This is a genomic window from Mycobacterium malmoense (assembly GCF_019645855.1).
In the GTDB taxonomy this organism is placed as follows: domain Bacteria; phylum Actinomycetota; class Actinomycetes; order Mycobacteriales; family Mycobacteriaceae; genus Mycobacterium; species Mycobacterium malmoense.
Window position 1 is genome coordinate 1,596,583 of sequence record NZ_CP080999.1, and the last position, 115,343, is coordinate 1,711,925.

A 115,343-nucleotide genomic window follows, 5' to 3' on the forward strand; every position below is an offset into this window, starting at 1 on the left:
TCCGCCTTGTCGAGTGCCGCGGCCACGTTGTGTTCGAGTCGCTCCACGAACGCGTGCTTGACGGCGTCGATTAGTTGCTCTTTGCCTGCGAACCGTCGGTAGACGCCGCCGACGGAGACCCCGGCGTGTTCGGCGACGCGGGCGATCGTGAGCTCTTCGAGCCCCTCAGTGACCAGGACGTGTTGGGCCGAGGCGAGCAACCGTTGCAGGGCGGCGCGACTGCGCGCCTGCTGGGGCGGGTGGAATCCCGATTTCGCCTGCCCAGGGTTCACGACCCTTGAGCGTACTGGCGGGCCGGTCGGGCAACGACGGGCCGACCGGTCGGTGACGGGTGGTCCCGACGGCGCTGCGTGTCGCATTGCCGGCTCCTTTCGCGGGTGCTGCGCCCCCTAACAAGAATGCGAATTACTGTTCGCATAATAGGGCACTGACGGGTGCCGCTCAACATCCCTCGGTGGGTGTGTCGGGGCCGCACCTAGGATCGACGACATGAGTGTTGCCACCGGACCCGACCTTTTGGACTACGACGACGTCGTCGCGCGCTTTGATCCGGTGCTCGGCCTCGAGGTCCACGTCGAGTTGTCCACCGTCACCAAAATGTTCTGCGGCTGCGCCACCGCATTCGGCGCCGAACCCAACACCCAGGTGTGCCCGGTGTGCCTGGGGCTGCCCGGCTCGCTGCCGGTGCTCAACCGCACCGCGGTGGAGTCGGCGATCCGAATCGGCCTGGCGCTGAACTGCGAGATCGTGCCGTGGTGCCGCTTCGCCCGGAAGAACTACTTCTACCCGGACATGCCGAAGAACTACCAGATTTCGCAGTACGACGAGCCGATCGCCATCGACGGCCACCTGGATGCGCCCCTGGAGGACGGCACCACCTGGCGGGTGGACATCGAGCGCGCGCACATGGAGGAAGACACCGGCAAGCTCACCCACCTGGGCAGCGAGACCGGCCGCATCCACGGCGCGACGACATCGCTGATCGACTACAACCGCGCCGGCGTGCCGCTGATCGAAATCGTCACCAAGCCCATCGAGGGGGCCGGGGACCGGGCGCCGCAGATCGCCCGCGCCTATGTGACGGCATTGCGAGACCTGGTGCGCGCCTTGGACGTATCCGACGTCCGGATGGACCAGGGCTCGATGCGCTGCGACGCCAACGTGTCGCTGAAACCAAAAGGGGCCGCCGAGTTCGGCACCCGGACCGAGACCAAGAACGTCAACTCGCTGAAAAGCGTCGAGGTCGCCGTGCGTTACGAAATGCGGCGCCAGGGCGCCGTTCTGGCGTCCGGCGGGCGAATCACCCAGGAGACCAGGCACTTTCACGAGGCCGGCTACACCAGCCCGGGCCGCGCCAAGGAGACCGCGGAGGATTACCGCTATTTCCCCGAGCCCGACCTAGAACCCGTCGCACCCAGCCGCGAGCTGGTCGAGCGATTGCGGCAGACCATCCCCGAGCTACCGTGGTTGAGCCGCAAGCGAATTCAGCAGGAATGGGGCGTTTCCGACGAGGTGATGCGGGATCTCGTCAACGCCGGCGCCGTCGAATTGGTCGCCGAGACCGTCAAGCACGGCGCGTCCAGCGAGCAGGCGCGCGCCTGGTGGGGAAACTTCCTGGTGCAGAAGGCCAACGAGGCCAACGTCGGATTGGACGAGCTGGCCATCACCCCGGCCCAGATCGCCGCGGTGGTGGCGCTGGTCGACGAGGGCAAGCTGTCCAACAAGCTGGCCCGCCAGGTCGTGGAGGGTGTGCTGGCCGGGGAGGGCGAACCCGAACAGGTGATGACCGCCCGCGGTCTGGCGCTGGTGCGCGACGACTCGGTGACCCAGGCCGCCGTCGACGAGGCCCTGGCCGCCAATCCCGATGTGGTCGAGAAGATCCGCGGCGGCAAGGTCGCCGCGGCCGGCGCGATCGTCGGCGCGGTGATGAAGGCCACCCGCGGCCAAGCCGACGCGGCCCGGGTGCGCGAACTGGTGCTGGCCGCCTGCGGCCAGGGCTAGATCGGCCGGGCCCGCTAGGTCTTGTCGTCGTTGTTGCGCGGGAAGCCGCCGCCCTGCGGGAACAGCGGGAACACCACGTCGTCGAGCTTCTCGGCGTCCCCGGCGGTCTTGTTCACCGTTGCGCCCCAGACGTTTCCGTCGGGCGACATCCGCAGCGCCCACGCGTGGGCGTGGGTGTCCTTGCGGACAACGTCGGGTTCACCGGTGACCGCGCCCGTCGACGGCGCGAGCCGGACGGCCACCGTCAGCTTGGTGTTGATCAGGTTGACCAGCACGGTCCCATCCATGGCCGCGCACCCAGCCACGCCGGGCTTGTCCGGCCACGTCCACACCGTGGAGACCTCCGAGGTCTTGGTGATGCGCTGCAACCGATCGGCCGTGGGGGTGCGGTCGACGACATACAGCGAGCCGTCGACGGGGTCGGTGCACAGGCCGCCGCCGGAGCCCACACCCGAGAGCGCCGTCGTCGGCGGAGCCTGGCCGATGGTCGTCGGCTGCTCGATGCGCAGGACCTTGCCGGCCAACGATTTGGGGTCTGCGGCCATCGCCGGGTTGCCCGCATCGCCGGTCATCACGACTAGCGTCGTGGGGCTGGTGAAGATCAACGCCCCGGTGTTCCCGGTGGCGCCCTTGGGGATCCCGGTGAGGATGTCCTTCGGGATGTCGCCGTCGGCGATGCGGATGACCCGATTGTCGGTGGGCGTGCTGACGTAGGCGTACATCAGGCGGTCTTGGTTGTAGGTCGGCGAGAGCACGATATCCATCAGGCCGCCGTCACCGGAGGGGTCGACCGGGATGACCACCTTCACCTTCGGCTCGGCGTTGACGGAGATCTCCTTGACGGCGCCGGTGGTGCGTTCGGCGACCAACGCGCTTTTGCTGTCGGTGCCCATGATCAGGCCGCTGGTGCTCTCCAGGCAGCCCTGCATCACGCCCGGCGCGGGGCAGGCCTTGGGGAACGGTGTGGGCGGCAGCGGTGGCGGCGGGGGAGGCGTCGAGCTGGGCCCGGGCTTGAGCTCCGGGTTGGTGGTGAAGGGTTGCGACTGGGCGTCGTTGAACCGCGCGCAGCCGCTGGAGACCAGCACCGCCGCGCAGAGCGCGGCGAGCCCGCACCGAACAGCCCGCCCCGGTCGCCCTAGTCGCATGACCGACAGGCTACGGACAGTGCGGGCACCGCCGCCACATGCGGTCCCCGTGTCCGCGGCCGGAAGCTTCGCCGGTCCCGGGGTGCTTTCACGGGTCCTTCGGGTGGCCGGCAAGGTGTTTTGGCGCCAATCGGGGCCCGTTTGGCGTACCATCCGCCGATTGCCTTGCCAAAGTGCCGCTCAAATCCCCAATTCAGCCGCATTTGCCCTTACCCTGACACCCGTGACCAGTCAACCTCATGACGCACATTGGCAGCGGCCCGGCGAATCCGCGGAGCCAATCCCCGGGCGCCCCGCCTCGGCGCGCTTGGTCGACCCCGAAGATGACCTGACGCCAGTCGGGTACCCGGGCGACTTCGGCACCACCACCGTCATCCCGTACCAGGACCCCGGCCAGGCCGGTGCGCCTGCGGCCGGCGCATACAACCTGCTCGACCAGCAGGAGCCGTTGCCGTACGTCCAGCCGCAGTCGGTGCCCCGGGCGGCGCCGATCTCCGCGGCCGAGCCCACCGAAATCGACGAGGACCACGGGCGGCTGCGCGCCCTCGGCCGGCGCGGCACCCAGCATCTGGGTTTGCTGGTGCTGCGGGTCGGGCTGGGAGCGGTGCTGGGTGCCCACGGGATGCAAAAGCTGTTCGGCTGGTGGGGCGGTCAAGGGGTGACGGGATTCAAGAACTCACTGTCCGACGTCGGCTACCAGCACGCCGACATCCTCGCCTACGTGAGCGCCGGCGGCGAGATCGTGGCCGGTGTGCTGCTGGTGCTGGGACTGTTCACCCCGGTGGCCGCGGCGGGGGCGCTGGCGTTCCTGATCAACGGTCTGCTGGCCACCGTCTCGGCGCGGCCGCATTCGCACCCCTACTCGTTCTTCCTGCCGGAGGGGCACGAATACCAGATCACGCTGATCGTCCTGGCCGTCGCGGTCATCCTGTGCGGACCCGGCCGCTACGGTCTCGACGCCGGCCGCGGTTGGGCCCATCGACCCTTCATCGGGTCGTTCGTCGCCCTGCTGGCCGGCATCGCCGCCGGCATCGCGGTGTGGGTGCTGCTCAACGGCGTCAATCCGATCGCCTGATTCATCGATAGGGATTGGGGACTCGCCCCGAGCTGACCTCGGTCAGCAGCGGGAGCGTCGCGAACGTGACCGCGGGCAATCGCAGCTCCGCCCCGCTTTTGAGGCGCGCGCGTGCCCAGGAACCCCGGTGGAAGCGCAGCCCGTCGATGTCGTCCCAGCGCACCGTCTGGGCGCCCAGCAGCGTCCGGACGGTCACGCCCTCGTCGTCGGCGACGGTGCGCAGCCGGACGATCAACGCCGACGCCACCACCGGGATGACCAGCAGCGGCGCCGACGGTGGCCACGCGAGCACCGGTATCAACAACCCCAGGGTCAAGAATCCGACGGCGAGGTGCGCCATCGGCGACACCTTGATCACGACGGGGGAATCGGTAACCACCCTCGTATCATTCCACCGCCCGGCGTCCGGCCGGCCCCGCGCCGAGTGTGCGCTCACGGTGACGATCCGCGGCGCGTCGTCACCCAGAACGCACACTCGAAGCCGCAGGCGCACACTCGACGCAGTGCACGCCGGGCGAGACCGGATTTGACGGCTGAGCTGTGCGAAGGCTACCGTCGGACGCTATGGATACCGCCGGAAAGCCGGGAATGCTTGTAGTACTTAGTCGGCGCGTTGGTGCCTGACTAGCCCATGGGCATTTGAAGCGATCCAGCACCAACGCGCCAACCCTCGTACAGCAGCCGAGCTGACGGGGGTTTTTTCTTGCGTAGCAACGAAACCGCGAACAGGACCAAGAGGACGACAGTGAGCGCACCGACCAGGCCACACACACCGGCCGCCGAACCGGGGCCGCAGGACGCGGCCAACGGCGCGCCGGACACCGCCAAACCCGTCGCAAAATCCGCGACGGCCCCACCGAAACGCGTTGCGCCACAGCAACTTACCGGCGCCCAGTCGGTGATACGGTCGCTGGAGGAACTCGACGTCGAGGTCATATTTGGGATTCCCGGCGGCGCCGTGCTGCCGGTCTACGACCCGCTGTTTTACTCGAAAAAGCTGCGCCACGTGCTGGTCCGCCACGAGCAGGGCGCCGGCCACGCCGCCAGCGGGTACGCGCACGCCACCGGCAAGGTCGGGGTGTGCATGGCGACGTCGGGTCCCGGCGCCACCAACCTGGTGACCCCGCTGGCCGACGCGCAGATGGATTCGATCCCCGTCGTCGCCATCACCGGACAGGTCGGGCGCGGGCTGATCGGCACCGACGCCTTCCAGGAGGCCGACATCTCGGGCATCACGATGCCGATCACCAAGCACAACTTCCTGGTTCGCTCCGGCGACGACATTCCCCGGGTCCTGGCCGAGGCCTTCCACATCGCCTCCTCGGGACGCCCGGGCGCGGTGCTCGTCGACATCCCCAAGGACGTGCTGCAGGGCCAGTGCACGTTCGCCTGGCCGCCGAAAATGGACCTGCCCGGCTACAAGCCGAACACCAAGCCGCACAACCGGCAGGTCCGCGAGGCCGCCAAGCTGATCGCGGCCGCCCGCAAACCGGTGCTCTACGTCGGCGGCGGCGTCATCCGCGGCGAGGCGACCGAGCAGCTGGCCGAGCTTGCGGAGCTGACCGGCATCCCCGTGGTCACCACGCTGATGGCGCGCGGCGCGTTTCCGGACAGCCATCCGCAGAACCTGGGCATGCCCGGCATGCACGGCACGGTGGCGGCGGTGGCGGCGCTGCAGCGCAGCGACCTGCTGATCGCGCTGGGCACCCGCTTCGACGACCGGGTGACCGGCAAGCTCGACTCCTTCGCGCCCGAGGCCAAGGTCATCCACGCCGACATCGACCCTGCCGAGATCGGCAAGAACCGGCACGCCGACGTGCCGATCGTCGGCGACGTCAAGGCCGTCCTCACCGACCTCGTCGCGATGCTGCGGCACCACGGCGCTGCCGGCGCCCTCGAGCTGGCCGACTGGTGGGCCTACCTCGACGGGGTTCGAAAGACGTACCCGCTGAGCTACGGCCCGCAGAGCGACGGCAGCCTGAGCCCGGAGTACGTGATCGAAACGCTGGGCAAGATCGCCGGCCCGGACGCCGTGTACGTCGCCGGCGTCGGCCAGCACCAGATGTGGGCGGCGCAGTTCGTTTCCTACGAGAAGCCGCGCACCTGGATCAACTCCGGCGGCCTGGGCACCATGGGGTTCGCCATCCCGGCGGCCATGGGCGCCAAGGTCGCCCGCCCGGACGCGGAGGTCTGGGCGATCGACGGCGACGGCTGCTTCCAGATGACCAACCAGGAGCTGGCCACCTGCGCCATCGAGGGCGCCCCGATCAAGGTCGCGCTGATCAACAACGGCAACCTGGGCATGGTGCGGCAGTGGCAGAGCCTCTTCTACGAAGAGCGGTACTCGCAGACCGACCTGGCCACGCACTCGCACCGCATCCCGGACTTCGTGAAGCTGGCCGAGGCGCTGGGTTGCGTCGGATTGCGTTGCGAGCGTGCCGAAGACGTTGTCGACGTGATCAAGGCGGCACGGGCGATCAACGACCGCCCGGTGGTGATCGACTTCATCGTCGGCGCCGACGCGCAGGTGTGGCCGATGGTGGCCGCCGGCACCAGCAACGACGAGATCCAGGCCGCCCGCGGCATCCGCCCGTTGTTCGACGACGAAACCGAAGGGCACGCCTGATGAACACGCACACGTTGTCGGTGCTGGTGGAAGACAAACCCGGCGTGCTCGCGCGGGTGGCGGCGCTGTTCTCCCGGCGCGGTTTCAACATCGAGTCGCTGGCCGTGGGCGCCACCGAGCAGAAGGACATGTCGCGGATGACCATCGTCGTCTCCGCCGAGGACACCCCGCTCGAACAGGTCACCAAGCAACTCAACAAGCTGATCAACGTCATCAAGATCATCGAGCAAGACGAAAACAACTCGGTGTCACGCGAATTGGCGCTGATCAAGGTCCGCGCCGACGCCGGCAGCCGCAGCCAGGTGATCGAAGCGGTAAACCTGTTCCGCGCCAAGGTGATTGACGTGTCACCGGAAGCGCTGACCATCGAGGCCACGGGTGACCGCGGCAAGATCGAGGCGCTGCTGCGCGTGCTGGAGCCTTTCGGCATCCGCGAAATCGTTCAGTCGGGCCTGGTGTCGTTGTCCCGCGGTGCGCGCGGGATCGGCGCCGCCAAGTAACTCATCGAAGAGAAGGAAATCCACAGTGGCATTAGAGATGTTCTACGACGACGACGCAGACCTGTCGATCATCGGTGGCCGCAAGGTCGGCGTGATCGGATACGGCAGCCAGGGGCACGCGCACTCGCTGAGCCTGCGCGACTCCGGCGTGCAAGTGCGCGTCGGGCTGAAGGAGGGCTCGAAATCCCGGGCCAAGGTCGCCGAGCAGGGGCTGGACGTCGACACCCCCGCCGAGGTGGCCAAGTGGGCCGACGTCATCATGCTGCTGGCGCCCGACACCGCGCAGGCCGAGATCTTCGCCAACGACATCGAGCCCAACCTCAACGCCGGCGACGCGTTGTTCTTCGGTCATGGGCTCAACATCCACTTCGGCTTGATCAAGCCGCCCGGCGACGTCACCGTCGCGATGGTCGCCCCCAAGGGCCCCGGCCATTTGGTGCGCCGCCAGTTCGTCGACGGCAAGGGCGTGCCCTGCCTGATCGCCGTCGACCAGGACCCGACCGGCAAGGGCGAGGCGCTGGCGCTGTCCTACGCCAAGGCCATCGGCGGCACCCGGGCCGGCGTCATCAAGACCACCTTCAAGGACGAGACCGAGACCGACCTCTTCGGCGAGCAGGCCGTATTGTGCGGTGGCACAGAGGAATTGGTGAAGGCCGGTTTCGACGTGATGGTCGAGGCGGGCTATCCGCCGGAGATGGCGTACTTCGAGGTGCTGCACGAGCTCAAGCTGATCGTCGACCTGATGTACGAGGGCGGCATCGCCCGGATGAACTACTCGGTGTCCGACACCGCGGAGTTCGGCGGGTACCTGTCGGGCCCGCGGATCATCGACGCCGGCACCAAGGAGCGGATGCGCGAGATTCTGCGCGAGATCCAGGACGGCACCTTCGTCAAGAAGCTGGTCGCCAACATCGAGGGCGGCAACAAGCAGCTCGAGGAGTTGCGCAAGCAAAACGCCGAGCATCCCATCGAGGTCACCGGCAAGAAGCTGCGCGACCTGATGAGCTGGGTCGACCGCCCGATCACCGAGACGGCGTAACCCTTCCGCCGAGCCCTTCCGTAACCCTTCCGCCGAGCGTCACGCTAGCGTGGCGCTCGGTCGCCGGTGCCACGCTAGCGTGACGCTCGGCGCCTAGCCGGCCGCCCTAGTCGGCCGCCAGCCTGCCGGCGACCGTAACCACCCGGCGGGCCAGGTGATCGAGGGCGTGCTGGGTCGTCTCGTCGAACTCGTGGATGTTGTCGTGGGTGGACACCAGGCTCACCCCGTACGGATTGCCGTCGACGAACTTGGACGGGTCGGTGTATCCCGGCGGCACGATGATGCCGCCGAAATGCATCAACGTGATGTAAAGGGCGAGCAGCGTCGTCTCCTGCCCGCCGTGCAGGGTGTTGGACGACGTGAAGGCCGCATACACCTTGTCCGCGAGCTTGCCCTCGGCCCACAGCCCGCCCAGCGAGTCGAGGAACGTGCGCAATTGCGCTGCGGGAGAGCCAAACCGGGTCGGTGAGCCGAAGATCACCGCGTCGGCCCACACGATGTCGTCGCCGGTGGCCGCCGGAAGGTCCTTGGTGGCTTCGTAATTCGCCGTCCACGCCGGGTTGCGGGCGAACGATTCCGGGTCGTGGGTTTCGGCGACGTGTCGCAGGCGGACCTCGGCGCCCGCCGACTCGGCCGCCGCGGCGACGCGCTGTGCCATCGCGGTGCCGTGACCGGTGGCCGAATAGTAGATGATCGCGAGTTTGGTCACGGGGCAAGCGTAGGCGCTTACCGCATGCGGCAGAGAGCGCTGTCGGCGTCAGTTCACAGCCGCCACATCCGACCCGGCGGGAAAAGGGATCGACGGTTTGCCCGCCTCCAAGCGACAGTTCCGGCCTGCCCGTGAGCGTTCGGGCGCTTGTCGCTCATAGGCGGGCACAACGGGTGCTGCCTCCAGCGGAGACACGTGCGGCGGGTGTGGCTTCACCGCTGGTGCCGCGTCGGAGTGCCCGGTCCGCCAGCCGATAGGCTGGCCGGGTGAATCTTCCCGTTGTAGTGATAGCCGACAAACTCGCCGAATCAACCGTCGCCGCGCTGGGAGACCAGGTGGAGGTGCGCTGGGTGGACGGGCCGGACCGGCCGAAGCTGCTGGCCGCCGTGCCCGAGGCCGACGCGCTGCTGGTGCGGTCGGCCACCACGGTCGACGCCGAGGTGCTGGCGGCCGCCCCCAAGCTGAAGATCGTCGCGCGCGCCGGGGTCGGGCTGGACAACGTCGACGTCGACGCCGCCACCGCCCGCGGCGTGCTGGTGGTCAACGCGCCGACGTCGAACATCCACAGCGCCGCCGAGCACGCGCTGGCCCTGCTGCTGAGCGCGGCGCGCCAGATCGCGGCCGCCGACGCCTCCCTCCGGGAGCACGCCTGGAAGCGGTCGTCGTTCTCGGGCACCGAAATCTTCGGCAAGACCGTCGGTGTCGTCGGGCTGGGCCGGATCGGGCAGCTGTTCGCGCAGCGGATCGCGGCCTTCGGCACCCACGTGATCGCCTACGACCCGTACGTGGCGCCGACCCGGGCCGCGCAGCTCGGCATCGAGCTGCTGGCGCTGGACGACCTGCTGGCCCGCGCCGACTTCATCTCGGTGCACCTGCCGAAGACGCCCGAGACGGCGGGCCTGATCGACAAGGAGGCGCTGGCCAAGACCAAGCCGGGCGTCATCATCGTCAACGCCGCCCGCGGCGGGCTGGTGGACGAGGCGGCGCTGGCCGAGGCGGTGAGCAGCGGCCACGTCCGCGCCGCCGGCATCGACGTGTTCTCCAGCGAACCCTGCACCGACAGCCCGCTTTTCGAGCTGCCGCAGGTGGTGGTCACGCCGCACCTGGGGGCGTCCACCGCCGAGGCCCAGGACCGGGCCGGCACCGACGTGGCCGAGAGCGTGCGGCTGGCGCTGGCGGGGGAGTTCGTCCCCGACGCGGTCAACGTCGGCGGCGGGGTGGTCAGCGAGGAGGTGGCGCCCTGGCTCGATCTGGCGCGCAAGCTCGGCGTGCTGGCCGCGGCGCTGTCCGACGGCCTGCCGGCGTCGCTGTCCGTGCAGGTGCGCGGCGAGCTGGCGTCCGAAGACGTTGAGGTGCTGCGGCTTTCGGCGCTGCGCGGCTTGTTCTCGGCGGTCATCGAGGACCAGGTGACCTTCGTCAACGCGCCGGCGCTGGCCGCCGAACGCGGCGTGACCGCCGAAATCAGCACGGCGTCGGAAAGCCCCAACCACCGCAGCGTCGTCGACGTGCGGGCCGTCGCCCACGACGGCTCGGTGGTCAACGTCGCCGGCACGCTGTCCGGGCCGCAGCTGGTGGAAAAGATCGTGCAGATCAACGGCCGCAACTTCGACCTGCGCGCCCAGGGCACCAACCTGGTGATCAACTACGTCGATCAGCCCGGGGCGCTGGGCAAGATCGGCACCCTGCTCGGCGCGGCCGGCGTGAACATCCACGCCGCGCAACTGTCCGAGGACGCCGAGGGCCCGAGCGCGACGATCCTGCTGCGGGTGGACCAGGACGTGCCGGGCGACGTGCGGTCGGCGATCGCGGCGGCCGTGGGCGCCAACAAGCTCGAAGTGGTTGACCTGTCGTGAAACTGGCGGTTATCAGTGGCGACGGCATCGGCCCCGAGGTGGTGGCCGAGGCCGTCAAAGTCCTCGACGCGGTCGTGCCGGGGGTGCAGAAGACGGGCTACGACCTGGGCGCCCGTCGGTTCCACGCGACCGGCGAGCTGCTGCCGGACTCGGTGCTGGCCGAGCTGCGCCAGCATGACGCGATCCTGCTCGGGGCGATAGGCGATCCGTCGGTGCCCAGCGGCGTGCTGGAGCGAGGCCTGTTGCTGCGCCTGCGTTTTGAGCTGGACCACCACGTCAACCTGCGGCCGGGCCGGCTGTACCCGGGGGTGAGCGGCCCGCTGAAATTGGAGAGCGGGAATCCCGGCATCGACTTCGTCGTGGTGCGCGAGGGCACCGAGGGCCCCTACACCGGCAACGGCGGCGCGATCCGCGTCGGCACGCCCCACGAGGTGGCCACCGAGGTCAGCGTGAACACCGCGTTCGGCGTGCGCCGGGTGGTGCGATACGCGTTCGAGCGGGCGCGGCTGCGCCGCAAACACCTGACGCTGGTGCACAAAAACAACGTGCTGACGTTCGCGGGGAAGCTGTGGTCGCGCGTCGTGGCCGAGGTCGGCGAGGAATACCCCGACGTCGAGGTGGCCTACTCACACGTCGACGCCGCCACCATCTACCTGGTCACCGACCCCGGCCGCTTCGACGTGATCGTCACCGACAACCTGTTCGGCGACATCATCACCGACTTGGCCGCGGCGGTGTGCGGCGGAATTGGCTTGGCCGCCAGCGGAAATATCGACGCCACCCGGACCAACCCCTCGATGTTCGAGCCGGTGCACGGCAGCGCGCCCGACATCGCCGGCCGGGGCATCGCCGATCCGACGGCCGCGATCATGTCGGTGGCGCTGCTGCTCGCCCACCTCGGCGAGGACGATGCCGCTGCCCGGGTGGACCGGGCCGTCGAGACCCATCTGGCAACTCGTGGGAACGAACGGCTCTCCACCAGCGAAGTCGGCGAACGGATCGTCGGCGCGCTCTAGCCTCCAAACCGGGAGGCAGCAGCCGGGCCGGCACCAATGGTATTGCCACCAACGGGAATAGCCCGCACAGCGCCCAGGCCGACGGATACTTGGCCGCGGCGATCAACGCGCCGAACAGCGGGGGCCCCGCGGCCGCCATCAGCCGCTGCGTGGTGTTCTGCGCGCCCAGCGCGCGCCCGCTCCAGAACGGCCCGGCGAACTCGGTGATCGCGGTCGCGGCCAACCCGTTGTCGAGCACCGCGATGACCGAGATCGCAACCATGAGCGGCACTTCGAATGGCGAACCGATGTCGTCGGCGAGGGTCAGCAGGAACAGGGTCGAGGCGGCGGCGATGGCGATGACGCGGACCGGTCCCATTCGTGAGCCGACGCGATCCGACCACCGGCCGACCGCGACGCGGCCCAGCGCGCCGAGCAGCTGCGAGACGGTCACCAAAAGGCCCGCGGCCGCCACCGACCAGCCATGGTCGTTCATCAGCCAGACCAGCATGAACGTCACGGTCACCGTCTGCGGCATCATCAGCAGCGCCGACGTCGCGTGGATCCGGTACAGCACCGACGACCCGCGATAGGGGCTGGCCAGTTCCTCGTGCGTGGCGGTCTCGCGGGGCTTCCGCGGCGGGTCGACGATGGCCACCCCACTGGCCACCGCCGCGGCCGCGCACACGAACGCCGGGAACACCAGCCCCGCGTGCGGGCCGTGTTCGGCGAGCTCGGGCATGACCAGCGCGCCCACCGCGATTCCCAGCGGTTGCGCCGTCTGACGGATGCCCATCGCCAGGCCGCGCTGGTGCGGCGGGAACCAGCCGGACACCAGCCGGCCGCCCGCGGCGTTGCACCCCGCGGCCGCCATGCCGCCCAGAAACAGACAGGCGCCGACCAACACCAGCGAATGGACCGACGCCGCGGCGTAGGCCGCGGCCGCGGTGAGCCCCGAGCCCAGCGTCAGCACGATCCGCTCGCCCACGTGGTCCAGCGCGTAGCCCCAGAGCAGCAGCGTGGCCACCATGCCCCAGCTCGGCATCGATGACAGCAGGCCGGCTTCGGCCAGCGGGGTTCCGCGCTTGGCTTCGAGCGAGGGGATCAGGAACGCGATGCCATTGATGAAGAGGAAGGAGCTCGCCGTCACGAACAAGGAGACGACCATGACCGTCCAGCGCGCTCCGGCGCCGAGCACGGCAGGGTGGTCCCTGGGCATCTGTCCATGCTTCCACACGCCTGACGCCGGCCGCCGAAACGTGTTCACTAGGCTCAACCGAATGCGCCTTGCTCGAGTCGCCAGCCCGGACGGTGTCGCCTTCGTCAGCGTCGAGGGCGAACTGGACGATCCCGCCGCAATGACGGCCCGGGAGATCGCCGAACACCCGTTCGGCGCGCCGACATTCACGGGCCGGTCGTGGCCGCTGCCCGACGTCCGGCTGCTGGCTCCGATCCTGGCCAGCAAGGTGGTCTGCGTCGGTAAGAACTACGCCGACCACATCGCGGAGATGGGCGGCCTGACGGGCCTGGCACCGGCGGACCCGGTGATATTCCTCAAGCCCAACACCGCGATCATCGGGCCGAATGTGCCGATTCGGTTGCCCGCCAACGCATCACCCGTGCACTTCGAGGGCGAGTTGGCGGCGGTGATCGGCCGGGCGTGCAAGGACGTTCCCGCCGCCCGGGCCGCCGAGAACATTCTCGGCTACACCATCGCCAACGACGTGTCGGCGCGCGATCAACAAAAGGCCGACGGTCAATGGACCCGCGCCAAGGGCCACGACACCTTCTGCCCGGTGGGGCCGTGGATCGTCACCGATGTCGACCCCGCCGATCTGGAGCTGCGCACCGAGGTCAACGGCGACGTCAAGCAACGCGCCCGCACTTCGCTGATGATCCACGACGTCGGCGCGATCGTGGAGTGGATCTCGGCCGTGATGACCTTGCTGCCCGGCGATCTCATCCTCACCGGTACGCCGGCGGGCGTCGGCCCCATCGAGGACGGTGACACCGTGTCCATCACCATCGAGGGGATCGGCACCCTCACCAATCCGGTAGTCCGCAAAGGAAAGTCGTGACAGTACGAGTCCGGTTCTGCCCGTCGCCCACCGGCACGCCGCACGTCGGGATGGTCCGCACCGCGCTGTTCAACTGGGCCTACGCCCGACACACCGGCGGCACCTTCGTCTTTCGCATCGAGGACACCGACGCGCAGCGCGACACCGAGGAAAGCTACCTGGCGCTGCTCGACGCGCTGCGCTGGCTCGGCCTCGACTGGGACGAGGGACCCGAGGTCGGCGGGCCCTACGGCCCGTACCGGCAGTCGCAGCGCACCGAGATCTACCGCGACGTGGTGGCCAAGCTGCTCGAGGCGGGCGAGGCCTACCAAGCCTTTTCGACGCCGGAGGAGGTCGAGGCCCGTCACATCGCCGCCGGCCGCAACCCCAAGCTGGGCTACGACAACTTCGACCGTCAGCTGACCGACGCGCAGCGCGCCGCGTTTTTGGCGGAGGGCCGCAGGCCGGTGGTGCGGCTGCGGATGCCCGACGAAGACCTCGCCTGGGACGACCTGGTGCGCGGGACCACCACCTTCGCGGCCGGCACCGTGCCCGATTTCGCGTTGACCCGCGCGAGCGGTGACCCCGGAAAATTCTTGTACACCTTGGTCAACCCGGTCGACGACGCGCTGATGAAGATCACCCACGTGCTGCGCGGCGAGGATCTGCTGCCGTCGACCCCGCGCCAGCTCGCGCTGTATCGGGCGCTGATCCGGATCGGCGTCGCCGAGCGCATCCCGGAATTCGCCCATCTGCCAACGGTATTGGGCGAGGGGACAAAGAAGCTCTCCAAGCGTGACCCGCAGTCGAACCTGTTCGCCCACCGCGACCGCGGCTTCATCCCGGAGGGCCTGCTGAATTACCTTGCGCTGCTGGGCTGGGCGATCGCCGACGACCGCGACCTGTTCAGCCTCGACGAGATGGTGGCCGCGTTCGACGTCGTCGACGTCAACTCCAACCCCGCCCGGTTCGACCAGAAGAAGGCCGACGCGATCAACGCCGAGCACATCCGGATGCTCAACGCCGCCGACTTCACTACCAGGCTGCGCGACTACTTCGACGCGCACGGCCATCACATCGGGCTGGACGACGCGGGATTCGCCGCGGCGGCCGAGTTGGTGCAGACCCGCATTGTCGTCCTCGGCGACGCGTGGGACCTGTTGAAGTTCCTCAACGACGACGAGTACGCGATCGACCCCAGGGCCGCCGCCAAGGAGCTCGGCCCGGACGGGATCGCGGTGCTGAACGCGGCGCTGGCCGCGCTGGACGGCGTGGCGGACTGGACCGCGGAGCCGATCGAGGCCGCGCTCAAGGCCGCGCTCATCGAGGGTCTGGCGCTCAAACCGCGCAAGGCGTTCGGCCCGATCCGGGTTGCCGCCACCGGAACAACGGTCAGCCCGCCGCTGTTCGAATCCCTGGAGTTGCTGGGCCGCGACCGCAGCCTGCGGCGGCTGCAGGCCGCACGCGGCGATGCGGCCTGAGTCTTTGGTAGTCTGCACTGCGGTTTACAAAGGCCGGCAACGGCCGGCAACAGCGGTCTGAGTTCCGTGCAGAACCGTTGTGACCAGCGGTTTTAGGCAGCCGATGGGGTATGGTGTAATTGGCAACACAGCTGATTCTGGTTCAGCCGTTCTAGGTTCGAGTCCTGGTACCCCAGCAAAACGTCTCTACCGGTGTGAGCTATGCTGGCAGCTCGGATCGGTTCCGGCCCCGTCGTCTAGCGGCCTAGGACGCCGCCCTCTCACGGCGGTAGCGTGGGTTCGAATCCCATCGGGGCTACTTTCTCTCGCCGAGCAGACGCAGAATCGCACCATTTCGTGCCGAAATGGGCGATTCTGCGTCTGCTCGGCTACAGCGCGGCCGGGGCGGTCGATCCCCCTACGGGCATCGGCGGCAGCCCGAGCTTGCGGTGATCCCACGAGCGCGCGCGACGGGCCACGATGCGCACGCAGACCCGCTTGTTCATCATCTGCTCGACGAAGGGTTTCATCTCGTCGCTATACGGGCCGGTATAGCGCTCCCACACGCTGACCCCAACCTGGTGCGAGACGTCGGGATCGTCGACGATCTCCGCGACGCCTTCGAAGGACACCCCGCGCAGCGTGTCATAGGTGTCGCCGCCCTCGATCAAAAAGCTCACCCGCGGATCGCGCCTGAGGTTGACCGCCTTCTGCGACTTGGCCTTGGTCTCCAGCCAGATTTCGCCGTCGACGACGGCGTACCACATCGCGGTCAGGTGCGGCTGGCCGTCGGGGCCGACGGTGGCCAGCGTGCCGGTGCGGCTCTTGACGACGAAATCGGCGATCTCGTCGGAGGACATGACGATGCTCGCGCGCTGATTGGTTCCCATGGCGGTCAGTGTGTCAGGCCACGCGCGGTTGAGTGTGCAGTGGTGGCTTTCAGTGTGCGCTGAAGGCGGGGGATGTGCGGTGTGGGCGCCCGGGATGCACACCCAGCGTCAAGGACGCACACTCGAGACGCTAGAGCCGGCGGGTGAGGGCGTCGGCCGCCGACAGCAGGTCGGCGGCCCAGCGCGCCCCCGGGCGGCGGCCGATCCGGTCGATGGGCCCGGACACCGAGATGGCGGCGATGACGACACCACGGCCGTCGCGCACCGGCGCCGACACGCTCGCCACGCCCGGCTCGCGCTCGGCCACGCTTTGCGCCCAACCGCGCCGGCGCACTTCGGCCAGCGCCCGGCCGGTGAACTTCGCCGTCGGCAGCACGGCCTGCTGGACGGCGGCGTCGGCATGGGCCAGCAGCACTTTGGCGCCGGAGCCCGCCGTCATCGGCAAGCGCGCCCCGACCGGAACCGTATCGCGAAGGCCCGCAGCCGGTTCCAGCGCGGCCACGCAGACCCGCGACGTGCCCTCGCGCCGATACAACTGGACGCTCTCGCCGGTGGCCTCACGCAGCGCGGGCAGCACCGCCGCGCCCGCCGCCACCAACGGATCGTTGACGTGGGCGGCCAGTTCGGTGACCGTGGGGCCAAGCCGCCAACGCCCTTCGTCGTCGCGCGTCAGCAGCCGATGGACTTCGAGCGCGGCCGCCAGCCGGTAGGCGGTGGCCCTGGGCAACCCGGTGCGTTCACACAGTTCGGCCAGCCCGCAGGGAGATTCCGCGATCGTGTGCAGCACGCCCACGGCTTTGTCGAGGACCCCGATACCGCTATGCTGTCTCACAAAGAGATATTAGCGTCTCGCATTCTGAGATCACCAGCCCGGCACCGATCGGCGAGTCGCTAAGGACGCGTATGAGGCGAATCGAGGCAAAGATGTCGAGGATGTCGAGGACCCTGGCCGAAAAGGTTTGGGCCGACCACGTTGTGGTCGCAGGGGGCGGTTCGGAGCAGGGAGGGGCGCCCGATTTGATCTACATCGACCTGCATTTGGTGCACGAGGTCACCAGCCCGCAGGCGTTCGACGGCCTGCGTTTGGCCGGCCGGCCGGTGCGGCGCCCCGACCTGACGCTGGCCACCGAGGATCACAACGTGCCCACCACCGATATCGACCAGCCGATCGCCGACCCGGTGTCGCGCACCCAGGTGGAGACGTTGCGGCGAAACTGCGCCGAATTCGGTGTCCGGCTATACCCGATGGGAAACATCGAGCAGGGCATCGTGCACGTCGTCGGGCCGCAATTGGGCCTCACCCAACCGGGAATGACGATCGTGTGTGGCGATAGTCACACTTCCACGCACGGCGCGTTCGGCGCGCTGGCGATGGGCATCGGCACGTCGGAGGTCGAGCACGTGCTGGCCACCCAGACGTTGCCGTTGCGGCCCTTCAAGACGATGGCGGTCAACGTCGACGGGCAATTGCCCGCCGGCGTGAGCGCCAAGGACATCATCCTTGCGTTGATCACGAAGATCGGCACCGGCGGCGGGCAGGGTCACGTCATCGAATACCGGGGCAGCGCCATCGAATCGCTGTCCATGGAAGGCCGGATGACGGTCTGCAACATGAGCATCGAGGCCGGCGCCCGGGCGGGCATGGTGGCCCCGGACGAGACGACGTACGAGTTCCTGCGCGGCCGCCCGCACGCGCCGACGGGCGCGCAATGGGACGCCGCGCTCGAGTACTGGCAACGACTGCGGACCGACGCCGGCGCCGAGTTCGACACCGAGGTCTATCTCGACGCGGCCTCGCTGAGCCCGTTCGTCACGTGGGGAACAAACCCCGGCCAGGGGGTGCCACTGGGCGCGGCCGTGCCGGACCCCGAATTGATGACCGACGACGCCGAGCGGCAGGCCGCCGAGAAGGCCTTGGCGTACATGGACCTTCGACCCGGAACGCCGATGCGCGACATCGCCGTCGACGCCGTCTTCGTCGGTTCTTGTACCAACGGTCGTATCGAAGACCTGCGGGTGGTGGCCGACGTGTTGCGTGGCCGCAAGGTGGCCCGGGGGGTGCGGATGCTCGTCGTCCCCGGTTCCATGCGGGTGCGCGCGCAGGCCGAAGCCGAAGGGCTGGGTGAGGTTTTCACCGCGGCGGGAGCCCAGTGGCGACAGGCGGGATGCTCGATGTGCCTGGGCATGAACCCCGATCAGCTCGCGCCGGGGGAGCGGTGCGCCGCGACGTCCAACCGCAACTTCGAAGGGCGGCAGGGCAAAGGCGGCCGAACCCATCTGGTATCGCCGGCCGTCGCCGCCGCAACCGCGGTGCGCGGCAGGCTGTCCGCGCCGGTCGACTTGAACTCAAACTGATTGGAATCGAGGACAAAGATGGAAGCCTTTCGCACCCACACGGGGATCGGTGTGCCGTTGCGGCGGTCCAATGTCGATACCGATCAGATCATTCCCGCGGTGTATTTGAAGCGCGTCACCCGAACCGGTTTCGAGGACGGCTTGTTCGCGACATGGCGGTCGGATCCCTCATTCGTGCTAAACCTCAGCCCCTTTGATCGCGGGTCGGTTCTGGTCGCCGGACCCGATTTCGGCACCGGATCGTCGCGTGAGCATGCGGTGTGGGCGCTCATGGACTACGGGTTCCGGGTGGTTATCTCGTCTCGATTCGGTGACATTTTTCGGGGCAACGCCGGCAAGGCGGGCCTCCTGGCGGCCGAAGTATCCCAAGATGGAGTGGAACTTCTTTGGAAGCTCATCGAGCAGAGTCCGGGGTTGGAAATTACTGTCAATCTTCAAGATCGAAATATCACCGCGGGAACGGCGGTGTTGCCGTTCAAGATTGACGACCATACCGCTTGGCGACTGCTCGAAGGTCTTGACGATATAGGCCTTACGCTGCGGAAACTCGACGACATCGAGGAATTCGAGGCGGCACGGCCAAACTGGAAACCGCACACTCTGCCCGCCTCCTGAAGGGTAGACCGGGACGGATTTTCTTCTCGGTCAGCCACGTAAACCTGGCCGATTTTTCGGTCCCTCCACCGGTCAAGGGCGGCAACCGGATTGCGAAAACTTCGGTCGGTGGGTCCTGAAATTGCGCGTGGCTCTTGGAAATTTGTTGGGTAAGGGTTTACCGTGTCCACTAGTCGGTTCGCAAAACGAGGACCACTAGCTTCGGAGGGTTTGGATGAACAAAGCAGAGCTCATTGACGTGCTCACACAGAAATTGGGCTCGGACCGTCGGCAGGCGACCGCCGCCGTCGAGAATGTCGTCGACACCATTGTGCGCGCGGTGCACAAGGGTGACAGCGTCACCATTACCGGGTTCGGCGTGTTCGAACAGCGGCGCCGCGCGGCACGGGTGGCCCGCAATCCGCGTACCGGCGAGACGGTAAAGGTGAAGCCGACGTCCGTTCCGGCGTTCCGGCCCGGTGCCCAATTCAAAGCGGTTGTCTCTGGCGCACAGCGTCTCCCAGCGGAAGGACCTGCAGTGAAGCGTGGTGTTGTGGCAAGCGCAGCCAAGAAGGTGGCGAAGAAGGCTCCGGCCAAGAAGACGGCCAGCAAGGCTCCGGCCAAGAAGGCCGCGACCAAGGCTCCGGCCAAGAAGGCGGCCAGCAAGGCTCCGGCCAAGAAGGCCGCGACCAAGGCTCCGGCCAAGAAGGCGGCCACCAAGGCTCCGGCCAAGAAGGCGACCAAAGCGGTGAAGAAGGTCGCGGCCAAGGCGCCGGTGCGCAAGGCGGCCACCAAGGCTCCGGCCAAGAAGGCAGCGGCAAAGAGGCCGGCCAGCAAGGCTCCCGCCAAGAAGGCGACCTCGCGGCGCGGCCGCAGGTAGGAAAGTTCCGCGCGCAGATACCCTTCGGGGTGGCAGTAATGCCGCCCGAAGGGTATTCGCGTGTTAGGCCCGCACGTTGGCGGCCAGGGCGCCGCCGATGTGGTCGGCCGCCAACAGCCGACCGGCCGACAGCGACAGCACCCACGTGCTGCCCTTGTGGTTGCGGGATTTGTCGGGACGCACCCCGTCGCGTTCGCACCACCACGCGATCAAGTCCGGAATCACCTTGCCCTGAGTGCAGATCACCGGCGTGCCTTCTCGCTCGGCAATGCGCAGAATCCGGTGGCGGCCGCGTTTGGGGTTCTTGGCGTAGGACTCCTCGGTCAGGGCTGGCTCGTTGTGGACGGTCACGCCGAGCTCCTCGGCGAGCGGTCCTATCGTCTGATGGCAGCGGAGCCGGTCGGCCGCATACACGTCGGAGGCGCCGAAGGCCAGCAGCTGGGGAACCAGTGCCTCCGCCTGCGCGCGTCCCCGTTTGTCCAGCGGTCGTTGGGTGTCGTCGCCGGAGAACCGTGACTTCCTGCCGGCGGTGCCGTGCCGGACCACCAGCACGGTGTGCGTGTTCGCGGGGTGTTTTGCAAAGCGGCGCAACATTTTTCGATCTTGCGCGTAGTTGAGTTTCTTCATCGCGTTGGCGACCGGCAGCCAGACCAGCTCGTCGACCTCGTTGCCCGGGATGAATTCCCCGCCGGTGCTGCGCGCGGCCCAGTAGTAGACCTTCTTGACGCCCGCCTCGATCGGGTAGCTCACCATGTCGAGCCGCCTGCCAAGGATGGCGTGATGACCCGTCTCCTCGAACACTTCCCGCACCGCGGCCACGGGTGCCGTCTCGCCGGGGTCCACTTTTCCTTTGGGCAGCGACCAGTCGTCGTAACGGGGGCGGTGAATGAGCGCGATCTCGAGGTCCGAGTTGGCCGGATCGGCGGAGCCCGATCGCCACAACACCGCGCCTGCCGCATATACGATCCGGGTTCCCGAGCGCCGAGCGGCGGACGAGTTCTGGACCGACACCTTAACTCCTGCAGGTCAATTGGGCCAAGGCCGCCTGCGGCCGTGGGGTGCGACGTGGAAAGCTATCACACGGCCTCAGGGGCTGCGGTGCCGCTCCATCAGTGACATCTGATGGTCGCGCACGGTGTGGCCCTCCTGGGGCGACGCGGTCCACTGGCCGTCGGGACCGAGTTCCCAGCACCGGGTCGACGGATCCAAAGCGGATTCGAACAATTCGTCCAGCTGTGCGGTCAGCCTGGGATCCTTGACCTGAACCAGCACCTCGACCCGCCGGTCGAGATTGCGATGCATCATGTCGGCGCTACCGATCCAGAACTCGTTGATGGACCGGAAGTGCACGATGCGTGAGTGTTCCAGGAAACGGCCCAGAATCGAGCGGACGAAGATGTTTTCGGAGAAGCCTTCCGCGCCCGGGCGCAGCGCGCAGATGCCGCGCACCACCACCTCGACCCGCACGCCGGCCCGTGACGCGCGATACAGCGCGTCGATGACCTGTTCGTCGACGAGGGCGTTCATCTTGAGCCGGATCCGGCCCTGGCCCGTTTCGCGGTGCGCGGCGATCTCGCGCTCGACGCGTTCGATGATGCCCGTGCGAATTCCGTAGGGGGCCACCAAGAGGTTGCGGTAGGCCAACTTACGCGAATAGCCGGTCAGCGAATTGAACAAGTCGGTCAGGTCGGCGCCGATGTCGGGGGCCGCCGTCAGCAGGCCGACGTCCTCATACAGCCGTGCCGTCTTGCTGTTGTAGTTGCCGGTCCCGATGTGGCAATATCGCCGGATCGTCGGGCCCTCGCGGCGCACCACCAGGCAGGTCTTGCAGTGTGTCTTCAGGCCGACGAGCCCGTACACCACGTGCACTCCCGCCTGCTCGAGTGCGCGCGCCCACCGGATGTTGGCCTGTTCGTCGAAGCGTGCCTTGAGCTCAACCAGCGCCACCGCCTGCTTTCCGGCCTCGGCCGCTTCGATCAGCGCCCGGACTATCGGGGAGTCACCGGATGTGCGGTACAGCGTCTGTTTGATCGCCAGCACGTTGGGGTCGGCGGCGGCCTGCTCGATGAATCGCTGCACGCTCGTGGAGAACGAGTCATACGGATGATGCACCAGCACATCGCCTTCGCGCAGCGTCGAGAAGATACTCTTCGGCGTTTCGCGGTCGGCGAAGGCGGGGTGGGTGTCCGGAACGAATGCCGGGTCTTTGAGCGCCGGACGGTCCAGCCCGTAGATCTGCCACAACGACGACAGGTCGAGAAGGCCGGGCACTTCGATGACGTCACCGGGATCCACGTCGAGTTCCCGTAGCAGTAGCTCCAGCATGCTTTCGGTCATGTCGTCGGCGATCTCGAGCCGCACGGGCGGACCAAATCGCCTGCGCGCCAACTCCCGTTCCAGCGCCTGCAGCAGGTCTTCGTCGCGGTCCTCTTCGACCTCCATGTCGGCGTTGCGGGTGATGCGGAACGCGTGGTGCTCGACGATTTCCATGCCCGGAAACAGCACGGGGAGAAAGGCCGCGATCAGTTCTTCCATCGGCAGGAACCGGACCACGGTCTGCCCCTCTATGCCGTTCCCGCCATCGCCGTCGAGTTCGACGAAGCGATCGACGTTGTTGGGCACCTTGACCCGGGCGAAGTGCTGGCCGCCGTCCTCGGGCTGGCGCACGGTGACCGCCAGGTTCAGGCTCAACCCGCTGACAAACGGGAACGGGTGGGCGGGATCGACGGCCAGCGGTGTCAAGACGGGGAAGACCTGTTCGGTGAAATAGGTCGACAGTCGTTCGCGCTCGGCCTGATCCAGGTCGGCCCAGGTGACGATGCGAATGCCTTCCTCGGCGAGCGCGGGCCGCACCGAATCGAGGAACACCCGGGCGTGCCGGGTCGCGATCCGCTGGGTCTGCTCGCCGATGCGGGCCAGTTGCTCACGCGGCGTCAAGCCGTCCGCGGAGCGGACGGAGAGCCCCATCTCGTCGCGGCGCTTGAGACCGGCCACCCGCACCATGTAGAACTCGTCGAGGTTGGAGGCGAAGATGGCCAGGAACTTGGCCCGCTCCAGCAGCGGCAGCGAGTTGTCGTCGGCCAGCGCCAGCACCCGCGCGTTGAAGTCCAGCCAGCTCAGTTCGCGGTTGAGGTATCGGTCCTCCGGCAGCTCGTCGGCGATCGTGGCGGGGGTGGCCGCGGGTGGCGCCGCCACGGCCGACTCGCCTGAAACCCAGATATTCTCGTCGGGACGCGCCTCAGCGTCGATTTCGGTCACCCTGCGATCATTGCTCATCACCCGCTGACGGTGCCAGCGTCGGGCGGACATCCACTCGCCGTTGGCGTGCCGTTCACTCTTCGGCCAGCTTCCCGGCCGTTCGGCCCCCTCAATGCTGCGTGATCGCGCGGGCGGTCGCCGCCCCGACCCCGAGGCGACGGGCGGTCACCAGGTCGGCGGGAGTGTCGACGTCGCAGCGCAGGCCGGGCCACGCGCCCGTCAGCTCGATCGCGCCCGAACGGCGGTGCCGCGCGGACGAATCCGACCCGAACCGCGGATCGAGCGCGGTTCCGAACGCGAAGAGCGCGGCGGTTCCCGTCGCCAGCCGGTCGGCGACGAAGCTGCGCCGGTGCTGGCGCGCGGCGGCGATCGCCTCGGCCAACTCCTGGGTTTGCAGCGCCGGCAAATCGCCTTGCAGCACAACGGTATTGGAGAACGACCCGGCCACCGCTCGCTCCGCGGTGGCGATCGCGTTGTTCAGTGGGTCGCCGTGGCCCTCGGGCGTGGGGTCGGCCAGCACATCGGCTCCGAGCCCGGCCGCCGCGGCCGCCGCGGCCTTGTCGGGTGTGATGACGGTGATCGAGCCCAGCGAGCCGACGCCCGCCGCGGCGGTCAGGGTGTCGACCAGCATGGCCAGCACCACGCTCTCCCGGGTCCGCGCCGAGAACACCGGGGCCAGCCGGGTCTTGGCGGCGGCCAACCGCTTGACGGCGACGATCAGGGCAACATCACCGCTCATAGCGGTCATCCTGCCAGCGGCGCGCGGCGCGGCGCCCGCGAGCGTCACGCTAGCGTGGCGCCAGCCCGCGAGCGTCACGCTAGCGTGACGGCGGCCCGTCGCTGGTCTAGGGTTTAGCGGCCGCAGTGACGCATTGATAAATAGAGGGGGTGTGTGGATGGCCGGCACGGAAACCGTCGCGGTGATGGGCGCCGGCGCCTGGGGCACGGCGCTGGCCAAGGTGCTTATCGACGCCGGGGGACCGGAGGCGGGAGTCGTGCTGTGGGCCCGGCGGTCCGATATCGCCGAGCAGATCAATGCCACCCGGTACAACCCCGCCTACCTGCCCGGTACCCGGCTGCCGCCCGGCATCCGCGCCACCGCCGACGCGAAAGAGGCGCTGGCCGGCGCGTCGACGGTGTTGCTGGGAGTGCCGGCGCAGACGATGCGGGTCAGCCTCGAGCGGTGGACGGGCTTGGTGGCCGACGGCGCGACCCTAGTCAGCTTGGCCAAGGGCATCGAGCTGGGCACCCTCATGCGGATGAGCCAGGTCATCGTTTCGGTGACCGGCGTCGACCCGGCACAGGTCGCCGTCATTTCGGGGCCGAACCTGGCCAGTGAGATCGCCGAATGCCAGCCCGCCGCCACGGTCGTCGCGTGCAGCGACTCCGGCCGCGCCGTCGCCCTGCAGCGCATGCTGAACAGCGGGTACTTCCGGCCCTACACCAACAGCGACGTCGTCGGCACCGAGGTCGGGGGGGCGTGCAAGAACGTCATCGCGCTGGCGTGCGGCATGGCCGCCGGCGTCGGGCTCGGCGAAAACACCGCCGCCGCGATCATCACCCGGGGCCTGGCGGAGATCATGCGGCTGGGGATCGCGCTCGGCGCCAAGGGCGCGACGCTGGCCGGGCTGGCGGGCGTGGGTGACCTGGTGGCCACCTGCACGTCGCCGCAGTCGCGCAACCGGTCCTTCGGCGAATGCCTGGGCCGCGGCGAAAGCATGGAATCGGCGCTGCGGGCGAGGGACGGGCACGTGGTCGAAGGGGTGACGTCGTGTGAGTCGGTGCTCGCGCTGGCGTCCAGTTACGACGTCGAAATGCCGCTCACCGACGCCGTGCACCGGGTCTGTCGCAGGGGACTCTCGGTGGACGACGCGATGGCGCTGCTGCTGGGCCGCAGCACCAAACCCGAATGATGAGCCCGTCAGCCCCACCCGGGGGCGCCCCACCCGGTAGCCTCTCTAGGTTGTGAGTGCCTCCGGCCGGCCGTCTCGGTTCCCCACGCCTCGGCCGCCACGCCCCGACCGCGTGCGCGTCGCCGTCGTCTTCGGCGGGCGCAGCAACGAACACGCCATTTCCTGCGTGTCCGCGGGCAGCATCCTGCGCAACCTCGACCCGCGGCGCTTCGAGGTGATCGCGATCGGCATCACCCCGGAGGGCTCCTGGGTGCTCACCGACGGCGATCCGGACGCGCTCGCGATCACCGACCGCCAGCTGCCCGAGGTGACCGCCGAATCGGGCACCGAGCTGGTCTTGCCCGCCGATCCGCGCCGCGGCGGCCAGCTGGTGTCGCTGTCGCCCGGCGCCACCGAAGTCTTGGCCTCCGTCGACGTGGTGTTTCCGGTGCTGCACGGCCCGTACGGCGAGGACGGCACCGTCCAGGGGCTGCTCGAACTGGCCGGTGTGCCCTACGTCGGCGCCGGCGTGCTGGCCAGCGCCGCGGGCATGGACAAGGAGTTCACCAAGAAGTTGCTCGCCGCCGAGGGGCTTCCGATCGGCCCGCACGCGGTGCTGCGCCCCGCCCAGGCGGCGCTGGGTCTCGAGGAGCGCGAGCGGCTGGGCTTGCCGGTGTTCGTCAAGCCCGCGCGGGGCGGCTCGTCGATCGGCGTCAGCAGGGTTTCCAGCTGGGACGAACTGCCCGCCGCGATCGCCAACGCCCGCCGGCACGATCCGAAGGTGATTGTCGAGGCGGTGATCGACGGGCGCGAGCTGGAATGCGGCGTGCTCGAAATGCCTGACGGCACAGTGGAAGCCAGCACGTTGGGCGAGATCCGGGTGGCCGGGGTGCGGGGACGGGAGGACTCGTTCTACGACTTCGCCACCAAATACCTCGACGACGCGGCCGAATTGGACGTGCCGGCCAAGGTCGACGACGCCGTCGCCGTCGCCGTGCGCCGGTTGGCGATCCGGGCGTTCCGCGCCATCGACTGCCAGGGTCTGGCCCGGGTCGACTTCTTCCTCACCGACGACGGTCCGATCATCAACGAGATCAACACGATGCCGGGGTTCACCACGATCTCGATGTACCCGCGGATGTGGGCGGCCTGCGGCGTTGACTATCCCACCCTGCTGGCGACCATGGTCGATACGGCCCTGGCCCGCGGCGTGGGCCTGCGCTAACGAGCCTTCTAACGCGCCTTAACGCGCCTCAGCCGGGTCGATGGGCACCGCCGCGATGGTGTGGTCGATCGCCTCGGAGAGCTGTTGGATGGGCGTCGGCCCCGATCCGGCCGGCAGCGTGAGCGCGACATACACCGGCCGGTCCACCGTGCACCAGGTGGATCTGCCTGCGTCACCGGCGGATTGTTGCCCGGCGGCCACCTCGAACCACTGCACCCGGTCGACGACCTGGATCGGCGACCCCACCACAAAGTCGGCGGGGCGCTCGAGCCCGCAGCGCAACACCACGGGCTCGCCGTCGGGCCCCGCCCGCCAGGCAGCCACGCCCTTGGGCGCCGGTTGGGCCAGCGGCGCGCGTTGGTAGCCGCCGAGCTGCCGCGGCAGGGCCCCCGACAGTGCCCGGCACGCGGCGCTGGTCGCCTGCGGCGCCGGAACGGCCGGAACGGGGACGGGTTGCGGCGGCGCCTGGCGGGTCGCCGCGATGGCCAGGATTACGCCGATGGCCGCGACGGCCAGGGCGACCGCGGCGATCATCAGCGCGCGCGGCGGCCCCGTGTCGGCATCCGAACCGGTGTCGGGGTCGGTCGTCACCGCCCGCGCACCTCCTCATCTCATACACTGGCGCGGTCCGCTCGCGCGGGCAGAAACCCAACCTACCGCAGGTCGGGCGCCCGCAGGCCGGCCCGCGCGCGGCGGCGACGCGCCGGAGGAGGTGCAGCGTGCGCGACGATGAGTCCGGGGAGTCCCCCACGCTGCGAGAGCTCGGCGAGTTCGCGGTCATCGACCGGCTGGTGCGGGGCCGCCGGCAGCCCGCCGCGGTGCTGCTGGGGCCCGGCGACGACGCGGCGCTGGTGTCTGCGGGCGACGGCCGCACCGTGGTGTCGACCGATGTGCTGGTGCAGGACCGGCACTTTCGGCTGGACTGGTCGACACCCCACGACGTCGGCCGCAAGGCGATCGCCCAGAACGCCGCCGACATCGAGGCGATGGGCGCGCGGGCCACGGCGTTCGTGGTGGGCTTCGGGGCGCCCGGTGAGACGCCGGCGGCGCAGGTGGACGCGCTGGTCGACGGGATGTGGGACGAGGCGGGCCGGATCGGCGCCGGCATCGCCGGCGGCGATCTGGTCAGCTGCCCGCAGTGGGTGTTGTCGGTGACGGCGCTGGGTGACCTGGACGGCCGCGCGCCGGTGTTGCGGTCCGGCGCGAAAGCGGGCTCGGTGATCGCCCTCGCCGGCGAGCTGGGCCGATCAGCTGCCGGATATGCGTTGTGGTGCAACGGCATTCGCGGATTCGACGAACTGCGGCGCCGTCACCTGGTGCCCCGGCCGCCCTACGGGCAGGGGCCGGCCGCCGCGGCCGCGGGCGCGCAGGCGATGATCGACGTCTCCGACGGTCTGATTGCCGATCTGCGGCACGTCGCCGAGGCGTCGGGGGTGGGCATCGACTTGTCGGCGGCGGCGCTGGGCGCCGACCGTGCCGCGCTGGCCGCGGCCGCCGCCGCCGCGGGCGCCGATCCGTGGCCGTGGGTGCTGGCCGGCGGCGAGGACCACGCCCTGGTGGCCTGTTTCGCCGGCCCGGCGCCGGTCGGGTGGCGCGTCATCGGGCGGGTACTCGACGGACCGGCCCGGGTGCTCGTCGACGGACGGGAGTGGCGGGGGTACGCGGGCTGGCAGTCGTTCGATTCGGGTTAGGCAGTGCGACGAGCCCGGTCGAGTAGGGTGACGCGGTGACCGTCCTATGACCGATGCCAGGAAGGCTGCAATGACCGCGCGCCCGTTGAGCGAACTCGTCGAAAAGGGCTGGGCGACCGCGCTCGAGCCGGTAACCGACCAGGTCGCCCAGATGGGTCAATTCCTGCGGGCCGAGATCGCGGCCGGGCGCAGGTACCTCCCGGCGGGACCGAACGTGTTGCGCGCCTTCACGTATCCGTTCGACGACGTGAAGGTCCTGATCGTCGGTCAAGATCCCTACCCGACGCCCGGACACGCTGTGGGCCTTAGCTTCTCGGTGGCCCCCGAGGTGAATCCGCTGCCGCGCAGCCTGGCCAACATCTTCGAGGAGTACACCGCCGACCTGGGCTATCCCCAGCCGTCGTGCGGCGACCTGACGCCCTGGGCGCAGCGGGGTGTGCTGCTGTTGAACAGGGTGCTCACGGTGCGCCCCAGCAACCCGGCGTCACATCGGGGCAAGGGCTGGGAGCCGGTGACGGAGTGCGCGATCCGCGCGCTGGCCGCGCGGCCGCGGCCGCTGGTGGCGATCCTGTGGGGCCGCGACGCGTCGACGCTCAAACCCATTCTGGCCGAAGGCAATTGCGTGGCGATCGAGTCGCCGCATCCCTCACCGCTGTCGGCGTCTCGCGGCTTCTTCGGCTCGCGTCCGTTCAGCCGCGCCAACGAGCTGCTCGCGGGCATGGGCGCCGACCCCATCGATTGGCGGCTGCCCTGACCGTCATTGTCGTGCGGGACTGACGAGAAGTGCCAGGATCAACGTCATGACGATCGTCGTGGTCGGCGCCACCGGGCTGATCGGCGCCAAGCTGGCCCACATCTTGACCGCCAACGGTCAGCAGGTGCTGGCGGCCTCGCGGAGCACCGGCGTGGACGTGCTGACCGGCGAGGGCGTGAGCGATGCCCTGCGTGGCGCAGAAGCGGTAATCGACGTCACCGATTCACCGTCCTACGAGGACGACGCGCCGCTGGAGTTCTTCACCACGTCCACCGCCAACCTCGTCACCGCCGAACGGGCCGCCGGGGTGGCCCATCACGTCGCGCTGTCGGTGGTCGGCGCCGACCGCATGCCCGACAGCGGATACATGCGGGCCAAGGTCGCCCAGGAAGCCGGGATCGTCGGCTCCGGCGTCGCGTATACGGTGTTGCGAGCCACGCAGTTCTTCGAATTCGCTTGTGGCATAGCGGATTCCTGCACCGACGGAAACACTATCCGGGTGCCGGATGCGCTGATCCAGCCGATCGCCGCCACCGAGGTTGCCGCGAGATTGGCGGCGATCGGGGCGGGGGCTCCCGCCAACGCGATCGTCGAACTCGGTGGGCCGGAATGCCTTTCGTTCGAGCATTTCATCCGCGCGGCGCTGACGCGGTACGGCGATACCCGGACCGTGTCGACGGATCCACACGCCCGCTACTTCGGGACCGCGCTCGAGCCGCGCACCCTGGTCGCTGCCGACACCGCCGCTCGGGGACGACTTCGGTTGGCGAACTGGCTGGCGGGGAGATGAAGAGCGGGCTGGCTTAGCCGCGGGTGACCTTCCCGGCCTTGATGCAGGACGCGCAGACGTTGAGTCGCTGCTTGTTGCCGCCCGGACGGGTCACGACGTGCACAGTCTGGACGTTGGGGTCCCACCGGCGGCTGGTGCGGCGGTGGGAGTGCGACACCGACTTGCCGAAGCCGGGGCCTTTCCCGCAGATATCGCACACAGCGGCCATTGTTCAAGCTCCTCAAATGTTCGGGGTCCGGCACGCAGGACAGGTCTGGACGGGCCGGGCCAGCCCAGGATACCGATTGTGGTGGGCAACCACCAAAACGACCGACGGCGCGCTGTCGCCCCCGCTGGTTAGGCTCAATGGGCCGGTTCGCCCAGGCCGGCGGCCGCCGCGTCACGGCTGGCCGCCGGGCTACGCTGGCGCCCACCGGCGGCTGGCTGGAACGAGGCGCGGAGGAGGTGGGTAGCACTGGGCACTTCCCATAGTTCGCAGGATCGTCCGCTGGACGCGTCGGCCCTGCGGGACTGGGCGCACGCCGCCGTCGGCGACCTGATCACTCACATCGACGAGATCAACCGGCTCAACGTCTTCCCGGTCGCCGATTCCGACACGGGCGCCAACATGCTGTTCACCATGCGTTCCGCCCTGGCGGCGGCGAACGCGGGAGCCGGCGCCGACGGGTCGGGGTGCGTCGCTCGGGTCGCGGCGGCCCTGTCGGCCGGTGCGCTGAACGGCGCCCGCGGCAATTCCGGGGTGATCCTGTCGCAGATCCTGCGCGGCATCGCCGACGTCACCGCGACCGCGGCCGCCGACGCCGGCGGCGAACTGCCCCACATGAACGCCGCCGTCCTTGGGGCCGCGTTGCGGCGCGGCGTCGAACTGGTCATCGCGTCGATGGGCGGCCAGGAGGTGCCGGGCACCATCGTCTCGGTGTTGCGGGCCGCCGCCGACGCCGTCGAGGAGTGCGTCGGCGAAGGGCTGGCCGCCGCGATCACCGCGGCCGGCGATGCCGCGGTGGTTGCGCTGGAGAAGACCCCCGAGCAGCTCGACGTGCTCGCCGAGGCCGGCGCGGTCGACGCGGGCGGGCGAGGCCTGCTGGTCCTGCTCGACGCGCTGCGTTCCACCGTCACGGGGCAGGCGCCCGCCCGCACGGTGTACGAGCTGTCGCCGCGCGCGGTTCCCGCCGAACGCCCGGCGCCGCAATTCGAGGTGATGTACCGGCTGGACGGTGGCGATCCGGCGGCGGCGGACGCGCTGCGGAATCGGCTCGGGGAGCTGGGCGAATCGGTGGCCATCGCGGCCGCGCCGTCCGGCAGCTATTCGGTGCACGTGCACACCGATGACGCCGGCGCCGCCGTCGAGGCGGGATTGGCGGCGGGACGACTCAGCCGGATCGTGGTCTCGGCCCTGAGCTCCGGCGCCACCGGGCTGCCGGCGGGCGGCTGGACGCGGGAACGGGCCGTGCTGGCCGTCGTGGACGGCGACGGGGCCGCCGAGTTGTTCTCCGGCGAGGGCGCCTGCGTGCTGCAGCCGGATCCGGAGGCGGGCGATCCGGCCGGGAACGTCGGCGCCATCAGCGCCCATCGGCTGGTGCGGGCCGTGGTGGACACCGGCGCCGCGCAGGTGATGGTGCTGCCCAACGGCTACGTGGCCGCCGAGGAGCTGGTGGCCGGCTGCACCGCGGCCATTGGCTGGGGTATCGACGTGGTGCCGATACCGACGGGCTCGATGGTGCAGGGGCTGGCCGCGCTGGCCGTGCACGAACCGGACAGGCAGGCGGTCGACGACGGCTACACCATGGCCCGCGCCGCCGGCGCGGCCCGGCACGGGTCGGTGCGCATCGCGACCGAGAGCGCGTTGACCTGGGCCGGTCGCTGTCAGCCGCGTGACGGCCTGGGAATCGCGGGCGACGAGGTGGTGATCGTGGCCCCCGACGTGGCGGGGGCGGCGATCGGCCTGCTCGACCTGTTGCTGGCCTCGGGCGGCGACCTGGTGACGGTGCTCATCGGGGCCGGCATCGAGACGGAGGCCTCGGGTATGGACGCCACCGCCGTCGGCCACATCCTGGAACGGCACGTGCACGACAACCACCCGGGGACCGAGCTGGTGATCTACCGCACCGGCCACCGCGGTGACGTGCTGATGGTCGGGGTCGAGTAGCCGTGGTGTCGCTGTCCGATCGGCTGGATTTCATCGTGGGCGCCAAGGCCGCCGATTCCCTCGACGAGGTGTTCGGCATCCGCACCGTCGACGACCTGCTGCGCCACTACCCGCGCAGCTACACCGAGGGCGCGACCCGCCTGGGTACCGGCACCGAGCGGCCGGAAAAGGGTGAGCACGTCACCATCGTCGACACCATCACCCATGTGGTGGAGCGGCCGATCAAGAAGCGGCCCAAAGACAAGATCTTGCTCGTCACCGTCGGCTCCGGCCGCCACAAGATCACCGCCACGTTCTTCAACCCGCGCTTCATCAAGAGGGGGCTCGTCAAGGACGCGCGGGTGATGCTCTCCGGGGAAGTCGGTTACTTCAACGGCGTCATGCAGCTGACGCACCCCGACTTTCTCATCCTCGACTCGCCGGACGGAAAGAACCGCGGCAGCACCTCGCTGCGCAACATCGCCGACGCCTCGCAGGCCGTCAGCGGCGAATTATCGATGTCGGAGTTCGAACGTCGCTTTTTCCCGATCTATCCCGCCAGCGCGAAACTGCAGAGCTGGGACATCTACGCCTGCGTGCGCCAGGTGCTCGACGTCCTCGATCCGGTGACAGATCCGCTGCCCGCTGAGCTGCGCGCCAGGTTCGGCCTGATTCCCGAAGACGAGGCGCTGCGCGCCATCCACCTCGCCGAGGACGAGCACGAACGCCGCCGTGCGCGTGAGCGATTGACGTTCGACGAGGCCGTCGGCCTGCAGTGGGCGCTGGTGGCGCGCCGCCACGGTGAGCTCTCGCAATCCGGGCCCCCGGCGCCGCTGCGGGACGACGGCCTCGCGTCGGAACTGTTGCGGCGGTTGCCATTCGAGCTGACGGCGGGACAACGCGAGGTGCTCGACGTGCTGTCCGACGGACTCGCGGCGAATCGCCCGATGAACCGCCTGCTGCAGGGTGAGGTGGGGTCCGGCAAGACGATCGTCGCGGTGCTGGCGATGCTGCAGATGGTCGACGCCGGCTACCAGTGCGCGCTTCTGGCGCCCACTGAAGTCCTTGCCGCACAACATCTTTTGTCGATCAGCACCGTGCTCGGCCCGTTGGCGATGGGGGGCCAGCTGGGTGGGGCCGAGGACTCCACCCGGGTGGCGCTGCTGAGTGGCTCCATGACGGCCGCGCAGAAAAAGCAGGTCCGCGCCGAGATCGCCAGCGGCCAGGTCGGCATCGTCATCGGCACCCACGCTCTGCTGCAGGGCTCGGTGGAATTCCACAACCTGGGCATGGTGGTGGTCGACGAGCAGCACCGCTTCGGGGTCGAGCAGCGAGATCAATTGCGCGCCAAGGCCCGCGCCGGCATCACCCCGCACCTGCTGGTGATGACGGCCACGCCGATACCGCGCACCGTCGCGCTGACCGTGTACGGCGACCTGGAGACCTCGACGCTGCGCGAACTCCCGCTCGGGCGACAGCCGATCACCACCAACGTGATCTTCGTGCACGACAAGCCCGCGTGGCTCGACCGCGCCTGGCGGCGCATCATCGAAGAGGTCGCCGCCGGCCGCCAGGCTTTTGTGGTGGCGCCGCGAATCGACGAGACCGACCAGCCGGAAAAGGAAAAGGAAGAGTCGGAAGAAGGGGGGCGACCCGCCAGGCCGTCGGAAACCGCCGAGGGTCTTTTCGCGCGGCTGCATTCCGGTGAGCTGGCAAACCTGCGGCTGGGGCTCATGCACGGGCGGTTGCCCACCGACGAGAAGGACGACGCGATGGCCGCCTTCCGCGCGGGTCAAATCGACGTCCTGGTGTGCACCACCGTCATCGAGGTGGGCGTCGACGTCCCCAATGCCACGGTCATGCTCGTCATGGACGCCGACCGGTTCGGAATCAGCCAATTGCATCAGCTGCGCGGGCGCATCGGCCGCGGCGAACATCCGAGCCTGTGCCTGCTGGCCAGCTGGGTTTCCCTCGGGTCGCAGGCCGGCCGCCGGCTGCGTGCCGTCGCCGAGACGATGGACGGCTTCGCCCTGGCCGACCTGGACCTCAAAGAACGCCGGGAAGGAGACGTGTTGGGCCGCAACCAGTCTGGCAGGGCGATCACCCTGCGGCTGCTGTCGCTGGCCGAACACGGGACGTTCATCGAAGCCGCCCGCGACTTCTGCGTCCGGGCCTATGCCCGCGATCCCGCCGACCCCGGATTGGCTTTGCTGGCAGCGCGATTCACCGACACCGACCGGATCGAATACCTGGACAAGTCATGAATCGCAAGCTGTTGCTGTGGTTGTCGGCGGTCGCGGTGCTCGCGGTGCTGGTCGCCTATCAGACGCTGGGATCGTCGGCGGCCAAGCACGCCGAAATCGCCGCCCGCGCCGACGTCCCCACGGTGCAGCCCGGTACCGACGTGCTGGCGGGCGTCGCCGTGCTGCCGCAACGGGCCCACCGCTACGACTACCGCAGGCCGGCGTTCGGCGACGCCTGGGACGACGACAACGCCGCCCCGCTCGGGCACAACGGGTGTGACACCCGCGACGACATCCTCGACCGGGACCTCGTCGACAAGACCTATGTGTCGGTCAAGCGCTGCCCGAATGCGGTGGCCACCGGCACCCTGCACGATCCGTACACCAACACCACCGTCGCCTTTCGGCGCGGCGCACATACCGGTGAGGCCGTTCAAATCGACCACATCGTTCCGCTCGCCTACGCCTGGGACATGGGCGCCTACGGCTGGCCGGGTCCCGAGCGGCTGCGTTTCGCCAACGACCCGGCCAACCTGCTGGCAGTCGAGGGGCAGGCCAATCAGGACAAGGGCGATTCCCCGCCCGGCCAGTGGATGCCGCCCAACACCGCGTTCGCCTGTCAGTACGCCATGCAGTTCATCGCCGTGCTGCGGGGCTACCGGTTGCCGGTGGACGAGGCCTCGGCGGGCGCACTGCGCCGGGCCGCGGCCACCTGCCCAACCGGCTGACGTGCAACGACTGCGGCACCGAGATCTTGCACCACACCAAAAACCACGAAACCCCGCCGTACAACAACCCTGCAACTTCGGCCTAAACGGGCCTAAACGGGCCGTCATCTCCCTCTGCCTCCACGGTCGCGGGGGAAGTCCATAGGAACCCCGCAACCTCCCGCATCGAGAGCGTTGCGACGACCGTCTGAACCCGCCCAGCGCTGGTGTGGTTCTCACCTACGCCGGGCAGGGTTGTGGTGGGATTTCGAAGTGCAAGAGACTCAGGATCATTAAACGATCGGCCCCCTTCTGAAGAAAAGGGGGCCGATCGCCGTTAGCGGGTCACCGGCTCGCAGCATCGGTGACCGCCGCCGGACTTAGAGCAGTGAGATTCAGAAATGCAAAACGCTGAGGATCATTCCCGGCAGCACCGATGCAAGATCAGCGCCCAGGTGACCCGCAATGTTGGCGACATCGCCCGGCAGCACACCAGCAATATCGGCCGGCAGGACCGACAAGGCCGCCACGCTACTGAGATCAGTCACACTCGCGAAATTCGCCGACAAAGAGGCGGCGGCCGATGCCGCGCTGGCGGCATTGGCCGCGCTCGCCAGACCGGGCAGGCCGCCATAAGTCCGGAAGACATTGAGAACGTTATCGACGATCTCGTTCGGAGACGGCCAACCATAGGTAGCCATGTTCAAGAATGTCGCCCAGGCCGCGGACAGACTGCCGCCGGCCAAGATGTCAGTCCCGCCGGTGATCGGAAGCGATCCTGCGACGAGATGGGGAGTCAGGTAGGTGAAGATCGGCAGAAGACCAGGGCCGTATAACGCGCTCAGCGCGTTGGGCTGCAGGAGGCCAGCATGGCCGCTGATACCGTTGATGAAGGCATTGGCTACCGCGCCTGGCGTATTGAGCAGGTTGAGCACCGCATCCGGCAGATCACCCGCAGCATACGCATCGTAGGCAGTTTGCAGACTATCACCAAGCGATTCACTAAAGCCGTTACCCAAACCGTTCAGCGCGTACTCACCAAGCGCCACGATGGTGCTGTTGGTGTCCGGGGGGGTGCCAAGGACAGCTTTGGTCACGTTCGCGAGATTCTGCGTCAGATCCACCGGGATTTGCAGAATACTTTCCATCGGCTGAAAAACGTCGTTGATTGGGCCATTAAAAAACGCGTCGGTTAGATCGCTTACCCCAGTCGTGATTTGGCCCGAATTTATCGCAGCGAGTCCAGCCGTCACCCCTGGCCAAAAGTCGAGTGAGTAGGTCGTTGAGGTGAAGTAATCGAGAGCACCATTTGCGGCGCTTTGGTACCCGCCGACGTACAGGCTCGCATACTGGATCCAGTTCGCGGCTACCTGTTCCGCGATCAGCGGGCTGTAGGCGTTGAAAAGCGCCTCCAGATTTGTGCCCGCGGCCTGGAAAAGGTCGACCCACGTTTGAAGCGGGTTCACGGCGTAGTCGGTGCTGGCGAGTTGGACGGCGCGCTGCTCGATGGTGACGGCGCTGTGTTGGAGGTCTGCGGCGACGTCGTTGGAGACCGCCGGCGTTAGGGCGATCAGGCTGGCGCCGATGGCCGCGGCGCCCGCGGTAACGAGGGGCCGAAGGGCTGTGAGCTGTTGCATGCGCTTTGTTCCTTTGCTGTCTGTGGTCTGGGTAGTCGTGGGCGCGCGGAGGCCATTGCGCCCAAGGGGTTTTAGCCGTTGGCTCCAGGTATGCCGGCCGCACCGTTTTGGCCGAGGAATCCAGCGAGGCCGGCGGGACCACCCAAACCGCCCTTCAATTTGGCGTAGCCGGGGGTGGCGTTACCGCCATTGCCGCCATTACCACCGTTACCGGCCAGGAGCCCACTCAAACCGCCGGCACCACCCGAGTTGCCCCTGCCGTAAAAGATGGGGTTGAAGATGTTATTGGGGGCAGAACCACCCTGGCCGCCGTTGCCGACCAGCCAGGCGGCGTTACCGCCGGCACCGCCGACACCGCCGTAACCACCGGCGGCGTTGCTGGCGCCGCCAGCGCCGCCAGCACCACCGTTGCCGAACAGCAAACCGCCAGCACCGCCAGCGCCGCCGGTGCCGCCCTGGCCGCCAGCGCCGACGACACCACCGGCGCCCCCAACACCACCGTTGCCCATCAGGATGCCGCCGGAGCCACCGGCACCGCCAGCGGTAAGGGTGCCGTCGCTGCTGAAGCTCGTGACGGTGGCGCCAGCGCCGCCCGCACCGCCGTTGCCGATTAGTCCGGCGGCACCGCCGACTCCACCGGCGGGGTTACTGGCGGTACCGGCCACACCGGTCCCGCCGTCACCGAATAGGAACCCGCCATCGTGGAGAGTGCCGTTGAGCCCGAGACTGCCTAACAACGAGGTGTTGGTGGGGACGACTCCGTTAACGCCGTTGCCGATCAGGTCGCGTCCGAACAGGTCGACGAACGGCGCATTGATTACCCCATCCACTTGCTGTCCGAGCGGGCTGGCTATCCAGTCTTGGCCGCCTGTGTAAATCGCGGTATAGAAACTGTCGAACGCTCCGTATACGAGCTGGTTGAGCGCAGCTTGAGGAGACTCCGCGGCCGAGACGGCGGCGCTAAGCCCGTCGATGTTGAGGGCGGCAGCAGCGCTGGCATGCACACCCTCGAAGGCACTGTTTAGTGCGCCGGCGTTGAAGGCGGCGACGCTGGCGTTAATGCTGTTGGTGATGCCTTCGAGCGCGACGGTGTGAATGCCGTCGAAAGCAGCCGCACTCGCACCCGCGCTCAGGCCGTCCACAGCGGCCGTGGTGCCTGCATTAATGCCCTCTTGGGCAGCTGTGGTGGCAGCGGAGATTACCGGCTGGAGGAGGGGGTCGATGATCATGTCGAGCACGCCGGCACGGGCCGCAGGTGCGGTGGCGAGGGGGGTGATTGCGGCGCTCAGGAATGCGCCGGCGGCGGTGCTCATGCCGATCACGCGACCGTGACGGCGTGCCTTGGCGGTGCGGTGGTTTCGCCGCATGCGGTGGTGTTTGCGTTTCATTTGCGAGCCTTCCTTGACCGACAACGGTGACGATGGATCAAAAACATAGCTGAGAATTACATTGACAAAATCGTGGCAACACACCAGGAAATAAGCCCTCACGAGAGGTATTGGCAGCAAAACCCGGCCGCAATGAGAGCGAAATTAATGACCGACGCCGACCCCATCACACCCCAGTCCCAAAAGGCCCCGATAATCACGGAACGATAATCGAAGCGGATTCGGTCGGGGTGTACCGGGCTGGACTGTGCTGTCTCAAAGGGTAAAAGCGTGTCAACACGCCAACCAATAAACGATCGGCCCCCTTCTTTGAGAAAAGGGGGCCGATCGCCGTTAGCAGGTCACCGGCTCGCAGCATCGGCGACCGCCGCCGGACTCAGAAGCAGCAGGACTCAGAACAACGAGGTGAGCACGTTGACCGCCAGTCTCCCGAGCTCGGGTGCCAGCGTCCCGGCGATGTTCGTCGCGATCGACGGGGCTATGCCGCTAATCTCAGTCGCCACCGACGGGGCAATCCCCGCGACATCGGCCGCCGCAGCCGAGGCCGCGCCACCCAGGCCACCCCCGCCGCCGAAGAACTCAAGGTAGCTCTGGAACACATTCAGTAAACCATCGACCCACATATTCGGGGTCGGCCAACCGGTGGTCACCTGGCTCGCCAATTGCGAGAACGCATTAGCCAGACTGCCACCTTCCAAAATATTGGGCGTGAGCACCGTGCCTGTCACCTGATTGTGAACAACAATGTCCGAGGCGAGTGTCTGGGGAATCCAGACCGCCAACGTGTTCAACAGGCCAGGTTTTGTCAGGAGGCTGGTGGGACTGAGGATACCGGTGTTGCCGATCCCGCCGTTACCGTATCCATTGAGGATTGCCCCCGCGAGTAGCCCCGGGATATTGAGCAAATTGCTCACCCCCGCCGGCAGGTCACCAGCGGCGAACCCGTCGTAAGCATTCTGAAAACCGGCGCCAAGGGCAGCGAAGATGCTGCTACTCACACCTACGGCAAAAAAGGCACCGAGCATTGACAATATCGAGTCACTGAGCTCACTCGGCTCGTTAAATGCGAGGTTGCCAAGGGCCGCGAAGTTGGTCGACATGTAGGCGAGGATGGTCGGGATGGTTTCCATCGGTTGGAATATGTTCGAAGCCGGCCCGTACCAGAACCCGTAAAGGCCCTCGGGGTCGAAGGCGTCGATGAAGTTACCTTGCTGAATGGCAGTGATCGCATAGGTGAGGTTGTCGAAAACTGAATAACCGTTGCCTGCTCCATTCGCATTAGTGAAGAAGTTGTAGGCACCTTCGACGGCACCCTTGTACGCGTTCGCGAACGTGCCACCAACCGCGCCCGGCCCCGTCTGGCCGACGTAGATGCTCGCGTAGGTGATCCAGTTCGCGGCCAGCTGCTGGGCCAGCGGGAAGAAAATCGTGCCCCCGTGGCTCATGTTGCTTCCAATCGTTTGCAGGTTGGCGCCCGCTTGTTGGAAGACGTCGATCCAGGTTTGGATGGGGTTGACGACCCCGGGGTCGCTGCTCAGCAGCTCGACCGCGCGGTGCTGAGCGGCGGTGACACTGCGCTGGAGGTCGGAGGCTGCGTCGTTGGAGACTGCGGGGGTGAGGGCGATCAGGCTGGCGCCTAGTGCCGCGGCGCCCGCGGTGATGAGGGGTCGGAGGGCTGTTCGCTGGTGCATGGGTGTTGTTCCTTTGCTGTGTGTGGTCTAGGTAGTCGTGGGCGTGCAGAGGCCCACGACGTTCACAGGGGTATTAGCCGTGGGTCCCATTTGTGCCGGCCGCACCGTTTTGGCCGAGGATCCCGGCGAGACCGCCGAGTCCCCCCTTGCCGCCGGCGTAGCCGTAGCCGGGGGTGGCGTTACCGCCGTTGCCGCCAACACCGCCATTGCCGGCCAGTAACCCGCTGAAACCGCCGGCACCACCGGCACCGCCGCCCCCGTAAGCACCGCCGCCGCTAGGGGCGTTGGGGGCGGTGCCGCCAGCCCCGCCATTACCGACCAGCCAGGCCGCGTTACCGCCGGCACCGCCCTTACCGGTGTACCAACCGCCAGGGCCGGCATTGCCGCCGTTACCGCCGGCACCGCCGTTGCCGAACAGGATGCCGGCGGCACCGCCAGCGCCACCGACACCGTTACCGGCTGAACTGCTGGTGTAACCGAAGCCACCGACACCACCGGCACCCCCATTGCCCATCAAGATGCCGCCGACACCACCGATACCACCGGTGCCGCCTACGCCGCTGGCATTGCTGAAGCCGGCTCCGCCTGCGCCGCCGTTGCCGATCAGCCCGGCGGCCCCGCCGGCGAAACCGGTGTGGTGAGCGGCGGTGCCGGCCGCCCCAGTCCCGCCGTCGCCGAACAGGAACCCGCCGTCGGCGAGGCTGCCATTAGCGCCGATGCCGCCGATCGGCGAGGTGTTGGCGCCGGTGAAGCCGTTGACGCCGTTGCCGATCAGGTCGCGCCCGAACAGGGCGACGAACGGCCCGTTGATCACTTCGTCCACTTGCTGGCCGGTGGGGCTGGCAATCCATGCCTCACCAGCCCCGTGAATCCCGTTATAGAAACTGTCGAACGCGCCGTAGATGAGGTCATTAAGCGCGGCTCGAGGAGACTCTGCAGCAGAGACAGCAGCACTAAAACCACCAAGATCGACGGCTGCAGCGCTGGCATGCATACCCTCAAGGGCACTGTTTAGTGCGCCGGCATTAAAGGCGGCAACACTGGCATTAATGCTATTAGTAATGCCCTCGAGCGCGGCCGAATGAATGCCGTCGAAAGCCGCCGCACCAGCACTCGCACCGGTGCTCACGCTGTCAAGGGCAAGCGTGCCGGCGTTGATGCCTTCTTGGGCGGCCGTGCTGGCGGCGGTGATCACGGGCTGGATGATGGGGTCGATGATCATGTCGAGCACCCCGGCGCGGGCAGCAGGTGCGGCGGCCATCGGGGTCATCGCGGCGCTCAGGAATGCGCCGGCGGCGGTGCCCACGCCGATCACACGATCGTGACGGCGTGCCTTGGCGGTGCGGTGGTTTCGCCGCATGCGGTGCTGTGTGCGTTTCATTTGCGAGCCTTCCCTGGACCGACAACGGTGACGATGGATCAAAAACATAGCTGAGAATTACGTTGACAAAATCGTGGCAACACACCAGGAAATAAGCCCCCAGGATAGGTATTGGCAGCAAAACCCGGCCACAGTAAGAGCGAAATTATTATCTGACGTTAACCCTGTTACGGGAATTGCCCGACCGGATCCTCAGATTCATCACCGCGATAATGCGCCATCGCGATTCGCAATCAGTGTTTCAGCACCGCCTTGGTCCATTCGTTGAACAAACCACCCCGACGACGTCTTCACCGTTAAAGACAACCAGGCCATCCTGCGTAGACAGTTAAAAGGCCCCTCCGCGGAAACAGTCCACCGTGCGGGAGACCACGACCGAACAACGATGACGGCCACACCAAAAAACGGTGCCTAAAAACCACCCAAGATCGTCCACCGAATCGGTCCCCCGCACGCGATGCAGCTGCTGACACGCTTGAAACCCATGTGCTGTCTCAAGGGTAGAGGCGAATCCGCAAGCCAACCAATAAACGATCGGCCCCCTTCTGAAGAAAAGGGGGCCGATCGCCGTTAGCAGGTCACCGGCTCGCAGCATCGGTGACCGCCGCCGGACTTAGAGCAGTAAGGCTCAGAAATGCAAAACGTTCAGGATCATTCCCGGCAGCACCGACGCAAGATCAGCACCCAGATGACCCGCAATGTTGGCGACATCGCCCGGCAGCACACCAGCAATATCGGCCGGCAGGACCGACAAGGCCGCCACGCTACTGAGATCAGTCACACTCGCGAAATTCGCCGACAAAGAGGCGGCGGCCGATGCCGCGGTGGCGAAGTCGGCCACGCTGCCGACATTGGCCGCGCTAGCCAAACCAGGCAAGCCAGCAGCCAAACCAGGCAAGCCGGCGTAGGTCCGGAAGACATTAAGGATGTTATTGACGATCTCGTTCGGAGACGGCCAACCACCGGCCGCCATGTTCAAGAATGATCCCCACGCCGTGGCCAGGCTGTCGCCGTTCGTAATATTGGCCCCACCGGGAACAACGATCGCCTTCGCTAAATTTTGGGGGGCCAGGTTCGCGAATATCGAGAGCAAACCACTCTGCAACACACCGTTCTCCGGTGAAAGGAGACCCTGAGCATTAGGGGTCCCGTTGATCACACCGTTGGCTACCGCACCCGGGGTATTGAGTAGATTGAGCACCCCATCTACCGGATCCCCAGCACCGAACGCATCGTAAGCGGCTTGCAGGCTATCACCGAGCGAATGTTCAAGAGCGCCGCTGAACCCGAAGAGCGCGTACGCACCGACCGACTCGATGACGCCGCCATTGTTGGTGTTAAGGAGAGCATCCGTAGCGTTCGCGATATTCTGCGTAAAATATATAGGGATCTGCAGAGTGTTTTCCATTGGCTGGAGAACCTCTTGGATGGGGCCTTGAAGCAACGCGTTGCCCACTTGCTCAACCCCACTTGAGATCTGACCCGACTGGAAGTCAGCGAGTCCGCTGGTCACAAGCGGCCAAAAATAGATCGGGATGTCGTGAAGAGTGACGGTTGAGGTGTAGAACTGAAGAGCGCCATTTGCGGCGGATTGGTACGAGCCGATGTAGAGGTTCGCGTACTGGATCAAGTTCGCGGCCACTTGTTGGGCGAGCACTGCGGGAATCTGGGCCCAGTCGGCGCCAATGGTCTGTAGGTTGGCGGCCGCGTTCGTGAAGACATCAAGCCAGGTTTGCAGCGGGTTGACGGCGTAATCCGTGCTCGCGAGTTCGACCGCGCGCTGCTCAATAGTGACCCCGCTGTGTTGGAGATCGGCTGCGGCATCGTTGGAGACCGCCGGTGTCAGGGCGATCAGGCTGGCACCGACTGCCGCGGCACCCGCGGAGACGAGAGGCCGAAGGGCTGTGAGCTGTTGCATGCGAGTTGTTCCTTTGCTGTCAGTGGTCTGGGTATTCGTGAGCGTGCAGAGGCCATTGCGCCCGAGGGGGTATTAGCCGCTGGTTCCAGGTATGCCGGCCGCACCAACTCGGCCGAGGAATCCGGCGAGTCCGCCGACACCACCGGCACCGCCGCTGTAGCCGTAGCCGGGGGTGGCGTTGCCGCCGTTGCCGCCAGCGCCACCGTTGCCGGCCAGTAACCCGCTGAAACCGCCGGCACCACCGGGATTACCAGCGTTGTAATCTCCGGAACCGTAGATGTTGTTGGGGGCAGAACCACCGTTGCCCCCGTTACCGACCAGCCAGGCACCGTTACCGCCAGCACCACCGCGGCCGCCGTAACCGCCGTTGGGGTTGCTGACTCCGCCGGCGCCGCCAGCACCGCCGTTACCGAACAGGATGCCGGCATTACCCCCGGCACCACCGCGGCCGAAGCTGTAGCCAGCGTTGACACCGCCCGCACCGCCGGCGCCACCGTTACCCATCAGCAACCCACCGAAACCGCCGGCACCGCCGTTACCGCCAGCACCGCTGGCAGGGCTGAATCCGGCACCACCGGCCCCGCCGTTGCCGATCAGCCCGGCGGCACCGCCGACTCCACCAGCAGTGTGGGTGGCGGTACCGGCCGCACCGGCTCCGCCATCGCCGAATAGGAACCCGCCATCGTGGAGGGTGCCGTTGAGCCCGAGACTGCCTAACAACGAGGTGTTGGGACCGGTGAAGTTGTCGACGCCGTTGCCGATCAGGTCGCGTCCGAACAAGTCGATGAACGGCGCATTGATTACCCCATCCACTTGCTGTCCGAGCGGGCTGGCGATCCAGTCCTGGCCGCCTGTGTAAATCGCGGTATAGAAACTGTCGAACGCCCCATACACGAGGTTATTCAGCGCAGCTTGAGGAGACTCCGCGGCCGAGACAGCAGCGCTAAGACCGTCGACGTTGAGGGCGGCAGCAGCGCTGGCATGCACACCCTCGAAGGCACTGTTTAGTGCGCCGGCGTTGAAGGCGGCAACACTGGCATTAATGCTATGAGTAATGCCCTCGAGCGCGGCGGTATGAATGCCGTCGAACGCAGCCGCACTCGCACCCGCGCTCAGGCCATCGAGCGCGGCCGTGGTGCCCGCGGTAATACCCTCCAGAGCCGTGGTGCCTGCATTAATGCCCTCAAGGGCGGCTTGGCTGGCAGCGGAGATTACCGGCTGGAGGAGGGGGTCGATGATCATGTCGAGCACACCCGCGCGGGCAGCAGGTGCGGCGGCCATCGGGGTGATTGCGGCGGTCAGAAATGCGCCGGCGGCGGTGCCCACGCCGATCACGCGACCGTGACGGCGTGCCTTGGCGGTGCGGTGGTTTCGCCGCATGCGGTGGTGTTTGCGTTTCATTTGCGAGCCTTCCCTTGACCGACAACGGTGACGATGGATCAAAAACATAGCTGAGAATTACGTTGACAAAATCACGGCAACACAATAAGAAATAAACCCCTACGAGAGGTATTGGCAGCAAAACCCGGCCGCAGTGAGAGCGAAATTATTATCTGATGCCGACCCCGTTACGGGAATTACCCGACCCGCGCCCGAGCCAGATCCCCCAGATTCATAATCAAGTCCCGACTTCGGACTTTTAGTGCGCATGCTGGCGATGGAAATGTTTGGTTCACGCAGCGCCGTGTCGGCGGCGTCTACTGGCTCACCGATTCGCCCCTACGCCTGGGTAGAGGCGTGTCGGCAAGCCGACCAATAAACGATCGGCCCCCTTCTGAAGAAAAGGGGGCCGATCGCCGTTAGCAGGTCACCGGCTCGCAGCATCGGTGACCGCCGCCGGACTTAGAGCAGTGAGACTCAGAAATGCAAAATGCTCAGGATCATTCCCGGCAGCACCGATGCAAGATCAGCACCCAGGTGACCCGCAATGTTGGCGACATCGCCCGGCAGCACACCAGCAATATCGGCCGGCAGGACCGACAAGGCCGCCACGCTACTGAGATCAGTCACACTCGCGAAATTCGCCGACAAGGAGGCGGCGGCGGATGCCGTGGTGGCGACGTCGGCCACGCTGCCGACATTGGCCGCGCTAGCCAAACCAGGCAAGCCAGCATAAGTCCGGAAGACATTAAGGATGTTATCGACGATCTCGTTCGGTGAGGGCCAACCAGTCAGAAATTGATTCAGGAATCCTTGCCACGCGGTCAGGAGGCTGCCGCCGGCGGTGATGTTTTGTGCTCCGGGAGCCGGGATCGCCTCGGCGAGTAGCTTCGGAACGGTGTTCACCAGTAGCGAGAGCAAACCGGCTATGTGCTCGCTGCCCCCGGGAGAGAGAAGGCCCGCAGTGCCGCCAGCGGAGGCATTGAGGGCGGCGTCCGCGACCACTCCGGGCGTATTGAGCAGATTAAGCGCCGCACCTAACAGGTCTCCGGCAGCATACGCGTTGTAGGCGACCTGAAGGCTCTCGCCCAGCGCGTCTTCGATTCCTTGACCGAATTGGAGCGCGAACTCGCCGAGCCCGACGATAAGGGACTGGAGGATTGGGGGCGTGCCCAGCAGGACTGGCGTTGCATTCCCGATGTTCTTCGAAATATCTACAGGAATAGTTAAGATATTCTCCATTGGTTCAAAAATCCCTAATATCGGACCCTGATAGAAGGCGTAGAGCAGATTTCCAACTGCGTCATAAATATCGCCCGACTGTGCATTGGTGAGCGCCGTGGTTACCAAAGGCCAAAAATCGGCTGATAGGGGGTTAGTACCGGTGAAATAGGTGAGTGTGCCGTTGGCGGCGGCTTGGTAACCGCCGACGTAGGTGTCGGCGTATTGGATCCAGTTCGCGCCAACCTGTTGGGCGAGGACCGCGGGAATCTGGGACCAGGTGTTATAAATCGTCTGCAGGTTAGCGGCCGAGTCAGTGAAGACGTCGAGCCAGGTTTGGAGCGGGTTGACGGCGTACTCATCGGTGGTGAGCTCGACCGCGCGGTGCTGGATGCTGACGACGCTTTGTTGCAGGTCGGCTGCGACGTCGTTGGACACGGCCGGCGTCAGGGCGATCAAGCTGGCACCTACTGCCGCGGCGCCCGCGGAGACGAGGGGCCGGAAGGCTGCTAACTGTTGCATGCGCTTTGTTCCTTTGCTGTCTGTGATCTGGGTATTCGTAGGCGTTTAGAAGCGATTCCGCCCAAGGGGGTATTAGCCCGCTGCACCGCGCGTACCGGCCGTACCGTTCTGGCCGAGGATGCCGCCAAGTCCGCCGTAGCCACCGCGGCCGCCGGTACCAACTACCAGGCTGCCGGCGGCGCCATTACCGCCGTTACCGCCACTGCCACCGACGCCGGCCAGCAGCCCACTGAAGCCACCGGCGCCACCGGCGCCACCGTTACCACCGACTCTCGCAACGGCTGTACCGTTATTGCCAAGGCCCCCGTCGCCGCCGTTACCGACCAGCCAGCCTCCGTTGCCGCCGGCACCGCCAGCCCCGCCATTGAAACCGCGAGTCGCGGACACGCCGGCAGCGCCGCCGACGCCGCCGTCGCCGCCGTTGCCGAACAGGAGACCGCCGTTACCGCCGTTACCGCCGTTACCGCCGGCGGTGGTAGCGGCGGCAAAACCGGCACCGCCGGCTCCGCCGTTACCCATCAGCCAGCCGCCAGTGCCACCAGCGCCGCCGGCAGTGGTAGCGGACAGGCCGGTGCCACCGATGCCGCCGTTGCCGATCAAGCCGGCGGAGCCACCGGCGAGGCCGGCGGCACCGTTTCCGCCGTTGCCGAACAAGAACCCGCCGTCGTGGAGGCTGCCGTTGAGTCCAAACTGGCCGATTAACGAGGCGTTGGGGCCGGTGAAGTTGTCGACGCCGTTGCCGATCAGGTCGCGTCCGAACAGGTCGACGAACGGCACATTGATCACCCCGTCCACGGATTGGCCGGTTGGGCTGGCTATCCAGTCTTGGCCGCCTGTGTAAATCGCGGTATAGAGGTTGTCGAACGCTCCGTACACGAGCTGGTTCAGCGCAGCTTGAGGAGACTCCGCAGCCGAGACAGCAGCACTAAGACCGCCGAGGTCGACGGCAGCGGCGCTGGCATTGATGCTGTTAGTAATGCCTTCGAGGGTGGCTGTATGAACGCCGTCGAAGGCGGTGGTGGCGGCGCTGAGGCTGTCGAGGGCAAGCGTGCCCGCGTTGATGCCGTCGAGTGCCGCGGCGGTGCCCGCGGTAACACCCTCCAGAGCCGTGGTGCCTGCATTAATGCCCTCAAGGGCGGCTTGGCTGGCAGCGGTGATCACGGGCTGGAGGAGGGGGTCGATGATCATGTCGAGCACCCCGGCACGGGCCGCAGGTGCGGCGGCGAGGGGGGCGAGGGGGGTGATTGCGGCGGTCAGAAATGCGCCGGCGGCGGTGCTCACGCCGATCACGCGACCGTGACGGCGTGCCTTGGCGGTGCGGTGGTTTCGCCGCATGCGGTGGTGTTTGCGTTTCATTTGCGAGCCTTCCTGTCCCAGCAATGGTGACGATGGATCAAAAACATAGCTGAGAATTACGTTGACAAAATCACGCCAACACACCAGGCAATAAACCCTCACGATAGGTATTAGCAGCAAAACCCGGCCGCAATGAGAGCGAAATTATTATCTGACGGTTACCCCGTTACAGGATTACCCGACCAGGTCCCCCAGATTCATCACCGCGACAATGGACCATCGTGATCTGCAGCCAGCGTTTCAGCACCGCCTTGGTCCATTCGTTGAACAAACCATCCTGACGACGTCTTCACGGTTAAAGACAACCAGCCCGTCCTGCGTAGACAGTTAAAAGGCCCCTCCGCGGAAACAGTCCACCGTGCTGGATACCACGATCGAACAACGATGATGGCCACACCGAAAAACGGCGCCTAAACGCCACCCAAGATCGTTCACCGAATCGATCCCCCACACGCGATGCAGCTGCTGACCCGATTAAAACAAACCCACTGTCTACAGGGTAGAGGCGTGTCGACAAGCCCACCAATTAAACGATCGGCCCCCTTCTTGAGAAAAGGGGGCCGATCGCCGTTAGCGGGTCACCGGCTCGCAGCATCGGTGACCGCCGCCGGACTCAAAGCAGCAGAACTCAGAAATGCAAAACGCTCAAGATCATCCCCGGCAGCACCGACGCAAGATCAGCACCCAGACGACCCGCCATGGCAGGGACATCGCCCGGCAGCACACCAGCAATATCGGCTGGCAGAGCAGCGGCGATATCGGTCGCCATTGACGTACCGAGCCAACCTGCAATGTTGGTCACCGCCGCCGGGTCAAAACCCTTCAACAGATCGGTTGACAATCCGGGCAGGCCAGCCGCCAGGCCAGCCATAGCGCTATCAGCATTCACGAAGCCGGCAGTAGCGGCGGCACCGCCGCCGCCGAGCAACTGACCCACCGTGTTCAACAGTTGATTGAAGGCAACTTGTAGAGACGGCCAACCCGTAGTCAGCTGGGTCAGAAATTCCTGGGTTGCTACCGGGAGGCTGCCACCGTTCACGATGTTTTGACTATTGGGGGCGACGATAGCTTGCGCAAGGTTATATGAAATATCTGAAAGCTCGACGTATAGGCCAGCATATGGCGTATTGATAAGGCCAAACTCAGGCGGTGATCCGGTTCCATTGATGATTGCGTCCAACGTCACGGGTAGAACATTGAGCAAGTTAATGAATGCTCCAGCTAGATCTCCGCTATTGGCTGAATTAACGGCCGCTTGCAAACTGGATCCGAATGCGTGCCCGATTTGACCTGGCCCCAAAACAAGGTAAACACCAAGATCCGTTACGCCGCCGCCCAATAGCGCGTTGACCGCATATCCGAAGTTCGTTGACATAGTTTTAGGGATATCCAACGTAGCTTCCAGTGGGTACCCAATTTGAAAAAGGGGTTGCTGATATAAAGCATTGATTAGATTGCTTATCCAACCTGCAACGTTGCCCGCAACCAGATCCTGAGATCCCGAGTAAAGCAGAGGTAGAAAATCACTAGCACCGGATCCAGTGAAGTAACTGACGGCATCGGTCGCGCCGGTCTGCATGGTCGACACGTAGAGATCGCCGAACTGAAGCCAGTTCGCAGCTAGCTGCTGCGCCGCCGGGAACGGAAGACTAAGAAAGTCCTGCGTTACCGTCTGCAGATTGGTCTGCGTCGTTTGAATGAGGTCCATCCAACTTTGGATGGGGTTTATGACGGTATCGGCCAGCGCTACCGCGCGGTGCTCGACGTTCACCACGCCGTGCTGGATATCTGCAGCCACGTCGTTGGACACCACCGGGGTTAAGGCGATCATGCTGGCACTTACCGCCGCGGCACCCGCGGTGACCAGAGGCCGGAAAGCTGTTCGCTGTTGCATTTGTTGTAATCCTTTGCTGTCTGTGGTCTGGATGTTCGTAGACTCGACGCCTTCTCAGTAGGCGCCATCACGCTCTCTAGGTCGGGTTGGTCCCAGGGCTGCCGTTGACACCGCTTTGGCCGAGGATCCCGGCGAGTCCGCCGACCCCGGCGACGTTGCCACTCCAGACGTAAAAGCTGAGGCTGCCGTTGCCGCCATTGCCACCGTTGCCGGCTAGCATCCCGCCGAAACCGCCGGAACCACCCGCATAGCCCCAACCGCCGGGGGCAGAGCCGCCGGCCCCGCCAGCGCCGCCGTTACCGACAAGCGCGGCGCTGTTGCCTCCGCCCCCGCCCGTACCGCCGTTTGCGTCGGTACCGGTAGCGCCGCCGGCGGCACCACCGTTGCCGCCGTTGCCGAACAGCAGGCCACCCGCACCACCAGCACCACCCTTGCCGGAGTAAGTGCCGGCAGCGATGGTGGAGCCGCCAGCCCCGCCCGCGCCGCCGTTGCCCATCAGGAAGCCACCGGCGCCACCGGCGCCACCGTTAGCGCCAGTGCCGGCAACAACACCACCGGGGTTGTTGACAAGGCCGGCGCCGCCAACACCGCCATTACCGATCAACCCGGCCGAACCACCGGCATAGCCAACGGGGTGAGTGGCGGTGCCGGCCGCACCCGATCCGCCATCACCGAATAGGAACCCGCCATCGTGGAGGCTGCCGTTGAGCCCGAGACTGCCGATTAACGAGGTGTTGGGGCCGGCATTGGTGACGCCATTGCCGATCAGGTCACGTCCGAATAAATCGACGAACGGCGCATTGATTACCCCGTCCACGGATTGGCCGGTTGGGCTGGCAATCCACGACTCACCAGCCCCGTGAATCCCGGTATAGAACGTCTCGAACGCGCCGTAGATGAGGTCATTCAGCACGACACGAGGGTTTTCGACGGCGGCGGCACTAAGCCCGTCGATGTTGAGGGCGGCCGCAGCACTGGCATGCACACCCTCGAGAGTGGTGCCCAACGCGCCGGCATTAAAAGCGGCGACGCTGGCATTAATGCTATGAGTAATGCCCTCGAGCGCGGCGGTATGAATGCCGTCGAAAGCAGCCGCACTCGCACCCGCGCTCAGGCCATCGAGCGCGGCCGTGGTGCCCGCGGTAACACCCTCCAAAGCCGTAGTGCCGGCGTTGATGCCTTGTTGGGCGGCCGTGCTGGCGGCGGTGATTACCGGCTGGAGGAGGGGGTCGATGATCATGTCGAGCACCCCGGCGCGGGCTGGGGGTGCGGCGGCCATCGGGGTGATTGCGGCGGTCAGAAATGCGCCGGCGGCGGTGCTCATGCCGATCACGCGACCGTGACGGCGTGCCTTGGCGGTGCGGTGGTTTCGCCGCATGCGGTGGTGTTTGCGTTTCATTTGCGAGCCTTCCCTGGACCGACAACGGTGACGATGGATCAAAAACATAGCTGAGAATTACGTTGACAAAATCGCGCCAACACACCAGGAAATAAGCCCCCACGAGAGGTGTTGGCAGCAAAACCCGGCCACAGTAAGAGCGAAATTATGACCCGAGGCTGACCCTTTACACCCCGGCCGGATAGGCCTCAATCATCACGAATAGTCACGCCGCGGGAATAGGGCGCGGCATGTGGGATTGGGGGACTGGTAAAACGACATCACCGTTAACGCGGATGGATGTCGGTGTGGTTGCTGTGCCGGTTCGGCTCGCATCGGAGCTGCGGGAAAGGAATCCGGCGAGGAGCTAAAGCTGATGATCAGTCGGTGTGGTTGATTTGTGAGTCGTGGGGTGGTGGCAGTGCCCGACCGACGCACATCACGACGCCGCGGCCCTGCGCTGCAGATCGCATCTGCCAGAATGACCTGAGCAACAACCCCGCCCAACCCCGAGGAATTCCGTGAAGCTGACCATTACTACCGTGACTTGCTGGTGAGGTATTTGTCGATATCGGCGATCCCAGCAAAAAGCAAAAGTATATTTCAGCAAAAATAATGGGTGTCCTGTATGCCCGGGCCACCGGTCTTTGTGTTGCGGTGATAGTTATGTTGAGTAAGGGGGGTGGATGCGGGTCTGCCGCTACCGATGGGTACTTTCAAATTGAACTACCCTCATGGTGGAGAGGGTTTGCTGCGATACGGGTGTATGGCCTGGCTACCAGGAGTTGTCACGTTCATGAGGATTGCTGAGCCGCACGTTCTGCACGCGACTGCCTAGGCCCGATCGAAAGGCCTGCGAACCTAAGTAATTCTCAGGTATGTCCAGTTCGCCCACACGTCACCACCGAACAAACGAGCGAAAGCATCACCAGCACCGCGTTGACCAGCACCACCGCCATCACCACAAACCCGATTGACCCAGCACCCACCCCACCTTCACCTGGCCAACACCGAGACACCGACCCCCAGGCCTCGCGCTCCTCGGCGGCAAGCCGGTCGACCATTCACCACTGGCACGTGATCGCCGCGGCTGGACGGGTGCGCCGTGAGTTCTTCGGGCGGCGGGTCAAGCTCAATTATTTGGTGAACATGAAATCCGGTATGTGCCCGGAGGATTGCAATTACTGCTCGCAACGGCTCGGCTCGACCGCCGAGATCCTCAAGTACTCCTGGATCGACACCGATGAGGCTGCCCGCCACGCGCAGTGCGCGATCGATGTTGGGGCCAAACGCGTATGTCCGGTTGCCGCCGGACGCGGACCGAGCGACCGCGATATTAAACGCGTTGCCGACACGATCAAAGATTCCGCTCCGGCCGTGGAGGCGTGCGTATCCCTCGGGCTGCTCAAACGCGGGCAAGCCGACCAGCTCCACGAGATCGGCGCCGACGTCTACAACCACAACCTCAACGCCAGCGCCGACAACTACGCGCGGATCTGCTCGACCCATACCTTCGACGACCGGGCCGCCACCGTCACCGACGCCAAGGGCGCTGGCCTGTCGACGTGCTCAGGCGCCATCTTTGCAATGGGCGAATCCAACGAAGACATCGTCGATGTCGCCATGGCTCCAACCGAACTCAGTGCCGGTGAACTTCCTCATCCCGTTCCAAGACACCCCTGGGCGGGCATTGGGAGCCGACCCCGCAGCGCGGCCTACACATCTCGGCGGTGTTCCGATTTGCTTTCCCCGACGTCGAAGTCCGCATCGCCGGCGGCCGAGAAATACACCTGCGCACCCTGCGTTGTTATCACGCGCCGTCGTAGGTGTTCGGGTCCGGGCGCAGCCGGGTGCCGTCGTTGAGGCCGTTGATCGCGTCCATGTGCTCGGCGGCCAATTCGAAGTCGAAGATGTCCAGGTTGCTGGCGATGCGGTCGGGCTTGGTCGACCGGAAGACGACCGCATTACCCAGTTGCACGTTCCACCGCAGCAGCACCTGTGCGGGCGTCTTGCCGTATTCGCCGGCGACCGAGGCCACGGTCAGGTTGTCCAGCAGCTTGCCGAGGACCAGCGGGGTGTAGGACTGCGTCACGACGTTGTGCTGCGCGTTCGCCTTGCGCAGCTCGGCCTGGTTGAGCAGCGGGTGCAGCTCAATCTGGTTGACCGCCGGGGTGACGAAGGTGAGGTCGATGACCATCGACAGGTGTTCTTCGGTGAAGTTCGAGACGCCGATCGAGCGGGCATGCCCTTCTCCGCGGGACTGGATCATCCCGCCGAAGGCGTCGACGTACTTGCCCAGCGACGGTGCCGGCCAGTGAATCAGGTAGAGGTCGACGTAGTCCAGGCCCAGTCGCTCCAGGCTGGCGTTGCAGGCCGCCGGGGCCTTGCTGAAACCCTGGTCGGCGGTGGCCAGCTTGGTGGTGACGAACAGCTCCGCGCGGGGAATCCCCGAAGCCGCGATCGCGCGGCCGACGGCGGCTTCGTTGCCGTAGACCGCGGCGGTGTCGATGAGCCGGCAGCCGACCTCCAGCGCGGCCGACACCGCCCGTTCGGTCTCGTCGTCCGATAATTCGGCGACCCCCAGGCCGAGCACCGGCATGGTGTTTTCGTCGTTCAGAGCTATTGAGGGTACGTCGGCGCCCGACTCGCCAGTCAACGTGGCTCACCTACCTGTGAAATTGAATGTTCGCGGATTCGGACCAAGCCGTGTTCCATCATCGAGCGAGGAGATCGACGCCATTCCATCGTCACTGGGTTCGAAATCGAACACGTCGAAGTTGCTCGCAATCCTGTGGGGTTCACCGACTCGGGGATCACGATATTACCGAGCTGGATGTGCCATACCGCCGGGTGAGCCTGGTCGGCGTGCCGCAATTTGGTCACCACGTAAAGTTGGTGGCGCGGCACCGACGGCCTGCTCGGGCCTGGAAGACTCCCTAGGCGACTCCGGAGCCGACGACGGGATCGCCGTCATTGAGTGTGACTGCGTTTATCGAGGGTTTATCGAGGGTTTATCGAGGGGGCTGCCCATGACACGAAGTCTGCCAGGCACGCGGGACTCGATGAGCCTGACCAGCCGCGTGCAGGGCGCGGTTACCACCGTTGGCGTCAACGTCATTCCGTGGATCCCGACCGCCGTCAGGCGGGCGCTGGTCCGTGGTCGTTCGGTCATCATCGACGGCAACACGCTCGATCCCACGCTGCAGCTGATGCTGTCGGGCCTGCGCGCCGTCGGCATCGACGGCCTGGTCGTGGACGACGACCCGGAGGCCTCGCGCGCCCAGATGCGTGAGACGACGGTGGGCTTGCCCGGCCCGCAGATTCACGTCGAGACCGACGACCTGTCGCTGCCCGGGCCGGCCGGTGAGATCGCGGCGCGGCACTACCGCCCGGCCGATGGTGCGCCCGCGCCCCTGCTGGTCTTCTACCACGGCGGCGGCTGGGCGATCGGCGACCTGGACACCCATGACACGCTGTGCCGGTTGACCTGCCGTGACGCGGGCGTCCACGTGTTGTCGATCGACTACCGGCTGGCTCCCGAGCATCCGGCCCCGGCCGCGGTCGAGGACGCCTATGCGGCGTTCAAGTGGGCCCACGAGCACGCCGACCAACTCGGCGCGGTCCCCGGGCGTGTCGCGGTGGGCGGGGACAGTGCGGGCGGCAACCTGGCGGCCGTCGTGTGCCAACTGGCGCGGGACGAGGCCCAAGACACAGGCGGCCCGGCGCCCGTGCTGCAGTGGCTGATCTACCCGCGGACCGACTTCACGGCCCGGACCCGGTCACTGAGCCTGTTCTCCCGCGGCTTCCTGCTGACCAAGCGGGACATCGACTGGTTCGAGTCGCAATACCTGAGGCGTTCGGGCCTCGACAGCGCCGATCCGCGGGTGTCGCCGCTGTTGGCCGAGTCGCTGTCCGGGCTGGCGCCTGCGCTGATCGCGGTGGCGGGCTTCGACCCGTTGCGCGACGAGGGGGAGAGCTACGCGGCGGCGCTGCGGGCCGCCGGGACCGCGGTAGACCTGCGTTACCTGGGTTCGCTGACCCATGGCTTCGTCAATCTGTTCCAGCTGGGGGGCGACAGCGCCGCCGCGACCGGTGAGCTAATTTCGGCCCTGCGCGCGCACCTGAGCCGGGTCTGATTGTTGGGCGGTTGGCGCCGGTAATCTAGAGGCATTTGTCCGACCGCCGGACAAGCCAGCACCGAAGGATAAGCGACCCGTGGCCGACAAACCCAAACGTCCCCCGCGATTCGATGTAAAGTCGGCCACCGGCAAATCCGGCCGACTCGTCCAGATCGGCGGAACCGCCCTCATCGTGATCTTCGCGGTCGCGCTCGTCTTCTACATCGTGACGTCGCATCACAAGAAGGGCGGCGCCACCGGCGCGGGCGATACGGTGCGGGTGACGTCGAGCAAGCTGGTCACCCAGCCGGGGACCAGCAACCCCAAGGCCGTGGTGTCGTTCTACGAGGATTTTCTGTGCCCGGCCTGCGGTAATTTCGAGCGCACCTTCGGGCCGACGGTGTCCAAGCTCATCGACATCGGCGCCATTGCGGCCGATTACTCCATGGTGTCGATTCTCGACAGCGCAAAGAGCCAGAACTATTCGTCGCGGGCGGGTGCGGCGGCCCTATGCGTCGCCGACGAATCCCTCGATGCGTTTCGCCGTTTCCATGCCGCGCTATTCAGCACCAACATCCAGCCCAGCGAGCGCGGCACCAGCTTCCCCGACAACGCGAGGCTGATCGAACTCGCCCGCGAGGCCGGCGTCGTGGGCAAGGTCCCCGACTGCATCAACAGCGGCAAATACCTTTCCAAGGTCACCGGCGAGGCCGCCGCCGCGCACATCACCGCGACCCCGACCGTCAAGATCAACGGCGACGATTACGAGCCGTCGACGCCTGACGCGCTGGTCGCCAAGATCAAACAGATCGTGGGCGACGTGCCGGGCCTCGACACCGCCGTCGCTCCCGCGGCCACGTGACCGGTGCGGTGGCGGCGCAATCCGCCGACCCGACACCGGATTCGCGTGCCCCGGCGGGCGTGCCCGCGCCCAGCGCCTGGTGGGTGCTGATCGCCGGGGTGATCGGCCTGGTTGCCTCGGTGACGCTGACGGTGGAGAAGATCGACATTCTGCTCAACCCGTCGTACGTGCCGTCCTGCAACATCAATCCGATCCTGTCGTGCGGCTCGGTGATGGTCACGCCGCAGGCGTCGATTCTGGGCTTCCCCAACCCGCTGCTGGGCCTGGTGGGCTTCGCCGTGGTGGTCGTCACCGGTGTGCTGGCGGTGGCGAAAGTGCCGTTGCCCCAATGGTATTGGGCCGGACTGACGGTGGGGGCCCTGATCGGCGCGGTGTTCGTGCACTGGCTGATCTTTCAGAGCCTGTATCGCATCGGGGCGTTGTGTCCGTACTGCATGGTGGTCTGGGCGGTCACCATCCCGCTGCTGGTGGTGGCCGCGTCGATCGCGTTTCGTCCGGCGCTGCAACGACGCCGATCCGGTGCGGCCTGGGCGCTGTACCAGTGGCGGTGGTCGATCGCCGCGCTGTGGTTCACGGCGGTGTTCCTGCTGATCGTGGTGCGGTTCTGGAGCTATTGGTCGACGCTTTTGTGAGCGTCCGCGGGTGACCCGGATCATCGGCGGCGTCGCCGGGGGCCGGCGCATCGCCGTGCCGCCGCGGGGAACCCGGCCGACCACCGATCGGGTGCGCGAGTCGCTGTTCAACGTCGTGACCGCCCGGCGGGCGATGACTGGCCTGGCGGTGCTGGACCTCTACGCCGGTTCGGGCGCGCTGGGGCTGGAGGCGCTGTCGCGCGGCGCCGCGTCCGCGGTTTTCGTCGAGTCCGACCGGCGCACCGCGGCCGTCATCGCACGCAACATCGAGACCCTCGGCCTAAGGGGTGCGACGCTGCGCCGGGGCGCGGTGACGGCCATCCTTTCGGCCGGGCCCGCGGCTCCGGTGGACCTGGTACTGGCCGACCCGCCCTATGAGGTCGACGCCGACGAGGTGAACGCCGTCCTGGACGCGCTGACCACCCATGGCTGGGTGCGCGAGGGAACCGTCGCGGCGGTGGAGCGTGCGGCCGCCGGCGCGGCGCTGAGCTGGCCGCCGGGCTGGTCCCCATGGCCCGAGCGCGTGTACGGCGACACCCGCTTGGAGCTGGCCGAACGGCTCTGAGACAGGCGTGTACCGTCATTCGTCATGACCGCCGGGGATGACACATGACGGGTGCGGTATGCCCGGGCTCGTTCGACCCCGTGACGCTGGGTCACATCGACGTCTTCGAACGCGCCTCGGCGCAGTTCGACGAGGTGGTGGTGGCGATCCTGACCAACCCCGCCAAAAAGGGCATGTTCGACCTCGACGAGCGGATCGCGATGATCGAAGAGTCGACGACACATCTGCCCAACCTGCGGGCGGAGGCCGGACAAGGTCTGGTGGTCGACTTCGTCAGGTCCCGGGGGATGACCGCGATCGTGAAGGGTCTGCGCACCGGCACCGACTTCGAATACGAGCTGCAGATGGCGCAGATGAACAAGCACGTCGCCGGCGTCGACACCTTTTTCGTGGCGACCACGCCGCGATATTCGTTCGTGTCGTCGTCGTTGGCCAAAGAGGTCGCGATGCTCGGCGGCGACGTGTCTGAATTGCTGCCGGAACCGGTGAACCGTCGGTTGCGCGAAAAGTTGTCCGGCCGGCCCTGATCCCGGCTAGTGGCCTTCATGAGTGTGCTCGCGCCCCGCGTCGGGGGAGCCACCCATCATGCGCACCATCGCGGATCCCCCCGTGGTGAAGAACCGGGCGATCAATATCGCCGCGACCACCAGAAAGGCGATGTTGAGCCAGGTCGTGTAGTTCCACGAGACCGCCGCCTGCATCACCGTGGCGCTGCGCTGCGTCGGAATGAGATTCGCTGTGCCGAAGAGCAATTCGACGAGGTACCCGGCGGTGACCATCGCGGCGTAGAAGGTGCCCAGCAGGGTCAGCATCATCGGAGTGCCGTAGTACTTGCGGTAGATGTTCAGGATCGGCAGGATCAGCAGGTCGGCGTAGATGAACGCGATGACACCGCCGAAGCTGATTCCGCCGTTCCACAGCACCGCGGCCAGCGGCACGTTGCCGATCGAGCAGACGAAGGACACGATCGCCACGATGGGCCCCACGACCGGGCCCCACAGCGCCGACCAACCGGGATGATCGGCCAAAAAGAAGACCTGCCAAAACTTTTCGGGCACCCACGCCGCGACGGCGCCCGCGATCAGCAGGCCCAAAACGAGGTCCCGCAGAATCGCCAGCCACTCCATGACGAACACGTGCGAGACCGAGGTAAGGCCCTCCGCGGAAAAGAGCCGCCGCCAAAACGAGCCCTCCTTCTTGATGGACATGTCCATCGCGGCATGGCCTTCCATCGAGCCGGCGACTCCCCGCTCGGCGTGCTCACGGGCGTCGTCGATGAGCCTGGACCGCACGAACAGCCGGAACAGGACGGCGAGGGCCACGATCATCAGCGGGCCGCCGACGAACTCGGCGGCGGTGAACTGCCAGCCCATCAGCAGGGCCAGGATGATGCCCAACTCCACCACGAGGTTGGTGGAACCGATCTCGAACGCCATGGCGGCGGTGAAGTTGGCGCCCTTGCGGAACAGCGATCGGGCCAGGGCCACCGCGGCGTACGAACACGACGACGACGCGGCCCCCAGCCCGGCCGCCACCGCCAGGGTGCGCGGCCGGTCGTCGCCCAACACGGCCACGATCGTCGAGCGACGCACCACCGCCTGCACCACCGCCGACAGGGCAAATCCCAGGATCAACGCCCACAGGATCTCCCACGTCATCGACCCGGCCAGCGCCAAGGCGTGACCGACCGCTGCCAGCACTGTCACCGATGTCCTCCGCTTCGGCCCCCGCCGTGTCCGCCCAGCACGCTATACCCCTGAGGGGTATTAAGCAAGTGTCGTGCGCCCGCCGGCGGCCGGGGAAAGTTCGTCCTTTCACACACGGCGCTCATGCCGGGCGTCTAAGCTCAGGTGTTCGGTGATGGTTACGCGTCGATACCCGGTAACAGTGGATCGGGTCGTGACAGTGACGCGATGGGGGTGACCTCTCCAATTTCAAAAATCCGGTGCCGCGTTCGAGCGGTGCCGGTTGAGCTGAGACGAGGTTGGAATAGCCATGGGAACAGCCATGGAGCGAGGTGTCACCCCCATTGCGGTCATCGGAATGGGATGCCGCCTTCCCGGCGGGATCGACTCACCCGACGCGTTCTGGCAGGCGTTGCTGCGCGGCGACGACCTGGTGACGGAGATCCCCCCCGATCGGTGGGATGCCGCGGAGCACTACGACCCGGAGCGCGGCGTACACGGCAGGTCGGTCTCGCGGTGGGGCGGCTTCCTCGACGACATCGGCGGCTTTGACGCCTCCTTCTTCGGTTTCGGCGAGCCCGAGGCGACCTCCATCGACCCGCAGCACCGGCTGCTGCTGGAGACGTCCTGGGAAGCGATCGAGCACGCCGGCATCGTGCCGCCCTCGCTGAGCGGCTCCCGCACGGGCGTGTTCATGGGCCTGTGCCACCACGACTACACCCTGGTGACCGGTGACGCCGGCGTCCTCGACGACGCGTACGGCTTCACCGGCACCCCCTTCAGCATGGCGTCCGGGCGCGTCGCCTACGGACTGGGGCTCTCGGGCCCGGCGGTCACCGTGGACACCTCGTGCTCCTCGGGCTTGCTGGCCGTGCACCTGGCGTGCCAGAGCCTGGACCGCGGCGAGAGCGATCTCGCCCTGGCCGGGGCCGCCATGGCGCTGCTGGAGCCGCGCCTCTCCGCCGCCGCCTCGGCGCAGGGCATGCTCTCGCCCACCGGCCGCTGCCATACCTTCGACGTCGCCGCCGACGGGTTCGTGCGCTCGGAGGGGTGCGGCGTGGTCCTGCTCAAGCGGCTGCCCGACGCGCTGCGCGACGGCGACCGGGTCCTGGCCGTCGTGCGCGGCACCGCGGCCAACCAGGACGGTCGTTCCGAAACCATCACGACGCCGTCGTCAAACGCCCAGGTCGCGGTGTACCGGGCGGCGCTGGAGGTGGCCGGGGTGGACCCGGCCGCGGTCGGCATGGTGGAGGCGCACGGCACCGGAACGCCGGTGGGGGATCCGATCGAGTTCACCAGCCTGACCGAGGTGTATGGCGCCGGCGGCAATCGCGTCGCGCTCGGCTCGGCCAAGAGCAACCTGGGGCACACCGAGGGGGCGGCCGGCGCCGTCGGGCTGATCAAGGCCATTCTCGGGCTCCAACACGGCCTGGTGCCGCCGATGGTGCACTTCACCCGCTTGCCCGACGAGCTGCAGCGACTGGAAACCGGGCTGTTCGTGCCGCAGGAGCTCACACCGTGGCCCGGCACGGACGGGCCGCGGCGGGCCGGGGTGACGTCGCTGGGAATGTCGGGGACCAACGTGCACGCCATCCTCGAGCAGGCCCCGGACGCTCAACCGCGTGCCGCAAGCCCCGTGGCTGGGCCGCTGCTGTTCCCGCTGTCATCGACCTCGGCCGACGAGCTGCGCCGAACGGCGCGCCGGCTGGCCGAATGGCTCGACCACAACAAGGACGAGCTGACGCTGCCCGACCTGGCCTACACGTTGGCGCGGCGGCGCGGGCACCGGACCGTGCGCACCGCGGTGATCGCCGAGAACCCCGAGGACTTCGGGGGCCTGACCGCCGGGCTGCGCGAGGTCGCCGACGGCGAAACCCCGTACCCGCCGGCCGCCGGCCGGGACGACCGCGGACCGGTCTGGATCTTCTCGGGTCAGGGTTCGCAGTGGGCGGCCATGGGCGCGGAACTGCTCGCGAAGGAGCCCGTGTTCGCCGCGACCGTCGCCGAGGCCGAGCCGCTGATCGCCCGGGAGTCCGGGTTTTCGGTGACCGAGGCGATGTCGGCGCCCGAGACCGTGACCGGCATCGACCGGGTGCAGCCGACGCTGTTCACCATGCAGGTCGCGCTGGCCACCGCGATGCGGGCCTACGGCGTGCGGCCCGGCGCGGTGATCGGGCACTCGCTCGGTGAGGCGTCGGCGGCCGTCGTCGCCGGGGCGCTGTCCCTGGAGGACGGGATCAAGGTGATCTGCCGGCGCTCCAAGCTGATGTCGCGCATCGCGGGCGCGGGAGCGATGGCGTCGGTGGAGCTGCCCGCCCAGCAGGTGCGGGAGGAGTTGGCCGCCCGCGGCGTGCGCGACGTTGCGGTGTCGGTGATCGCCTCGCCGAACTCCACCGTGGTGGGCGGGGCGGCCCAGACGGTTCGCGACCTGGTCGCCGCGTGGGAGGGTCGCGGGGTGATGGCCCGCGAGGTGGCCGTGGACGTCGCGTCGCACTCGTCTCAGGTCGACCCGATCCTCGCCGATCTGGCCGGCCAACTCGCGGACCTCAAGCCGGTGGCGCCGGAGGTGCCGTATTACTCTGCGACGCTTGACGATCCGCGTGCCCGGCCGAATTTCGACGCCGGCTACTGGGTGGACAACCTGCGGCAGTCGGTGAAGTTCGCGGCCGCCGTGCAGGCCGCCCTGGACGACGGCCACCGGGTGTTCGCCGAGCCCTCGCCGCACCCGCTGCTGACCCGGGCGGTGGAGCAGACCGCCGCGGCCGCTGGCATCACCGTGCAGGCCCTGGCCGGGATGCGGCGCGAGCAGCCGATGCCCTACGGGCTCCTCGGCCTGCTGGCGGACCTGTACAGCGCCGGCGCCGCGATCGACTTCTCGGTGCTGTATCCGGGCGGGTGCCTGGTCGATGCGCCGCTGCCGACCTGGACCCACCGGCGGCTGCTGGTCCAGGCCGACGGCTCACGGGCGCACGGGGAGACCACCGTGCCGGTGCACCCGCTGCTGGGCGCGCACGTGCGGTTGCCCGAGGAGCCCGAGCGGCACGCCTGGCAGGGCGAGATCGGCACCGCGGCCCTGCCCTGGCTGGCGGACCACCAGGTGAACGGGGTCGCGGTCGTCCCGGGGGCCGCCTTTTGCGAGATGGCGCTGGCCGCCGCCGACGTGGTGCTGGGGCCGGGCTCCGAGGTGCGCGACGTTCGCTTCGAACAGATGCTGATGCTGGACGACGAGACGTCGGTGGCCGCGGTGGCGTCGGTCAGGGACGTCGGCGTCGTCGACTTCGTGGTCGAGACCCAGCGGGAGGACGAGCGCACCCGGCGGGCGGGCGCGGTGCTGCGCGCCGCCGACGAAGAGCCGCCGCAGCGGCGCGACATCGCCGCCCTGCTGGCCACCCACCCGCAGCGGATCGACGGTGCCGCGTTACGGCAGTCGTTCGCCGAGCGAAACATCCACTACGGCCCGGCCTTCACCGGCCTGGTGTCGGCGCGCATCGCCGAGGGCAAGGGCCGCGGCGTGGTGGCCGAGGTCGAGCTGCCCGGCGTGGTCCGGTCGCAGCGGACCGGTTACGGCGTTCATCCCGCGCTGTTGGACGCCTGTTTCCAGGCGGTGCTGGCGCACCCGGCCATCAAGGATGCCTGCGATGGGGTGCTGCTGCCGCTGAGCGTGCGACGGCTGCGCCGCTACGCCCCGACCCGGGGTACGCGCTACTGCCACCTGCGGGTCGTCTCGACGAGCGCGACGGTGTTCGAGGTCGACCTGGACCTGCTGGACGAAAACGGCGCCGTCCTGCTTGCCGCGCAGGGACTGCGGATGGGCACCCGGGGCGGCGGCGCCGACCAGTTGATGGCCGAGCGCCTGCTGGCCGTCGACTGGCAGCAGCAGACACCGCCGGCCGCGCCCGACCGGGTCGTCGGGGGTTGGCTGCTGATCGACACCGCCGAGGCCGACCCGCTGCAATCGAAATTGGTGGATTCGCTGAAATCCATTGGCGCACAATGCGAGACGCTGAACTGGCCGGAAACGGCCGACCACCTGGCCAACGCCGAGCGGTTGGCCGCCTACGTGCGCGGCGGCCTCGAAGGGGTGGTGATCGTCTGCCCGCCACCGGCCGGCGAACCCGACGAGCACGGCCTGCTTTTGGGTCGCGAGCAAGTGCGTCACGTGATCCGCATGGTCCGCGACCTGCCGGAGCTGTCGGGCCAGCCGCCGCGGCTGTACGTCGTCACCCGGCGGGCCCAGATCGTCCTGCCCGACGACCGGCCCAACCTGGTCCAGGCCGGACTGCGTGGCCTGCTGCGGGTGATCGGCGCGGAGAATCCGCAGCTGCAGACGACCCAGATCGACCTGGACGACGAGGCCGACATCGAGCGGGTGGCTCAGGAGCTGCTATCCGGTTCTCCGGAAGACGAGACCGCCTGGCGCGCCGGCCATTGGTACACGGCGCGGCTGCGCTGCACGCCGCTCGGGCCCGAGGAACGCCGGGTCACCACGGTCAAGAACGAGTCCGAGCGGATGCGGGTGACGGTGCGCCACCCCGGCGACCTGCGCACGCTGGAATTCATCGCCGTGGACCGCAAGACACCGGGCCCGGGTGAGGTCGAGGTCGCGGTCGACGCGTCCAGCATCAACTTCGCCGAAGTCCTTGCCGCCCTTGGCCGTTACCCCGACCTGGAGGGCGAGCCCCACCAGCTGGGATTCGACCTGGGCGGGGTGGTCACCCGGGTCGGCGCCGACGTCACCGACCACCAGGTCGGCGACCGGGTGGGCGGCTTCTCCGGCTACGCCAACGGCAGCTGGGGCGCGTTCGTCACCTGCGACGCCCGCCTCGTCGCCACCTTGCCTTCGGGGCCGGCCGGTCTGACCGCCGGCCAGGCCGCCGCGGCGGCAACCGCGTACGGCACCGCGTGGTACGGGCTCTACGACCTGGCCCGGATCTCGGGCGACGACAAGGTGCTGATCCACTCCGGCACCGGCGGCGTGGGTCAGGCCGCGATAGCGATCGCCCGCATGGTGGGGGCCGAGATCTTCGCCACCGCGGGCAGCCCGGAGCGGCGAGCGATGTTGCGGGACATGGGCATTGAGCACGTCTACGACTCGCGCAGCACCGAGTTCGCCGAGCAGATCCGCCGCGACACCGATGGGTACGGCGTCGACATCGTGCTCAACTCCCTGACCGGTGCGGCGCAGCAGGCGGGGCTGGACCTGCTGGCCTACGGCGGGCGGTTCGTCGAGATCGGCAAGCGCGACATCTACGGCGACACCCGGCTGGGCCTGTTCCCCTTCCGCCGCAACCTCACGTTCTACGCCGTCGACGTGGCGCTGCTGTCGCAGACCCACCCGCAGCGGTTGCAGCGGCTGCTGCAGACGGTGTACCAGCGGATCGCCGACGGCGACCTGCCGGTCCCGTCCTGCACCGAATTCCCGCTGGCCGAGGCCGCCACCGCGATCCAGCTGATGAGCAGGGCGGCCCACACCGGCAAGCTGGTGCTCACGGTGCCGCACACCGGGGAGACCCGCGCGGTGGTGCCGCCGGAGCAGGCCAGGCCCTTCCGCGGGGACGGCTCCTACGTCGTCACCGGCGGCCTCGGCGGCCTGGGCCTATTCCTGGCCGGCCAGATGGCCAAGGCGGGTTGCGGGCGGATCGTGCTCACCGCCCGCTCCAACCCAACTCCCAAGGCGCACCAGGCCATTGAGCGGCTGCGCGCGACGGGCGCCGACGTCGTCGTGGAGTGCGGCAACATCGCCGAGGCCGATACCGCGGCCCGGGTGGTGGCCGCGGCCACCGCCACCGGGCTTCCGCTGCGCGGGGTGCTGCACGCCGCCGCGGTCGTCGAGGACGCCACCCTGGCCAACATCACCGACGAGCTGATCGACCGGGACTGGGCGCCCAAGGTCGACGGCGTGTGGAACCTGCACCGGGCGACGGCCGGGCAGCCGCTGGACTGGTTCTGTTCGTTCTCGTCGGTGGCCGCGCTGTTCGGCTCGGCCGGTCAGGGGGCCTACGCGGCCGCGTCCAGCTGGCTGGACGCCTTCACCCACTGGCGCCGTGGCCAGGGCCTGCCCGCCACCACGATCGCGTGGGGGGCGTGGGGCGAGATCGGCCGGGCCACATTCCTGGCGGATAGCGGCCGGACGACGATGATCACGCCCGACGAGGGCGCGCAGGCGTTCGAGACGCTGCTGCGCTACGACCGCGGCTACACCGGCTACGTCCCGACGAAGGGCGCCCCGTGGCTGGCGGCGCTGGTCGCGCGCAGCCCGTTCGCCGAAGCGTTCCAGGCCTCCGAGGGCCAGCAGGCGGGGGACAACACCACGCTGCGCGCCGAACTTCGGACGCTATCGCGCGACGAGTGGCCCGCCCGGCTTCGGCGCCTGGTGGCCGAGCAGACCGCGCTCATCCTGCGCCGCGCGGTCGACCCGGATCGCCCATTCGCCGACCACGGTTTGGACTCGCTGGGCAACCTCGAACTGCGGACCCGCATCGAAGCCGAGACCGGAATACGGATCACGCCCAAAAGCATTGCCACCCACAACACCGCGCGCGCCTTAGGTCTGCACCTTTCGGAGGCGCTGGTGTCCGAGGAGGTCGTCGCGGCGGCCCAGGGGTAGCTCGTCGACCTTGACTCTGCACTCACCAGGCACTCTTCTCGTACTTTTGCCTGGTGGGCGCAGAGTCAACGAGGGCTCAGCGCAGCCGGACCGTCCCCATCGACACCCCGGCGGTCTGCAGACGCGCCAGCAGCGCATCACCCATCGCCGCGGCGGGGGTGAGCACGCCGCGCAGTTCGGAGAGCCGGTCGCGGTCGAGCGCCAGCGCCAGGCCGCTCTCGCCGAGCAGCACCGACGTCGAGTGGTAGGCGTCGCAATCGTGGGCGAAGGTCGCCAGGTAGCGAGCGCCGGTCGTGGTGGTGGTGTAGGTCTCGACGGTGTAGTGGCCGCGCTTTCGCGCGGCCGCGCTCGGACCGGTGCCCGGTTTCGGCGTGATGCGCTCCACGAAGCGTGGGGGCAATCGCCCGAAGTACTTGTTGCCCAAGCCAAAAGCGCCCACCAGGGCGCCCGTCATGGCCGCGGCGGCGACCGGTGCCGCGAACGACTTTCCCAGGCTCATCGTTTCGGCGTAGCGGAACCGCCTGCCGTAGGCCCAGCCTTGTAATGCGTTGCTGCGCCGGACGATTCGAGCGTTGTACGGCTCCATCACGAACCCGCCGGTCCAGAAGCCCGTGAGCTCGGGCGCGACATCACGCCCGCGGCGCCACCGGAAATCGGGCTGTGGGCCGAGTTCCGGCTCGGCGCCCCGGTCGGTGGTCAGCGTGTACGGGTCGTCGATGAGCCGGCGGGTTTGCGCGTCGCCGGACGCGGCGCGCATCGTCCCGAGCAGCGACGCGATCGTGCCGCCGGAGGCGCCGAGTTGCGAGAAGGAGCGCAGCACGAAGGCCGTGTCGGTGAGCTCGCCGGTGCCGTCCTGGATCGCCCGGCGGTAGAGCTGATAGACGTTCATATCCGAAGGGGCCGAATCGAATCCACACGAGAGCACGATCCGGGCGCCGGTGTCGGTGGCCTGCTTGTGGTAGAGGTCGATGCTGTTGCGGGCGAAGACCAGCTCCCCGGTCAGGTCGGCATAGTCCGTCCCGGCGGCGGCGCAGGCCGCCACCAGCGGCAGGCCGTATCGCGCATAGGGGCCGACGGTCGTCACCACCACCCGGGCCCGTTCGGCCATCGCGGCAAGTGTCGACGGTTGCGACGCGTCGGCGACGATCACCGGCCACTCCCGTGCGGCCGGGCCCAGCGCCCGGCGCGCGGCCAGCAGCCGATCGCTGCAGCGGCCGGCCAGCGCGATCCGCGCCGGAGACCCCGTGTGCGCGAGGTATTCGGCCGTCAGCTTGCCGGAAAAGCCGGTGGCGCCGTACAGGACGATGTCGAACTCGCGCTCGATCGGGCCTATCACTCCATGACCCAGCTGTCCTCGGTGAGCAGTGAGCACAACAGCGAATGGATTGCCTCCAGGGACTTTTCGCGCCCCGGCAGGTGCGCGTGGTGCTCGAGGAACAACCGGTTCGCGAAAGTTCCGCAACTGTAGAGGTCCACCGGGGCGCGGGTGGGGAAGTGCAATTCGCTCTCGAAGTCGTCGGCTTGCACGCCCGGGGGCGTGCGCAGGGCGGGAATCGAACCGGTGTCCGTGCACAGCACGATCGGTGGAAGCCCGCGCGGGGTGCCCTGGTATTGCAGGTTGAAGTGCAGGGGGGACTGCTGAATCACGCCGTCGGACAGGTCGGCCCGAAAGGCGTCCACGATGCCGCGGGCCAGGTCGACGAGGTCGGTCTCGGGACCGATCTCGGCGAGATAGGTTGCCACCCCGACCGGGAGCGTGCTGCCGGTGGTGCTTACCGGGGGCGACAGCAGGTAACGCAGGTCGACCGGATAAATGTAGGGAACCGGAACGTGCGGGGTGTTGCGCAGCTGCCACTCCGCCAGCAGGATGGCCGCGGCCACCACGGAGTTGAGGCTGAGCCGATTGGCGAGCCCGAACTCCACGAGGTCGGACGTCTCCTGCTCCGTGAGTCGAATCCGGGTCACCGGAATGGGTTGGATCGAACCGGAATTCGACGCCATGGGCGGCATCTCCGCGGTGGGCAGGTCATAGGCGAACATCACCGGGAAAAACCGTTCGAGCCCGGACCGCTGCTGCTTGGTCACGCCGCGCTGTTCGAGCAACAACTCCAGCGACTCGGGCGCGGGTTGCGGCGTCACCGGGCCGGGGTCGCCGGTCGTCACCACGTTGGTGTAGAGGGAGAAAAGCTCCTCGAGGAGAGTGAAGGCGTGATGCGCGTCGGCCAGGCTGTGGTGCGTGTACAGCGTCACTTCGGTGCGCCCGCCGGCGATCGTCAACCGCAGATTCAGCAGGGCTTGGCGTTGATCCAGGCGAACGGCATCGGTTTTCGAGGCGCCGGAGCCCTCGTCGACGACCCATATCCCGGGATGCAAGAAGTCTTCGGCCACAATCTGGTAGCGGCCGTCGTCGGCCTTCTCGAGGCGGCCGGCGAAGATGGGGTAGCGCTGCAGCAGCGCGTCGAAGGCGTCCGACATGGCGTCGATGTCGACGGGACCGTCGACATGCACAGTGAACGCGAAATAGGTCTCGTTGACCGCGAACACTTCTTCGCTGCGCGCCAGCTTTCGGATCACGGATCCGGGAAACACCGTACTATTTCTCCTTTTTCAGTGCGTGCTGGCCCGTCGATAGCCCAGAAGCGTCGGCACGATGCAGACGGCGGTGATGCCGGCGGCCCACAGCAGCGTCGCGGTCATCGGCCACCGCACCGGACCGCCCAGCGACAATCCGCGCATCGCCTCGATCGCGTAGGTCATCGGCTGATGCGCGACCACCGGCTGTATCCACTTCGGAAACTGGTCCACCGGGAGGAAACCGGTCGAGAAGACGACCGCGAGCAGGTGTGCGAGCGTAACCGCCTCCAGGAGGAAGTTTTTCGCGACGGACAACGCGACCAGCGTGATGAGGGTCGCGTAGGCCAACCCGAATATCACCGGGACCACCAGCCAGGCCAGGATCGCGAGCACCCCCTGGTGAAACCGGAAACCCATGACCATCCCCGCGGCCAGCACGACCAGGGTCGTCACCACGATCCGGACTATCTCGGCGACGATCCGGGACAACACACCGGAGGCGCGGTGCACCGGCAGCACCCACAGCCGGCGGAGCAACCCGTCGGAGCGCTCCCCGATGAGGCCGATCGCCCCGACGGCGGATCCGTTGATCGCGGCGGCGAGCGCGTTCATCGGCACCGTGCCATACAGCGCGCTGTGCCCGGTGACTTGCGAAATGAGGTCGCCGAGAACGATATTCACCGTAATCAGGAAGAGGACCGGCAACACCAGCACCTCGATGACCGTGGTGAGGTCGCGCGACCACCGCAGCAGTATCCGCTGCGCCTGCACGAGGGTCTGCGGCACCAGCGCCCACGCCGAGTTCTCGTGGTAGCGCCGCTCCACACGAAGGTCCGTGGCTTTCTCGTGAACGAGGGTCATCATGTCCGCCTTGACAAGACGAGCGCCGACGCCGGTATCAGGACCGCGACGATTCCGCACAACCACGCCAGCGTCGGTGCGATGACGGGCCAGGTCACCGACCCGCCAAACGGCGCGGCGTCCCCGGCCAGGGCGCGCAGGGTGTCCACGAACTGCGAGACCGGCTGGTTGCGGACGATGGGCTGGATCCACCGGGGAAACTGTTGCGCCGGTTGGACACCGACGGACAGCAGCCCGAAAATCAGCGGCGGCAGGATCAGCAGCGGCGTCGTGGCCTCCGGGTTGCGGGTACCGGTGCCGATCAGGTCCGCGGCAAAGGACAGCAACGCCCCGACCACCAGCACCAGCGCGCAAAAGGCGACCACGTACACCGCCGAGCGGTGGAACCGGAACCCGATCACGTAGCCGCAGACCACGGCCACCGTCAACGCAACCAGGCACCGGTAGACCGCGGCCGAGATGCGCGCGGCCACCGGCGCGAACGCGGCGATCGGCATGGACCGGAACCGGCGATTGATGCCCTGCACCGAGTCGGTCGCCGCCCGGAACGCCGTCGACATCGCGGCGAACGTGATCGCCTGGAGCGCGATCAACGGCATGATGTACTGCGCGTAGCTGCTACAGACGCCGCGGGTGGCGGTGCTCATGATCTGGTGCAACGGAATGTAGAAGCCGGCCGTGAAAACCACCGACGACGCGATCGTCATGGCAAGCTCACCGTTGCGCAGGGTCGGCCTGACGAAGCGGGCGGTCAGCACCCACCACTGGGCCCGGGTTGACGGGTGGGGCTCGACGGTCACCTGACGGCCTCCGCAACCGGAGCGCGCGCCCCGGCGGAATCCTCTGTCAGCGCAAGGAATACGTCGTCCAGCGACGGGCGGCGCAGGGAGACGTCGACGACGTCGATGTTGGCCGCCGCGAGCCGCCCCACGGCCTCGATGAGCGTGCCGGCACCGTCCGGGGCCGGCATGGCGATCCGGTCCGACTCGGGTGTCAGCGCGGCCCTGATCTTCTCCGGCAGCAGCGAGCCGAGCGTCTCGGCGATGACGGCCAGGTCCTTGAAGTCTCGCGGAACGATTTCGCAGAAGCTGCCGCCCGTGCGGGCCTTGAGCTGATCGGCGGTTCCCTCCGCGATGATCCGGCCGTGGTCGATCACGATGATCCGGTCGGCGAGCGCGTCGGCCTCCTCGAGGTACTGCGTGGTGAGCAGCGTGGCGATGCCGGCGTCCTTGAAGTTGCTCACCAGATCCCAAATGCTTTGCCTGCTGCGGGGATCCAGCCCGGTGGTGGGCTCGTCGAGGAAGGCCACCTGCGGCGGGACCACCAGACCGCAGGCGATGTCGATGCGCCGGCGCATCCCGCCGGAGTACGTTTTGACGCGCCGGTTGGCGGCGTAAGCCAGGTCGAATTCCTTGATGAGTTCCTTGGCGCGGGCGCGCGCCGCCGACTTGGTCAATCCGAACAACCGGCCGAACAGGACGAGGTTTTCGCTTCCGGTGAGCATGTCGTCGATCGCCACCTGCTGACCGGTGAGCATGATCGACCGGCGCACGCCGGCCGATTCGGAAACCACGTCGTAGCCGGCCACCCGGGCGTGGCCCCGATCCGGCCGGGTGAGGGTGGACAGGATGTCGACGATCGTGGTCTTGCCCGCCCCGTTCGGCCCGAGCAGCCCGATCACCTCGCCGCGGCCGACGTCGAAGCTGACCTCGTGTAGGGCCACCACGTCGCCGAAGGTCTTGCGGACCTTGTCGACGATCACCGCCTTATCAAAGTGCCTGCGTGCGTTGCTCACTGGTTTCTCCTCAACCCGCGTCGGGCGCCGACAGGTCCACCAGGGCCAGTTCCACCGGCTCCGAACCCAAGCCGTCCTCGGCGATGGCGTCGATGGCGTCCTGGATCAGCACCCGCAGCGCCACGGGGAAACGCTGCGCCAGCGCCTCCGCCCGCGCCCCCTGGATCCGCCGGGCGTCATACCACCAATCGAGATGCAGCACGCCGCCGTGGCGGTACACCCGAAGCTCGATGGCGTGGCCCAGTCCCGGAATCGGGTCGCGCACCGGCCCGACCGTCGAGGCCGCGTCCGGGTCGAACTGAACGGGTGCGTCGATCGCCGGCAGCTGGGGGATCGTGCCGGCGTACCGGAAGTGGATGTCGGCGGAGCCCGCGGCCGAAAGCTGCCGCGCGGTGGGCGCATAGACGTGCCGCAGCAGTCCGTACCCGATCCCGTAATGGGGAACGGCCTTGAGGGCGTCGCGCACGGCGGCCAGTAGCTCGGTCGCGCCGGTGTCGTCGGCGCGCGAGCACCGAAGCGGGACCGGATAGACCGTGGTGAACCGGCCGATGGACCGGCCCAGGTCGACATCCGGCCGCAGCACCGAGCGGCCCGGCCCCTCCAAATCCACCGCGACCACACCGGTGCCGACCGTCTGGGCGATGGTTCGGGTCAGCGCCGCGAGCAGGATTTCCTCGATCGACGACCCGAGCGCGCGCCGCGCGTCGTCGACCTCGGAGGTCTGTTCGATGGTGAGCGCCGACGACAGTTTGGTCAGGTCGTCGTGACGGGGCGGCTGGGTGATGTCGGGGTCCGCCAGCCGCAGCGTCGCCGTGTTCGCGGTCTCCAGCCAGTAGTCGCGCGTGTCGAGGACCGCCGGGTGCGTCGCGAGCGCCGCGGCCCGCAGCGACCATTCGCGCCACGAGGCGGTGGTCGGCGGCAGCGCGATGTCCTCGCCCGCGAGGCGTTGCGTGAACGCGGTGAAGAGGTCGGCGAACAGGATTTCGCGCGACGCGGTGTCGGCCGCCGCCTCGTGCAGGGACAGGACCAGGTAACCGAAGCCCGAACCCGAGACGTGGGTGGCGACCAGCGGGGCGTCCAAGAGCTCGTGTTCGGTCACGATGTCGCGCAGCACGGCACGCTGCGCGTCGCTTCCGGGGGCCGCGTCGTCGGGGAGCGACCGGGTGGCGAGGTGGCCGAACTCCCCGGGCGGCGCGATGTGTTGCTCCCACGTTCCCGCGCGGTCGACGAGCTGGAGGCGCAGTGCGTCATGGTGATTGGCCACCGCGGTGAGCACGGACCGCACGTCCTCGACGCCCACGGTGGCGTCGAGGCGCAGGATCAGCGGGACCCGCCAGCGCCCCGCCTCCCGCACTCCGTGTTCGAGGAAGTGCGCGACGGTCGGCGGAACGGTCGGATGGGCCGCGGCGTCGGGCCGTTTCGCCAGGCCGCCCGCCGCGTACTTGGCGTCGACGTGAACGGCCAGGCTAGCCAGCGTCGGATGCGCATAGAGATCCTGCGGGGTGACGTCCAGACCCGTGTTGGTGGCGGCGGTCGAGAGGCCGATCGCGATCAGGGAATCGCCGCCGAGGTCGAAGAAATTGTCGTTGCGGTCGACCGAGTTGACGCCCAGGCACTGCATCCAGATCTGCCGCAACGCCGCCTCGGTGTGCGACTGCCCGTTGGTGGCCGCGACGGGGTGGGCGGCGCCATTGGTGGACGCGTCCGGAACGGCGGGCTGGCCGTCCCAGGCGATCGGCTTGGCGTCGACCCAATGACGTTGGTGGGCAAAGGGATAACCGGGCAGCGAAACGATTCGCGGCGCGGATGCGGTGGGCCCCGACAACGGCGCCCACTCGACGGGCACGCCGGCCGACCAGAGCTGGCCGAGCGCGAGCAGGAAGGTGTCGCGATCGTCGGTGTTCTGAATCGGGTGCCGCATGAGCCGAACCGCGCGGTGCCCGCTCGACCACTTCGGGTGCCGCATCGACGAGCCCGTCAGGCTGCCGCCGGGGCCCACCTCGACGAGGATCCGGCCCGGATCGGCCAGCACCGCGTCGAGTTCGTCGGCGAACCTGATCGTGGAGCTGATCTGGCGGGCCCAGCTGGCCGGATCGGTGACCTGTTCGTCGGACATCCAGGTTCCGGTGAGGTTGGACAGCAACGGCGTGCGCGGGGCCCGCAGCTCCTGGCGCGATAGGAAATCCTGGAACTCCGCCGCCATGGGGTCCATCGAGCTGGAATGGAACGCGTGGGTCGCGCGGACCCGCCGCACGGGGATGCCCCGCTCGTTGAGGCGTTGGCCGAACGCGCGGATCTGGTCCTTCGGCCCGGCGACGACGCAGTTGCCGGGATCGTTCACCGCGGACAGCTCCACCCCGGGTGAGAGATACTCCGCGATGTCGTCGGGGCCCAGCGCCACCGCGACCATGGCGCCCGGCGGCGATTCGTGCATCAGGCGGGCGCGCAACGACACCGTCTTGATCGCCGTCTCGAGGTCGAAGACCCCGGCCAGCGTGGCCGCGATGTATTCGCCGGTGCTGTATCCGATGTACGCCCCGGCGCGCACGCCGAAGGTGTCGACCAACCTCGCGAGCGCGTATTCCACCGTGAACAGCGCGGGCTGCGAACGGTCGATGCGCTCCAAATCCGTTGTGGTGTCACCGAATATCTCCGCGTGCAGGTCGATGCCCATTTCGTCGCGGAATCCCGCGGCGCAGGCGTCGAAGTGTTCGGCGAAGACGGGCTCGGTGTCGTAGAGTCCCCGGGCCATTCCCGCGTGCTGCGCGCCCTGCCCCGGAAACATGAAAACGATGCGGTCCGAGGGTGATTCGGCGTGTTCGCCGCTCACCGATTCGCCGACGAAGACGTTGTCGTGCTCGGAGGCCCGCAACACCGTGGCCGCGTGCTCACGGTCGTGGACGACGGCCGCCAGGGTGACGCGGTGCTTGCGGCGCCCGGCGAGGGTGAACGCGACGTCGGAAAGGTCCGGGCCGTCCCCGCGGGCCAACGCGGCGGCCAGGTCGGTCCGCGACTCCTCAAGCGCCGCCGCGGTTTGCGCCGACAGCAGCAGCACCTGGGGGCCGGCCGGTGTGGCGCGCGACCCCGCCGGTGCCTCCACTGGCGCTTCCTCTAGGACGACGTGCACGTTGGTGCCGCCCACCCCGAACGAGCTGACCCCCGCCCGGCGCACCCCGTCCCATTCCCATGGGCCGTAGGTGTTTTGCACGGTGAACGGGGTCTCGTGCAGGCGCAGCTCCGGGTTCGGGCTGGTGTAGTGCAGCGTCGCCGGGATCGCCTTGTTCTTCAGGCACAGAATCGTCTTGATCAAACCCACGACGCCGGCCGCCACCTCCAGGTGGCCGATGTTCGACTTGACCGACCCTAAAACACAGGGGCCGGGCCGGGGTGTGTCGGACACGCCGAACGCGGTCCGCAAGCCCTGGACTTCGATGGGGTCGCCGAGCGGAGTGCCGGTTCCGTGCGTCTCGACGTAGCTCACGGTCGACGCATCGACGCCCGACACCGCATGGGCTTCCGCGATGACGTCGGCCTGCGCGGCCGGATTGGGCGCGGCGTAGCCCATTTTCGCCGACCCGTCGTTGTTGATCGCCGACCCGCGGATGACGGCATGGATCCGGTCCCCGGCGTCGACGGCCGCCTGCAGCGGCTTGAGGGCCACGATCGCGACACCGCTGCCGAAGACCGTGCCGTCGGCCCGCACGTCGAACGGCCTGCAGTGGCCGACCGCCGACACCATCGATCCCGGCGAGTTCCAGTAACCGACGCGGTGGGGGATGGACAGCGACACGCCTCCGGCCAGCGCCATGTCGCATTCGCCGCTGAGCAGGCTCTGGCAGGCCAGGTGGATCGCGACCAGCGACGACGAGCACGCGGTCTGAACCGTGAAGCTCGGGCCCCGAAGGTCGAATTGGTGGGATACCCGCGTCGCCAGGAAATCCTTGTCGTTCTGCAGGAACAGGTTGAACTGCTCGAAGTTGAGCCCCTGCGCCATGGCGGCACTGTGGCCGTGGTGCGACAACAGGTTGTGCAGGAGATAGCCGCTGGGGGAGCTGGTTCCGTACACGCCGATCGAGCCGTCGAACCGCGCGGGGTCACAGCCGGCGTCCTCGAACGCGTGCCAGGCGCACTGCAGGAACAACCGGTGTTGCGGATCGAGCATCCGGGCGAGCTGCGGTGGGAACCCGAAGAAGTCGGCGTCGAACTCGTCGATCCCGTCGACGATGGGCGCGCGCCGCACATACGCCGGATTCGACAGCACCTCGTCGCCGACCCCGGCGGCCCGAAGCTCTTGCTCGGACAGGGTGACGATCGACTCCTCGCCGCGCGCAAGGTTGTCCCAGAACGCCGACACGCTGTTGGCGCCCGGGAATCTGCCGGCCATGCCGACCACCGCGATCGCGTTGGCCGGCAGAGCCTTTGAGTAAGACTCCGCGTTCGTGCTCATACCTATTGTCCTCGCTTCCGCCGCATCGCGGCTTGTTGGCGCGCCGCCGCGCGTTGCTGTGCCCGGTCGCGAACGGCATCCCCGGCGTCGGGTGCCTGCGCGTGCCCGGTGAGGCCGAGCTGGCGGACCAGGTCGACCGTGACGTCGTGCAGCGACGCCCCCTGCAACAGGAGCGCCACCGGCGGCTCGACCCCGAAATCCGCGCGGGTGGTGTTGCGGATGCGCACCGCCATCAGGGAATCCATCCCCAGCTCGATCAGCGGCACGGCCAGATCGACGGCCGATCGGTCGGCGTAGCCCATGACCGCGGCGATGCGCGCGCGCAGCCGGTCCGTGATCAGGCGTTGCGCCTCGCCGGGCTCGAGGCCCGTCAGCGCGTCGGGACCGGCCCAGTCGCCGCCGTCACCGGCGGCGTCCAATTCCTCGACCACACTGGTGAAATAGCCGAGGTTGCGGATCTCGGGGAAGGCGATCAGCGCCCGGTCGGGACGTAGCCGCCCGACGCCGGTGTGGCGCCGGTCGGTGGCCAGCAGCGGTTCCAGCGCCGCGGTGCCCTCGGCCGGGGTGATGGGATCGAGGGCACCGCCGGTCAGGGTGCGGGCAAGCCCGACCTCCGCCCACGGCCCCCAGTTGATCACCGCCGCAGGCAGACCCGACGCCCGGCGCCAGTCGACCAGCGCGTCGAGCCAGGCGCTCGCGCACGCGTAGGAGGCCTGTCCCGGCCCGCCCAGTAGGGAAGCGGTGGACGAGAATCCGAGCCACCAGTCCAGCTGGCAGCGGGTGCTGGCCTGGTGCATCCGCCACGCCCCGGTGACCTTGGGCGCCCAAACCCGCTCCACGCTGTCCTTGGTCATGGAGAACACCAGGCTGTCGTCGAGCACCGCCGCCGCGTGCAGGACGCCGCGCAGATCCGACTCGCCGGCGGCCGCCACCAGCTTTTCGGCCACGCCCGGCGCCGTCACATCGCCTGTGACGACAACGATTTCGGCCTTGCGTTCCAGTTCGGCCAGGACCGCTCGCTGCTCGTCCGAGGGTTCGCTGCGGCCGTTGAGTACCAGCCGGCCCGCGCCGGCGTCCACCAGCCACCGCGCGACGACCAGGCCCAGGCCGCCCAGGCCGCCGGTGACGATGTAGGACGCTCCCGGGCGGACGACGACGTCGCGCGTGGGCTCGCCGAGGGTCGCCCGGGACAGCCGCTCGACGTGGCGCTGCCCGCCCCGCCACGCGACCACGTCGTCGATCGGGCCCGAAACCGCCGACCCGAGTTCGGCATTCAGCGCCGCCACCGGATCCCGGGTGGCGTCGAGGTCGACCAGCGTGGTACGCAGCTCGGGGTGCTCGTAGGCCAGCACCCGCACCAGGCCCTTCAACGCGCCGATCCCGGGCTGGCCCGGCTCGTCGCGCACGGCGAGGCCGGCCTCGGTGACCAGCCACAGCCGCGGTGACTGACCATGCCAGCCGCCGACGATCGCGCGAACGACGGTCGAGACCGCCCAGAGAGATTCGCGCGCCTGGGCGATCCCGTCGTCGGTGACGCCCGGGTTGGGCCGCACGAAGACGACCACGCCGACGGGCGGACGCTCGGGATCGCCCGCCGTGTCGGCGAATGCGGCGAGCATGGCGGGCTCGTCGCCCAGATCGGCGGTGATCACCCGGCGCGCCGGTGAACGCCAGCCCGCGACGAATCGCTCGACCTCGGGTGCCGGCGCATCGGTGAGCACGAGCCAACTTCCGGGGGCCTCGGACTGCGTGGCGCTAACTGGTTTGGGTGTCCAGGTGGTGTCGAAGATCTTCTGCGACAGGGGAAGTGGCACGCTGCGCCGCTCGACGCGGCGCAGATAGATGTCGTTGATTTCGGCGGTCACGTTTCCGGCGTCGTCGGTCAGGACGATCCTGCCGAGCTTCCCCAGGCCGCCGTCGTCGAGGCTGGTCAGCTGGGCCCGGCAGCGGGCGCGCCGGCCGGGGTCGCGGTACACCCGGACCGTGTCGAATGACACTGGCAGATAACTGGCTTCGGCATGCCCGGCGAGCTCGCCGTCGAGCATGGCGGCGGCCAAACCCTGCAGGGCCGCGTCCAGCATGACGGGGTGGATGCGATACCCGGGATGCCGGGGCGCCTCGTCAGGAAGGGTGATCTCGGTTTCGACGGCACCGCCGGGCAGCCGGTGGATCGCGGTCAATGCCGCGAAGGCGGGACCGTGGAATTGGCCGGCCTGCCGCAGGACGGTATACACGTCGGCCGGTTTGACGGCCGGTTTGACGGCCGTTTCGCCGAGGCCGGCCGGCGCCGGCCGATCGGCGGCGGTCCCGGAAGCTCCGGAAGCTTCTGACGCCCGCACCTCGGCCTTGGCGGTGGCGTGCCGGGACCACTCGCGGCCCGAGGAGCGGGAATGGATTTCGATCCGGGTCTTGTCGTCGGCGCCGCGGGTCAGTTGCGTCGTCAACTGCGTGTGGTCGCCGAGGGTGAGCATCTGCTCGACCTCGAGTTGGTTGATCGACACGGCCTCGACCGGCACGCCCAACGCTTCGCTCGCCGCGGCCAGGGCGATTTCGGCGAACGCCGCGCCCGGCATGACGACCTGGCCGAACACCTTGTGGTCGGCCAGCCACGGGGACACCTCGGTGCCGACATCGGCCTGCCACACGTGGTCCCGGCTGGACGGAACTTCGATGTGCACACCGAGCAGCGGGTGGGCGGCGACCGAATCCGACATCCCCGACCGGTCGGCGACCCAGAATTGCGTGTGCTGCCAAGGGGTTACCGGAACGTCGGCCAGCCGACCGTGTGCGCTGGCCGGCGGGGTGTGGCCCAGGGCGGCGAGCTGCGCGTGGAAGGCGACGGTGTCGTCGGTGTCGCGGTGCAGGGTGCCGACGGCGAGCGCGTCGGCCCCGCCGAGGGTGTCGGCGATGGCGTGGGTGAGCAGCGGGTGGGGGCTGATTTCGATGAATCGGTGGCCGCCGCCGCTGGCCTGGGTGACGGCCTGGTGGAAGCGCACCGGGTTGCGCAGGTTGGCCGCCCAGTAGTCGGCGTCCAGCAGTGGCGCGGGCCCCTCGTACGTCGTGCTGATCATCGGGATGGTCGGCGCCTTGGGCGCCAAATCGGTTAGTGCCGAACGTAATTGCGGCAGCACCGGGTCGATGATCGGGTGATGGGAGGCGACGTCGACCTCGATGCGCCGGGCCAGCAGGTTGCGGGCGGCCACCGCCGCGATGACCGCGTCCACCTGCTCGGGTGGGCCCGCGATCACCGATTGGCGCGGCGCGGCGTGCACGGCCAGCGTCACCTGCGGGTAGTCGGCGATCAGCGCGTCGGCGGCGTCGGCGTCGAGTTCGAGCAGGGCCATCGCGCCCTGGCCGGACAGCCGCGCCATCAGCGCCGACCGGGTGGCGATCACCCGCAACCCCTCGGCGGGGGTCAGCGCCCCGGACGCCACCGCGGCCGACACCTCGCCCATGGAGTGCCCGATCACCGCGTCGGGCGTCACCCCGTACGAGCGCCACAGCGCGGTCAGGGCCAGCTGGATGGCCACCAGCATCGGTTGGATGTTGTGGATGCCGACCACCTCGCGGCCCTCGGCGAGAGTCTGCTGCAGCGAAAACCCGGTCTGGGCAACGAATTCGGGCTCCAGTTCGGCGACGGCCGCCGCGAACGCCGGCTCGTCGGCCAGCAACCGCCTGCCCATCCCGGCCCACTGCGAGCCCTGGCCGGAGTAGACGAACACCGTGCCGGGCCCGTTAATGGCTTCCGCGGCGCCCACCACCCCCGGCGCCGGGGTGCCGGCGGCCAGGGCGCGCAGGCCCGTCACCGCGGCGGCGTGATCGCGGGCGACCACGGCGCCGAACCAGCCGTGGCGGGCCCGGCGATGAGTCAACGTGTGCGCCACGTCGGCGAGCGGGACCGCCGCCCCGGGGCCGGCCAGCCAGTCGGCCAGCGTCGCGGCCATCGCGGCCAGCCGCTGCGGCGTCTTGCCCGACACCGTCAGCGTCGACACCGCCGGGGCGGGCCCTGGCTGCGGCGCCGGCACCGGATCGGGCGCCTGCTCGATCACCACGTGCGCGTTGGTGCCGCTGAGGCCGAACGACGACACCGCGGCCCTTCGAGGGTGTGTCGTGCCGCCGGTGGGCCACGCGGTGCCCTCGGTCGGCACGAACAGCCGGGTCGAGGACGCGTCGATGGCCGGGTTCCACCGGGTGAAGTGCAGATTGGGCGGAACGTATCCCCGGTTCACCGCCAGGATCGCCTTGATGAATCCGGTGATCCCGGCGGCCGCCTCCAGATGCCCGAGGTTGGTCTTGACCGATCCCAGCGCGCAGCCGCCCTCGCTCTGCCCTTTTACATGGCCGTAGGTGGCGGCCAGCGCCTCGAACTCGATCGGGTCGCCCAAAATGGTTCCGGTGCCGTGGGTTTCGATGTAGTTCACGCTGTCGGCCGCCGCGTCGGCAAGGCGCAGCGCGGTGGTGATCACGTCACGCTGCGCCGCCGCGTTCGGGGCGGTCATCCCGTTGGATCGGCCGTCCTGGTTGATCGCCGAGCCGCGGACCACGGCCAGCACGCGATCGCCGTCGCGGGTGGCGTCGGCCAGCCGCTTGAGCACCACGACCCCGCAGCCCTCGCTGCGCACGAACCCGTCGGCCAGGGCGTCAAAGGTTTTGCACCGGCCCGTCGGTGACAGGGCGGACCACTTGGACAACGCGATGCTGGTGAACGGCGACAGCGACAGGTGCACCCCACCCGCCAGTGCCACGTCGCTTTCCCGCAGCCGCAGGCTTTGGCAGGCCAGGTGCAGCGCCACCAACGACGACGAGCACGCGGTGTCCACGGCCACCGCCGGGCCGCGCAGCCCCAGCAGATAGGAAATCCGTCCCACCGCGGCGCTGTGCGGGTTTCCGGTGCTCATGTACGCGTCGATCTCGGCGCGACGCTCGAGGTTGAGGATCGTGTAGTCCCACGCCGACAACCCCATCATCGCGGCGGTTCGGCTGCCGCTCAACGAATCCGGCGGCAGGCCGGCGTGTTCGAGGGCCTCCCAGGTGACCTCGAGCAGCATCCGCTGCTGCGGGTCCATCGCCACCGCTTCGCGGGGGGTGATGCCGAAGAAGTCGGCGTCGAACCCGGCGACGTCGTCGACGAAGCCCCCCCATTTCGTCGTCATCCGCCCGGGCGCCTGCGGATCGGGGTCGTAGAACGCGTCCGCGTCCCACCGGTCGGCCGGCACCTCGTCGACGGCGTCGCGGCCGTCGATCAGCAGCTGCCAAAAGCTTTCCGGCCCAGACACATTCCCCGGCAACCGGCAGCCGATCCCGACCACCGCCACCGGCTCGGCAACCTCGGTCGGGAACGCCGTTCCCGCGCGCACAAGCTCGCGTGCGAGGACCTCGCGCGCCTTCGGTGACATCTGTGCCGCGCGTTCGGCAAGACTGCTCATTACTCCCCCGTTGCGGTTTCCAGCTCGCTGGCCGCGACGAGGTCGGACAGCAATTCCATTTCCTCGTCCGACAGCTCGGTTTCGGTGTCGGACGTCTGCTCGGCGTCGGCCGGCGCATACCCGAGGCGTTCGCACATGGCGGCGGCGAGATCGGTGATGGTCGGGTACGCCCAGACCAGGGCGGCCGGCAGCGTCGTGCCCAGGCTGGCCTCGAGCCTGTTGCGCAGCTCGAGGGCCATCAGCGAGTCGAGGCCGAGCGACTCCATGGGCCGCCGGTGATCGATCGGCTCGGTCGAGCGCAGCACCGCGCGGATTTCGTCGGCGATCACGGCCGCGAGACGGGCCGGGCGCTCGCCGGCGGCTTCACCTTCCAAGGCATCCAGTTCGGCGCGGATCGCGCCGCCGCCGCGCCGCTCGACCGTCGAGTCGTGCAGCTTCGCGAACAACGACGAACCCGCCAGCGCGGGGAAGGATTGGAACCACTGCCGGACGTCGAGGCTGAACACGCCGGTGCGGGCCTGGTCGGCCGCGAGCGTCAGCCGCATTGCCGCCAGCCCCTGCTCGACGGTGATCATCGAGACGCCGAGGTCGGCGAAGAACTGGGCTCGGCCCACCTCGGCCCATGGGCCCCAGTTGATTCCGGCGGCGGGAAGCCCGAGCGAGCGCCGGTGGGCGACCAGGCCGTCGACCCAGGAGTTCGCGGCGGCGTACGCGCCCTGGCCGGGCGCGCCCAGCAGGGAGGCCACCGACGAGAAGGTCAGCCACCAATCGACGTCGAGGTGGGCGGTGGCCCGGTGCAGCCGCCAGCCGCCGGTGACCTTCGGGGCGAACACCCGCCGGGCGGCCGAGTCCGACATGTTCAACACGATCTCGTCGTCGAGAACCATTGCGCTGTGCAGGATTCCGGCCACCCGGAAACCGGCGTCCTGGACGGCCCGCACGAGCCGGTCGGCCGTGCCGGGCTCGGCGATGTCGCCGGTGACGACCTCGATCCGGCCGCCCGCGGCGTTCATGTCCGCGATCGCCGCCGCGACGTCGGGGCTGGGAGCCGAACGCCCATTCAGCACAACCAATCCCGCGCCCTGTTCCGCCAGCCACCGCGCGACGACGAAGCCGAGGCCACCCATGCCGCCGACGACGAGGTATCCGCCGTCCGGGCTGGCCAGCGGTTGCGGTGGCGGCGACGCGATCGCCTCGACGGTGCCCTCGGCGGGTATCGAGACGGCGATCTTGCCGGTGTGCCGGCCGGATGCCATCAGCGCGAAGGCGTCGGCCGCCTCGCGCAGGCCGAACTCGGTGACGGGAAGTGGCTGCAGGTCGCCGTCCGAGACGTGCCGGAGGATGCGTCCGAGCATTTCGCGGTACCGCGCCGGCTGCAGCTTCAGGTTCAGGTCGAGGTCGACGACGGCGAAGGACGCGCTTTTCGCCAGCGCGGCCAGCCCCAGGCTGGCGTCGGCGTGGACGTCCTTCTTGCCCAGCTCGATGAACCGGCCGCCGGGGGCGAGGATCTTGACGCCGCGTTGAATCGCTTCGCCCGGAAGCGAATTGAGGATGACGTCCACACCGTAGCCGTCCGTGGCGTCGAGTATTTCGTCGGCGAAGTCGACCGTTCTCGAGTTGCCGACGTACTCGACGCCGAGCCCGGAGAGCATGTCGCGCTTGGCATCCGAGCCGGCCGTGGTGTAGATGCGCGCGCCGATCATCTTGGCGACCGACACCGCCGCCAGCCCGACACCTCCGGTGGCGGAGTGGATGAGCACGCGTTCGCCGGGCGCCAGCCGCCCGACCTCGCACAGCGAGTGCCAGGCGGTCAGGTACGCGATGCCGAACGCGGCCGCCTCACCATCGGGCAGCGTGTCGGGAACCGGGACGACGAGGTCGGCGAGGGTTGTCAGGTGCGAGCCGAATGTGCCGGGGCCGAAGGCGATGACGCGCTGCCCGACCTGGATCGAGTTAGAGCCCGCGCCGAGGGCCGTCACGACGCCGACGCACTCGCCGCCGATCACGGGCGGGGCGCCGTCGAGCCCGGGATACACGCCCATCGCCTTGAGCACGTCGGAAAAGTTGAGGCCCGCGGCGAGGACGCGCACTTCCACCTGCCCGGGTCCGGGCGGGATCCGCTTCACCGCATGCACTTTCAGCGCGTCCAGCCGCCCGGGTTGGTCGATCTGCAGCCGCACGGCGCCCCCGCCGTCGAGGTTCACGACGGTGCGGCGGGATTCGGGGACGAGGTCACCGCTCGCCGTGGTGGGCGCGGGCACCAGCCGGTGCACGTGCCGCCGGCCGTCGCGCAGGGCGATCTCGTCGGCGTCGCCACCGGCGAGCAACTCCTTTGTCAGGGCGGCGAGTGAGCCTGCGCCGTCGGCCTCGACGTCGACGATGGTGGTCTTCAGTTCCGGGTGCTCGAATGCCAGCACCCGCGCGATTCCGCGAAGCTGCGTCTGCGCCAACGTGACTCGATCACCGGGGTCGAGCTGTTGGGCTCCGCGGGTGACGATCCACAGCCGCGGGGTGTTGCGGTCGCCCATGCGCGTCACCGTCTTGGCGATGTCGGCGATCAGCAGCGTGCGTTCCCGCACCAGGTCCAGCTGGGCCTCGTCCGGCAGCGACTCGTCGACGGCTCGCGGCGGGCAGACCACGACGATGCCGTCACGCCCCTGGGTTCGGGTGATCGCCGCGCGCACCGCCGCCGCGTCGGTCGCCGACACCGGCTCGACGTCGGCGGCGCCGTCGCTCAGCGACGACCGCAGCGCGGGCAGCAGCGGGTCGCCGGCGGGGTCGCCGATCAGCAACAGGCCCCCGAGCGTGTCGGCCGGTTTGTCCAGCGGCGCGGGCTCCCAGTCGGCCGTGAACAGGCGGCCGGTGAGTTCCGTTGCGCCGCCGCCCGATCCGAGCACCGCCATCTCCACCTCGTCGATGACGAGCAGCGGCCGGCCCTCCCGGTCGGTCAGCGTGACGCGGCCGACGAGCCGGTCCGGGCTGTCGGTGGTGGCCAGTGAGCCGATCGAGCGGACACCGTCGGCCACGTTGCCATACACGTGGATGCCCGCGAAACGCACCGGCACCACGAGGTTTTGGCGCGCAACCCGCCCCCCGGCCAGGTCGGTCGCCACCCTGGTGGCGCCGAGTGCCTGCACCGCGATGTCCATCATCACGGGGTGCAGCACAAAGTTGCGGGAACCCGCCCTCGCCGGCGAGGGCAGCCGCACTTCGGCGCGGGCGTCACCGGACTGCGCGACGGCGAGGCCCACGATTCCGCGAAACGCCGGGCCGTGGTGTTGCCCCGCGCCGCGCAGCCGCTGATACAGGTCGTCGGGGTCGAGTTCGGTCGCCGGGTCGCCGGCCGCGGGTCGCGGCGGCGCGCCGGCCGTGTCGCGGGTGACCGTGGCGGTGGCGTGCTTGATCCACCCGGAAGCGGCGCCGCGGGTGCGCATTTCGATGTGGCAGGTCCGCTCGTCGCCGGTGAGCGTCGTGACGAGCTTGGTGCCGTAGGTCACCTGCAGCAACTGATGAAGACCGAGCTCCCGGATCATCCAGGGCCGGTCCTCTGGGCCTTCCCGGCCCCCGAATGCGTCCGTCGCGGCCGCCAGCGCCACCTCGGCGTAGGCCGCGCCCGGCAGCACGCAGAGGTCGTCGATGACGTGATCGGCGAGCCACAGCAGGTCCGGGCCGAGCTCGCATTCCCACACCCGGGTGCCGTTGGTGGGGTCGGTGACACCGATGCCGAGCAGCGGGTGCGTGTCCGGCGCGTGGTGCGCGGCGGTCGTCGTGGAGATCCAGTGCTGGGTATGCTGCCACGGGGTGGGCGGCAGGACGGGGTGCGGTTCGGGCGGGTGGGGGGTTTGGGGCGGCTGGGCGGTGTGGGCGGCGTTGAGGTTGGTGTGGAAGGTCAGGGTGTCGTGCGAATCGCGTTGCAGGGTGCCGATGCTCACGTAGCTCGCCCCCAGGGTCTCGCTGATGGCATGCGTCAGCAAGGGGTGCGCGCTGATTTCGATGAAGGTGTGGTGGTCGGCCCCCGCGCGGGTGATGGCCTGTTGGAAGCGCACGGGATTGCGCATGTTGGTGGCCCAGTGCTCGGCATCGAACACCGGGCGGGTGTCGAGGTTTTCGTAGGTGGTGGAGATGATGGGGATCGTGGGTGTGCGGGGGGTCAGGTCGGCCAGCTCCGAACGCATCGCGGGTTGCAGGGCGTCCATGGCCGGATTGTGCGGGGCCACTTCGATATTGACCCGGCTGGCGAACCGGTTCTGGGCGCGCACCCGGGTGATCAGCTCGTCGATGTCGCCGGTGGGTCCGGCGATCACGGTCTGCCGCGGCGAGTTATAGATCCCCAGCGTGACGTGTGGGTGGTCGGCGATCAGCGCTTCGGTGGCGGCGGCGTCGAGTTCGAGCAACGCCATGCCGCCCTGCCCGGACAGCGGCGCCATCAGCCGGGATCGGGTCGCGGTCACCCGTAGTCCCTCGGCGGGGGTCAGCGCGCCGGCGACCACGGCGGCGGCGACCTCGCCCATGGAGTGCCCGATGACGAGGTCGGGGGTGATCCCATGGGAGCGCCACAGCGCGGTCAGCGCGAGCTGCATGCCGATCAGACCCAGCTGGATCCGTTCGATGCCGACCAGCTCCTGGCCGCATTCGAGCACCTCGCGCAGCGAAAAACCTGCCTGCTCAACGAATGCCGGCTCCAGGTCGTCGACGGCGGCGGCGAACGCGGGTTCGTCGGCCAGCAGTTGGCGGCCCATCCCGGCCCACTGCGATCCGCGACCCGAGTAGACGAACACCGTGCCCGGCCCGACGGAGCCCTCGGGGCAGCCCACCACGCCCGGGGCGGGCTCACCGGCGGCCAGCGCCCGCAGCCCGGCGACGGCCTGGGCGCGGTCCACGGCGGCCACCGTGGCGAAGGTGGGGTGCCGGGCCCGGTGATGGTTGAGGGTGTGCGCCACGTCGGGGAGTGCCACGTCGGCGCCCGGGCCCTCCATCCACTCGGCCAGCACCGACGCGGTCGCCGCCACCCGCCGCGCCGTCTTGCCCGAGACCACCAGCGTCGACACCGCCGGCGCCGCCTCACGGGGGGACGAAACCGGTTGGGGCGCTTGCTCGATCACCACGTGCGCGTTCGTGCCGCTCACGCCGAACGACGACACCCCGGCCCGGCGCGGTTGCCCGGTCGTCGGCCATTCCATGTCCTCGGTTGCGATGGTCAGCCGCGACGCGCCCTCGCTGGCGTGCGGGGTGAGCTCGTTGAAGTTCAGGTTGCGCGGGATGCGGCCGCGGCCGACGGCCAGCACGGTCTTCATGAATCCGGCGATCCCGGCGGCGGCCTCCAGGTGACCGAGGTTGGTCTTCACCGCTCCGAGCACCAGCGGCGCGCGGCCCTGCCGGTCGGCGAAAACCTTGCTCAGCGAGTCGAGTTCGATCGGGTCGCCGAGCGGAGTGCCGGTTCCGTGCGCCTCGATGTAATCGATGTCGGCCGGCGTCAACTTGGCCGACGTCAGCGCCTGGCGAAGCAGCGCCTGCTGCGCCGGGCCGTTGGGAACGGTCACCCCGCTGCTGGCGCCGTCCTGGTTGACCGCGGAGCCGCGTACCACCGCGAGGATGCGATTGCCGTCCCGCTGCGCGTCGGACAGCCGCTTGAGCACCACCACCCCGGCGCCCTCGCTGCGCACGTACCCGTCGGCGTTCGCGTCGAAGGTCTTGCACTGTCCCTCCGGCGACAGCATTCCCCACCGCGAGCAGGCGATGCTGGTTCCCGGGCTCAGCAGCAGGTTGGTGCCACCGACCAGCGCCGTGTCGCTTTCGCGCCAGCGCAGGCTCTGGCAGGCAAGGTGGATGGCCACCAGCGACGACGAGCACGCCGTGTCCAGGACCATGGCGGGACCGCGAGCCCCGAGCAGGTAGGCCATCCGCCCGGCGGCGAAGTTCGCCGAGTTTCCGGTGAGGACGTAGGCGTCGAGGTCTTCGGGCCGGACGGCGCCGGAGATCGTGAGCATGTAGTCGTAAGCGGTGACGCCGACGAAGACCGAGGTTTGGGTTCCGCGAACGGTGTGCGGGGGAATGCCCGCGTTTTCCAGTGCCTCCCAGGCGACTTCGAGGAACAACCGCTGCTGCGGGTCCATCGCCGCCGCCTCGCGCGGGGTGATGGAAAAGAACTCCGCGTCGAACTCGTCCGGCCGCCAGGTGGAAAGGAAGCCGCCCTCGCGATTGCAGATCGTTCCCGGGACGGTGTGGTCCTCGGTGAACAGGGCGTCAGCGTCCCACCGTTCGGGGGGAACCCGGACGATGCCGCTTCGCCCGTCGCACAACAAGTCCCAGAACTCCTCCGGGCCGTTTACCCCGCCGGGCAACCGGCAGCCCATCCCGACGACCGCGATCGGCTCGGTGCCGGCCTTCTCGGCGATTTCCAGGCGCGCGGTGAGGTCGTCGATCTTCTGCAGCGCCTCGGTGATGATCGCCCTGCGGTCCGACGTCGGGGTGGTCATCGCGTTCCTCGTAGTCTTTCCGAAAGTTGTTCCAACAACTCGGCTTCGGTGAGTTCGTCGTAGGCGTCGGCGACCGGCTCGCCGCCGACCTCGGTGAGCTCGGGCAGCGCGCCGGCCAGGTAATCGGTGAGGTCGTAGACGGTCGGATAGTCGAAAATCACGGACGCGGGCAGGGATTCGCCGAGGCTGTCGGACAACGCCCGCTGCAGCGTGACGCTCATCAGCGAGTCCATCCCGAGTTGGAAGAAGCCGGTCGAGGGATCGAGCGACTCGTTGGGCGGCAGGCCCATCACCTTGGCGGCCAGCGTGCTGACCTGTTGGTGCAGCATGTCGCGGCGACGTTCCGGCCGGCATTTCTGCAGGGCGAGACGGAATTCGCTGTCCGGCGTGGCCGTCTCATCCGCGACCGGCAGGAGGTCGTCGACGATGCGCAGCGATCCGCGGGTGCGGTAGGCGGCGGCGAGCAGCGGCCAATCCGCGGCTACCACGACGGAATGCGTTCCGGCGGCGGGGCTCATCGCCAGCGGCAGCGCGGCGATGGCGGTCTGATCATCCATGGGCAGCAACCCGGATCCCAGGCTGACCTGGCTGAATTGGTGTTCGGCGTCGGCCAGGGACTTCCACAGTCCCCAGTTGACGGTGGTGGCCGGCAACCCCATGACCCGGCGCGCGTGGGCGAGGGCGTCGAGGTAGCCGCTGGTGGCGGTGTAGTGGGCCAGCCAGCGGGAGCCGGTCAGCCCGGAGATGGAGGAGAACAGCACGAAGTGGCGCACCGGTGTTTTCAGCGACAACCGGTGCAATAGCGCGGCGGCGTCGAGCTTGGGTGCGAACATCGCGTGGACGTCGTCGTTGGTCATGTCGTCGAGCAGGACGGGTTGGCCGGCGAAGGCCGCCAGGTAGATGCCTTCCAGGGGTGGCAGGTCGGCGCCGAACCGGTCGAACAGCGCGCCCATGGCGGCCTCGTCGGTGGCGTCGGCGGCGGCGGTGACGAGGTTGATCCCTTGCGTGGCAAGGCTTTCGGACAGTTCCTGCAGGCGGGTGCCGGGGTTGCGGGACACCGCGACGATGGTCTTCGCGCCCATCCGGGCCAGCTGGCCGATCAGGTGCGGCCCGATGTTGCCGGTGGCGCCGATGACCAGCTGGCTGGCCTCGGCGTCCAGCGCGACCGGCCCGGTAGGCAGGATGTGTTTGCGCAGCCGGGGCACGTGGCGCGCCCCCGACCGGTAGACGACCTGGTCTTCGCCATCGGCGGAGCTGGTCTCGTTGAGCACTTGCCTGGCCACCACCTGGGCGGGCGTCGAAGCATCGAAATCGATGATGCCGCCCCAGATTTCGGGGTGTTCCAGCGCGAGGGTGCGTCCCAGGCCCCACAGCACCCCGTGGGCGGGGTTGGCTCGATCGCCGTCGGTGACGGGCTGGGCGTTGCGGGTCACGAGGAACAGCCGCGCCGGCGAACCGGCGGCGACCATCGCCGCGGATAGCCGGCGCACCTGATGAAACAGTCGGTAGGCCGACCCGACGTCGAGGGGGTCGCCGGGGGCCTGGGGCGCGTAGAGCACGCGGTCGACGCCGCCGAGCGCCGTGGCCAGCGCCGCCGGATCGGCGTCGGCGGCCAACGTGACTGCGGCATGGCCCAATTCGGAGCCCAATTCGGCGGCCAGGTCGGCGGCCGGGTCGGCGTCGCCCACCACCAGCCACCGGCCGGCGCGTGGATCTTCGGCATTGGCGAGGGGCTTGACCGGCCAGACAACCTGATGGCACCAGTCGTCGAGGGGGCCGCCAGTGCCCCGTGACGCCCCGTCCGCGCTCACCGCGACGCCGTTGCGATGCTGAGATCCCAACGGCGCCAGCACTTGTGGGCTTGCGGCCGTGGTGGTGAGCCAGTGGTGGGTGTGGTGCCAGGGGGTGGTGGGCAGGGCGGGGTGTGGTTCGGTTGGGTGCGCGGTTTGGGGTGGGGTGGTGCGCACGGTGTTGAGGTGGGTGTGGAAGGTGACGGTGTCGTCGGCGTCGCGCTGCAGGGTGGCCACGCTGGTGTATTTGCTGCCGTGTTGGGCGGCGTGCAAGGTGTCGAGGATGGCCTGGGTGAGGAGGGGGTGGGGGCTGATTTCGATGAAGGTGTGGTGGTCGGCGCCCGCGCGGGTGATGGCCTGTTGGAAGCGCACCGGGTTGCGCATGTTGGTGGCCCAGTGTTCGGCATCGAACACCGGGCGGATATCGAGGTCTTCGTACGTGGTGGAGAGGATCGGAATGGTCGGTGTCTGCGGCGCCAGGTCGGCCAGCTCCGAACGCATCGCGGGTTGCAGGGCGTCCATGGCCGGATTGTGCGGGGCCACCTCGATATTGACCCGGCTGGCAAACCGATTCTGGGCGCGCACCGCTTCGATCAACGCCTCGATCTCACCGGTGGGCCCCGAAATCACCGTTTGCCGCGGCGAATTGTAGATCCCCAACGTGACGTGCGGATGGTCGGCGATCAACGCCTCGGTCGCGGCGGCGTCGAGTTCGAGCAACGCCATGGCTCCCTGCCCGGATAGCGGTGCCATCAGCCGCGATCGCGTCGCGGTGATCTGCAGCCCCTCGGCGGGGGTGAGCGCGCCGGCGACCACGGCGGCGGCGACCTCTCCCATGGAGTGCCCGATCACCAAATCGGGGGTAATCCCGTGGGAGCGCCACAGCGCGGTCAGGGCCAGCTGCATGCCGATCACGCCCAGCTGGATCTGTTCGATACCGACCAGCTCCTGGCCGCGCTCGAGCATCTGGCGCAGCGAAAACCCTGCCCGCTCAACGAAGACCGGCTCCAGGTCGTCGACCGCGGCGGCGAACGCGGGCTCCTCGGCCAGCAGTCGGCGGCCCATCCCGGCCCACTGCGACCCGCGTCCGGAGTAGACGAACACCGTGCCCGGCCCGACGGCACCGTCGGCCGGACCCACCACCCCCGGGGCGCGCTGGCCAGTGGCCAACGCCCGCAGCCCCTCTACCGCCTGGGCGCGATCGCGGGCCACCACGGTGCCGAAGGTGGCGTGCCGGGCCCGGTGATGGTTAAGCGTATGCGCCACCTCGGCCACACCCACCCCGGCCCCGGGACCCTCCATCCACTCCGCCAACACCGACGCCGTCACCGCCACCCGCCGCGCCGACTTCCCCGACACCACCAACACCGATATCCCGGTGTCGGGCTCGCGCTCGGTGGTGGGCGACAATTCCGGACCCTGCTCGACGATCACGTGCGCGTTCGTCCCGCCCAGGCCGAAGGAGGACACCGCCGCCCGGCGCGGACCCGAATCCGACGGCCAGGCAACGTTGTCGACGGGAACGAAAAAACGCGTCGGCGACGCGTCGATCGCCGGATTCCACTGCGAGAAATGCAGGTTCGGCGGAATCCGGCCACGCTGCACCGCCAGCACCGCCTTGATGAACCCGGCCACCCCGGCCGCCGCCTCGAGATGCCCGATGTTCGTCTTCACGGCCCCCAGCGCGCACGAGCCGTCGCCGCGACCATACGTGGCCGCCAGCGCCTCGAACTCGATCGGATCCCCGAGCGCCGTTCCGGTCCCGTGGGCCTCCACGTAGTGCACGCTTTCCGGCGCCACGTCGGCCGACCGCAGCGCGTCGGCGATGACGTCGCACTGGGCCGCGGTGTTCGGCGCGGTGATGCCGTTGGACCGGCCGTCCTGGTTGACCGCCGAGCCGCGCACCACCGCCAGCACCCGGTCCCCGTCGCGCACCGCGTCGGTGAGCCGCTTGAGCACCACCATCCCGGCGCCCTCGCCGCGCACAAACCCGTCGGCCGCCGCGTCGAAGGTGGCGCACCGGCCCCGGAGGGACAGCAGTCCCCATGCGGAGATGGCGATTTGGGTCTCGGGACGCAGGGTCACGCTGACCCCGCCCGCCAGCGCCAAGTCACTCTCCCGCAGCCGCAGGCTCTGGCAGGCGAGGTGGATGGCCGCCAGGGACGACGAGCACGCCGTGTCGACCGCCACCGCCGGACCGCGCAGCCCCAGCAGGTACGAGATCCGTCCCGCGGTGATGCTGTGCGAGTTGCCGGTTCCCGTGTAGGCGTCCACCTTGTCCGGGCTGGAGGCCAGCATGGACTGGTATTCGTTGAAGTAGGCGCCGACCATGATGCCGGTGCGGGTGCCGGCCAGCGAATCCGTTGGGATGCCGGCATTTTCGAGGGCTTCCCAGGCGACCTCGAGCAGCATGCGCTGCTGCGGGTCCATCGCGGCGGCTTCGCGCGGGGTGATGCCGAAAAACTCGGCGTCGAAGCCGGCGATGTCGGGCACAAAACCGCCCCACTTGGTCGTCATGTGCCCGGGGGTCAACGGGTCGGGGCTGTAGAAAGCCTCCGCGTCCCAGCGATCCGCCGGGATCTCGGAGATCGCATTCCGGCCCTGGACCAACAGTTCCCAGAAGCTCTCCGGCCCGGTCACGTCGCCCGGAAGGCGGCAGCCAATCCCCACCACCGCAACGGGTTCGGCCATGGCGGTGCGCGCGGCCCGGGAAAACTCGTCGGATAGGGCGGCGCGCTGCTGCGCCGTCATGCCCGAAACCCGGCTGTAAACAGTTCGCACTACGCCGGCTCCTCGGCGGCGACAGACGACGACTCGATGCGGTCAAACAAGCTGTCCAATGTGCTTCCCGCCGAAGCGGACAGCGCCGCGATCTCGTCTTTTTCTGAATCAGCTTGCGGTGCCACAAGTTTGGTTAGATATTTGGCCAGTGACGCGACGGTCGGATAGTTGAACAGCATGGTCGCCGACAACTCGATGCCCACGAGCATTTCGGCTTCGCGCCGAATCGCCATTGCCATAAGGGAATTCAGGCCCAGCTCGGCGAGCGGCCGGTCGGATTCCAGGTCCGACTCCGGAATCCGCAGCTCGCGGGCGGCGATGCCACGCAGCCCGGTGTGCAACTCGTCGCGCACCTCCGCCGGTGACAGACGCGACCAATCCCGCGCCGGGATCGGCGACGCGTCGGAAGATTTCGGCAGGAGGTCGTCGACGATGCGCAGCGATCCGCGGGTGCGGTAGGCGGCCGCGAGCAGCGGCCAATCCGCGGCGACCACGACGGAATGCGTTCCGGCGGCGGGGCTCATCGCCAGCGGCAGCGCGGTGATCGCGACCTCGTCGTCCATGGGCAGCAACCCGGACTCCACACTGATCTGGCCGGCATCGCCTTGGGCGTCGGCCAGGGACTTCCACAGTCCCCAGTTGACGGTGGTGGCCGGCAACCCCAGGGTGCGGCGCGCGTGGGCGAGGGCGTCGAGGTAGCCGCTGGTGGCGGTGTAGTGGGCCAGCCAGCGGGAGCCGGTCAGCCCGGAGATGGAGGAGAACAGCACGAAGTGGCGCACCGGTGTTTTCAGCGACAGTCGGTGCAATAGCGCGGCGGCGTCGAGCTTGGGTGCGAACATCGCGTGGACGTCGTCGTTGGTCATGTCGTCGAGCAGGACGGGTTGGCCGGCGAAGGCCGCCAGGTAGATGCCTTCCAGGGGTGGTAGGTCGGCGCCGAACCGGTCGAACAGCGCGCCCATGGCGGCCTCGTCGGTGGCGTCGGCGGCGACGGTGACGAGGTTGATCCCTTGCGCGGCAAGGCTTTCGGACAGTTCCTGCAGGCGGGTGCCGGGGTTGCGGGACACCGCGACGATGGTCTTTGCGCCCATCCGGGCCAGCTGGCCGATCAGGTACGGCCCGATGTTGCCGGTGGCGCCGATGACCAGCTGGCACGCGCCGGCGTCCAGCGCGACCGGCGAATCGGTTGGCACGGTTCGCTGTTGCAGCCGCGGCACGTGCCGCACACCCCGCCGGTAGACCACCTGGTCTTCGCCATCGCCGCCGGTGACCTCGCTCAGCAGCCGCGGCATGGCCAGCTCGGCGGGCACCGAGCCGTCGAAATCGATGATGCCGCCCCAGATTTCGGGGTGTTCCAGCGCGAGGGTGCGTCCCAGGCCCCACAGCACCCCGTGGGCGGGGTTGGCTCGATCGCCGTCCGTGACGGGCTGGGCGTTGCGGGTCACGACAAACAACGTGGCCGGCGAACCGGCGGTGACCATCGCCGCGGCCAGCCGGCGCACCTCGTGGAAGAGTTGGTAGGCCGACCCGACGTGAAGGGGGTCGCCGGGGGCCGGGGGCGCGTAGAGCACGCGGTCGACGCCGCCGAGCGCCGTGGCCAGCGCCGCCGGATCGGCGTCGGCGGCCAACGTGACTGCGGCATGGCCCAATTCGGAGCCCAATTCGGCGGCCAGGTCGGTACCACCCACCACCAGCCACCGGCCACCCCCGGCAGTCTGCCCGGCATCGGCAAGGGGCTTCGCCGGCCACGTCAGTCGGTAGCACCAGCCGTCCAGGTACTCGGACCCCGCCGCACCAACGGGCGCAAAACCGTTGCGGCGCGGGGTTTCCGGCAGTTGCAGCGTGACCGGTGTGGTGGTGAGCCAGTGGTGGGTGTGGTGCCAGGGGGTGGTGGGCAGGGCGGGGTGTGGTTCGGTTGGGTGCGCGGTTTGGGGTGGGGTGGTGCGCACGGTGTTGAGGTGGGTGTGGAAGGTGACGGTGTCGTCGGCGTCGCGCTGCAGGGTGGCCACGCTGGTGTATTTGCTGCCGTGTTGGGCGGCGTGCAAGGTGTCGAGGATGGCCTGGGTGAGGAGGGGGTGGGGGCTGATTTCGATGAAGGTGTGGTGGTCGGCGCCCGCGCGGGTGATGGCCTGTTGGAAGCGCACCGGGTTGCGCATGTTGGTGGCCCAGTGTTCGGCATCGAACACCGGGCGGATATCGAGGTCTTCGTACGTGGTGGAGAGGATCGGAATGGTCGGTGTCTGCGGCGCCAGGTCGGCCAGCTCCGAACGCATCGCGGGTTGCAGGGCGTCCATGGCCGGATTGTGCGGGGCCACCTCGATATTGACCCGGCTGGCAAACCGATTCTGGGCGCGCACCGCTTCGATCAACGCCTCGATCTCACCGGTGGGCCCCGAAATCACCGTTTGCCGCGGCGAATTGTAGATCCCCAACGTGACGTGCGGATGGTCGGCGATCAACGCCTCGGTCGCGGCGGCGTCGAGTTCGAGCAACGCCATGGCTCCCTGCCCGGATAGCGGTGCCATCAGCCGCGATCGCGTCGCGGTGATCTGCAGCCCCTCGGCGGGGGTGAGCGCGCCGGCGACCACGGCGGCGGCGACCTCTCCCATGGAGTGCCCGATCACCAAATCGGGGGTAATCCCGTGGGAGCGCCACAGCGCGGTCAGGGCCAGCTGCATGCCGATCACGCCCAGCTGGATCTGTTCGATACCGACCAGCTCCTGGCCGCGCTCGAGCATCTGGCGCAGCGAAAACCCTGCCCGCTCAACGAAGACCGGCTCCAGGTCGTCGACCGCGGCGGCGAACGCGGGCTCCTCGGCCAGCAGTCGGCGGCCCATCCCGGCCCACTGCGACCCGCGTCCGGAGTAGACGAACACCGTGCCCGGCCCGACGGCACCGTCGGCCGGACCCACCACCCCCGGGGCGCGCTGGCCAGTGGCCAACGCCCGCAGCCCCTCTACCGCCTGGGCGCGATCGCGGGCCACCACGGTGCCGAAGGTGGCGTGCCGGGCCCGGTGATGGTTAAGCGTATGCGCCACCTCGGCCACACCCACGTCGGCGCCGGGGCCCTCCATCCACTCCGCCAACACCGACGCCGTCACCGCCACCCGCCGCGCCGACTTCCCCGACACCACCAGCGTCGACACCGCCGGATCGGAGCCCGCTTGGGGTGCCAAGGTCACGTCCTGGCCCTGCTCGAGCACCACGTGCGCGTTCGTGCCGCCGAATCCGAACGACGACACCCCGGCCCGGCGCGGGCGCCCCGTGTCCGGCCAGTCAGTTTGTGTATCAATAACTTTCATTCGCAAATCATCAAAGGGGATGTGCGGGTTCGGGCTTTCGAAGCGTTGATTCGGCGGAATCTGGCCGCGTTCGACCGCCAGCACCGCCTTGATGAAGCCCACGATTCCGGCGGCCGCCTCCGTGTGACCGATGTTCGTCTTCACCGCACCGATGAGAAGGGGACTATTCTCGGGGCGGCCGCGACCCAGCACCGTGCCGAGCGCGCGCGCTTCGATGGGGTCACCCAATAGGGTTCCGGTCCCGTGAGTTTCGACATAGTCGACCTCGTTCGGCTGCATCCCCGCGTTGGTGTAGGCGGCGCGCAGCACCGCCATCTGGGCGGCCGGGTTGGGGGCCATCAGCCCGTTGGAGTGGCCGTCCTGGTTGACCGCCGAGCCGCAGATCACCGCAAGCACCCGGTTGCCGTCGCGCTGCGCGTCGGTGAGCCGCTTGAGCACCACCACCCCGGCGCCCTCGCCCCGCACAAACCCGTCGGCCGCCGCATCGAACGCGCGGCACTTGCCCGTCGGTGACAACGCGCCCACTTGGTCGAAACCACGAAAAACCGCCGGGGACAACAGCAGATTCACGCCGGCCGCGATTGCCAGATGGGAATCCTGGGTCCGAAGGCTTTGGCAGGCAAGGTGGATCGCCACCAACGACGACGAGCATGCGGTGTCCACCGCCACGGATGGACCGCGTAGGTCCAGGAAATAGGAGAGCCGGTTGGCGATGATGCTCGTCGCGCCGCCGGTATTGCTCCATCCGTCGACCTGACACAGATCGGTGGAGGCAATGGCGCCGTATTCACTCAGGCATGCCCCGGCGAACACTCCCGTCTGTGATCGCCGTAGCGCGCCGGGTGGGATTCCGGCGTGCTCCAACGCTTCCCAGGCCACCTCCAGTAGCAGGCGTTGCTGCGGGTCCATCTTGTCCGCTTCGCTGGGGGAGATCTCGAAAAACTCCGCGTCGAAGGCGTCGATATCGGGCAGGAACGAGCCCCACCGCGTGGTGCGGGCCAGCGCCGCCGCCGCCTCGGGTGAGCCGTCTTCGAATGGCCGCCATCGTTCGGGCGGGACCTGCCCGATCGAGCAACCGCGCTCACAGAGGAACTGCCACAACGCTTCCGGCCCCGATATGCCCCCCGGGAAGCGGCACCCCATCCCGATGACGGCGATCGGTTCGTCGAGCGAGTTTCGAATGGGGCGCTTGAGTGCGGCGTCCGCCTCGGGCTCGGGCTCCGGGGCGGTGAGGTACGCGGCCAACGTGTTGATCGTCGGGTGTTGCCAGAATTCGATCGGAGAGACGTTCTTGCCCAGCAACTCTGACAACTCGCCAGAGAGCACGACCGCCTCGCGAGAGCTCACGCCTAGGTCGGCCAGCGACAGGTCGGGATCCACCTCGTCCGGTGTGCAGCCGATATTTGTCACCAGGTAGTCGACGAGCCAGTGGCGAAGGTCCGCTTCATCGTTGATGCCGGACGTCATACCGCCACGTCCAGCCGTTTGAATCCGTCGCTTCGATAGCGTTCGACGCACGCCGAACGCCGGATCTTGCCGCTCGTGGTGACGGGTATCGAACCGGGCGGCACCAGAACCAGATCGGCGACGCGCAGACTGTGCGACTTCGATATCGCCGATGTGACTTCGCGTTTCACCGAGCGAAGTTTGAGCACCGCCTCTTCCTCGGAGGCCCCGCGATGATTCAGTTCGATGATCGCCACCAGCTGCTCGGTGATGTCGTCGGGCACCGATATCGCCGCGGCCCGGCCGCCGGTGATTTCCTGGATCGTCGCCTCGATGTCGTCGGGATAGTGGTTGCGGCCGTCGACGATCAGAAGGTCTTTGATGCGGCCCACGATGAATAGTTCGCCGTCGGCGATGACGCCCAGGTCTCCGGTTCGCAGCCAGGACCCCTCCGGCGTTCCCGGCGCGGGGTCGACCAACCGGGCGTTGAAGACGTGCGCGGTTTGTTCCGGCTTGCGCCAATACCCCAGGGCCACATGCTCGCCGCGCACCCAGATCTCACCGACCGTCCCCGGTGGATTCTCGATTCGGTTCTCCGGGTTGACGATTCGCACGGACGATGGGTCGGGCGAACCGTAGCTGACGAGTTCGGTGCCCACCGCGCCCTCGTTCCCGCAGGGCCTGGCCTGACCGGTCGTCAGGTCCTCGTAGTCGAAGCGAACGGCCTTGGGCGGCAGGCCGGCGTCGGACGTGGCCACGTAAAGGGTCGCCTCGGCCAGCCCGTACGACGGCCGTATCGCCGCCGGGTTCAGATTGAAACCGGTGAACCGCTCGGTGAAACGCTTGACCGTGGCGACGTGGATTCTCTCGCTGCCGTTGATGATTCCGTACGTGTCGCCGAGGTCCAGCCCGGCCATGTCGTCGTCGGACGTCCTGCGCACCGCCAGCTCGAACGCGAAATTCGGTGCCGCGGAAAAGGACCGGCGGCTTTTGGCGAGAAGTTGCATCCACCGGGCCGGACGCCGCAGGAAGGACATGGGGCTCATCAACACCGCACTGCGCCCGGACATCAGCGGCAGGCCAATCCCGAGAATCAGGCCCATGTCGTGGTAGAGCGGCAGCCACGACACGACGGTCACGGGCGGAATCCGTGTGGGATCCCCGAAGTAAGCGTGCATTCCTTGCGTCACGTTGGCGATGACATTCTGGTGGGACACGATGACGCCGGCCGGCGTGCGCGTCGACCCCGATGTGTATTGCAGATACGCGGCGCCGGACGAGCAACGAGGAGCGCTCAGCGGTTCGCGGGGCGAATCCAGGTCGAGAAGGTCGACCTCGATGACGAGCGGGGCGGGCTGCCCGTTCTGGGGGCAGGCGTACTTGTTGACATCGCTGACCACGGCCGAGGTGGTGAGGATGGCCACGGGCTGCGAATCGCGCAGCACCGCGGAAACCCGCTCGTCGTGGCTGCCGAATTGCGGTGTCGAGAGCGGTACCGCGATGAAACCGGCCTGCAACGCCCCGAGAAAGGCCACGACGTATTCCAGTCCCGGCGGCGCCGAAATCACCGCCCGGTCGCCCGGCGAGCCGCACAGGGCGAGCTCCTCGGCCAGCATGCTCGCGCGTCGCGAAACCTGTGACCACGTCAGGCTCTCAGCAAACCCTGCCGCGTCCTGCTCATAGTCGATGTACGTGAACGCCACCGCGTCGGGCCGTTGGTCGGCCCGCTCCTGCAGCAGGGCAGGTATGGACGTGGCGGTTACCGGCATCGGCTCACCTTCCCGTTTTGTGACCAACGCTTAGCATGGGCACGAACTCTATGCGACGGATGTCGAACAGCTTTGCGGGCCCCATGAAGCCTTGTGCTGGGTGGCGCCCCCTCCTAGGGCGCCGACAACCAGTGTCTGCAAGCAAAGTAAGCAATCCTTCATCGGGAAAGGACGCGATTTAACAAATCCACAGGTTCGATTGCTAGCCGCGCGGTGTGGTCGCGTCAAAAGTCAGCCATCGCCGTGGGATTCGCGTTCCGGCGGAGCATAACTGCTTGCAAGTGAAAACAATTCGTGTTGCTGGTGGTGCGGTGGTGACGAATAGTCAGTAGCGTGGCGTTAGGTGTGGGCATTCCGGTGCTGACGGCCCGGTTCTTTTGGGACCCGCGCACCGTTTTCACGGCGCAACCCGCGCCGCCAAGCGGCCCCGCGTGGCGCTGCGCGACCCCGATCAGTCGCCCTGCGACCCCGGCCCGCCGCGGGCCGGGGTCGGCGCGGTTCAATCCCCAACGGAATGCCTGGCAAACTTTCGGCCGGCAACCACCGATGGCCCCCCGAGACCGGCCGGTCGCCGTGGGCGCCCATGCGGCTAAGCCCGGCCGCACCGGTCGAGAGTCCTGTCCTCGATGTCTTTCACCAGCGCCGGCAAATTGCTGTTGAGGTAGAAATGATGCCCGGGGAATACCCGGATGGAGAACTCGCCCGTGGTGCGGTCGGACCAGGCCATCATGTTCTCGTCGGCCACAATGATGTCGTTATCGCCGACGAATGCGTGGATCGGGCACGAAACCATGACGTCGGGTGGCCGGGTGTAACCCGCAATGGCCCGGACGCTTTGCAAGGTGGGCAAAATCGTCGAGGCGAATTCGTCGTTGGCCAAGAGCTCGGGCTTTGTGCCGGTCACCTGGGCGACCAGATTCAAGATGTCGTGATCGGATCCCTGTAGTTGCTGGTACCGGATATGACCCGGCGCCGCGCAGGACGACACGAAGAGGGCGGCGACCGGGTGTCCGGCCGATTGAAACCTCAGCGCCACCTCAAAGGCCAGCAGCCCGCCCATGCTGTGGCCGAAAAAGGCCACCGGTCCTCGAGCCTGAGCGGACGGCGCCATCATGGTGAAGATTTCGTCGGCCAGGGCGGGAATGCTGGTGAGCTCCGTCAGGCCCCGATCTTGCCGCCCCGGGTACTGGACGGCGACCCGCTTGATATCCGTGGAGAATGCCTTGGCAAACGGGACGTAATAGGTAGCGGACCCGCCGGCGTGCGGAAATATATAGAGCGTGGGTGCGGCCGAATTTGCGTCGCCCGCGCTTCGGTCGGTGGGCCGGTTCACCGCGCCAGGCTACCTCGACGCCGAACACGGCCGGGCGTCTGCCGGGGCCTGTTGGGGCTCGCTGGGGCCGTGACCTGGGCTTCGAACGTTCGGCCGGCGTAGGCTTCCGCTCAAGCCAATCTCGACACACCGGCGCGCCGCCGCTGTCACAGAAGTAACAGCAGGCACACTGGTAACAGCCGGGATTGTGCAAGACGCCAGGAGGGTGTGGCCGTGTACCGAGTTTTTGAAGCGCTGGACGAATTGGGCGCCATCGTCGAAGAAGCGCGTGGCGTGCCGATGACGGCCGGCTGCGTCGTGCCCCGCGGTGACGTGCTGGAGCTGATCGACGACATCAAAGATGCGATCCCCGGCGAGCTGGACGACGCCCAGGACGTGCTCGACGCGCGTGACTCGATGCTGCAGGACGCCAAGGCGCACGCCGAGTCCATGGTCTCCTCGGCGACCACCGAGTCGGAGTCGACGCTCAACCACGCCCGGGCCGAGGCCGACCGGCTCCTTTCCGACGCGAAAGCGCAGGCCGACCGGATGGTGAGCGAGGCCCGCCAGCACAGCGAACGGATGGTCGGCGAGGCTCGCGAGGAGTCGATTCGCATCGCCACGGCGGCGAAACGCGAGTACGAGGCCAGCGTCGGCCGCGCCCAGGCCGAATGCGACCGGCTGATCGAAAACGGCAACATCTCCTACGAGAAGGCCGTGCAGGAGGGCATCAAGGAGCAGCAGCGTCTGGTGTCGCAAAACGAGGTGGTGCAGGCCGCCAACGCCGAAGCCACCCGTCTCATCGATACGGCGCACGCCGAGGCCGACCGGCTGCGCGGTGAATGCGACGTCTACGTCGACAACAAGCTCGCCGAATTCGAGGAGTTCCTCAACGGCACACTGCGGTCCGTGGGCCGCGGGCGCCACCAGCTGAGGACGGCGGCCGGCACGCACGATTACGCGACGCGCTAGCGCTCTCGTCCGTCGGGCGCGGGGAGCGCGATTGCCGGCTTTGCCTGGCATGACCGGGTCGGCGCCGTAGGATTCCTGCTATGACGCGGCAGCACAGCAGATCATGGATCCGGGGCGCAGCGCCACGGTCAGCCGCGCCGATGACGGTCGACATCACGCGGCTCGGGCGGCGCCCGGGAGCGATGGTCACCCTCCGTGACACCGTGCCCAGCCCGTCGCGCATCGGACTGCAGATGATCGCGATCGACCGGGGCGCCCCGCTGGAACTGGACTTGCGGGTCGAGTCGGTGTCCGAAGGGGTGTTGGTGACCGGGACGGTGGCCGCGCCCACCGTCGGCGAATGCGCCCGTTGCCTGATCGAGGTCAACGGGCGCGTGCAAGTCGGGTTGACCGAGCTGTTCGCGTACCCGGACAGCGCGACCGAGGCGACCACCGAGGACGACGAGGTCGGTCACATCGTCAACGACACCATCGACCTCGAGCAGCCGATCATCGACGCCGTCGCGCTGGACCTGCCGTTCTCGCCGGTGTGCCGGCCGGATTGCCCGGGGTTGTGCCCGGAGTGCGGCGTTCGGCTCGCCGCCGAGCCCGGCCATCACCATGACCGCATCGATCCGCGGTGGGCTAAGTTGGCCGAGATGCTCGATCCTAGGCCCGACACGTCGCGGGGTAAGTGGTGACCTCGCGGCAACTTCTGTTGGATGCGCTCGGCGTCGACCTGCCTGAGGAGCTGCTCTCGCTGGCGCTGACGCACCGCAGCTACGCCTACGAACACGGCGGGTTGCCGACCAACGAGCGCCTGGAATTCCTGGGCGACGCCGTCCTGGGCCTGACCATCACCGACGAGCTTTATCATCGTCATCCCGACCGTTCCGAGGGCGACCTGGCCAAACTGCGGGCCAGCGTGGTCAACACCCAGGCGTTGGCCGACGTCGCGCGCAACCTCTCCGACGAGGGGCTCGGCGTTTACCTGTTGCTGGGGCGGGGCGAGGAGAACACCGGCGGGGCCGACAAGTCCAGCATCCTGGCCGACGGCATGGAATCGCTGCTGGGCGCCATCTATCTGCAGCATGGAATCGACACGGCGCGCGAGGTGATCCTGCGGCTGTTCGGCGCGCTGCTGGACGCCGCGCCCACGCTGGGAGCCGGGCTGGACTGGAAGACCAGCCTGCAGGAGCTGACGGCCGCGCGCGGCATGGGCGCGCCGTCCTACGTGCTCACCTCCACCGGACCGGACCACGACAAGGAATTCACCGCGGTGGTCGTCGTGATGGACACCGAATACGGGTCGGGCGTGGGCCGCTCCAAGAAAGAGGCCGAGCAGAAGGCCGCGTCAGCGGCGTGGAAGACGCTGGAAGCCCTGGAAGTGCTGGACACCGCGGGAAAAACGTCCGTCTAGATGCCCGAACTGCCCGAAGTCGAGGTGGTGCGCCGCGGCTTGCAGGCCCATGTGGTGGGCAAGACGATCACGGCGGTCCGGGTGCATCATCCGCGCGCGGTGCGCCGGCACGAGGCCGGGCCCGCCGACCTGACCGCCCGGCTGCTCGGCGCGCGGATCACCGCGACCGATCGGCGCGGCAAGTACCTGTGGCTGCTGCTCGACGGCGATACCGCGCTCGTCGTTCACCTCGGCATGAGCGGGCAGATGCTGCTGGGTGCCGTCCCGCGCGCCGACCACGTCCGCATTTCCGCCCTGCTCGACGACGGCACCGTGCTGAGCTTCGCCGACCAGCGCACCTTCGGCGGGTGGCTGCTCGCCGATCTGGTGACCGTGGACGGCAGCGTGGTGCCTCTGCCCGTCGCCCACTTGGCGCGCGACCCGCTGGACCCCCGGTTCGACGCCGGCGCGGTGGTAAAGGTGTTGCGGCGCAAGCACTCCGAGCTGAAGCGCCAGCTGCTGGACCAGACCGTCGTCTCCGGCATCGGCAACATCTACGCCGATGAGGCGCTGTGGCGGGCCAAGGTGCACGGCGCGCGGATCGCCGCCACGCTGAGCCGCCGCCGGCTGACCGCCGTCCTGGACGCCGCCGCCGACGTGATGCGCGACGCGCTGGCCAAGGGCGGGACCTCGTTCGACTCGCTGTATGTCAACGTCAACGGCGAGTCGGGCTACTTCGACCGATCGCTGGACGCCTACGGCCGCGACGGCGAAGGCTGCCGGCGCTGCGGCGCGGTGATGCGCCGGGAAAAGTTCATGAACCGCTCGTCGTTCTACTGCCCGCGCTGCCAGCGGCGGCCCTAGCTTTTTTTGCGCCGAGCGTGCGTGTTTGCACACGACACGCCGGCGCAGCGTGTCATTCTGCGCACGCTCGTGGGGTCTCTGAGGGTCAGTCTGGGGGTCAAGTAGAAAGAAAGGCATGACGCAACTGTGGGTGGAACGCACCGGATCGCGCCGCTATACGGGGCATAGCTCTCGCGGCGCGCAGGTGCTCGTCGGCTCCGAGGACGTCGACGGGGTGTTCACCCCCGGCGAGCTGCTCAAGATCGCACTCGCCGCATGCAGCGGCATGTCCACCGACGAGCCGCTGGCCCGCCGCCTCGGCGACGACTACCGGGCGGTGGTCAGGGTGTCCGGCGCCGCCGACCGCGAGCAGGAGCGCTATCCGCTGCTCGAGGAGACCCTCGAGGTCGACCTATCCGGATTGTCCGAGGACGAGAAGCAACGCGTGCTGGTCGTCGTCAACCGTGCCGTCGACCTGGTCTGCACCGTGGGGCGCACGCTGAAGTCCGGCACCGCCGTCGACTTCGAGGTCGTCTCCGAGACAAACCATGCCGGAGCCTGACGTCCGGCTGACCGCCTGGGTGCACGGCGCGGTCCAAGGCGTTGGTTTTCGCTGGTGGACCCGCTGCCGGGCGCTCGAGCTGGGTCTCACCGGGTACGCCGCCAACCGGGCCGACGGCCGCGTGCTGGTGGTGGCGCAGGGACCACGCGAGGCCGGCGAGAAACTGCTGGAGCTGCTGCGGGGCGGCGGCGCCTCGTGGCCTGCCAGGCCGGGCCGCGTCGACAACGTCGTCGCCGACTTTTCGCCGGCAGCGGAGAGCTTCACCGGCTTCGTCGAGCGCTGAAACGGCGGTTTGCCGGCGGCCGGGCAGCGCCCGTCTCGCCGAGCGTCACGCTGGCGTGGCGTCGAGCGCTCACTGCCACGCCAGCGTGACGCTCGCGGGAGCCGCGACGCCAACCGCCCCGCCTTCCAGTGACTCGTGAGGCCGCTGTGGCCAGTGCGTCGACCCGCGGGCGACCGGCACATTTCGGGTGACCCGACACCACGCGGGGAGCGTGGGCCCGGCAATTTGAGCGGTAGTCTGGCACGCCATGTACCTCAAGAGTCTGACGCTGAAGGGCTTCAAGTCCTTCGCCTCGCCGACGACTCTGCGCTTCGAGCCGGGCATCACAGCCGTCGTCGGGCCCAACGGTTCCGGCAAGTCCAACGTCGTCGACGCCCTGGCGTGGGTCATGGGCGAGCAGGGAGCAAAGACGCTGCGCGGCGGAAAGATGGAAGACGTCATCTTCGCCGGCACCTCGTCGCGGGCCCCGCTGGGCCGCGCCGAGGTCACCGTCACCATCGACAACTCCGACAACGCGCTGCCGATCGAGTACGCCGAGGTGTCGATCACGCGGCGGATGTTCCGCGACGGCGCCAGCGAATACGAAATCAACGGCGCCAGTTGCCGTTTGATGGATATCCAGGAGCTGCTGAGCGACTCCGGCATCGGCCGCGAGATGCACGTCATCGTGGGGCAGGGCAAGCTCGACCAGATCTTGCAGTCGCGGCCCGAGGATCGCCGCACGTTCATCGAGGAAGCCGCCGGGGTGCTCAAGCACCGCAAGCGTAAGGAGAAGGCGCTCCGCAAACTCGATGCGATGTCGGCGAACCTGGCCCGGCTCACCGACCTGACCACCGAGCTGCGCCGCCAGCTCAAGCCGCTCGGGCGTCAGGCCGAAATGGCGCAGCGGGCCGCAAAAATCCAGGCCGACCTGCGCGACGCCCGGTTGCGGCTGGCCGCCGACGACCTGGTCGGCCGGCAAACCGAGCGCGACGCCATCTTCGAGGCCGAGGCCACCCTGCGCCGCGAGCACGACGAGGCCGCATCGCGCCTGGCCGTGGCGTCCGAGGAGTTGGCCGCGCACGAGGCGGCGCTCGCCGAGCTCTCGGTTCGCGCCGAGTCGGTGCAGCACACCTGGTTCGGGCTGTCCGCCCTGGCCGAGCGCGTGGCCGCCACAGTGCGCATCGCCACCGAACGCGCCGCCCATCTCGACGTGGAGCCGGTGGCAACAAGCGACACCGACCCCAGAAAACCCGAGGAGCTGGAGGCCGAGGCCGAACGGGTGGCGATCACCGAGCAGTGCCTGCTGGCGGAGCTGGCCGCCGCGCGCAGCGGGCTGGATGCGGCCCGCGCCGAGCTGGCCGAGCGCGAACGCGAGGCCGCCGAGACCGACCGGGCCCACCTGGCGGCGGTCCGGGCGGAGGCGGACCGCCGCGAGGGTTTGGCGCGGCTGGCCGGCCAGGTGGAGACCATGCGGGCGCGCGTCGAATCGATCGACGACAGCGTGGCGCGGCTGTCCGAACGCATCGAGCAGGCCGCTGTCCGCGCGCAGCAGACCAAGGCCGAGTTCGAAACCGTGCAGGCACGCGTCGGTGAGCTGGACCAGGGCGAGATGGGCCTGGACGAGCACCACGAGCGGACCGTGGCCGCGCTGCGGCTGGCCGACGAACGCGTCGCCGAACTGCAGGCCGCCGAACGAAACGCCGAACGCCAGGTGGCGTCGCTGCGGGCGCGCATCGACGCGCTCTCGGTGGGGCTCGAGCGCAAGAACGGCGCGGCCTGGCTTGCGCAAAACCACACCGGCACTGGGCTTTTCGGCCCGATCGCCAAGCTGGTCAAGGTTCGGTCCGGCTACGAGGCGGCGCTGGCCGCGGTGCTCGGGTCGGCGGCCGACGCGCTGGCCGCCGAAAGCTTCGGCGCCGCCCGTTCCGCGGTCGCCGCGCTCAAGGCGGCCGACGGGGGCCGCGCGGCCCTCGTCCTGGGCGACTGGCCGGCCCCGGAAGACGCCGCACCCGCGGCCGCCGAGCTGCCCGTTGGCGCCCGGTGGGCGCTCGACCTGGTCGAGGCCCCACCCCGGCTGCGCGGCGCGATGACCGCGATGTTGTCGGGCGTCGCGGTGGTCGACAACCTGGGCGAAGCGCTGGACCTGGTGGCGACCCGCCCCCGGTTGCGTGCGGTCACGCTCGACGGTGACCTGGTGGGCGCGGGCTGGGTGAGCGGGGGTTCGGACCGCAAGCTGTCCACGCTGGAGCTCAGCTCGGAGATCGACAAGGCCGGCGGTGAGCTGGCCGCCGCGGAAGCGCAGGTCGCGCAGCTGACCGCCGCGCTGTCCGGCGCGCTGGCCGAGCAGGCCGCCCGCCAGGATTCCGCCGAGCAGGCGCTGGCTGCCCTCAACGAATCCGACACCGCCATCTCCGCGATGTACGAGCAGCTGGGCCGGCTCGGGCAGGAGGCCCGCGCGGCCAAAGAGGAGTGGAGCGTGCTGCTGCGGCAGCGCGAGGAGCTGGAAGCCGGGCGCGCGCGGACCGTCGAAGAGGTCACCGAGCTCGAAACCCGGCTGCGCAACGCCCAGGAGACCCAGCATGTGCAGGCGGCGGAGCCGGTCGACCGGCAGCGGATCGCCGCCGCCGCCGAAAGCGCCCGCGGCGCCGAGGTGGAGGCCCGGCTGGCGGTGCGGACCGCCGAGGAGCGCGCCGACGCCGTGCGCGGGCGGGCGGACTCGCTGCGCCGCGCGGCGGCCGCCGCGCGGGAAGCCCGGCTGCGGGCGCAGCAGGCGCGCGCGGCGCGGCTGCGCGCGGCCGCCGTGGCCGCGGCGGTGGCCGACGCCGGGCGGCTGCTGGCGCGGCGGTTGGATCGGGTGGTTGAGGCGGCGTCGGCAATCCGCGACGCGCTGGTCGCCGAACGCCGGGAACGGTCGGCGGCGATGGCGGCGGTGCGCGACGAGGTGAACGCGCTGGGCGCCCGGGTGGCCGCGCTGACCGATTCGCTGCATCGCGACGAGGTGGCCAACGCCCAGGCGGCGTTGCGCATCGAGCAGCTCGAGCAGATGGCGCTCGAGCAGTTCGGCATGGCGCCGGCCGACCTGATCGCCGAGTACGGTCCGCAGGTGCCGCTCCCGCCGACGGAGCTCGAAATCGCCGAGTTCGAGCAGGCCCGGGAACGTGGCGAGCAGGTGATCGCGCCCGCCCCGATGCCGTATGACCGCCCCACCCAGGAGCGCCGCGCCAAACGCGCCGAGCGCGAGCTGGCGGAGCTGGGCAGGGTCAATCCGTTGGCGTTGGAGGAGTTCGCTGCGCTGGAGGAGCGCTACAACTATCTGTCCACCCAGCTCGAGGACGTCAAGGCCGCCCGCAAGGATCTGCTCGACGTCATCGCCGACGTCGATGCCCGCATCCTGCAGGTGTTCACCGACGCATTTGCCGACGTGGAACGCGAATTCGCCGACGTGTTCACGACGCTGTTCCCCGGCGGGGAGGGCCGGCTGCTGCTGACCGACCCCGACGACATGCTCGCCACCGGCATCGAGGTCCAGGCCCGTCCACCCGGCAAGAAGGTCACCCGGCTGTCTTTGCTGTCCGGCGGTGAGAAGGCGCTGACGGCGGTGGCGATGCTGGTGGCGATCTTCCGGGCCCGCCCGTCGCCGTTCTACATCATGGACGAGGTGGAGGCCGCCCTCGACGACACGAACCTGCGCCGGCTGATCGGCCTGTTCGAACAGCTGCGGGCCAAGTCGCAGATCATCATCATCACGCACCAGAAGCCGACGATGGAGGTCGCCGACGCGCTGTACGGCGTGACCATGCAGGGCGACGGCATCACCGCGGTAATCTCGCAGCGGATGCGCGGCCAGCAGGTGGAGCAGCTGGTTTCGAGCTCTACCTAGACGTCCGAGACGTCCGAGAGCGCTCGAATGTGAACTGACGGCTTTCGTCGTGCACTGAGGGCGGGATTTTGGCGATTGCTCCGCCCAGGAAGCACGCCCGAATCCCGGGATACACACTCAATGCCACGACGCGCACTCACTGCCCCCTAAACGCCGGCTAACCCGCGGCTGGAAGGATTGTCGGCGTGTCACAAGGTCTTTGGATCGCCATCGCGGTCGTCGCGGTTCTGGTCGTCATTGCCGCGCTGGTTTTTGGCCTGGTCCGCTACCGCCGGCGGAAGATCAGCCTGGCCCGGCCGCAACGCGACGCCATCGACCGCTCCGGCGGCTACACCGCGTCCTCGGGCATCACGTTCACCCAGGGCGTCGACACCAGTGGGCTGCCCGCGGTGGGTGACGACGCGACCGTTCCCCGGGACGCCCCGCGGCGCACGATCTCCGACGTCGAACTCCCGGAACCCGAGCCGCCCGCACCGGAGGCCCGCGAAATCGAGGCCATCGCGCCGCCCGAGGGCCGGCTGGAGCGGCTGCGCGGGCGGCTGGCCAGGTCGCAGAACGCGTTCGGGCGCAGCGTGCTGGGCCTGCTCGGCGGCGGCGACCTGGACGAAGAGTCCTGGCAGGACGTCGAGGACACCCTGCTGGTCGCCGACCTGGGCCCGGTGGTCACCGAGTCGGTGATCTCGCAGCTGCGCAGCCGGCTGGCCGGCGGCAACGTGCGCACCGAGGCCGACGCGAAGGCCGTGCTCCGCGACGTGCTGATCAACGAGCTGCGACCGGACATGGACCGCTCGATCCGCGCCCTACCGCACGACGACCATCCCTCGGTGCTGCTGGTCGTCGGCGTCAACGGCACCGGCAAAACCACCACCGTCGGCAAGCTGGCGCGGGTCTTGGTGGCCGACGGGCGGCGCGTCGTGCTGGGTGCGGCCGACACCTTCCGGGCCGCGGCGGCCGATCAGCTGCAGACCTGGGCCTCCAGGGTGGGCGCCGAGGTGGTGCGCGGGGCCGAAGGCGCCGACCCGGCCTCGGTCGCGTTCGACGCCGTCGACGAGGGCATCGTCTCCGGCGCCGACGTCGTGGTCATCGACACCGCCGGGCGGCTGCACACCAAGGTCGGGCTGATGGACGAACTCGACAAGGTCAAGCGCGTGGTGAGCCGCCGGGCGTCTGTTGATGAGGTGCTGCTGGTGCTCGACGCCACCATCGGGCAGAACGGGCTGGCCCAGGCCCGGGTGTTCGCCGACGTCGTCGACATCACCGGCGCGGTGCTGACCAAGCTGGACGGAACGGCCAAGGGCGGCATCGTTTTCCGCGTCCAGCAGGAGCTCGGGGTGCCGGTGAAACTGGTCGGGCTCGGCGAAGGCCCCGACGATCTGGCGCCCTTCGAGCCCGCCGCGTTCGTGGACGCCCTGCTCGGCTGAATCCCTTACACGGCGAGTGGGACGTTAATCCCACCGAAACACGGCGGCCCCACTGCCGAAACAACCATTGCGCATGGTTCTGGATCAGGTCATCAGACGCATGTCTGACGGCCAGTTGTGGGCCGACCGGAGGTGATAGCGAGTGACATTCCCCATACTGGGCCAGCCAGACACCGGCGATACCGCTTGGATGCTGGCCAGTTCCGCGCTGGTGCTGTTGATGACGCCGGGTCTGGCGTTCTTCTACGGCGGCATGGTGCGCGCCAGGAGCGTGCTGAACATGCTCATGATGAGCATCAGCGCGATGGGCGTGGTGACGGTGCTGTGGGTGCTCTACGGCTACTCGATCGCCTTCGGCGACGACGTCGGCAATGTCATGGGCAAACCCACCGACTACTGGGGCCTGAAGGGCCTCATCGGCGTCAACGCCGTGGCCGCCGATCCGAGCAAGGGCGTTTCGGCGGTGGATATTCCGCTGGCCGGCACCCTGCCCGCCACCGTGTTCGTGGCATTCCAGCTGATGTTCGCGATCATCACGGTCGCGCTGATCTCGGGGGCCGTGTCCGACCGGCTGAAGTTCGGCGCCTGGCTGGTGTTCGCCGGGCTGTGGGCGACGTTCGTCTACTTCCCCGTCGCGCACTGGGTTTTCGCGTTCGACGGCTTCGCGTCCGAGCACGGCGGCTGGATCGCCAACAAGCTGCACGCGATCGACTTCGCCGGCGGCACCGCGGTCCACATCAATTCCGGTGTGGCCGGCCTGGCGCTGGCGATCGTGTTGGGCAAGCGCCGCGGCTGGCCCACGACGCTCTTCCGGCCGCACAACCTGCCGTTCGTGATGCTCGGCGCGGGATTGCTGTGGTTCGGCTGGTACGGGTTCAATGCCGGTTCGGCGACCAGCTCCAACGGAGTCGCCGCGTCGACGTTCATCACCACCACGGTCGCGACGGCCACGGCCATGCTCGCGTGGCTGCTCACCGAGCGCATCCGCGACGGCAAGGCGACGACGCTGGGAGCGGCGTCGGGCATCGTGGCCGGACTGGTCGCCATCACACCGTCCTGCTCGTCGGTCAACGTGTTGGGCGCCTTGATCGTCGGCTTCGTGGCCGGCGTGGTGTGCGCGCTGGCGGTCGGGCTGAAATTCCGGCTCGGCTTCGACGACTCGCTCGACGTGGTCGGGGTGCACCTGGTCGGCGGTCTGGCCGGCACGTTGCTGGTGGGTCTGCTCGCCGCCCCGGAGAGCCCAGCCATCAACGGCGTGGCCGGGGTATCCAAGGGATTGTTCTACGGCGGTGGCTGGGCACAGCTGGAGCGGCAAGCGGTCGGCGCGTTCGCCGTTCTCTTCTACTCCGGCATCGTCACACTGATCCTGGCCTTGATCCTGAAATACACCATCGGGCTGCGCCTCAGTCCCGAGGCGGAAGCCTCCGGCATCGACGAGGCCGAACACGCCGAGAGCGGTTATGATTTCGCAGTGGTCACCGGATCGGTTCTCCCACCCCGGGTCACTGTGGAGGACACCGTCAACGGCCTGGAGCGCGCCGACGAGAAAGTTGAGGCGGAGCAGAAATGAAGCTGATCACCGCGATCGTGAAGCCGTTCACCCTCGATGACGTCAAGACCAGCCTGGAGGAGGCCGGCGTCCTGGGGATGACGGTCAGCGAAATCCAGGGCTACGGACGGCAAAAGGGCCACACCGAGGTTTACCGGGGCGCCGAGTACTCGGTCGATTTCGTGCCGAAGGTCCGCATCGAGGTCGTCGTCGACGACTCCATCGTCGACAAGGTCGTGGACAGCATCGTCCGGGCCGCGCGCACCGGCAAGATCGGTGACGGCAAGGTCTGGGTCAGTCCCGTGGAAACCATTGTGCGAGTGCGCACCGGCGAACGCGGAACCGATGCCCTATAGAAACTAGCGACAGATTGCCGATCCAACCCCGTCGGGCCGGGAGGGCATGAAACCGAACCGGCCCGACCCGTCCGGGGACATAACGGGGACAGGAAGCGCCTGCGCGGCAAGCGATTTAGCTGCCGCGCGGCGCAAACTGTTGTCGGATGGTGTTGGATTGCATGCGGCCGAGCTGCGCCACGCGTGGCTGGACCTGCACGAGTCGTGGTTGACCGCCAAGGCGGGCCAGATCGGTATCAACGACGACAGCGGCTTCGCGATCGCCGGGATCGGCGGTCTGGGCCGCCACGAGCTGCTGCCGTACTCCGACCTGGATCTAATGTTGTTGCACGACAACAAGTCTGCGGATGTGCTGCAGCGGGTCGCCGACAAGCTGTGGTATCCGCTGTGGGACGCCAACGTTCGGCTTGACCACAGCGTGCGAACCGTCTCCGAAGCGCTCGGCGTCGCCAATACCGACCTGGTGGCCGCCCTGGGCATGTTGGACGCCCGCCACATCGCCGGCGACGCGCGGCTGTCCGAGGAGCTGATCGCCGGCGCAAGAAGGCAGTGGCGCAGCGCAATTCGTTCCCGCATGGACGAGCTGGTCGACATGACGCACGCCCGCTGGCAACGTTGCGGCCGGATCTCGCAACGAGCCGAGCCGGATCTGAAATCGGGCCGCGGCGGCCTTCGCGATGTGCAATTGCTTGACGCGCTGGGGGTCGCCCAGCTGATCGACCGCCACGGCATGGGCCGCCCGGAAACACCGGGGGGTTCGCTGGACGACGCCTACCTGACGCTGCTCGACGTGCGCACCGAGCTGCACCGGGTGTCCGGCCGCGGACGCGATCAGCTGCTGGCCCAGTTCGCCGACGAGATCAGCGCCGCCTTGCACGTCGGCGACCGATTCGACTTGGCGCGCAAGCTTTCCGACGCCGGCCGCACCATCGGTTACCACGCCGAGACGGGGCTGCGGACCGCCCAAAACGCGCTGCCGCGCCGTGGCGTGTCGGCCTTGGTGCGGCGGCCGAAGCGCCGGCCGCTGGACGAGGGCGTCGTCGAGTATGCCGGGGAAATCGTGCTCGCCCGCGACGCTTCGCCCGAGACCGACGCCGGTCTGGTGCTGCGAGTGGCCGCCGCGTCGGCCGACACCGGATTGCCGATCGGCGCCGCCACGCTGAGCCGCCTGGCCGCCGGCCCACCCGAGATGCCAACCCCCTGGCCGCGAGAGGCATTGGACGACCTTCTGGTTGTACTCAGTGCCGGTCCCACCGCGGTGGCGACGATCGAAGCGCTCGACCGCACCGGGCTATGGGGTCGGTTGTTGCCGGAATGGGACGCGATTCGCGACCTTCCGCCCCGCGACGTCGCGCACAAGTGGACGGTGGACCGTCATGTGGTCGAGACCGCCGTCAACGCGGCACCCCTGTCCACGCGGGTGGCACGGCCCGATCTGCTTGCGCTCGGCGCGTTGCTGCACGACATCGGCAAGGGCAGGGGCGTCGATCACAGTGTGCTCGGCGCCGAGATGGCCCTCGAAATCGGTGCCAGGATTGGGGTTTCGCCCGCGGACGTCGAGCTCTTGTCGAAGCTGGTCCGCCACCACCTGCTGCTGCCGATCGTGGCCACCCGAAGCGACCTGAACGACCCGAAAACCATTCAGGGCGTATCGGAGGCTCTGGGTGGCGATCCGCTCTTGCTCGAGGTGTTGCACGCGCTGACCGAGGCCGACTCGAACGCCACCGGTCCCGGGGTGTGGAGCGAATGGAAGGCCTCCCTGATCGAGGACCTGGTGCGTCGCTGCCGGATGGTGATGGCCGGCGAGCCCCTGCCGCGGGCGAATCCGGCTACGCCCCACTACCTTTCGCTGGCCGCCGACCACGGTGTGCACGTGGAGATCACGCCGGGTGACAGCGCGCGCACGTATCACGTGGTGATGGTGGCCCCGGACCGGCGGGGGTTGACGTCGAAAGCCGCCGCCGTGCTGGCGCTGAACTCGCTGGGAGTCCATTCGGCGACCGTGAACAGCCACGAGGGCGTCGCGATCACCGAATTCGTGGTATCGCCGCACTTCGGTTCCCCGGCGGCGGCCGATCTGCTGCGTCAGCAATTCGTCGGCGCCCTCGCCGGCGACATCGACGTGCTGGCCATGCTGGAGAAGCGTGACAGCGAGGTCGCCAGCTCGGCGTCGGCTCGGGCGGGGGAGGTGCTGGCGGGGGTCCCCGTGACGCGCTCGACCGCCCCGCCGCGCATCGTGTGGCTCGATACCGCCGCCGAAGGCCAGCTGGTCGTGGAGGTGCGCGCCATGGATCGGCCCGGCTTGCTCGCGCTGCTGACCCGCGCGCTGGAGAACGCGGGCGCCGACATCGTCTGGGCGAAGGTCAACACGTTCGGATCGACCGCAGCCGATGTGTTCTGCATCGTGTTGCCGACCGGAGCCCCGGACGCGCAAGCGGCGGTGGAGAAGCACCTGCTGGCCGTGTTGGGCGCCCCGGCGACAGAGGGCTGATCCTTTCGGTGCGGCAGGCGGCAGGTTCTTAGTTGTCGACCCGCACGTCGATGATGCGGATGCGGCACACACGGCGCTGGTTCGTAACTTCTACCGTAACAAAGGTTTTCAGGACATGGACGAGGGGATCAACCGCATGTATATCAGCATCAAGACCATCCGGCAGCACCTGTAGCGCCTCGGGACGGCGGTCCCGCGCGCCATTGTTGGGCGGCGCGGCATTACCGGAGGTGGCGACCGCCGAGCAGTACGCGTGCGATCACCCGCACGTCCAAGATATTGTCAACTCCGCCAATGGTATTTGGTTCGGTTGGCTCAAGACGTAAAGCCCGGGTGTGCTGATTTTCGTAGTGCGCATGGTCAGCCACTTGTGGATTTCCCAGTCACGAGTGCTCGGAATTCAATTGCCGCAACGCCTCGATGCGGGCCTGGATCTGTTCGCGGGTCGCGGCGGCGATCGGTGGGCCTCCGCAGCGGCGGCGAAGTTCGCTGTGGATCCAGCCGTGCGGCTTGCCGGTGCGGTGATGGGTTAGCGACACCAGCGTGTTGAGCTCGCGGCGCAGCTCACGCAGCTGACCATGCATCGATGGCGGCGCCCCCGCAGCGGAAGCGGCCCGCCTCTGCAGCTGCTCGTCCTGGCGGCGGTGCAGCAGGGCACGCATCTGGTCGGCGTCGAGCAAGCCGGGGATGCCCAGGTAGTCGGCCTCCTCGTCGCTTCCGGCCGGAGCGGCGGTGCCGAACGAGGACCCGTCAAAAATGACCTGATCCAGTTCGGCGTCGGCGCCCAACGACGTGAAACCCTTGTCCGTTTCCGTCTTTTCGGTCTGCGTCCGGACGGCGGGATCGCCGTCGAGGGGATCGTCGGCCTCCCGGTGCGGCTGCCCGAGCACGTGGTTGCGCTGCGCCTCCAACTCGCTCGCCAGCTGCAGCAGGTTGGGCACCGACGGCACGAAGATGCTCGCGGTCTCGCCCGGTCGACGGGACCGCACGAACCGGCCGATGGCCTGCGCGAAGAACAGCGGCGTCGAGGCGCTGGTGGCGTAGATCCCGACCGAAAGGCGGGGCACGTCAACGCCTTCGGAGACCATGCGCACCGCGACCAGCCACCTGCTGGTGCCTTCGGCGAACTCGGTGATGCGGGCCGACGATCCCGGGTCGTCGGAGAGCACGACCGTCGGCGCCTCCGAGGTCATCCTCGTCAGCAGGGCGGCGTACGCGCGGGCGGCGGTGCGGTCCGATGCGATGATCATGCCGCCGGCGTCGGGCACGTGCGTCCGCTTGTGACGCAGCCGCTCGTCGGCGGCCGCGATCACCGCGGGCATCCATTCGCCGGCGGGATCCAGCGCCGTGCGCCACGCCCGCGCGGTCTGCTCGGCGGACAGCGGCTCGCCCAGCCGTGCCGCATGCTCTTCGCCGGCGCTGTCGCGCCAGCGCGCCTGCCCGGAGTAGGCGAGGAACACCACCGGCCGGACCACGCCGTCGGTAAGCGCCTCGGCATAGCCGTAGGTGTGGTCGGCCTGCGAGCGCAGCACCCCGTCGGCGCCGGATGTGTAGGTGACGAACGGGATTGGGCTGTCGTCGCTGCGAAAAGGGGTGCCCGTCAAGGCAAGTCGGCGCGTGGCGTCGCCGAAGGCTTCGCGGATGGCCTCGCCCCAGGTCTTGGCGTCGCCGCCGTGGTGGATCTCGTCGAAGACGACCAAGGTCTTGCGCTGCTCGGTGCGCACCCGGTGCAGCGTCGGATGGGAGGCGACCTGGGCGTAGGTGACCATCACGCCGTGATACTCCGGCGAGGTCTGCGGGCTGGTATTGGAGAATCTCGGGTCCAGGGCGAGGCCGTGCCGCCCAGCGGCCTGCGCCCACTGCACCTTCAGGTGCTCGGTGGGCACCACGACGGTGATCTGCTCGACGGCACGCTGGCCGAGCAACTCGCCGGCCACCCGCAGCGCGAACGTCGTTTTGCCCGACCCCGGGGTGGCGACGGCCAGGAAATCGCGCGGCTGGGCGGCCAGGTACTTCACCAGTGCCCTGCGCTGCCAGCCCCGCAACGGGGGGGCGCCGTCCGCGTGGCTGGCCGGCTGCATCGACACGTCCCCCGTAGATGGTCTGCCGCGCGTGGCGGTTCTGACAGTGCTGACGCCGCGTTCGTTCCGTTACGCCGGCGCTCACGATACGGCGCGGTTCGGCGGCGGCTGTGAAATCTAGCATGGCAACGCTTTTCGACGCAGCAGCGACATGAATCTGGTTATCGCGCTTGGCTCACCAGGTCGCGGGTTTGCAGCCACTCGTGGATTCGTCCGGCGACGTCGGCCCATCCCGGTTCGAGCATCATGTTGTGCCCCATGGGAAAGAATTCCGGTTCGGTCCCGTAGGCGCGCGCCGTGGCGCGGACGTCGGCCACGCTGACAAACCCGTCGTGCTCGGCGCCCAGCACCAGCATCGGGGTCCTCACCCGCCGGGTTCGGACGCGGCGGACCATCGGATCGGTCATGGCCGCGCGAATGCTCTCGGCTCCAGTGCGTTGCATGCAGGATTCGACGATGGCCTCGGGCGT

At 68.3% G+C, this 115,343-nt stretch carries 73 protein-coding genes, 2 tRNA genes and 6 pseudogenes (2 of these 81 only partly in view); 41 read left to right on the forward strand and 40 right to left on the reverse strand.

The features are described from left to right. On the reverse strand, positions 1-272 hold the start of the coding sequence (locus K3U93_RS07530; protein ID WP_071511304.1) for a TetR/AcrR family transcriptional regulator. 379 nt of this gene lie to the left of the window's left edge; the window shows 272 of its 651 coding nt (coding positions 1-272); its start codon is at positions 270-272; its stop codon lies off the left edge, out of view. A 217-nt stretch (positions 273-489) separates the two neighbouring features. On the opposite strand from K3U93_RS07530, the gene gatB reads away from it, so the two are divergent. After that, positions 490-2,001 (forward strand): Asp-tRNA(Asn)/Glu-tRNA(Gln) amidotransferase subunit GatB, encoded by a 1,512-nt coding sequence (gene gatB / locus K3U93_RS07535; RefSeq protein ID WP_083010552.1) that lies wholly within the window; start codon positions 490-492, stop codon positions 1,999-2,001. 14 nt (positions 2,002-2,015) lie between these two features. Here gatB and K3U93_RS07540 read toward each other — a convergent pair whose 3' ends face one another. Continuing rightward, positions 2,016-3,146 carry a PQQ-dependent sugar dehydrogenase gene (locus tag K3U93_RS07540; RefSeq protein ID WP_071511306.1) on the reverse strand — a complete coding sequence of 377 codons (1,131 nt, stop codon included), beginning with the start codon at positions 3,144-3,146 and terminating at the stop codon, positions 2,016-2,018. Between the two features lie 223 nt (positions 3,147-3,369). Here K3U93_RS07540 and K3U93_RS07545 point away from each other — a divergent pair, with 223 nt between their 5' ends. Further along, positions 3,370-4,221, forward strand: coding sequence for a DoxX family protein (locus K3U93_RS07545; protein ID WP_071511307.1), 852 nt, complete (start codon positions 3,370-3,372; stop codon positions 4,219-4,221). A gap of 1 nt (position 4,222) precedes the next feature. Here K3U93_RS07545 and K3U93_RS07550 read toward each other — a convergent pair whose 3' ends face one another. Next, the gene (locus tag K3U93_RS07550; RefSeq protein ID WP_071511333.1) at positions 4,223-4,561 is read right to left on the reverse strand and encodes a PH domain-containing protein; all 339 of its coding nucleotides are present in this window, start codon (positions 4,559-4,561) and stop codon (positions 4,223-4,225) included. 405 nt (positions 4,562-4,966) lie between these two features. Here K3U93_RS07550 and K3U93_RS07555 point away from each other — a divergent pair, with 405 nt between their 5' ends. Genes K3U93_RS07555 through ilvC form a run of 3 tightly spaced genes read left to right on the forward strand, consistent with a single transcriptional unit; the run spans position 4,967 to position 8,386 of the window. Beyond that, positions 4,967-6,847 (forward strand): acetolactate synthase large subunit, encoded by a 1,881-nt coding sequence (locus tag K3U93_RS07555; protein ID WP_083010551.1) that lies wholly within the window; start codon positions 4,967-4,969, stop codon positions 6,845-6,847. Continuing rightward, the gene (ilvN, locus tag K3U93_RS07560) at positions 6,847-7,347 is read left to right on the forward strand and encodes an acetolactate synthase small subunit (protein ID WP_071511309.1); all 501 of its coding nucleotides are present in this window, start codon (positions 6,847-6,849) and stop codon (positions 7,345-7,347) included. Before K3U93_RS07555 ends, ilvN begins: the two co-directional genes overlap by 1 nt. 37 nt (positions 7,348-7,384) lie before the next feature. Then, positions 7,385-8,386: a ketol-acid reductoisomerase gene (gene ilvC, locus K3U93_RS07565; protein ID WP_083010550.1), complete on the forward strand. Its 1,002-nt coding sequence runs from the start codon at positions 7,385-7,387 to the stop codon at positions 8,384-8,386. Positions 8,387-8,492: 106 nt separating this feature from the next. Here ilvC and wrbA read toward each other — a convergent pair whose 3' ends face one another. Further along, positions 8,493-9,095, reverse strand: coding sequence for an NAD(P)H:quinone oxidoreductase (gene wrbA, locus K3U93_RS07570; RefSeq protein ID WP_083010549.1), 603 nt, complete (start codon positions 9,093-9,095; stop codon positions 8,493-8,495). A 266-nt stretch (positions 9,096-9,361) separates the two neighbouring features. Between wrbA and serA the strand changes: the two genes are divergently transcribed. Together serA and K3U93_RS07580 are read left to right on the forward strand one after the other, a co-directional pair. After that, on the forward strand, positions 9,362-10,948 hold the full coding sequence (gene serA / locus K3U93_RS07575; protein ID WP_083010548.1) for a phosphoglycerate dehydrogenase: 1,587 nt from the start codon (positions 9,362-9,364) through the stop codon (positions 10,946-10,948). Beyond that, positions 10,945-11,964, forward strand: coding sequence for a 3-isopropylmalate dehydrogenase (locus K3U93_RS07580; protein ID WP_083010547.1), 1,020 nt, complete (start codon positions 10,945-10,947; stop codon positions 11,962-11,964). The genes serA and K3U93_RS07580 overlap by 4 nt, the downstream gene beginning before the upstream one ends. Positions 11,965-12,097: 133 nt before the next feature. On the opposite strand, the pseudogene K3U93_RS07585 reads toward K3U93_RS07580, so the two are convergent. After that, positions 12,098-13,162: pseudogene (locus K3U93_RS07585) on the reverse strand (MFS transporter); the annotation flags it as partial. A gap of 61 nt (positions 13,163-13,223) precedes the next feature. Between K3U93_RS07585 and K3U93_RS07590 the strand changes: the two are divergent. The 4 genes from K3U93_RS07590 (at position 13,224) to K3U93_RS07605 (ending at position 15,779) form a co-directional block, all read left to right on the forward strand. Beyond that, the gene (locus tag K3U93_RS07590; protein ID WP_083010546.1) at positions 13,224-14,021 is read left to right on the forward strand and encodes a fumarylacetoacetate hydrolase family protein; all 798 of its coding nucleotides are present in this window, start codon (positions 13,224-13,226) and stop codon (positions 14,019-14,021) included. After that, positions 14,018-15,481: a glutamate--tRNA ligase gene (gene gltX, locus K3U93_RS07595; protein WP_083010545.1), complete on the forward strand. Its 1,464-nt coding sequence runs from the start codon at positions 14,018-14,020 to the stop codon at positions 15,479-15,481. Before K3U93_RS07590 ends, gltX begins: the two co-directional genes overlap by 4 nt. 104 nt (positions 15,482-15,585) lie before the next feature. Then, positions 15,586-15,657: transfer RNA gene (locus tag K3U93_RS07600), tRNA-Gln, on the forward strand. Positions 15,658-15,706: 49 nt separating this feature from the next. After that, positions 15,707-15,779 (forward strand) — tRNA-Glu (locus K3U93_RS07605). A gap of 70 nt (positions 15,780-15,849) precedes the next feature. On the opposite strand, the gene K3U93_RS07610 is transcribed toward K3U93_RS07605, so the two are convergent. Together K3U93_RS07610 and K3U93_RS07615 are read right to left on the reverse strand one after the other, a co-directional pair. Beyond that, positions 15,850-16,350, reverse strand: a complete 501-nt coding sequence (locus K3U93_RS07610; RefSeq protein WP_083010544.1) for a pyridoxamine 5'-phosphate oxidase family protein — start codon at positions 16,348-16,350, stop codon at positions 15,850-15,852. 130 nt (positions 16,351-16,480) lie between these two features. After that, the gene (locus K3U93_RS07615; protein WP_083010543.1) at positions 16,481-17,182 is read right to left on the reverse strand and encodes an IclR family transcriptional regulator; all 702 of its coding nucleotides are present in this window, start codon (positions 17,180-17,182) and stop codon (positions 16,481-16,483) included. A 92-nt stretch (positions 17,183-17,274) separates the two neighbouring features. On the opposite strand from K3U93_RS07615, the gene leuC reads away from it, so the two are divergent. The 3 genes from leuC to K3U93_RS07630 all read left to right on the forward strand — a co-directional run bounded on the left by leuC (position 17,275) and on the right by K3U93_RS07630 (position 20,179). Further along, positions 17,275-18,705, forward strand: coding sequence for a 3-isopropylmalate dehydratase large subunit (gene leuC, locus K3U93_RS07620; protein WP_083010602.1), 1,431 nt, complete (start codon positions 17,275-17,277; stop codon positions 18,703-18,705). 18 nt (positions 18,706-18,723) lie between these two features. Next, complete coding sequence (gene leuD, locus K3U93_RS07625) at positions 18,724-19,320, forward strand: 3-isopropylmalate dehydratase small subunit (protein WP_071511320.1); 597 nt, start codon at positions 18,724-18,726, stop codon at positions 19,318-19,320. 214 nt (positions 19,321-19,534) lie between these two features. After that, a complete protein-coding gene (locus tag K3U93_RS07630; protein ID WP_083010542.1) occupies positions 19,535-20,179 on the forward strand; it encodes an HU family DNA-binding protein in 645 nt (214 codons plus the stop codon). 63 nt (positions 20,180-20,242) lie between these two features. Here K3U93_RS07630 and mutT1 read toward each other — a convergent pair whose 3' ends face one another. The 3 genes from mutT1 to cofC all read right to left on the reverse strand — a co-directional run bounded on the left by mutT1 (position 20,243) and on the right by cofC (position 24,176). Further along, entirely contained in the window at positions 20,243-21,190 is a 948-nt protein-coding gene (gene mutT1 / locus K3U93_RS07635; RefSeq protein WP_083010541.1) for an 8-oxo-(d)GTP phosphatase MutT1, read from the reverse strand. A gap of 75 nt (positions 21,191-21,265) precedes the next feature. Beyond that, positions 21,266-23,458, reverse strand: coding sequence for an RNA degradosome polyphosphate kinase (locus K3U93_RS07640; protein ID WP_083010540.1), 2,193 nt, complete (start codon positions 23,456-23,458; stop codon positions 21,266-21,268). Positions 23,459-23,546: 88 nt separating this feature from the next. After that, a complete protein-coding gene (gene cofC, locus K3U93_RS07645; protein ID WP_071511323.1) occupies positions 23,547-24,176 on the reverse strand; it encodes a 2-phospho-L-lactate guanylyltransferase in 630 nt (209 codons plus the stop codon). A 157-nt stretch (positions 24,177-24,333) separates the two neighbouring features. On the opposite strand from cofC, the gene K3U93_RS07650 reads away from it, so the two are divergent. Both K3U93_RS07650 and K3U93_RS07655 read left to right on the forward strand, forming a co-directional pair. Continuing rightward, a complete protein-coding gene (locus tag K3U93_RS07650; RefSeq protein ID WP_083010539.1) occupies positions 24,334-25,350 on the forward strand; it encodes an NAD(P)H-dependent glycerol-3-phosphate dehydrogenase in 1,017 nt (338 codons plus the stop codon). Positions 25,351-25,402: 52 nt separating this feature from the next. Beyond that, complete coding sequence (locus K3U93_RS07655) at positions 25,403-26,554, forward strand: D-alanine--D-alanine ligase family protein (RefSeq protein ID WP_083010538.1); 1,152 nt, start codon at positions 25,403-25,405, stop codon at positions 26,552-26,554. A gap of 18 nt (positions 26,555-26,572) precedes the next feature. Here the strand turns inward: K3U93_RS07655 and K3U93_RS07660 are convergent, their stop codons facing one another. After that, entirely contained in the window at positions 26,573-27,088 is a 516-nt protein-coding gene (locus tag K3U93_RS07660; RefSeq protein WP_083010601.1) for a DUF3515 domain-containing protein, read from the reverse strand. Between the two features lie 185 nt (positions 27,089-27,273). Here K3U93_RS07660 and K3U93_RS07665 point away from each other — a divergent pair, with 185 nt between their 5' ends. From K3U93_RS07665 to K3U93_RS07675, 3 genes are all read left to right on the forward strand, one after another. After that, positions 27,274-28,245 carry a thiamine-phosphate kinase gene (locus K3U93_RS07665; protein WP_083010537.1) on the forward strand — a complete coding sequence of 324 codons (972 nt, stop codon included), beginning with the start codon at positions 27,274-27,276 and terminating at the stop codon, positions 28,243-28,245. 70 nt (positions 28,246-28,315) lie between these two features. Next, positions 28,316-28,999: a uracil-DNA glycosylase gene (locus K3U93_RS07670; RefSeq protein ID WP_083010536.1), complete on the forward strand. Its 684-nt coding sequence runs from the start codon at positions 28,316-28,318 to the stop codon at positions 28,997-28,999. A 46-nt stretch (positions 29,000-29,045) separates the two neighbouring features. Continuing rightward, the gene (locus K3U93_RS07675) at positions 29,046-29,789 is read left to right on the forward strand and encodes an SDR family oxidoreductase (protein ID WP_083010535.1); all 744 of its coding nucleotides are present in this window, start codon (positions 29,046-29,048) and stop codon (positions 29,787-29,789) included. Between the two features lie 13 nt (positions 29,790-29,802). On the opposite strand, the gene rpmB is transcribed toward K3U93_RS07675, so the two are convergent. Next, entirely contained in the window at positions 29,803-29,997 is a 195-nt protein-coding gene (rpmB, locus tag K3U93_RS07680) for a 50S ribosomal protein L28 (RefSeq protein WP_071511329.1), read from the reverse strand. A 279-nt stretch (positions 29,998-30,276) separates the two neighbouring features. On the opposite strand from rpmB, the gene K3U93_RS07685 reads away from it, so the two are divergent. The 3 genes from K3U93_RS07685 to K3U93_RS07695 are packed head-to-tail and all read left to right on the forward strand — an operon-like array spanning position 30,277 to position 34,885. Beyond that, positions 30,277-31,935 carry a DAK2 domain-containing protein gene (locus tag K3U93_RS07685; RefSeq protein ID WP_176219964.1) on the forward strand — a complete coding sequence of 553 codons (1,659 nt, stop codon included), beginning with the start codon at positions 30,277-30,279 and terminating at the stop codon, positions 31,933-31,935. Between the two features lie 2 nt (positions 31,936-31,937). Further along, positions 31,938-34,178 (forward strand): ATP-dependent DNA helicase RecG, encoded by a 2,241-nt coding sequence (gene recG, locus K3U93_RS07690; RefSeq protein WP_083010533.1) that lies wholly within the window; start codon positions 31,938-31,940, stop codon positions 34,176-34,178. After that, complete coding sequence (locus tag K3U93_RS07695) at positions 34,175-34,885, forward strand: HNH endonuclease family protein (RefSeq protein WP_083010532.1); 711 nt, start codon at positions 34,175-34,177, stop codon at positions 34,883-34,885. Before recG ends, K3U93_RS07695 begins: the two co-directional genes overlap by 4 nt. A 374-nt stretch (positions 34,886-35,259) precedes the next feature. Here the strand turns inward: K3U93_RS07695 and K3U93_RS07700 are convergent, their stop codons facing one another. The 10 genes and pseudogenes from K3U93_RS07700 to K3U93_RS25640 form a co-directional block, all read right to left on the reverse strand. Beyond that, entirely contained in the window at positions 35,260-36,501 is a 1,242-nt protein-coding gene (locus K3U93_RS07700) for a hypothetical protein (protein ID WP_083010531.1), read from the reverse strand. Positions 36,502-36,572: 71 nt separating this feature from the next. Next, positions 36,573-37,889 carry a PGRS repeat-containing protein gene (locus K3U93_RS07705; RefSeq protein WP_176219959.1) on the reverse strand — a complete coding sequence of 439 codons (1,317 nt, stop codon included), beginning with the start codon at positions 37,887-37,889 and terminating at the stop codon, positions 36,573-36,575. A 392-nt stretch (positions 37,890-38,281) separates the two neighbouring features. Beyond that, positions 38,282-39,580 (reverse strand): hypothetical protein, encoded by a 1,299-nt coding sequence (locus K3U93_RS07710; RefSeq protein WP_083010530.1) that lies wholly within the window; start codon positions 39,578-39,580, stop codon positions 38,282-38,284. 73 nt (positions 39,581-39,653) lie between these two features. Further along, positions 39,654-40,304 (reverse strand): annotated as a pseudogene (locus K3U93_RS25630) (PE family protein); the annotation flags it as partial. A 1,285-nt stretch (positions 40,305-41,589) separates the two neighbouring features. Next, positions 41,590-42,879, reverse strand: a complete 1,290-nt coding sequence (locus tag K3U93_RS07720; RefSeq protein WP_220688596.1) for a hypothetical protein — start codon at positions 42,877-42,879, stop codon at positions 41,590-41,592. A gap of 75 nt (positions 42,880-42,954) precedes the next feature. Beyond that, a pseudogene (locus K3U93_RS25635) lies at positions 42,955-43,644 on the reverse strand (PGRS repeat-containing protein); the annotation flags it as partial. 1,092 nt (positions 43,645-44,736) lie between these two features. Further along, a complete protein-coding gene (locus K3U93_RS07730) occupies positions 44,737-46,002 on the reverse strand; it encodes a hypothetical protein (protein WP_083013030.1) in 1,266 nt (421 codons plus the stop codon). 72 nt (positions 46,003-46,074) lie between these two features. Further along, complete coding sequence (locus K3U93_RS25360) at positions 46,075-47,358, reverse strand: hypothetical protein (RefSeq protein ID WP_071511571.1); 1,284 nt, start codon at positions 47,356-47,358, stop codon at positions 46,075-46,077. 628 nt (positions 47,359-47,986) lie between these two features. Next, complete coding sequence (locus K3U93_RS07740; RefSeq protein WP_139797244.1) at positions 47,987-49,252, reverse strand: hypothetical protein; 1,266 nt, start codon at positions 49,250-49,252, stop codon at positions 47,987-47,989. Between the two features lie 88 nt (positions 49,253-49,340). After that, positions 49,341-49,874, reverse strand: a pseudogene (locus K3U93_RS25640) (PE family protein); the annotation flags it as partial. Positions 49,875-51,791: 1,917 nt separating this feature from the next. On the opposite strand from K3U93_RS25640, the pseudogene K3U93_RS25460 reads away from it, so the two are divergent. Together K3U93_RS25460 and K3U93_RS25465 are read left to right on the forward strand one after the other, a co-directional pair. Next, positions 51,792-52,238: pseudogene (locus K3U93_RS25460) on the forward strand (radical SAM protein); the annotation flags it as partial. A 122-nt stretch (positions 52,239-52,360) separates the two neighbouring features. Beyond that, positions 52,361-52,456, forward strand: coding sequence for a hypothetical protein (locus K3U93_RS25465; protein ID WP_479494926.1), 96 nt, complete (start codon positions 52,361-52,363; stop codon positions 52,454-52,456). Here the strand turns inward: K3U93_RS25465 and K3U93_RS07755 are convergent. Continuing rightward, on the reverse strand, positions 52,441-53,286 hold the full coding sequence (locus tag K3U93_RS07755; protein WP_139797199.1) for an aldo/keto reductase: 846 nt from the start codon (positions 53,284-53,286) through the stop codon (positions 52,441-52,443). The two genes, K3U93_RS25465 and K3U93_RS07755, sit on opposite strands and share 16 nt — an antisense overlap. Positions 53,287-53,292: 6 nt before the next feature. Further along, positions 53,293-53,471, reverse strand: a pseudogene (locus K3U93_RS07760) (aldo/keto reductase); the annotation flags it as partial. 188 nt (positions 53,472-53,659) lie between these two features. On the opposite strand from K3U93_RS07760, the gene K3U93_RS07765 reads away from it, so the two are divergent. From K3U93_RS07765 to coaD, 5 genes are all read left to right on the forward strand, one after another. Continuing rightward, entirely contained in the window at positions 53,660-54,766 is a 1,107-nt protein-coding gene (locus K3U93_RS07765; protein WP_083012516.1) for an alpha/beta hydrolase, read from the forward strand. Positions 54,767-54,845: 79 nt separating this feature from the next. Then, positions 54,846-55,610 (forward strand): DsbA family protein, encoded by a 765-nt coding sequence (locus tag K3U93_RS07770; protein ID WP_071513237.1) that lies wholly within the window; start codon positions 54,846-54,848, stop codon positions 55,608-55,610. Continuing rightward, positions 55,607-56,242 (forward strand): vitamin K epoxide reductase family protein, encoded by a 636-nt coding sequence (locus K3U93_RS07775; protein WP_083012518.1) that lies wholly within the window; start codon positions 55,607-55,609, stop codon positions 56,240-56,242. Before K3U93_RS07770 ends, K3U93_RS07775 begins: the two co-directional genes overlap by 4 nt. Positions 56,243-56,252: 10 nt before the next feature. Next, entirely contained in the window at positions 56,253-56,807 is a 555-nt protein-coding gene (rsmD, locus tag K3U93_RS07780) for a 16S rRNA (guanine(966)-N(2))-methyltransferase RsmD (protein WP_083012521.1), read from the forward strand. 44 nt (positions 56,808-56,851) lie between these two features. Beyond that, the gene (coaD, locus tag K3U93_RS07785; RefSeq protein WP_071513234.1) at positions 56,852-57,334 is read left to right on the forward strand and encodes a pantetheine-phosphate adenylyltransferase; all 483 of its coding nucleotides are present in this window, start codon (positions 56,852-56,854) and stop codon (positions 57,332-57,334) included. Positions 57,335-57,340: 6 nt separating this feature from the next. Here coaD and K3U93_RS07790 read toward each other — a convergent pair whose 3' ends face one another. Beyond that, positions 57,341-58,513: a permease gene (locus K3U93_RS07790; protein ID WP_083012523.1), complete on the reverse strand. Its 1,173-nt coding sequence runs from the start codon at positions 58,511-58,513 to the stop codon at positions 57,341-57,343. Between the two features lie 301 nt (positions 58,514-58,814). On the opposite strand from K3U93_RS07790, the gene pks2 reads away from it, so the two are divergent. Next, positions 58,815-65,099, forward strand: a complete 6,285-nt coding sequence (gene pks2, locus K3U93_RS07795) for a sulfolipid-1 biosynthesis phthioceranic/hydroxyphthioceranic acid synthase (protein WP_083012525.1) — start codon at positions 58,815-58,817, stop codon at positions 65,097-65,099. A 76-nt stretch (positions 65,100-65,175) separates the two neighbouring features. Here pks2 and K3U93_RS07800 read toward each other — a convergent pair whose 3' ends face one another. The 12 genes from K3U93_RS07800 to K3U93_RS07855 form a co-directional block, all read right to left on the reverse strand. Then, entirely contained in the window at positions 65,176-66,432 is a 1,257-nt protein-coding gene (locus K3U93_RS07800; protein ID WP_083012533.1) for a saccharopine dehydrogenase family protein, read from the reverse strand. Beyond that, entirely contained in the window at positions 66,432-67,688 is a 1,257-nt protein-coding gene (locus K3U93_RS07805) for a phthiocerol/phthiodiolone dimycocerosyl transferase (protein ID WP_071513456.1), read from the reverse strand. The genes K3U93_RS07800 and K3U93_RS07805 overlap by 1 nt, the downstream gene beginning before the upstream one ends. A gap of 18 nt (positions 67,689-67,706) precedes the next feature. Further along, entirely contained in the window at positions 67,707-68,537 is an 831-nt protein-coding gene (locus tag K3U93_RS07810; RefSeq protein WP_071513457.1) for an ABC transporter permease, read from the reverse strand. After that, positions 68,534-69,334 carry an ABC transporter permease gene (locus K3U93_RS07815; protein WP_071513458.1) on the reverse strand — a complete coding sequence of 267 codons (801 nt, stop codon included), beginning with the start codon at positions 69,332-69,334 and terminating at the stop codon, positions 68,534-68,536. Before K3U93_RS07815 ends, K3U93_RS07810 begins: the two co-directional genes overlap by 4 nt. Further along, positions 69,331-70,329: an ATP-binding cassette domain-containing protein gene (locus K3U93_RS07820; RefSeq protein WP_083012527.1), complete on the reverse strand. Its 999-nt coding sequence runs from the start codon at positions 70,327-70,329 to the stop codon at positions 69,331-69,333. The genes K3U93_RS07815 and K3U93_RS07820 overlap by 4 nt, the downstream gene beginning before the upstream one ends. Positions 70,330-70,339: 10 nt before the next feature. Continuing rightward, a complete protein-coding gene (locus K3U93_RS07825; RefSeq protein ID WP_083012529.1) occupies positions 70,340-74,776 on the reverse strand; it encodes a type I polyketide synthase in 4,437 nt (1,478 codons plus the stop codon). Between the two features lie 2 nt (positions 74,777-74,778). Beyond that, the gene (locus tag K3U93_RS07830) at positions 74,779-80,202 is read right to left on the reverse strand and encodes a type I polyketide synthase (RefSeq protein ID WP_083012531.1); all 5,424 of its coding nucleotides are present in this window, start codon (positions 80,200-80,202) and stop codon (positions 74,779-74,781) included. Beyond that, entirely contained in the window at positions 80,202-86,678 is a 6,477-nt protein-coding gene (locus tag K3U93_RS07835) for a type I polyketide synthase (protein ID WP_220688598.1), read from the reverse strand. Before K3U93_RS07835 ends, K3U93_RS07830 begins: the two co-directional genes overlap by 1 nt. After that, positions 86,675-91,219 (reverse strand): type I polyketide synthase, encoded by a 4,545-nt coding sequence (locus K3U93_RS07840; RefSeq protein ID WP_220688615.1) that lies wholly within the window; start codon positions 91,217-91,219, stop codon positions 86,675-86,677. The genes K3U93_RS07835 and K3U93_RS07840 overlap by 4 nt, the downstream gene beginning before the upstream one ends. 29 nt (positions 91,220-91,248) lie before the next feature. Continuing rightward, the gene (locus K3U93_RS07845) at positions 91,249-96,015 is read right to left on the reverse strand and encodes a type I polyketide synthase (protein WP_220688599.1); all 4,767 of its coding nucleotides are present in this window, start codon (positions 96,013-96,015) and stop codon (positions 91,249-91,251) included. Continuing rightward, entirely contained in the window at positions 96,012-97,763 is a 1,752-nt protein-coding gene (fadD26, locus tag K3U93_RS07850; RefSeq protein WP_071509010.1) for a long-chain-fatty-acid--AMP ligase FAAL26/FadD26, read from the reverse strand. Before fadD26 ends, K3U93_RS07845 begins: the two co-directional genes overlap by 4 nt. A 589-nt stretch (positions 97,764-98,352) precedes the next feature. Then, positions 98,353-99,096, reverse strand: a complete 744-nt coding sequence (locus K3U93_RS07855) for a thioesterase II family protein (RefSeq protein WP_071509009.1) — start codon at positions 99,094-99,096, stop codon at positions 98,353-98,355. A gap of 213 nt (positions 99,097-99,309) precedes the next feature. On the opposite strand from K3U93_RS07855, the gene sepIVA reads away from it, so the two are divergent. From sepIVA to K3U93_RS07910, 11 genes are all read left to right on the forward strand, one after another. Then, positions 99,310-100,047, forward strand: a complete 738-nt coding sequence (sepIVA, locus tag K3U93_RS07860) for a cell division protein SepIVA (protein ID WP_071509014.1) — start codon at positions 99,310-99,312, stop codon at positions 100,045-100,047. Positions 100,048-100,127: 80 nt separating this feature from the next. Then, on the forward strand, positions 100,128-100,727 hold the full coding sequence (locus K3U93_RS07865) for a YceD family protein (RefSeq protein WP_176219914.1): 600 nt from the start codon (positions 100,128-100,130) through the stop codon (positions 100,725-100,727). Beyond that, entirely contained in the window at positions 100,721-101,446 is a 726-nt protein-coding gene (gene rnc / locus K3U93_RS07870; RefSeq protein ID WP_139796824.1) for a ribonuclease III, read from the forward strand. The genes K3U93_RS07865 and rnc overlap by 7 nt, the downstream gene beginning before the upstream one ends. Further along, the gene (gene mutM, locus K3U93_RS07875) at positions 101,447-102,289 is read left to right on the forward strand and encodes a DNA-formamidopyrimidine glycosylase (protein ID WP_083009956.1); all 843 of its coding nucleotides are present in this window, start codon (positions 101,447-101,449) and stop codon (positions 102,287-102,289) included. A 115-nt stretch (positions 102,290-102,404) separates the two neighbouring features. Next, on the forward strand, positions 102,405-102,830 hold the full coding sequence (locus tag K3U93_RS07880) for an OsmC family protein (protein ID WP_083009957.1): 426 nt from the start codon (positions 102,405-102,407) through the stop codon (positions 102,828-102,830). Continuing rightward, the gene (locus tag K3U93_RS07885) at positions 102,817-103,113 is read left to right on the forward strand and encodes an acylphosphatase (protein ID WP_083009958.1); all 297 of its coding nucleotides are present in this window, start codon (positions 102,817-102,819) and stop codon (positions 103,111-103,113) included. The genes K3U93_RS07880 and K3U93_RS07885 overlap by 14 nt, the downstream gene beginning before the upstream one ends. A 247-nt stretch (positions 103,114-103,360) precedes the next feature. Continuing rightward, positions 103,361-106,975 carry a chromosome segregation protein SMC gene (smc, locus tag K3U93_RS07890; RefSeq protein WP_083009959.1) on the forward strand — a complete coding sequence of 1,205 codons (3,615 nt, stop codon included), beginning with the start codon at positions 103,361-103,363 and terminating at the stop codon, positions 106,973-106,975. 185 nt (positions 106,976-107,160) lie between these two features. Next, entirely contained in the window at positions 107,161-108,396 is a 1,236-nt protein-coding gene (ftsY, locus tag K3U93_RS07895; protein WP_083009960.1) for a signal recognition particle-docking protein FtsY, read from the forward strand. A gap of 190 nt (positions 108,397-108,586) precedes the next feature. Beyond that, positions 108,587-109,966: an ammonium transporter gene (locus K3U93_RS07900; protein ID WP_083009961.1), complete on the forward strand. Its 1,380-nt coding sequence runs from the start codon at positions 108,587-108,589 to the stop codon at positions 109,964-109,966. Next, a complete protein-coding gene (gene glnB, locus K3U93_RS07905; protein WP_071509002.1) occupies positions 109,963-110,301 on the forward strand; it encodes a nitrogen regulatory protein P-II in 339 nt (112 codons plus the stop codon). Before K3U93_RS07900 ends, glnB begins: the two co-directional genes overlap by 4 nt. 46 nt (positions 110,302-110,347) lie before the next feature. Then, entirely contained in the window at positions 110,348-112,792 is a 2,445-nt protein-coding gene (locus K3U93_RS07910; RefSeq protein WP_083009962.1) for a [protein-PII] uridylyltransferase, read from the forward strand. 28 nt (positions 112,793-112,820) lie between these two features. Here K3U93_RS07910 and K3U93_RS07915 read toward each other — a convergent pair whose 3' ends face one another. From K3U93_RS07915 to K3U93_RS07925, 3 genes are all read right to left on the reverse strand, one after another. Further along, positions 112,821-112,961 carry a hypothetical protein gene (locus tag K3U93_RS07915; protein WP_220688600.1) on the reverse strand — a complete coding sequence of 47 codons (141 nt, stop codon included), beginning with the start codon at positions 112,959-112,961 and terminating at the stop codon, positions 112,821-112,823. Positions 112,962-113,175: 214 nt separating this feature from the next. Further along, positions 113,176-114,873, reverse strand: a complete 1,698-nt coding sequence (locus K3U93_RS07920; RefSeq protein ID WP_083009963.1) for a DEAD/DEAH box helicase — start codon at positions 114,871-114,873, stop codon at positions 113,176-113,178. Between the two features lie 161 nt (positions 114,874-115,034). Continuing rightward, positions 115,035-115,343: the 3' end of an alpha/beta hydrolase gene (locus K3U93_RS07925; RefSeq protein ID WP_083009964.1), read on the reverse strand. 489 nt of this gene lie beyond the right edge of the window; only the last 309 of its 798 coding nucleotides appear in the window; its start codon lies beyond the right edge, outside the window; the stop codon is at positions 115,035-115,037.

Excerpts from the sequence above, each read along its gene's own strand:
- gatB (WP_083010552.1), top strand. The coding sequence starts at position 490 with ATGAGTGTTGCCACCGGACCCGACCTTTTGGACTACGACGACGTCGTC.
- K3U93_RS07540 (WP_071511306.1), bottom strand. The coding sequence starts at position 3,146 with ATGCGACTAGGGCGACCGGGGCGGGCTGTTCGGTGCGGGCTCGCCGCG.
- K3U93_RS07550 (WP_071511333.1), bottom strand. The coding sequence starts at position 4,561 with ATGGCGCACCTCGCCGTCGGATTCTTGACCCTGGGGTTGTTGATACCG.
- ilvN (WP_071511309.1), top strand. The coding sequence starts at position 6,847 with ATGAACACGCACACGTTGTCGGTGCTGGTGGAAGACAAACCCGGCGTG.
- ilvC (WP_083010550.1), top strand. The coding sequence starts at position 7,385 with ATGTTCTACGACGACGACGCAGACCTGTCGATCATCGGTGGCCGCAAG.
- K3U93_RS07590 (WP_083010546.1), top strand. The coding sequence starts at position 13,224 with ATGCGCCTTGCTCGAGTCGCCAGCCCGGACGGTGTCGCCTTCGTCAGC.
- K3U93_RS07610 (WP_083010544.1), bottom strand. The coding sequence starts at position 16,350 with ATGGGAACCAATCAGCGCGCGAGCATCGTCATGTCCTCCGACGAGATC.
- leuC (WP_083010602.1), top strand. The coding sequence starts at position 17,275 with ATGTCGAGGATGTCGAGGACCCTGGCCGAAAAGGTTTGGGCCGACCAC.
- leuD (WP_071511320.1), top strand. The coding sequence starts at position 18,724 with ATGGAAGCCTTTCGCACCCACACGGGGATCGGTGTGCCGTTGCGGCGG.
- K3U93_RS07630 (WP_083010542.1), top strand. The coding sequence starts at position 19,535 with ATGAACAAAGCAGAGCTCATTGACGTGCTCACACAGAAATTGGGCTCG.
- cofC (WP_071511323.1), bottom strand. The coding sequence starts at position 24,176 with ATGAGCGGTGATGTTGCCCTGATCGTCGCCGTCAAGCGGTTGGCCGCC.
- K3U93_RS07650 (WP_083010539.1), top strand. The coding sequence starts at position 24,334 with ATGGCCGGCACGGAAACCGTCGCGGTGATGGGCGCCGGCGCCTGGGGC.
- K3U93_RS07660 (WP_083010601.1), bottom strand. The coding sequence starts at position 27,088 with ATGATCGCCGCGGTCGCCCTGGCCGTCGCGGCCATCGGCGTAATCCTG.
- K3U93_RS07670 (WP_083010536.1), top strand. The coding sequence starts at position 28,316 with ATGACCGCGCGCCCGTTGAGCGAACTCGTCGAAAAGGGCTGGGCGACC.
- K3U93_RS07675 (WP_083010535.1), top strand. The coding sequence starts at position 29,046 with ATGACGATCGTCGTGGTCGGCGCCACCGGGCTGATCGGCGCCAAGCTG.
- rpmB (WP_071511329.1), bottom strand. The coding sequence starts at position 29,997 with ATGGCCGCTGTGTGCGATATCTGCGGGAAAGGCCCCGGCTTCGGCAAG.
- K3U93_RS07695 (WP_083010532.1), top strand. The coding sequence starts at position 34,175 with ATGAATCGCAAGCTGTTGCTGTGGTTGTCGGCGGTCGCGGTGCTCGCG.
- K3U93_RS07700 (WP_083010531.1), bottom strand. The coding sequence starts at position 36,501 with ATGCAACAGCTCACAGCCCTTCGGCCCCTCGTTACCGCGGGCGCCGCG.
- K3U93_RS07705 (WP_176219959.1), bottom strand. The coding sequence starts at position 37,889 with ATGAAACGCAAACACCACCGCATGCGGCGAAACCACCGCACCGCCAAG.
- K3U93_RS07710 (WP_083010530.1), bottom strand. The coding sequence starts at position 39,580 with ATGCACCAGCGAACAGCCCTCCGACCCCTCATCACCGCGGGCGCCGCG.
- K3U93_RS07720 (WP_220688596.1), bottom strand. The coding sequence starts at position 42,879 with ATGCAACAGCTCACAGCCCTTCGGCCTCTCGTCTCCGCGGGTGCCGCG.
- K3U93_RS07730 (WP_083013030.1), bottom strand. The coding sequence starts at position 46,002 with ATGCAACAGTTAGCAGCCTTCCGGCCCCTCGTCTCCGCGGGCGCCGCG.
- K3U93_RS25360 (WP_071511571.1), bottom strand. The coding sequence starts at position 47,358 with ATGAAACGCAAACACCACCGCATGCGGCGAAACCACCGCACCGCCAAG.
- K3U93_RS07740 (WP_139797244.1), bottom strand. The coding sequence starts at position 49,252 with ATGCAACAGCGAACAGCTTTCCGGCCTCTGGTCACCGCGGGTGCCGCG.
- K3U93_RS07765 (WP_083012516.1), top strand. The coding sequence starts at position 53,660 with ATGACACGAAGTCTGCCAGGCACGCGGGACTCGATGAGCCTGACCAGC.
- coaD (WP_071513234.1), top strand. The coding sequence starts at position 56,852 with ATGACGGGTGCGGTATGCCCGGGCTCGTTCGACCCCGTGACGCTGGGT.
- pks2 (WP_083012525.1), top strand. The coding sequence starts at position 58,815 with ATGGAGCGAGGTGTCACCCCCATTGCGGTCATCGGAATGGGATGCCGC.
- K3U93_RS07810 (WP_071513457.1), bottom strand. The coding sequence starts at position 68,537 with ATGATGACCCTCGTTCACGAGAAAGCCACGGACCTTCGTGTGGAGCGG.
- K3U93_RS07825 (WP_083012529.1), bottom strand. The coding sequence starts at position 74,776 with ATGAGCACGAACGCGGAGTCTTACTCAAAGGCTCTGCCGGCCAACGCG.
- K3U93_RS07830 (WP_083012531.1), bottom strand. The coding sequence starts at position 80,202 with ATGAGCAGTCTTGCCGAACGCGCGGCACAGATGTCACCGAAGGCGCGC.
- K3U93_RS07835 (WP_220688598.1), bottom strand. The coding sequence starts at position 86,678 with ATGACCACCCCGACGTCGGACCGCAGGGCGATCATCACCGAGGCGCTG.
- K3U93_RS07840 (WP_220688615.1), bottom strand. The coding sequence starts at position 91,219 with ATGACGGCGCAGCAGCGCGCCGCCCTATCCGACGAGTTTTCCCGGGCC.
- K3U93_RS07845 (WP_220688599.1), bottom strand. The coding sequence starts at position 96,015 with ATGACGTCCGGCATCAACGATGAAGCGGACCTTCGCCACTGGCTCGTC.
- fadD26 (WP_071509010.1), bottom strand. The coding sequence starts at position 97,763 with ATGCCGGTAACCGCCACGTCCATACCTGCCCTGCTGCAGGAGCGGGCC.
- K3U93_RS07865 (WP_176219914.1), top strand. The coding sequence starts at position 100,128 with ATGACGCGGCAGCACAGCAGATCATGGATCCGGGGCGCAGCGCCACGG.
- mutM (WP_083009956.1), top strand. The coding sequence starts at position 101,447 with ATGCCCGAACTGCCCGAAGTCGAGGTGGTGCGCCGCGGCTTGCAGGCC.
- K3U93_RS07880 (WP_083009957.1), top strand. The coding sequence starts at position 102,405 with ATGACGCAACTGTGGGTGGAACGCACCGGATCGCGCCGCTATACGGGG.
- K3U93_RS07885 (WP_083009958.1), top strand. The coding sequence starts at position 102,817 with ATGCCGGAGCCTGACGTCCGGCTGACCGCCTGGGTGCACGGCGCGGTC.
- smc (WP_083009959.1), top strand. The coding sequence starts at position 103,361 with ATGTACCTCAAGAGTCTGACGCTGAAGGGCTTCAAGTCCTTCGCCTCG.
- K3U93_RS07900 (WP_083009961.1), top strand. The coding sequence starts at position 108,587 with ATGCTGGCCAGTTCCGCGCTGGTGCTGTTGATGACGCCGGGTCTGGCG.
- glnB (WP_071509002.1), top strand. The coding sequence starts at position 109,963 with ATGAAGCTGATCACCGCGATCGTGAAGCCGTTCACCCTCGATGACGTC.
- K3U93_RS07910 (WP_083009962.1), top strand. The coding sequence starts at position 110,348 with ATGAAACCGAACCGGCCCGACCCGTCCGGGGACATAACGGGGACAGGA.
- K3U93_RS07920 (WP_083009963.1), bottom strand. The coding sequence starts at position 114,873 with ATGCAGCCGGCCAGCCACGCGGACGGCGCCCCCCCGTTGCGGGGCTGG.